The organism is Pseudomonas sp. KSR10 (assembly GCF_022355455.1).
GTDB lineage: Bacteria > Pseudomonadota > Gammaproteobacteria > Pseudomonadales > Pseudomonadaceae > Stutzerimonas > Stutzerimonas stutzeri_E.
On sequence record NZ_JAKOEN010000017.1, the window covers coordinates 1 to 110328 of the forward strand.

Genomic DNA, 110328 nt, shown 5'->3' on the forward strand with positions numbered 1-110328 from the left:
TCGCTCCTGTTGCGGAAACTTTCGCCCGTCCTCGTGACGGGCTTTTTTATAGGACCGTTACCGAGTCGCTTATGCAAATCACTTGACTGCAACACACGGCGGCAGCGACCTGAAGGATGAAGCCCCCTTTGGTTGAGTGCAGTCATATCAGCTCGACATCGGCCGTAGTCGGCTCAAGGGCCGTAACGAGCCTGTCCGATTACCGAACGCAGTTTATAAAAGTCCAAGTTAAAGCCGGGTATGGCCATTAACTTGGGCCCGTCGGTGCAGCAAGAATGTCCGTCATCTCGAATCAATAGGCGCAACACGCGCGAACAATAACGAGAGGCCATTCATGAGAACCAATGTTGCCATCATCGGCGCAGGCCCGTCCGGCCTATTACTCGGCCAGCTCTTACATAAGGCAGGCATTTCTAATGTGATCATCGAGCGCCAGAGCGCGGCCTATGTGCTGGGTCGCATCCGAGCAGGAGTGCTTGAGCAGGGCTTGGTCGATCTGATGCAAGAGGCCGGTGTTGCCGAACGCATGGACCGCGAAGGAATTGTCCACGAAGGTGTCGAGTTGGCCTTCGCTGGACGACGCGAACGGATCGATCTGAAAACTCTTACGGGTGGAGATACGGTCATGGTCTACGGCCAGACCGAAGTGACCCGAGACCTGATGGTCGCCCGTCGCGACAGCGGTGCCCCGGCGTTCTACGAAGCGAGCGACGTGCAGCTACACGATCTGAAATCCGATGCGCCCTATGTCACCTTCACGCACAACGGCGAACAGCTGCGTCTGGACTGCGACTACGTCGCCGGATGCGACGGGTTTCACGGCGTCTCGCGCAAGACCATCCCCAGCTATGCCTTGGAAATCTTCGAGCGGGTCTATCCGTTCGGCTGGCTAGGGCTGCTCAGCGATACGCCTCCGGTGCATGAAGAGCTGATCTACGCCAACCATGAGCGCGGCTTCGCCTTGTGCAGCATGCGCTCCACCACCCGTTCACGCTATTACCTGCAAATAGGTCTGGATGAACATGTGAAGGACTGGTCGGATGAGCGTTTCTGGAAAGAGCTCAAGTGCCGTCTACCTGAAGATATCGCCGCCCAGTTGGTGACCGGCCCCTCGCTGGAAAAGAGTATCGCCCCGCTGCGCAGTTTCGTGACCGAACCCATGCAATACGGCCGGCTGTTCCTCGTCGGCGATGCCGCGCATATTGTTCCACCCACCGGCGCGAAAGGATTGAACCTCGCGGCAAGCGATGTCAGCACGCTGTACCGGATCCTCTGCAAAGTATTCCAAGAAGGTCGACACGACCTCGTCAGCCGCTATTCACCTATCTGCCTGCGGCGCGTATGGAAAGCCGAACGCTTCTCCTGGTGGATGACCTCGTTGCTGCATCGCTTCCCGGATACCGACGGTTTTAGTCAGCGCATCCAGCAGAGCGAGCTGGAGTACTACACCAGTACCGTCGCCGGGCTGACCAGCATCGCGGAAAACTACGTAGGCCTGCCCTATGAGCCGATCGAGTGACCCGGCAGGCTGGGCAGTGCCTGCTGGCGGTGCTAGCGTCAACGCTTTGCGCAGAGGCCACGTCATGGAAGCCCGTCCGGCGAGCGTTCCGGTGTTCAAGCTCTACGGTGACCGTCTTGAGTGGACCGCACCGGATCTACTGCATTGCGAATCGATCCCAGAGCGCAGTCGCCTGCACGATTGGGAAATCAAGCCCCATCGGCATGGCGATCTGGTGCAATTGCTGTACGTTCGCAGCGGCTGGGCCGTGATCGAGATTGAAGGAGCGCAAACCCGGCTGGAACATCCGGCAATTCAAGTAGTGCCGCCGCTGTGCATCCACGGTTTCCAATTTTCCGACCAAATAGAGGGCTATGTCATCACATTGGCAGCTCCGTTGGCCAGGGTGCTCGAGGAACAGCTCGCCGCACCCCAACCCATTCTCGCTACGGCCGCCCTCCACCCCATCGGCGATGATCTGCAATATCTCGATGGGCTCTTCGAAGCCATCAATCGCGAATACCTTTGCCCAGCCCCAGCACGGGAACTGCAGCTTCACTCGCTGATCGGCCTTGTCGTAACCTGGTTGCGGCGACAGGCACATGATCGGCAGCGGGAGCGCCCATTGCCCGGACTGGACCATCTGCAGGCATTTTCTGCGTTGGTCGAGGCACACTTTCGCGAGCAGCTCTCTATTGAGCAGTATGCGCACCGCATCGGCATCACGCCTGCACACCTGAACAACCTGACACGTCGGTTCGCTGGTTGTACCGCACAGCAGGTAATCCATCAACGTTTGCTGCTCGAAGCAAAACGACAGCTGCTCTACACCGCACTCAGTGCCAAACAGATCGCCGAAGGACTCGGATTCTCGGAGGCGGCCTACTTTTCCCGGTTCTTCAAGCGCCTCATGGGGCTATCCCCCCAGGCGTTCCGTAAGCAGGATCGGTCTGAGCCGTCCCTATCATCGGATACAGGGCTCTGACCGGCCATCGAGCGCAGGCCACGCTAGGGCTTCACGCCTCAACAGCAAGATCGACGCTGGCGATAACGAGGAAAGAGGCCGGATTAAAGTCCCGTAAAAACCGTCTAAAACGAAAAAGGCCAGCTCATCTCTGAACTGGCCTAAATCGTGAAGTTTTTTGGTCGGGACGGAGTGATTCGAACACTCGACCCCTTGCACCCCATGCAAGTGCGCTACCAGGCTGCGCTACGCCCCGACGATGCTTTCAGCTCGGCTGGAAGCGGATCGAACTATACATTAAGCGACTGAATATGTGAAAGTTTTTTATGCCAAGTAGTTAGTTCTTGAGCACCTGAAGCACATCTTCAAGCTCGGTGATCATTTGTCGGATCAGTTGCTTGTACTGCGTTGTGTCCTCACGAGCCTCGTCACCGGACATCCGCTGCCGAGCGCCGCCGATCGTGAAGCCTTGCTCATATAGCAATGACCGAATCTGCCGGATCATTAGCACGTCCTGCCGCTGGTAATAGCGCCGATTACCGCGACGCTTCACAGGATTGAGTTGCGGAAACTCCTGCTCCCAATAACGCAGCACATGCGGTTTGACCGCACACAGCTCACTGACCTCACCGATGGTGAAGTAGCGTTTGCCAGGTATCGTTGGCAATTCGTCGTTATGACTTGGTTCCAGCATAGGCTTCGACTCTGGCTTTTAGTTTTTGCCCTGGCCGGAATGTCACGACACGACGCGCCGTGATCGGGATTTCCTCACCGGTTTTCGGGTTGCGCCCAGGGCGCTGTCGCTTATCGCGCAGATCGAAGTTGCCGAAACCGGACAACTTCACCTGCTCGTTATGCTCGAGCGCCTGTCGAATTTCCTCGAAAAACAGTTCGACCAGTTCCTTGGCCTCGCGCTTATTCAAGCCTAGCTCTTCATATAGACGTTCCGCCATTTCAGCTTTCGTCAGAGCCCCCATACGCTATTTCCTTAACGTGGCGTTGAACCTTTCTTCCAGGGAGGAGAGGATTTGCTGCATCGCACCACTCACCTCATCGTCGTTTAGAGTGCGCGAAGGGTGTTGCCAGGTCAAGCCGACTGCCACACTTTTGCTAAGAGGATCAATACCTTTACCCTGATAGACATCAAATAGCTTGAGGTCTGTCAGGTTCTCGCCTGCGGCCCTACGAATGCATAGCAACACATCGTCAGCCGGAACTTCACGTGCCACCAGAATCGCCAGGTCGCGACGCACTTCAGGGAAGCGGGATAGCTCACTGAAACGCGGTAGCCGGCCCTCGCTGATTTCTGCGACCAGCAGCTCGAACAGATAGACGGGCTGATCGATACCCAGCGTGGCGGCCAGTTCAGGATGAAGACTTCCGATATAGCCGACCAGACGCCCTTCCCGCTCGATTCGAGCAGTCTGTCCAGGATGTAAAGCAGGATGCTCGGCGGCGGAAAAGCGATAGGAGACAGAGTCACCGGCATACCCGAGTAAGGCTTCTACGTCGGCTTTCATGTCATAGAAGTCAGCTGCGGCTCTATCGTTGCCCCAACCCTCCGGCAAACGGCTGCCGGTGATGACACCTGCCAACATCGGCTCCTGCTTCAACTCGCCAAGCTGACCGACAAAACGTAGGCCGCTCTCGAACAGACGCACCCGCGTCTGTTGCCGGTTCAGGTTGTATTGCAATGCCTTGATCAACCCTGGCCATAGCGTCGCGCGCATCGCCGCCATGTCCGAGGAAATCGGGTTGGCCAATTGCAGCGGCTCGACACCAGGGCTAAACAGCTCGAACATTTTCGGATCGATGAAGCTGTAGGTGATCGCTTCCTGGTAGCCACGGGCAACCAGCAAGCGACGCAGAGCGGGCAACTCGGCTCGGGATTCAGGGTTGGCTTCGGGGGCCAGACGTGCCTGGGGATAACGCACCGGTAAGCGGTCGTAACCATACAGACGGCCCAATTCCTCGATCAGATCTACTTCGAGGCTGATATCGAATCGGTGGCTGGGCACGCTGACTTCCCAAGACTCATCTCCCAGCTCAGCAACACCCAGACCCAGCGCTGACAATAGCGAGACGACCTGATCGCCCGCCATGCTTAACCCCAGCATCTGTTCTATCCGATCCTTGCGCAACAGAACCGGTGCAACGCGGGGGAGATCGGCTTCGCTAGCGACTTCGATTACGGGCCCGGCGCTGCCGCCGACTATCTCCAGCAGCAGCACAGTAGCCCGCTCCATGGCCCTACGGGCCAGCTGGGAATCAACCCCTCGCTCGTAGCGATGCGAGGCGTCGGTATGTAGACCATAGGAGCGCGCCTTGCCGGCAAGGGCAATGGTGTCGAAGAAGGCACTCTCCAGGAACAGATCCTGTGTCGCGGCACTCACACCGCTGTGCTCACCCCCCATGACCCCAGCAATCGCGAGGGCACGCTGGTGGTCGGCGATGACCAAGGTATCGCTGCGCAGAGTCACTTCCTGCCCATCAAGCAGGACGAGTTTCTCCTGATCCTCAGCCATCCGAACCCTGATCCCTCCTTGAATCTCGGCTAGGTCGAATGCGTGCAGCGGCTGCCCAAGTTCAAGCATCACGTAGTTGGTGACATCTACCACCGCATCAATACTGCGGATATCGGAACGACGCAACCGCTCGACCATCCACAGCGGAGTGGGTCGCGACAGGTCCACATTACGAATCACGCGTCCGAGGTAGCGCGGACAAGCTGTGGGCGCCAACACCTCTACGGGACGTACCTCATCGTGGCTCGCAGCCACCGGAACGATATCGACTGGAGCGACCTTCGCGCCGTAGATGGCGCCTACCTCACGCGCAAGCCCCGCGATAGAGAGGCAGTCGCCACGGTTTGGCGTCAAGCCTATCTCGATGCTCGCATCATCCAGGCCGAGATACACTCGAAGATCGCTACCAACGGGGGCATCACCAGCCAGCTCCATCAGTCCACTGTCGTCTGTACCAACCTGCAACTCGGTTTCCGAGCAGAGCATGCCGTTGGATTCGACGCCGCGAAGCTTCGCTTTCTTGATCTTGAAGTCGCCCGGCAGCTGCGCGCCGATCAGCGCAAAAGGAATCTTCAGCCCCTGGCGCACATTGGGCGCACCACAGACTACCTGAAAGGTTTCGCTGCCGTTGCTGACCTGGCAGACGCGCAGCTTGTCCGCATCCGGATGTTGCTCGGTGCTCAGCACCTCGCCCACGATAACGCCACTGAACTCACCAGCCACGGGGGTGACCGCATCCACTTCGAGGCCTACCATCGACAGCCGCGCTACCAGTTCCTCACGGGAAACTTGCGGATTGACCCACGTACGCAACCACTGCTCGCTGAATTTCATCCTGCTCTCCTAGTATTTCTTTGACTGGACTCTGGCCTAGCGGAATTGCGCCAGGAACCTCAGGTCGTTATCGAAGAACAGGCGTAAGTCGTTGACGCCATAACGCAGCATGGCAAGCCGCTCGGCTCCCATACCGAAAGCGAAACCCTGATATTTCTCCGGATCGATACCGGACATGCGCAGCACATTCGGATGCACCATGCCGCAGCCCATCACCTCGAGCCAACCGGTCTGTTTGCAGACGCGACATCCCTTTCCGCTGCACATGACGCACTGCATGTCCACTTCGGCCGACGGCTCGGTGAACGGAAAGAACGAGGGCCGGAAACGGACGCCCAGCGGCTTTTCGAAGAACACCCGTAAGAACTGCTCGATTGTGCCCTTCAGATCCGCAAAGCTAATGCCCTCATCGACGAGCAAGCCTTCGACCTGATGAAACATAGGCGAATGGGTGATATCCGAGTCGCATCGGTAAACACGCCCCGGACAAACAATGCGGATAGGCGGCTGCTGCGACTCCATCGTGCGCACCTGAACCGGCGAGGTATGGGTACGCAACAGCATGTTGGCGTTGAAATAGAAGGTGTCGTGCATCGCCCGGGCTGGATGATGGCCGGGGATATTGAGCGCTTCGAAGTTGTGGTAGTCGTCTTCGACCTCAGGGCCCTCGGCAACGCTATAGCCGATGTGGCTGAAGAACTGTTCGATCCGCTCGAGTGTTCGCGTCACCGGATGCAGTCCACCGGAGGCCTCTCCCCGTCCTGGCAATGTCACATCGATCCGCTCGGCGGCGAGCTTGGCGCTCAGCGCAGCTTGCTCAAGATCCGCCTTCTTGGCATTCAACTCATCCTGAACGCGGCTCTTCGCCGCATTGATGAGCGCACCGGCCTTGGGGCGCTCATCCGCAGACAGTTTGCCCAGCGTCTGCATGACTTGGGTCAGCTCGCCTTTCTTGCCGAGATACTGAACCCGGATTTGCTCCAGGGCGTTGATGTCTTGACTATGTTGCACCGCCTCAAGCGCTTGCGAGACCAGTGCATCCAGGTTTTCCATGTACAACCTCCAGAGGTTCTTGCAGAACCGCACCAGACGATCAGCACTCAGGCTGTACGCGAGGTGCATTTTTGCAAATGCCCCTTCAGATACGAAATAGGGGAAGAGCACAAGGCTCTTCCCCTATCGGTGACGCTACGAATCCGAAGATTCGATTGTCGATGGGCTTAGGCCAGAGAAGCTTTGGCTTTTTCGACAATGGCAGCAAAAGCTGCTTTTTCGTTCACTGCTAACTCGGCCAGAACCTTACGGTCGATCTCGATAGCCGCTTTTTTCAGGCCAGCGATGAAACGGCTGTAGGACAGACCATTTACACGAGCGCCGGCGTTGATACGAGCGATCCAAAGAGCGCGGAACTGACGCTTCCGCTGACGGCGGTCACGGTAGGCATATTGGCCAGCCTTGATCACCGCCTGCTTGGCAACACGGAACACACGCGAACGAGCGCCGTAGTAGCCTTTGGCGAGTTTCAGAATTTTCTTGTGACGGCGACGAGCGACGACGCCACGCTTAACACGAGCCATGAGTTATTCCTCTGAGTCTTGACCGAATTAACGAACGCGCAGCATGCGCTCTACTTTTGCGTTGTCAGACGGGTGCATCAGAGATGTACCACGCAGCTGACGCTTACGCTTGGTAGACATTTTGGTCAGGATGTGGCTCTTGAAAGCGTGCTTGTGCTTGTAGCCGTTAGCAGTCTTCTTGAAGCGCTTCGCAGCACCACTTTTAGTCTTCATCTTTGGCATGTTCGGTACTCCACATTGTGGGTGATTTCAAATAACCGCAAGGCCTGCCAGTGCCCTGGTGGTTACTTTTTCTTCTTGGGAGCGATGACCATGATCAGCTGGCGTCCTTCCATCTTCGGATGCTGTTCGACCGAACCGTATTCAGCAAGGTCACCTTCGACCCGCTTCAACAGTTCCATCCCCAGCTCCTGATGCGCCATCTCACGGCCGCGGAATCTCAACGAAACCTTGGCCCTGTCCCCGTCACTCAGGAAACGCACCAGGTTGCGTAGCTTGACCTGGTAGTCCCCCTCTTCCGTCCCTGGACGAAACTTTACTTCTTTAACCTGAATCTGCTTCTGGTTCTTCTTCGCTGCTGCGACCTGCTTTTTCTTCTCGAACAGGTGCTTGCCGTAATCCATGATCCGGCATACAGGAGGAATTGCATCGGCGGAAATTTCCACCAGATCCAGCTTGGCTTCTTCAGCTACTCGCAGCGCTTCATCAATCGAGACGATGCCAATCTGCTCGCCCTCTGCCCCAATTAAGCGAACCTCGCGTGCCGAGATATTCTCGTTGATCGGGGCCTTGGGTGCAGCTCGTTTATCCTGTCTCATTTCACGCTTAATAGTGATTACTCCAATTCTTGGCGACCACGCCGGGAAACCGCTTGTGCAAGCAACGCGGCGAACTGATCAAGGGGCATGGACCCCAGATCAACGCCCTCGCGGGTGCGCACAGCAACGGATCGTGTCTCGACTTCCCTGTCTCCGATAACCAGAAGATAGGGAACCTTGAGCAAGGTATGCTCGCGGATTTTAAAGCCGATCTTCTCGTTTCTCAAGTCGGACTTGGCACGGAAGCCGCTTTGGTTAAGCGTTTTCTCCACTTCCAGTGCGAAATCAGCCTGCTTGTCGGTGATATTCATCACCACGGCCTGAGTTGGAGCCAGCCAGGCAGGGAAAGCGCCTTCGTAATGCTCGATGAGAATTCCGATGAATCGCTCGAACGAGCCAAGAATGGCACGATGCAGCATGACCGGATGCTGGCGGTCATTATTCTCGCTGACGTACTCGGCACCCAGGCGAATCGGCAGATTGAAATCAAGCTGCAGCGTTCCGCACTGCCATACGCGCCCCAGACAATCCTTCAGCGAAAACTCGATCTTCGGCCCGTAGAACGCGCCTTCACCTGGCTGCAAGTCATAAGGCAGTCCAGCGCTATCCAGCGCAGCAGCGAGCGCCGCCTCGGCGCGATCCCACAGCTCATCGGAGCCAACTCGCTTTTCTGGCCGGGTCGACAGCTTCAATTCAATGTTGTCGAAACCGAAATCCGCGTACACCGCCTGGGTCAGCTTGATAAACGCAGCGGACTCGGACTGCATCTGCTCTTCTGTACAGAAGATATGCGCATCATCCTGAGTAAAGCCACGCACTCGCATGATGCCGTGCAAAGCACCGGAAGGCTCGTTGCGGTGGCACGCCCCGAATTCGGCAAGGCGAAGTGGCAGTTCGCGATAACTTTTCAGCCCTTGGTTATAAACTTGCACGTGACAAGGGCAGTTCATCGGCTTGATCGCGTAGTCGCGACTTTCCGACTCGGTCGTGAACATGTTTTCGGCGTAGTTCGCCCAGTGTCCAGACTTTTCCCACAGGCTGCGATCAACGACCTGCGGAGTCCGAATCTCCTGATAGCCATTTTCGCGCTGCACGCCGCGCATGTACTGCTCGAGCACCTGATACAGAGTCCAGCCATTCGGGTGCCAGAAGACCATCCCCGGTGCTTCTTCTTGGGTATGGAACAGATCCAGGCGCTTGCCAATCTTGCGGTGGTCGCGCTTCTCGGCCTCTTCAATTCGCTGGATGTAGGCGGCAAGCTGCTTCTTGTCCGCCCACGCGGTACCGTAGATGCGTTGCAGCTGCTCGTTCTTCGCATCGCCACGCCAATAGGCACCAGACAACTTGGTCAACTTGAAGGACTTGAGGAATCGGGTATTCGGCACGTGCGGGCCACGGCACATGTCGACATATTCTTCGTGGTAGTACAGCCCCATTGCCTGCTCGTCCGGCATATCCTCGACTAGGCGCAGCTTGTAATCCTCACCGCGCGACCGGAATACCTCGATCACGTCAGCACGCGGCGTGACCTTTTTGATCACGTCGTATTCAGTATCGATCAGTTCTTTCATTCGCTGCTCGATCGCAGCCATATCATCCGGCGTAAACGGCCGCTCGAAGGCGATATCGTAATAAAAGCCCTCTGCGATCACCGGCCCAATCACCATCTTGGCAGACGGATATAGCTGCTTGACCGCATGCCCAACCAGGTGCGCACAGGAGTGACGAATGATCTCCAGCCCCTCTTCATCCTTAGGCGTGATGATCTGCAGGCTCGCGTCGCGCTCGATCAGATCACAAGCATCAACCAATCGACCGTCTACTTTGCCCGCCAGAGTAGCCTTGGCGAGACCTGCGCCAATTGATTGAGCCACCTCTGCGACGGAAACGGGATTATCGAAAGAACGCTGACTGCCGTCAGGAAGAGTAATGGTGGGCATGGCGCCTCCTCTCCTAGTGGTGACCCCTACCAAAGGCCACGTGGGTTGGGATGAGCCAGGAAAGCGATCCATCGAATAACCTGCCGCACGGTGGCAGGAGCACTAAAGCTGATCGATCCGGATCGAAGTCACTGGAAATATATGGAGCACGGATGCTTTCAGAAAGCCGCCGCACTGACAAGCAAGGCATAAAAAAAAGGGTCGCTAGCGCGACCCTTTTCGGAATTGGTAGGCACAATTGGATTCGAACCAACGACCCCCACCATGTCAAGGTGGTGCTCTAACCAACTGAGCTATGTGCCTCCGATGGACGCGCATTTTAGAGATACGCCTGAGAGAGTCAAGCGCTTTTTTCGCTAAGCCACTGATATACGTAATTTTTGGATTCCAAAAAGTCTCTCGCACCGCTATGGCATAGGAAGTCCTGTAGCGATAGCATCAGCGTCAAATATTCAAAACAGGGCAAACAGAATGTCGCACACTCCCTACCCGTCATCCTATTACGCGGCTTCGGCGAACCCGGCGCCTGTTCGCACCGCCCTGGGATGCGATGTCGAGACTGACGTCTGCGTGATTGGCGCCGGCTACACCGGGCTATCGACCGCCCTGTTCCTGCTTGAGCAAGGTTTCCGTGTCATCGTCCTTGAAGCCGCGAAGGTCGGTTTCGGCGCGTCCGGGCGCAACGGTGGACAGATCGTTAACAGCTACAGCCGCGATATCGATACCGTCGAGCGCAGTGCTGGTCGTGACGAAGCACGATTGATCGGGGCGATGGCATTCGAGGGCGGGCAGATTATCCGGGAGCGAGTAGCGCGCTATGGCATTGACTGCGATTTGAAGAACGGAGGCGTATTCGCCGCTTTCAACATCAAACAGATGCACCACCTCGAGGCTCAGAAGACCCTTTGGGAGCGCTACGGCTACGATCGACTCGAACTGCTCGACCACGACGGCATTCGAAACGTCGTCGCATGCGAGCGATACATCGGCGGAATGCTGGATCACGGCGGCGGCCATATCCACCCACTCAACCTTGCGCTCGGCGAAGCAGCAGCGGTCGAATCCCTCGGCGGCGTCATCTATGAACAAAGCCCAGCAATCCGTATCGATCGAGGAAACACGCCGCGAGTACACACCCAGCACGGCCAAGTAACCGCTAAATTCGTGGTCGTTGCCGGGAATGCCTATCTGGGTGGACTGGTTCCTGAACTAGCAGCCAAATCCATGCCCTGCGGCACTCAAGTCATCGCCACCGAGCCGCTCGATCCTGAACTCGCGGCAACGCTGCTGCCCCAGGATTACTGCGTCGAGGACTGCAACTATTTGTTGGACTACTTCCGTCTTTCCGCCGATAAACGTCTGATTTATGGGGGTGGAGTGGTATATGGCGCACGCGATCCGGCCGATATCGACTCGATCATCCGACCGAAGATGCTCAAGACGTTTCCGCAGTTGCAAGGCATCAAGACGGAGTTCGCCTGGACTGGCAATTTTCTAATGACGCTATCGCGCTTACCCCAGGTCGGTCGGCTCGATGGCAATCTTTACTACTCCCAAGGATGCAGCGGTCATGGCGTCACCTACACCCATGTCGCCGGGAAAGTCATTGCCGAGGCCTTGCGAGGGCAGGCTGAGCGCTTCGATGCTTTTGCCAGTTTGCCGCACTATCCGTTTCCCGGAGGACAAACATTCAGCGCGCCGCTGAGTGCTCTCGGCGCGCTCTATTACAGTCTGCGTGACAGAATCGGCTTCTGACGTATCACCTAACGGGACATGGCGGAGCCGCATCGCAAGCGCCGGACTCTTCTTGCCCCCTAGGTAACCCCGCCTTGAATCGCTCGTCCTTCGGCGCCAGCTGCACCGCACATGAGCGTGCTGCTGATGCCTGAGTACGACACCCCCGCTCGGCCAACACTTGCGACAGGTTAAACCAACCAGGCGCGAAAGCGTTGTCACGCTGGACGCTGGCCCTCAGGGCGCGCTCCGCCGCAGGCTTGTCGCCTTGTGCGTACCGAGCGTTGGCCAGTACGAACCATGACAAGCCGCTCGACCAACGTTGTGCAGCCGTTTCGTAGGCTTTTAGCGCCGCATCATTGTGGCCGGTTTGCTCAAGGTCATTCGCAGCCTTCAGCCAGACCGTTTCCTGAGCGGTACGCGGCAATTGATCGGGCGCAACCGTTACCACTGCCCACCGCTTACCCTTGGCCCAACTGCGCTCGAACTGACGAAAACTTCCGGTCCAGCGCCGAGTGGTCCCGGAGCGCAGCACGAGAGTCTGCGCAGCCAGGTCATACCCCACCACAACTGCAAAATGCCATTGAGGCCAGCGATCGAAAGCAAGGTTCTGCAGCACCAGGACGGGATTTCCTGCCGCCACCTCACTCAGCACCGCTTCTAGGCGTGGCTCCAACGGGTAGACCAGCAGATCGTGGGCCCTCGCAGCCGCGACCATTTCAACCTGTAGGCTACCTTTGCGCTGGGGAAGATAAACGCGTTTGACGAGCTGTTCCGGTTGTGTATCGACGCCACGCTGGGTAAGCATCGTGGCGAGCGCGGCGGGCCCGCCCTGATAATCTTCCTGGGGAAAGAATGGGACCTCGTCCAGCTCAACCCGCTCGGGAAGCCCCGCGGACCCAACCGGTACGATTGGAGTCCGCGCGCACGCCCCGAGAAGGATTACGGCAAACAGCAGGACCAGTCGCTGCATCAACGGTTGATACAGTGGACGAAGTTGAAGATGTTAGTCGCGCAAAGCAGATCGGTGATGATAAAGATCACCAGGAACAGAACGATGATTCCGACGACTCCGGCACCGGCTGGCGCCTGATCCAGTTGCTGGTTGAACTGCGCGAGTTCCGCCGGCGTCAAGCTGTTGATTCGCTGCTCAACCTGATCGCGGTCGACACCCATGGAGATCAGCTTTTTCTGGACGTCTTTGTCCTCGAGCATCGTCAGCAGCTGCTGGCGGTCCACTTGCTGTTGCTGCTCGGCAATGATTTCCGGGGTGCCGATCATTGTCGCCTGGGCCAGCGGGATTTGCGCGAACAGCATGAAGTGCATCGCGGCCAGCAGGCTGGCTACACGCTTCATAACGGACGAATTGAACATGGCGGAACTCCTTAATCTTTTTATTCGTCAGCCCCGCGCGATTGTCAGGGGCCACCAAAGTTAAGACGGTGCCGCTGTTCCGCCAGTTCCCTCGTACGCTAAGGTTTCAGCAAAAGGAGGATTTCAACCACCCACCGCCCATCCCCCCAAACGATCACGATACAAGGGAGAACGAACATGCAGGCCATTCGATCAATCACTCTGATGTTGTACGGCGCCATCCTCCTTGGCTGCCAGTCATCAACATCCGATTCGATGCAAACGCCACAGGACACAACCGGGCGATGCAACGCCGGGGCTGTTCAGGCGCTGGTCGGGAAACATGCAAGCCCAGCATTGCTTGAACAGGCACGCCAACAAAGTGGGGCAGCCATAGCCCGCATCCTCCGACCAGGAGACGTCGTCACGCTGGAATACAACGCGCAACGGCTAACACTCACGACTGACGAATCGTTGGAAATTCAGCGGATTGGCTGCGGCTAAGCCGCAGCATCGTCCTTCTAACCCTCCGCATGACCGGGCGCCGCATCGATAGCCTGCAGCGCCTGCTGCAACCAAGGCGCAACGCGCTGGGGTCAGTGCGCGACCACCCTGCGCGTCCGTAGGCTGGTCGCAGAGAATGATTTCGGCGGTACCAACAGCCAGTACAGGTCATAACGCGTAATGATGGCTTGAGCCAGCAACGGTGCAATTAGGCCGATCAGCGTCCCAAGCACGAGATGCACAGGGATGGAATCAACACCCAAGAAGCTGCTGAGGATTACCCTAATACCGCTTCCGGCGAGAATGTGCATCAGGTAAATGGTCATTGAGGAAGCGCCAATGAACAGTAGCCACTCCATCCGAACCTGCCCTAACCACATCGATAGCGCAATCACGAAAAAGATCGAAACAGTCGCCAGCACAAGTACCGGCAAGCCACCGACTTCCCAGTTCAAGCCAAACGTGATGTGGAACAGATACTGACCGATTACGAATAGCGTTCCGAACAGCAAGGTGAGCGGAACGAAGCGGGTCAAAAAATACGCCTTGATCTCGTTAAACCAGACGCCAAGCGCAAAAAATACGGCATTGCCCAAGATGAAGCTGCCAACATTGCCCATCGCGAGGTCTTGCTTGAAGACATAGAAGGCGCTGAATGCCAGCAGTATCGGCAGGAAGTAGCGACGATCAGCCTTGGCATAGACAAAGGAGCAGACCACGAAAACCAGAAACAGCGCATAGAGAAACCAGAACTGCGCCCGCGGCGACCAGAGCAACGAGAACACCTGCCCTAAGGTGACCTCTCCATTCGTGTAGTTCGACAACACCACCTCAATCGAGCCTTGCAGTAACGACCAGACGATAAAGGGATAGACGACGGTATCGACCTTGTTGGTGATCAGCCCCGTCTTTCCGCGTTTCATCAGCGAATCGTAAAAGAACAAACCCGACAAAAAGAAAAACAACGGCATGTGAAAGCTGTAAATGATGCTATCGACGAGAAGATAGCGGTCTTCCTCTATTGGCAAGCCAGCATTGAACACCCCGCGTGCAACATGTCCGTAGACCACCAAGATGATTCCAATGGCTTTGGCATAATCGACCCAGGCATTTCTCTCCTGCATCACATTCTCCTTGTTTTGGGGTACCAGGCACATCGCAGCCACAGCTGGCGCGGACGGGAAAGGTAGACAGTGAGAAATGCGATCAGTTTGTTGCCGGTACCCAGCTACCCTATTTATCCGACGTAATGCGCCAGAGCCATTCATACGTGGCTTCCATCCGGACAGCCTCAGGCAATTGGGTCTTAGCCCAGCAACTCAGCAAAAGAAATAAAGCGTACGGGATCCCCCTCCTTCAGTTGACTATGTTCACGCACCTCGACCAACCCATCCGCCCAGGCTGCGCTGCGCAGAATCGACGAGCTCTGGTTGGCATATAGCACCGCCCTGCCCGATTCGAGGCGCGCCCTAAGGTATTCGCGGCGCTTGCCAGGTTTGTTCCAGCTGAAGCCCGCAGGCACTGGAAAACTTAACGGTTCGACCTCCGTCACCCCCATCCTGCGCAACAGATAAGACCGCGCCAGCAAACCAAAGGTGACCAGCGTGGAGGCCGGATTGCCGGGCAAACCAATGACCGCTACGCCGCGATAACTACCGCAGGTCAACGGCTTGCCTGGCTTGATCGCCAACTTCCAGAGCGTTAGCTCGCCCTCTTCCTGCAGAACTCTTCCTAGAAAGTCGGCTTCGCCGACCGACACGCCACCCGTGGAAAGAATCAGATCTACCTCGTGCAGACCCGCAAGGCATTGATGAACCCGCGCGAGGTCGTCCGGCACGATGCCGGCATCGATGACATCGCACCCCAAACGCTGCAACCAGTGGCGCAATAGCACGCGATTGCTGTTGTAGATCTGTCCTGGCTGCAGCGTTTCGCCCGGCTCGACCAACTCATCTCCGGTAGAAAGCAGCGCGACCTTGAGTTTTCGACTCACGTTCAGCTGCGAGACACCCAGTGAAGCGGCAAGCCCCAACTCAATCGCCCCCAGCCGCACACCCGCTGCCAGGACCTCGTCACCCGACCGCGCCTCGCCACCCTGAGGACGGACGTGTTGCCCCTGCCGCACCGGCACGGCAAAACGCACTCGGCCATCATCGAGCACCTCGACGTTTTCCTGCATCTCCACGCTATCGGCACCTTCCGGCATCGGCGCGCCGGTGAAAATCCGAGCGCAGCTACCTGGTTCCAGAGGTGCGGGTTGAGTGCCGGCAAAAATCTTCTGGCTGACCCGTAGTGGCTGCCCACACAAATCGGCTTCTCGCAGGGCATAGCCATCCATGGCGCTGTTCGGCCATGGCGGCAAGTCCAGCTTCGCGATCAAGGGTTCAGCGAGTATCCGACCAACCGCATCATCGATCGGCACGCTTTCGACGCCATCAATCTGAGTGGCCTCCGCCAGATTGAGCAGTGCTTCAAGCGCCTGCTCTACCGGCATCAGCGCTGGCGGCTCACCCGCTTTCATGCGCGGCTCTCGCAGGGTTCGGCCTGCTTGAGATGCGGCACGAAATTGCACGGACGATGACGCGCATCGAGCTGCTCGGCAAGAATGCCATCCCAGGCGGTCCGGCAGGCATTGGTCGAGCCGGGTAGGCAGCAGACCAGCGTCGAGTTCGACAGTCCGGCCACCGCTCGCGACTGGATGGTGGAACTGCCGATATCGGAAACGGATATTTGGCGAAACAGCTCACCGAAGCCGTCGACCTGCTTGTCCAGCAAGCAGCTCACCGCTTCCGGGGTGCTGTCGCGCCCGGTAAAACCTGTACCTCCGGTAATCAGTACAACTTGTACTTCGTCCTCGGCGATCCAGTTCGCTACTTGCGCACGAATGCGGTACAGATCGTCCTTGAGCAGTACTCGAGAAGCCAGTCGATGCCCGGCAGCCAGGAGCCGGTCGACGAGAAGCTGCCCTGAGGTATCGGTTTCACGCGAACGGGTGTCGCTAACTGTCAGGACAGCAATATTCAACGGAACAAAGGATTGATCAGCAAGATGGCTCATACAGGCTTCCCGGTTGTTGGACTCAATTTTGGGTGTTATATCACAGGCTTTTGGCGGAGCATTTGATGCAACAGCGCAGGCTTGCTGATTGCTCGATTTTGCTGCTGGCTGGTGGCCGCGGACAACGAATGGGCGGGCAGGACAAGGGATTGGTTGAGTGGCATGGCAAACCGCTCGTGGCGTGGCCGTATCGCATCGCGCGGCCACTGACGGATGACTTGCTCGTCTCCTGCAACCGCAACCAACAGCGTTACGCGGCCTTTGCCGATCGATTGGTTTGTGACGACGAGCCTGATTTTCCTGGGCCGCTTGCCGGTATACGAGCAGGCCTCGCGGCGGCTCGCCACCACTGGCTCATGGTATTGCCGTGCGATGCTCCGCTGATAGACGAGGCGCTGCTTATACAGCTGTACAAGAGCGCTCGAGCGGAGCCGGGGAAGGCCGTAATGGCTAGGGGTGACACGCAATGGGAACCGCTGTTCTGCGTCATTCCGAGCGATCTGGCACCTGCCATCGAAATTGCCTGGCATGCGGGAGAACGCAGCAACCGCAAGATACTGTTGGAGCTGGGTGCACAAGCCCTTGACCTCGACGCAGACGATCCTCGGCTAGCCAATCTGAACTCGCCTGAGCTGCTTTCGGAGCGAGCACCTCCACAGGGAACTTAGCGTCGGCGATTGCCGTCACAGACGCAACTACTCAGAGGAGACTTATCATGCGTGCAGCAACCGGACCCGCCTTGGCATTGCTGGTTGGACTGGCCCTTCTTACGGGCTGTTCGAGCCCCAGCGTCATCACACTCAACGATGGTCGAGAAATCCAGACGCTGGACCGTCCGGAATATGACGAGGACGCCGGCTTCTACGAATTCGAAGGCATCGACGGTAAGCCAGGCAGGGTTAACAAGGATCAAGTTCGTACTGTCAAGGAGCTGTAACCACCCCGCTCTTCGGTGTCGAGCACACTGCCCGGCACCGTCAAAAAAGCATTCGCTAAACGCTTGTGAAGCAAAACTTTTTCTGTAAAATGCGCGCCATCTTCGGAGCGTAGCGCAGCTTGGTAGCGCGTCTCGTTCGGGACGAGAAGGTCGCTGGTTCGAATCCAGTCGCTCCGACCAAATCCCGGCATCAGACTGAATAGGTCTGATGCAAAAAAACCGGCCTCTGGCCGGTTTTTTTGTATTTGGGCCGAAACCTCCGCGTCTGGATTCGTTTAATCGGTCAGGCCCGCTGCCCCTTAGCGCACCTCACGAACACACCCTTGCACCCGCTCCGCGATACTCCTTCGACTAGCCTGCCTTGCTTCTATCGCTGCAAAAACCATACAACCTGCTCTGCTTCAAATGGCCAATCCAGCTCGGCGCCCGTATCCACTCGCCGCAACACAGGTATACGTAGGCCGTAATCATCGACCCACTCAGGGCGGTCGGCTATATCCAACAACTCTACCAGCAGCCCGTTTTCCACTAGCGACAGAAGCTCCGCCTCGGCCTGCTCACAGAGGTGGCAACCCAGCGTTCCAAACAACTGGCATTCAGGCAGATACATAAGTACGACTCACTAGAACAGGCCATGCAATTCTAGCAGGCCAGACATGATGCAGCTGGGAACTGCCAGCCTCGTCCTTTCGGATTACTCAGTTAGAAAAAGTGTGACCTTCACCCCACTCAAACGATGGTTTGATTTAGGGAATCGACGAGACGCTGGCAAACCGCTAGGATGCGGCAACCCAAGCGGCCGCAGAGCCACTGGGCCGGATGTGTCGACGCGTATCGGCAGCAGCAGTTGATGCCAGGCTTCAACTGAAGTAGACATAACCGCCGAACGGTTTAACCGACACTTTCATGCTTAAGCCTTAAAGACTAAGGTCTAAGGGCTCAATTACTTATGTAGTGCTTTATTGCATGGCGCCGTAAGAGCGACTTCAGAGCATCATCCAACGAGGAGAAATAAGAAATGCTCAAGACCCCAATCGCCCGGGGCGTGGCCCTAGCCACTCTGGGAGCAACACTGGCCATTCCTACTATGGCTCAAGCTGAGTTCTTGAAGGACAGCAAAGCCAGCCTGGAACTGCGCAACTTCTACTTCAACGGTGATAACCGTCATGACGGCGCCGGCCAGTCCAAAATCGAAGAATGGGCACAAGGCTTTATCTTCAAATACGAATCAGGCTTTACCGAAGGCACTGTTGGATTTGGTGTAGATGCGATTGGCCTGCTGGGCCTGAAGCTCGATTCCAGTCCCGACCGCACCGGTTCCGGCCTTCTGCCTACCAATGACGATGGCTACGCTCCGGACGATTACGGCCGCATCGGCGGCGCCGCGAAAGCTCGAATCTCCCAGACCACGCTAAAAATCGGCGAGATGATTCCGAAGCTGCCAACTATCCTGCCGAGCGACTCGCGCCTGCTGCCACAGACTTTTCGCGGTGGCATGCTGACCTCTCAGGAAATCGATGGCCTAACCGTCAACCTCGGCCGCATGACCGAAACCAGCTTGCGCAGCGAAGCCGGTTTTGCTGACATGACAATGTCCAATGGAGGGGCTGGTGGTGTAGCTTCTGATAAGTTCGATTTCGCCAGCTTGAAGTATCAGTGGAATAAGGAACTGACGACTTCGTACGACTACGGCAACCTGGACAAGAACTACAAGCAACATATCTTCAACCTGGTTCACGTAATGCCGCTGGGCGAGAAGCAATCGTTCAAGAGCGACATTCGCTACGCCCGCTCCACCGACGATGGCAACACCAACGTCGACAACAAGGCATTCGGCGCGATGTTCACCTATAGCCTGGGCGGCCACGCATTCGGTGCGGCCTATCAGGACATGAGCGGTAATACCGGTTATCCCTACCTAAATGGTGGCGACGCGTTCCTGGTGAACTACGTCATGATCGACCCCACCTTCGCCGATCCGGACGAAAAGTCGTGGCAGGTCCGCTATGACTACAACTTTGCCGCCATGGGCGTGCCGGGCCTGACCTTCATGACCCGTTACGTGAAAGGCACCGATGCCGGCGCCAACGGCAACGGCGAAGAGTGGGAGCGTGATACCGATATCGGCTATGTCATGCAAAGTGGCGCGCTGAAGAATCTTGGTGTCAAGCTGCGTAACGGCACCTACCGCGGCGACGGTCGTGAGATCGATCAGACCCGCTTTATCGTCAGCTACACCATCCCGCTGATGTAATAGCGGCTACCGCATGCAAGTGCAGTAGATAGAAAACCCGCTTCGGCGGGTTTTTTTTTTTGCGCATATATCAAACACGAACCATCACTGCGAGCGGGTTCAACGCCTGAACGCAAACTGACGGTAAAACGAGTCAAACGGAGCGGGAACCTTGCGCTATCAGCGTGCTCGAAACTTGAGGCACTGGGACCTTTTGTTCCAGCGAGACTGAAGAGGAGCTGCAGATGTCTACCGAATCCACTTTCGGCACCAGTGACGAAACGCCAATCCCCGATGCATCCATGGGAACCTCCGCACCGTTGTTCGACAAGTCCGCACACCGCCGCAACCTCCAAGCCGCTCAGAACGCACTCATTGAAGAATTCCACACCTTGATCGGAGACACCGAGCGCCTGTTGAAGCACACGCAAGAGACCGCAGGTGCACAGACCGAAGAGTTGCGCGGCAAGATCAACGCCAACCTCAGCCGCGCCCGTCAAATGCTCAAGGAACAGGAAGGTACGTTGCGTGAGCAGAGTCAGGCAGCTATCCAGTGCACCGAGGAGTATGTCCATACCCATCCATGGCAATCGATCGGTATCGCGGCAGGGGTCGGTTTTCTCTTTGGCTTGATTACCCGCCGCTGATGTGGGGTATGGATTCAATGGAAACCAAGCACGCCGATGAAGCACCAGCGCCCTCCCTCAAGAAAATGGGCGGCGCGCTTGTTGATCTGTTGCAAGGGCATTTGGAGCTGGTCGGGATAGAAATCCAGGAAGAAAGAGTCCGAGTGTTCAAGCTTTTTCTTCTCGCCAGTATCGCCCTCATCCTCGGTTTGCTGATCTTGGTAGGGCTATCGGCCGCGATCGTCATCGCGTTCTGGGACAGCAACCCTATCGCAGCGATCCTGGTGCTCTGCGTGCTGTACGCAGTGTGCCTGGCAGCATGTATTAGCCGCGCAACTCGCCTCGCCAAAGAGAGCGCTTCGCCCTTCCAGGCAACGGTCGAGGAGCTGGCCCGCAATCGGGAGCGTCTATTGCCATGAGCTTTCCCCTTAGTAGTTCCAGCGACCTCGCCATGCGCAAGGATCTGGTTCGGTTGCGCATGGAGATGAACCGCCAACAACTCCTTTATCACTCGCAACCACTCGCCCATCCTTTTCAGCGAATCAAGCAGATGGTCGCGAACCGCGGTGCCGCGTCCGAACATACTGTACAGAGGGGCCCCGTGGTGGTAGCGACGACCATGGCGCTCGCTCTGTTTGGTCGTCGCCTTGGAAAGGTAGGCAAACTGGCTCGATTGGGCCTTCTGCTATATCCGATTATCCGTAAGATGCGGCATTAGCCGGCGCAAAATTCCGAGAAGGCCTGATGTTGGCAGGCAGTGCAGCTTGACTGCCCCGCCATGCGATGCGCGTATGGTTTAGCAGTCGGCAAGTGCTGTAGGCTGGCGCCATGTGATGAATGCACTCGACGGACACGCTGCGGCGCTAGCTGCCGGTCGTGTTATTGCGCCTGGCACATCGGCCCCACTGCGACATCAAGGAGGTTGCTCTTTGGATTGGCATACCCTGCTTAATCGTGAACGGCTCGGTAAATCCGTTCACAGCAACGAAGAGCTTGGTCGAAGCCCGTTTCACAAGGATCATGACAGGATTATCTTCTCTGGAGCGTTCCGTCGACTTGGGCGCAAGACCCAAGTGCACCCCGTCTCCAGCAACGACCACATACATACCCGCCTCACTCATTCGCTGGAAGTGAGCTGCGTCGGACGCTCTCTCGGCATGCGTGTGGGAGAAGTGTTGCGTGACGACATGCCGGAATGGTGCAGTCCGGCTGATCTAGGGATGATCATCCAGTCAGCCTGCCTCGCTCACGATATAGGCAATCCCCCGTTCGGCCACTCGGGGGAAGATGCGATTCGCCATTGGTTTCAACAGGCGGCCGGACGTGGCTGGCTGGATAGCATGAGCGATGCTGAACGAGCCGATTTCTTGAACTTCGAGGGCAACGCGCAAGGCTTCAGAGTGCTTACACAGCTCGAGTACCACCAGTTCGACGGTGGCACCCGGCTGACCTATGCAACGCTTGGCACCTACCTCAAGTATCCGTGGACATCGCGTCATGCCGAGGCGCTCGGCTACAAGAAGCACAAGTTTGGCTGCTACCAGAGCGAGCTGCCTCTGCTCGAGCAAATCGCCTCGAAGCTCGGCCTGCCGAAGCTGGATGAGCAGCGCTGGGCGCGTCATCCGCTGGTCTATCTGATGGAGGCGGCAGACGATATCTGTTACGGCCTCATCGATCTGGAAGATGGCCTCGAAATGGACCTGCTCGATTACGCCGAGGTCGAGGCCCTGCTGTTGAATCTGGTGGGCGACGACCTGCCAGAGACCTACCGGCAACTCGGTCCCAAGGATTCGCGCAGGCGCAAGCTGGCCATTCTCAGAGGAAAGGCCATCGAACATCTGACCAACGCCGCGGCACGTGCCTTCGTCGAGCAGCAGCAGGCGCTGCTGACTGGAAAACTCGCCGGAGATCTGGTCGAGCATATGCACGGCCCAGCCAAACAGTGCGTAGTGCAAGCCAAAGCCATGGCGCGGGAAAAGATCTTTCAAGACAAGCGCAAGACGCTTCACGAGATTGGCGCCTATACCACGCTCGAAATTCTCCTTAACGCCTTCTGTGGTGCCGCCTTGGAGCAGCATGGCGGACGTACACCGTCCTTCAAGAATCGTCGCATACTGGACCTGCTTGGTAGCAATGCGCCGAATCCTGACTGGCCGTTGTATCAGTCTTTCATACGGATGATCGACTTCATTGCCGGCATGACTGACAGCTATGCGACCGAGATGGCCGGCGAAATGACCGGACGCTCGAGCCCGACGTGAGTCAGATGAAAAAACCACTGTGGATAATCGTCGGCTGGCAGCCTGGCCGCCCCGCCTGGGGCGCAGCAACCGTAGCCGGCCTCGGCTGTGCACTGCCGCTTCTGCTCGGGTTGTTCAGCGGTCATCCCGGCTTCCTATGGGCCACTGTCGGGGCTTTCCAGGCGGCCAAAGCGAACCCGCTGCACCGCCTCGGCATGCTACGAATGCTGCTATTGATCGGCCTCGGTGCCGGTAGCGCCGCGCTCGGATTCTGGTCGGCGACGCACCCTCTGGTCAGTCTTGGTCTGTTTGCCTTCTACGGCCTGTTATTGGCATGGCTGCAGCGCTATGGCAGTGAGGCCGGCAAGCTCGGGATCGGCCTGGCGATCTGCCTGTGCCTTGGCCAGGGGCAGCACGGAATCGGCGATTTCAACAATCCCCAGGCAATCGCCGTACTGTTCGCTTTGGGAGGTCTTTGGGTCACCCTGCTGGCATTCGGGCTACGCGGCATGCATGGCTTGCGCATGTGGCCGTACATGCCTCGGCTATTCAGCTTGATGAAAGTGCTACGGCGCCGTGCGCGGCGTACTCCGATTCACCAATGGCGGCTCCATGCCCTGACTTACATACTCGCAGCGGCCACCGGTGGCCTGATCGTGACCCTTGCCGAGCTTCCACGAGGTTATTGGCTGACGCTGGCAGTCTTCACAAGCTTGCAAATGGATTTGCAGCACAGCCTCGTTCGCGCTCTGCAAGCTGGCATCGGAATTTTCTGCGCGGCAGCGGTACTGATCTATATGGGCCACAGCCTGGCCGATCCGCCGATGATGGTGATGATCATGCTGCCACTGGTGATGCTGAGTCGGGCTTTCCAGGCACATCACTACGGGCTATTCGTCCTGCAGACGACACTGAGCTTTTTGCTGTTGGCAGAAACCCTGGCGCACGATTGGGAATTGCCGCAGATACGCCTGACCAATGCGGCCATTGGGGTGGGTGTAGCGCTGGGCGTAACTACGCTGATGTACGGGCTACGCCGGTTGATTGCCCGGATTGCATTGCGCAAATCCAGGCAAACAACCGCGACCGATCAGGACAGGAACGACTCGATCACGCCTTAGCGTTGATCTCGTTTTCCGGATACCAGACATCCATCAACGGGCTTACGTTGAATTCGGCTAGTTCGTTGCGGCCCTTCAGCCACGCCTCGACTTGACCGCGCTGCTCTTCGTTAACCGAGCCACGACTGGCCAAGCATACAAAACCATAATCCTCACCACCGATATAGCCTAGACCGTTGGCTTCGATAGCTTCGTTCAGGAAAGCTTCGAGAAAGCCGTCGACTGCCGACGCGTCAAGACCGTCACGGTAGGTCAGATTGACTTCGAAACCCAGTTCCTGGAATTCATCGACACAGAGTTTTTTGCGCAGGCGGCGCGAGCGATTGGTAGCCATTGAATCGGTCCTTTTTCCAACGTGATGACGGCGCGCACTCTAACAGCAACGCCGCGCTTGTGCGATTACAGGCAGCAGTCTGTCACCCTATTCGTTCAAATCAATGGCAACTGCGGATTCTTTTTGCAGGGACCGCAGGTCGCCAGCTACGCTTGTCGGATGAGAAGCACGTCACTTCTTAGACGTGGGCATAATGAGCCCGCCTTTTTTCCCTGAACGCAGTAGGGAACTTCAATGTCGCTGATTTCCAGTCTCTCTGTTCCAGCTGCTCGGCACAGAGTCATCAACAAATTGCTCGGCCGTATCGCGGCCGCCACGCTGACGCTACCGTTGGCGTTTACAACCTTCGCCGAGACCGTCAATCAGACCCTGCCACCCCGAGTGGCACAGGCGCTTAAGGCGAACAAGATAGAAAGCAGCGCGCTGTCCGTCGTGATGTTGCCGCTCAACAGTAATGCGTCGCCGACCTTTGTGAATGCCGATGTGTCGGTCAACCCCGCCTCGACCATGAAGTTGGTCACGACCTACGCTGCGCTGGAACTGCTGGGCCCCAACCATCAGTGGAAGACGGAATTCTATGCTGACGGGCCTATTGAGAGCGGCACGCTCAACGGAAACCTTTACCTCAAGGGTGGCGGTGATCCCAAGCTCAACATGGAGAAGCTCTGGCTGTTGCTGCGCGATCTGCGCGCCAATGGCGTCCAGACCGTTACTGGCGATCTGATCCTCGACCGCAGCCACTTCGTGCAACCGACGTTGCCGATTTTCGATGACGACGGCAACGACAAGAACAAGCCCTTCCTGGTGGGGCCGGATTCTTTGCTGGTCAATCTCAAGGCGCTTCGCTTCATCGCCCGCAACGATGACGGCAGGGTAAACGTCATGGTCGAGCCGCCGATCGCCACGGTTCGCGTCGACAATCGCATACAGGCACTGCCCAAAGCCAAATGTCCCGGCTGGCCTGACATTCGCTACAACCCGATCGAGGAGGCTGACGGCGTGACGGTCGTGGTCACCGGCAAACTTCCAGCCGGATGCAGCGGCCAGACTTACCTGTCTCTGCTCGATCATCAGCGCTACGCCGCAGGTGCCGTCCGGGCAATCTGGAATGAATTGGGCGGCAGCATCCTGGGTAACGACCGAGTCGCCCAGGTACCCAAGAATGCTCGCATGATCGCTCGCGCCTATTCACCGGATCTGGCGGAAATCATTCGCGACATCAACAAATACAGCAACAACACCATGGCGCGGCAACTATTCCTGAGCCTGGGCGCCGAGTTCCGTAACGAAACGGATACCGATGACTCGAAAGCCGCGCAGCGCGTGATCCGCCAGTGGCTGGCGAAAAAGGGATTGATATCACCGCATCTGGTCATCGAGAACGGCTCCGGCCTGTCGCGTGCCGAGCGCGTCAGTGCACGGGAACTGGCCAGCCTGTTGCAGGCGGCCTGGCAGAGCCCGTACGCGGCGGAGTTTATTTCCTCGATGCCGCTCGCGGCCATAGACGGCACCATGCGCAAGCGTCTGCACAACACCGGCGTGGCTGGCAAGGCACATATCAAGACCGGAACGCTGAATACGGTGCGGGCGATCGCCGGCTATAGCCGCGACAACGATGGCAATACCTGGGCTGTTGTGGCCATCCTCAATCACCCGCGTCCATGGGGTGCCTCCTCGATACTGGATCAGGTGCTGGTCAGTCTCTACAACCGCCCGAGCAACGAAAGCACCGCGCAACGCTAATCCATGCGTGCCGGCGGTCGAAGGCCGCCGGCCGTCGGTTCATGCATCAGCGCCACTCCATCGCAGAGCGTCGGCCACCCAATACGTACTCGCATCGCTGTGCAGCCAAACGCTTACGAATCGCCGGTCAACGCGCCTGGAGTTTCCAGGCCCGATGTATCTTGCTGTTGCGCCGAAAATCCTCGTCTAACGTCGCGCCGGTGATTTCCTCCACGGCGTAACGCTCGGCGACGCCCGCATCGAGCGCGAACTTGCGGAAATTGTTGGAAAAATAAAGCGTACCGCCGGCAGCCAACCGCGCCATGGCGAGGTCGAGCAATGCAACATGATCACGTTGGACATCGAAGATGCCTTCCATGCGTTTGGAGTTGGAGAAGGTGGGCGGGTCGATAAAGATCAGATCGTACTCGCCACGATCCTCCTCGAGCCAAGTCATCACATCGGCCTGCTCCAGACGTTGCCGATCGGACAAGCCGTTCAAAGCCAGGTTGCGCCGCGCCCAGTCCAGGTAGGTCTTCGACAGATCGACGCTGGTAGTGCTGCGAGCGCCGCCCTTGGCCGCATGCACAGTTGCCGTTGCCGTGTAGCAATATAGGTTCAGAAAGCGCTTGCCAGCCGCTTCGCGAGCGAGGCGCAGGCGAAGCGGACGATGATCGAGGAATAGCCCTGTATCGAGATAGTCGGTCAGGTTCACCAGCAACTTGACGTCGCCCTCTCTCACTTCGAGGAACTCGCCCTGGCTGGCCTGCCGCTCGTACTGGCGCGTCCCGCTCTGCCGCTCTCGGCGTTTGACCACCACCCGATCGCGGGAAATACCCAACGCTTGAGGAATCGCTCCCAGCGCGTCGTACAGCCGCGCCTGGGCTTTCTCCGGGTCGATCGAGCGTGGGGGGGCGTACTCCTGCACATGCACCCAATCACCATACAGATCGATGGCCAACGCATATTCAGGCATGTCGGCGTCGTATAGCCGGTAGCACTGAATATCTTCTTTTCGTGCCCATTTGCCGAGCAGCTTCAGGTTTTTCTGCAGCCGGTTGGCGAACATCTGACCACCTTCACTGAGGCGCGCCAGCTCCGCGGCGGGTTGCTCCTCGATCTTGCTCTCAGCCGAAGCCTTACGCTGCCCGGTCACGAACTGATCCAGCTCGACCTTGATCAGCAACAGCTTGCACGGCAGCGCGCCATTCCAGAAGGCGTATTGCTTGTGACTGCGGATACCCATGCGCTTACCGAGGTCCGGCGCCGACGTCAGTACGGCAGCCTCCCAGCCGAGGCAGGCCTGTCGCAGGCGTTCACCGAGATTCTGATAGAGGTAGACCAGGCTCGCCTCATCGCCCAGCCGCTCGCCATAGGGCGGGTTGCAGATCACCAAGCCCTTCTGGTTCTGGTCGGGACGAGGTTCAAAGGTCGCCACGTCGCCCTGATACACGCGAATCCAACTGGTCAGACCGGCGCGCTCGATATTGTTCTTGGCCGGCTGTATCAACCGCGGATCCGCCTCGTAGCCCCGTATCCACAGCGGCTTTTGGGCCAGGCCCGCTTCAGCGCGGGCCTGCGCTTCGGCATGCAACCGGTTCCAGATAGCCGGAACATGCCCCAACCAAGCGCTGAATCCCCACCGTTCACGACGCAAGTTGGGCGCGACATCAGCGGCCATCAGGGCGCCTTCGATAAGAAAGGTGCCGACGCCGCACATCGGGTCCGTCAGCGCGCCGCCCGCTGCGGCGATACGGGGCCAGCCCGCACGGATCAGCACGGCCGCCGCCAGGTTCTCCTTCAGTGGCGCGGCACCCTGCTGCAGACGGTAACCGCGCTGGTGGAGACTGTGTCCGGAAAGATCCAATGAAAGAACCGCCTGCCCGCGGTCGAGACGCAGATGAACGCGAAGGTCCGGACTCAGCTTGTCGACGCTCGGGCGCTCGCCGGACGCCGTTCGCAGGCGATCTACGATCGCGTCCTTGACCTTCAGCGCACCGAAGTGAGTATTGTCGATTCCCGATCCGTGACCGCTGAATTCAACAGCCAGGCTGCCAGTCGCTTCCAGATGCTCCGCCCAGTCGATCCGGTGGACGCCTTCATAAAGCGTTTCGGCATTCACTGTTGCGAAACGGTCGATCACCAGCAGAACCCGGTTGGCCAGGCGCGACCAGAGGCACAACCGATACGCAACCTCCATGCCGGCGAAGCCGCGAATGGCAGCGGTCTGTTCGCGTGCCTCCTCAAGTCCGAGGCCAATGGCCTCTTCGAGCAACAAGCCTTCCAGCCCCTTGGGGCAGGTGAGGATAAGTTCGTGGCGATCAGTCATGACATGTCCAGAATTGTGCGACCCGGTCGGATAGCCATACCGGATCTCTCTTCGATAGTTGCGCGGTTCCGACTGCATTCGTCGCGAAGCAGCGGCAACAGTGCGGAGGCAGACATCGCGAGACGCGCGTCTCGCGTGCCTTATGGGCACCACTACGGTTTGGTTACTTGCTTATTACAAAACGATCATTCCCGCATCGGAACCATTTGGGTTAGAACTCGACTCAACCCGGCATCGCAACGATGTTCGGCAGAGGCTCGCCACGCCGGCAGCGGGCTTCGTTGGCAGTCTATCTGCCGACCTCTAGGAGGTCATACAGGAACACCAGTCAACCACTGAGGGCAATACCCAATGAGAAGACTCAAGCGTGATCCGATGGAACGAGCATTTCTACGCGGTTATCAGCATGGCATACACGGCAAATCTCGCGATCTCTGTCCTTTTTCTCATCCCGAAGTACGCCAAGCCTGGATTAACGGCTGGCGAGAGGGCCGCGGCGACAACTGGGACGGTCTGACCGGTGCGGCCGGTCTTCATCGATTGAACGAACTTCACGCAGTCGGCTGACACGATCACACCGACTTCAACTGGCACGCCCCACCCGGGCGGCGGGCTTGAAGCCCGGGGCTCCCTCAGGGAGCCCCACCGAGCAAATAGATCAGCGATTCACTTCCTTCCGAGATTGCAGCGCTGCGATGGCATCCACCGTCTCGCGTATCAGTGCTGGCCCCTTGTAGATAAAGCCCGTATACAGCTGCACCAAACTCGCGCCGGCCTCGATCTTCTCCGCCGCATGCCGCCCTTCGGTGATGCCACCGACAGCGATGATCGGCAAACGGCCCGCCAGCGTTTCAGCCAGAACTCTAACCGTGTGGGTACTTTTTTCGCGCACCGGCGCCCCTGACAGTCCGCCAGTTTCGTCAGCGTGGGCAAGCCCGGCGACACCGTCACGACCGAGTGTCGTATTGGTCGCGATGATGGCGTCCATCCCGGCTTGAAATACAGCTTCGGCGACCAATGCGGTTTCCTCATCGGTCATGTCCGGCGCGATCTTGATGGCCAGCGGTACACGCTTGCCGTGCAGCACCTCGAGATCCTCACGGCGCTGCCCAAGCGCGTCGAGCAGCTGCTTGAGGGAGTCACCGAACTGCAGGCTGCGCAGCCCTGGTGTATTCGGTGAGCTGACGTTCACAGTGACGTAGCTTGCCTGGTGGTAGACCTTGTCCAGGCACAACAAATAATCATTCTGGGCGCGATCGACGGGCGTATCGAAGTTCTTACCGATATTGATGCCCAGAATGCCTTTGAAACGAGCCGCATCGACTCTTTGCAACAGCGCGTCGACCCCATGATTGTTGAAGCCCATGCGGTTGATGATGGCTTCGGCTTCGGGCAGGCGAAAGATGCGCGGCTTCGGATTGCCCGGCTGCGGCCTCGGCGTCACGGTGCCCACTTCGACAAAGCCGAACCCCAACTGGGACATGCCATGGATCGCCTCGCCATTCTTGTCCAGTCCGGCCGCCAGCCCCACAGGGTTGGGAAAGTCCAATCCCATCACTCGCACCGGCAAGCCGGCCGGCGCCTTGTTGAGCATGGCATTAAGCCCCAGACGGCCGCCCGCGCCGATAAGATCGAGCGAGAGCTCATGGGAAGTCTCGGGAGTGAATTTGAATAGCAGCTGGCGGGCCAGGTTATACATACGTAGCCTAGATCCTGGAAAGTGTGGCGCGGGAGTATAGCAGGCGGGGGGCATTTTCAGCGGGTTGAACGTAAAGCCCAACCATGTGGAACCACTCTCTGAGAGGTCGCCTAATCAAGGCGGCGCAAGCGAATCAGCTTGCCTTCCGGAGCAAATTCCATCTCGAATGAACCAAATATCCCAACAGATGTCAGAAAGGGTCGCAGGTGATATGCCGGCAAGCTGACGCTCGTCCCTTCCCGGCTCTTGATTAGGATACGATTAGCGCGCCCCTGATAGACAGCCAGCAGTTTTTCTGCAGGCAGCGCAATATCCAGCACGAGGCTTGGCATGGAGGCTCCTCAATGATCAGCACAGCGATTCTGCCACATTGGCACTTAACCAGTGGCAAACCAAGGCTATCCGAACCTCTCAATCCAGAACAAAAGCTCGGCAAACACGGTGCACGACTTCGTCGGCTCTGCCACACTCCAGCCGTTGTCCTACGTGTTCATCTACAATGATGAACTTGCCCGAGCCGATGCCGCCCGTGACCTCCCGAATCGTCAAATTTGCTCAGCGCCTCGGACTGACCGGCAAATCGCCGCGCCAGATCCTTGAACGCGCCAGCCAAATCCAGTTGCCCTTCGCTCCGCTCTCCGAGCCGACGCCGAGCATCTTTTGGCACGACGGACCCTGCCTACAGCGATTCGTCGATCTTCCCAGAAGCGCGCTTTCCGGACCGATCCAGGAAGACAAGGCAAAAGCTCGCGCGGCCTTGACGCGGCTCGTGCGCCGAGAGCAGAGCGCCCATCCAGCACTCGACCTTCGGCAGATTGACGGCCTCGGCGGGCAGAGCATCGATGGCACTATCTATCCGACGTTCGAAGCCTTTGCCGCCACCCAGGCGTGCCGCCAGTTGCGCGTGATCAGTTACCGGGACTTCGTGCGGACCATTACCGCCGCCCTGCCCGACTTCAAGACCCAGGCTCCGATCGAGCTTCGTCAGGCGAGCTGGCTCGGCGAGCGAATTTACTGGTCGGGAGAACATCATGCCGAAGCCTTCGCCTGTGCCATTGCCTATGCGCGGCTACGAGGGCTTGAGGTGAACCTGCCCTGCGAGCTGACCGACTACCGGCTCGATGCAGCGGGACTGCAGGCGCTGGACAGCGAATACCACGCTGTGACCATGCCGGCGCAAGCCTGGGACGATCGCGAGTTTATGGGCCTGCTGCTTGATGCGAAGATCCCTTACGCGCGCTTGACGCTGCTACGCAACGCCAACAACTCCGAGCTGCTTCTGCTCGACAAGCAACAACCCGCCGCCAATGCCCTCGGCGAAGGGCTCAAGCTTGCCGGCGCGCCCGACTTGGTTCGCTATCTGCGCGGCTTGCCCCAAATCACCAGATTCCGCCTTGGCAACCGGACGGCGCAAGCGGACTGATCGTGACTGGCGACCCAACGCCAGGCCGCACACTGGCGCGTTGCGCGCCTCTGACACCCACAGCTGAACGCAAAACGCCGGTGCAACGCACCGGCGTTTTACTTGTCAACCGATCACCGCCCTAAACATCAGGCGGCTGATTGGTCATTAACGTCGTGCGCTGTCCAGCGCCAGATCCTGCAGCTCACGCCCAGCGACGGCGTACATGGCATAGTCGACGCTGCTTGCACCGCGCAGCTCGACCAACATCCGCCGCCAACGCTCGACCTGATATTCCCGCTGTTCCAGCCAGAGCTGAACCCGGGCATCCAGATCGTCAGGCGCGTCGCTCATCTGCAGCACCGACACGGTGATGGCGCGCTGCTGGCTGTCGAGATCATCGCGGAAACCTTCCCGTGCCAACGCCTGCCAGTTGTTTTCGACCGGCAACCCGGTGATCTGCTGCAGATACCAAGGCAGCTCCAGCGCGCCGCCAACGGCAAAATAGGCCGCCGCCACATCAGCCGGGGGCTGACCGGTTTCATCAGCGGCTTCCAGAATGGGCAGCAGCGTGTACAGATGGTTGGTACCGGCCACCATTCGCGCCAACAGTTCGGGGACGCCTGCTTCCGTATACCGCTCGTAACGGGCCTGCCAGAGCTCACGCGTTCCACCTTGCAACAATGAATCGAGCTTCAGCCCGAGCGCCGCCACACGTGGGCCGAAATGCCCGACGTCACGCGCCGCATCCAGCTCGTTGCGGCGGTTGCGCAGGAACCAGCGGGTCGCGCGGCGGCCCAGCCGCATGAGTTCCTCCATGAGGTTGAGCTGGAGTTCGGCCGGGACCTTGTAATCCAGCGCCTCGATCTGACGGAACCAGTGCGGCAGATGGAAAACGTCACGAACGATCACATAAGCGCCGGCAACGTTCGCAGCGCTCACGCCGGTCGCTTCTCGGAGCCGTTGAACGAAAGTGATGCCCATGTTGTTGATCAGGTCGTTGGCGATCTGAGTGCTGACGATTTCGCGCTTGAGGCGGTGCTGTAGCATCGCCGGGCGATACTGCTCAGCCAGCAGCTGCGGGAACGCACTTTCCATTTCTCGCGCCAGATAGGCGTCATCCGGCACGCGAGATTGCAGCAGCGCGTCCTTCAGATCGATCTTGCTATACGAGATGAGCACCGACAGCTCCGCGCGCGTCAGGCCCTTGCCTTGGTTTGCGCGCTCGGCGAGCGCGTCATCGTTGGGCAGGAACTCAAGCGCACGGTCCAGCAGCCCGTCGGCTTCGAGGGCGCTGATCAGCCGTTTGTATTCACCCCCGCCCTCGCGAGCGCGGTGTTCCGCCTGTGAGAGCGCCTGGGTTTGCTTGTAGTTGTCATGCAGCACCAGCTCGGCTACCGCGTCGGTCATCTCGAACAGCAGCTGATTGCGCTGCTTTCCAGTCATATCGCCGGCGCTGACGATCTCGTTGAGCAGGATCTTGATGTTGACTTCATGGTCCGAACAGTTGACCCCACCGGCGTTGTCGATGAAGTCGGTATTCGCCGCGCCGCCGTGCAGGCAGTATTCGACGCGACCCAGCTGGGTGATCCCCAGGTTTCCGCCCTCGCCGATCACTTTCGCACGCAGCTCGTTGCCGTTGACGCGCAACACGTCGTTGGCCTTGTCGCCGACATCCGCATGGCTCTCCAAGCTGCTCTTGACGTACGTGCCGATGCCGCCGTTCCAGAGCAGATCCACCGGCGCCTTGAGCAACGCGTGGATCAACTCGGCCGGGGTCAGCTGGTCAGCTTCGATCTCGAACCGTGCCTTCATCTGCGGCGTGATCGCAATGCGCTTGGCCGAACGCGGGAAAACGCCGCCGCCCGCCGAGATCAGCGAAGCATCGTAATCTGTCCAGGAGGAACGCGGCAGATCGAATAGACGCTTGCGCTCGATGAAACTGCGCGCTGCATCCGGATCAGGATCGATGAAGATGTGCAGGTGGTTGAACGCGGCGACCAGTTGAAGCGTCTCGGACATCAACAGACCGTTGCCGAATACGTCGCCGGCCATGTCGCCGATACCGATCACGCTGACCGGGTCACGTTGAACGTCGATCCCGCGCTCACGGAAATGTCGCTGGACCGAGACCCAGGCGCCCTTGGCGGTGATACCCATCTTCTTGTGGTCGTAACCTGCCGAGCCGCCAGAGGCAAAGGCATCGCCCAGCCAGAAGTCGTACTCTGCGGCAATGCCGTTGGCAATATCGGAAAAGGTCGCGGTGCCCTTGTCGGCTGCCACCACGAGATAAGGGTCGTCTTCGTCGTAACGCAGCACATTGGCCGGCGGCACGACATTGCCGTCCTTGAGGTTGTCGGTGATATCCAGCAACCCGCTGATAAAGATGCGGTAGCAGGCGATGCCTTCGGCCAGCACTTCATCTCGCGAGCCGCTTGTCGGCAGCCGGCGCGGTACGAAACCACCTTTGGCCCCGCCCGGCACAATGATGGCGTTCTTCACCTGCTGCGCCTTGACCAGCCCCAGCACTTCGGTGCGGTAATCTTCTTCGCGATCCGACCAGCGCAGCCCGCCGCGCGCCACCTTGCCGCCACGCAGATGCACGCCTTCAACACGCGGCGAGTACACGAAGATTTCGAATTTCGGCGCTGGCCGTGGCATCTCCGGGATTGAGCGCGGATCGAGCTTGAAGCTGAAGTAGCTTTTCGGTTTGCCGCTGGCATCAGTCTGGTAGAAGTTGGTCCGCAGGGTCGCTTTGATCAGCGCCAGATAGCGGCGCAGGATGCGGTCCTCGTTGAGCACAGCGACGTCATCCAGAGCGGTGATGATTGCCTGCTCGAGCCGTGCCTGCTTGTCCGCCAGATCCTCTTCGCCGAGCTTGCGGGCAAGGTAGAAGCGCGTCTTGAACAAGCGCACCAGTTCACGGGCGATATCGGTGTGATTGACGAGCGCGCTGGCGATATAGCCCAGATCGAAGCCCATGCGAATCTGCTTGAGATAGCGCCCATAGGCCCGCAACAAAGCCACTTCGCGCCAGGTAAGGCCCGCGGTGAGCACCAGCCGGTTGAACGCATCGTTTTCCGCCTGGCCGTTATGGATATGAATGAACGCATCCTGCAGCGGTTCATTGATTTCCATCAGGTCGATTTCCAGACCTTCGGCATAGGTGAAGGCGAAATCGTGAATCCAGTATTCGCGCCCGTCCTTGCGCCGCAGATGGAATGGAAACTCACCCAGCACCCGCAGGCCGAGGTTCTCCAGAATGGGCAGCATGTCCGACAAAGGCAGCGGCGTGTTCAGGTGATAGAGCTTGCAGTGCAGGCGGTTTTCCACCGCCGTGATCGGCTGGTAAAAGCTCATCACCAGCGGCCGCTCTTCGTTCAGGCTGAGCACGTGCTGCATGTCGACGGCAGCCGAATGCGGAGCGAAGCGCTCACGGTAGCCGGCCGGGAAACCCTTGGGGAAATCGGCGAGGATGCCGGTTCCCTGCGCTTCGCCGAAACGCTCGACTACCACGCTGGAGTAATCGTCCTGCCAGGTGCGGCAGGCTTGCACTACTTCCCGCTCCAACTGCACCGGATCGAACTGGACCTGCTTGTTCGGATCCAGGCGTAGCAGGAACTGCACGCGGATCAATACCGATTCGGAGAAATAGGTGGAGAATTCGCAATCGCTGGCTTCCAGCCGATCGACCAGAACCTGCTGGATGCGCAATCGCGTTTCGGTCGAATAGCTGTCACGCGGCACGTACGCCAGGCAATAGCAGAAACGGCCATAGGGATCGATGCGCAGGAACAAACGCAGTTTGTTGCGCTCCTGGATCTGCACGATGGCGATCGCCGTGTCGAAGAGCTGCTCGATGGTCATCTGGAACAGTTCGTCGCGCGGCAGCACTTCGAGGACCTGAATCAGTTCCTTGGCCAGGTGTGCTGAATCGTCGAAATGGGAATGCTCGACGACCTCTGCAACCTTGCTACGGATATAGGGGATTCGGCGCACACTCTGGGTGTAGACCGAAGAGGTAAAGAGACCAAGGAAGCGGCACTCCTTGACCACACGGCCTTGCTCGTCGAACTCCCGAATGGAGACGAAATCCGGGTAGGCTGGCCGGTGAACCCGGCTGGGTGTGGCCGCCTTGGCGAATGACAGCAGTAACGGCTGACGCAAATAGGCCAAAGCCGGCGGCATGATCAGCTGATCATGTTCCTCCAGGCCTGTACGCAAAGTGCGTGACAATCCCAGCAGCGAAGACTCGTCATAGACGATGCGACCGCCTTCGCCCTGGTCTACTACGACGAACTCCTCATAGCCGAGGAACGTGAAGTGATCGTCAGCGAGCCAGCGCATGAAATCCATGATCTCGACCAGTTGCTCGTCACCGCCCTGTTGCTGTGACGCGCTCAGCCGGGCGTAGTGTTCCTCGGCCTTGGCCTTCATCGACGGGAAATCATTCACGGTGATCCGGACGTCGGCGAGCACGCCATGCAGCGACTGCTCCAATTCGCGCAAGGCAGCGGCGTTGGCGCAGCGATCGATCTCGACGAATATCAGCGACTCGGCTTCGCTGCCTTCGCCGGAACTGCCTTTGGGCAACAATTCAACCAAGCTGCCATCGGCATCCCGGCGGACCTGCAGCACGCTGTTCTGCAGGGTGTGGATCGCGTAGCCGCGGCGGGTCAGCTCCATCCGCACCGAGTCAACCAGGAACGGCATATCCGGATGCAGCACCTCGACCACGCTATGGGTCGATTGCCATCCATGTTTCTCATAGTCAGGGTTGAACACGTGAACTTCCGGGCTGCCCGGATCGAAACGCTCCAGCAGACGCCAACTGGCCAGCGTCGAACCGACCAGATCGGTCATGCGCCGCTCGGTGAGCTCGGGCAGCGCAACGATCCCGAAGAATTGCTCGGCGAAAAGTCCCACTTGTGGCAGAAGTTTCTCGTCGACATGCTGCGCCAACGCCACTTGCAGTTGTTGCTGAAAGTCGGCTTTGCTGGCAGCTGTAAAGAACGCCATTTTTTCGCTCCATTCTGGCTTTGAATTCGACTAAGGCAGTCGCGGCACCTGACTGGCAACGCAACGTGTAAGTTCAACGTTAGTTCAGAAGACACGGATTGCATTCACGCGTGCCTCCCTTGTCTGGCGTCGCCAGCGGCTGTGCCGTCACATTTAATTTGTCAATGTGACGATAGAGGCATACCCCCTCCCTGAGTTGCGGTCGGCCAACCCTGGTGTGACGAAGTTGCCGAGCCGCGCATAGCCTGTCGCTCGGCAAATGAATTAAAGTCGTGACCGTCGAGCGCCCGCCCAGACACGCCCCAGCAGAAGAGCCCCGCGATGGACCACCGTGAAGCAATAGTCGCGCTGCGACAGTTTCTTTCAACTCAGATTCTTGGCCAGGAACGGCTCATCGAGCGGCTGCTGATCGCATTGCTGGCCGACGGCCATTTACTCGTCGAAGGCGCCCCGGGCCTGGCCAAAACCCGCGCGATCAAAGAACTGGCAGGCGGCCTCGAAGCCGAGTTCCATCGCATCCAGTTCACCCCCGATCTGCTTCCAGCCGATATCACCGGAACGGAGATCTACCGTCCGGAAACCGGCAGCTTCGTTTTTCAGCAGGGCCCCATCTTTCACAACCTGGTGCTGGCCGACGAAATCAACCGCGCCCCGGCGAAAGTGCAGTCGGCGCTGCTCGAAGCCATGGCCGAGCGCCAGGTCAGTGTCGGCCGCAGCACCTACGACCTGTCGCCGCTGTTTCTGGTGATGGCCACGCAGAACCCCATCGAACAGGAAGGCACCTACCCCCTGCCCGAAGCGCAGCTCGATCGCTTCCTGCTACATGTGAAGCTCGGCTTCCCCGATGCCTCAGTGGAGCGACGTATTTTGCAGCAGGCCCGTGGCGAGGCCATTCACGGCGAGACACCGCCCGACCACCGTGTCTCGCAGCAGGCGATCTTCGCCGCGCGCAAGGAAATCCTCGGCCTGTACATGGCCGATGCGGTGGAGGAATACCTGGTGCAGCTGGTGATGGCGACCCGCACCCCCGCCAAGTTCGACGCCGAGCTGGCCGGCTGGATCGCCTACGGTGCCAGCCCCCGTGGCTCGATTTCGCTGGATCGCTGTGCCCGCGCCCACGCTTGGCTCGCGGGCCGCGATTTCGTCAGCCCGGAAGACATTCAGGCCATGCTATTCGACGTGCTGCGCCATCGCCTGATTCTCTCGTTCGAAGCAGAAGCCGCCGGCATCGACCAGGATCGGGTGCTGCAGCGCATCCTCGACGTCGTGGCGGTGGCCTGATGCCCCCCTTGCCGTCGGTCGCCCGCCACGCTCCGCCCTCGCCCGGCGAGGGAGTTCACGTGAGCCTGGCCGAGCTGATCGATATTCGTCATCGGGTTCGCGAAGTCCCGTTGTTCTCCAGTCCGCACCGTCGCAGTCCACTGGTCGGGTTGCATCATTCGAAGCTCCGCGGACGCGGGGTGGACTTCGATCAGGTGCGTATCTATCAGGCGGGCGATGATGTCCGCACCATCGACTGGCGGGTAACGGCGCGCACTCAGGAACCGCACACCAAACTGTTCCACGAGGAGCGCGAGCGGCCCATTTATATCCTTGTGGAACAGAGCTCGCGATTGTTCTTCGGTAGCGGCCTGGCCTTCAAATCCGTGCTCGCCGCGCAGGCGGCGAGTCTGGTCGGCTGGGCCGCACTGAGCCATAACGACCGTGTCGGTGGGCTGGTGTTCGGCCACGGCGAACACCATGAGATCAAACCTCGACGCAGCAAGCAGAGTCTGCTTCAACTACTCGATCGTCTGGCCCGCGCCAATACCGGGTTGAGTGCCGACCAGAGCAGCGATGCGGATGCCTTCGGGCTGGCATTGAGACGCGCTCGCGAAGTGCTGCGTCCCGGCAGCCTGGCGGTGATCATCTGTGACGAGCGCGCCCTGAGCGATGCCGCTGAACAGCAGCTGAGCCTGCTCGCCCGCCACGTCGACCTGTTACTGGTCCCGGTATTCGATCCGCTCGACCATGCCTTACCTGCCGCCGGCCTGTTGCGCTTTGCCCAGTTCGGCGCGCGGTTGGAACTGGACAGCCACGATGCGGCCATCCGCCAGGCCTACCGACTCCAGGGCGAAGCCCGCACCGCCCGCTGGCGGCGCCTGGCCGATCGTCTGCGGCTGCCACTGATGCCGCTGGATACCCAGCGTGATCTGGTCGACCAGCTACGCGAGCACCTCAGCGTGCAACATCCCGGAGCGCATCGATGAGTTCCCTTGATCAGCTCGAGCCGCTGATCGCACCCGCCCCGATCAGTGGGTGGCCTCCGGCGCCCGGCTGGTGGTTCGTCGCCGCGCTGATGCTCAGCGTACTTCTGCTACTGCGTTTGCGCCCATGGCAACGGCGACAACGAGCGAAAGTCGAAGCCGAAGTGCCCGTCGACCCCCAGCGGCAGATCGCATTGGACGAGCTCGCTCAGTTGAACAAGCCCTACGGGGGCCAGCCGGCCAATCAGTGGCTGCAGCAGCTCAACGGGCTGCTTAAACGCCTCTGTCGCACCCGCTATCCGGACGATCACCCGCATACGCTCACCGGCCGTGCCTGGCTGGCGTTTCTCGACAGTCGTTGCCCGGCAGCCGGCCTGACGCGCTGGATGGTGCTGGTCGAAGGGGTTTACCGCGCCGAATGCCAACTGGACGACAAGGCCATCCAGGGTTTGGAGCAGGCCGTGCAGATCTGGATTCGCAAGCATGTTTGAGCTGGCGTGGCCGTGGATTTTTCTCCTGCTGCCGCTACCCTGGGTGTTGCGCTGGCTGCTGCCGGCCGCCGACAGCGGCGATGCCGCGCTGAAGGTCAGTTTCATCGGAGAACTGGAACCGCTGGCCGGCCGTCGCGCCGGCGTCGCGCTTCCCGCGTGGCGTCAACAACTTCCCTATCTGGTGGTCTGGTTGCTGCTGTTATTGGCCGCCGCCCGGCCGCAATGGCTCGGCGAACCCCTGCCGCTGCCCACCAGTGGTCGTGATCTGCTGCTGGCTGTAGACGTCTCCGGCTCGATGGACTACCCGGACATGCAATGGGAGGGCGACGAGGTCAGTCGGCTGGAACTGGTCAAGCATCTGCTCGGCAATTTCATCATCGAGCGGCGTGGCGACCGCGTCGGACTGATTCTCTTCGGCAGCAAAGCCTACCTGCAGGCACCGCTGACCTTCGACCGACAGACCGTGCGCACCTGGCTCGACGAGGCCGCGATCGGTATCGCCGGCGGCAACACCGCCATCGGCGATGCCATCGGCCTGGCGATCAAGCGGCTGCGCGAGCGTCCGGCGCAAAGCCGAGTGCTGGTGTTGATCACGGACGGTGCCAACAACGGCGGAGAGCTCGACCCGCTGCTGGCCGCTCGCCTCGCTGCAGAAGAAGGCGTCAGGATACATACCATCGGCATTGGCTCTGATGCGGAGGCTGGCGGCGTACTTCAGCGCTTCGGCTTCGTGGGTGCCGAGCTGGACGAACCAACCCTGCGGGCAATTGCCGAGCGAACTGGCGGCGATTACTTCCGAGCACGCTTGAGCAGCGAGCTGAAGGCCATTGGCGACACGCTCGATCAGCTCGAACCGGCCGCACAACAGCCGGCCCAGGCACGCGTCGCCGATGCGCTCTACGTCTGGCCACTGTCAGCGGCATTGTTGATCAGCCTGCTGCTGGTGGCGAACAGCCTCTGGAGGCCGGCATTGCAACGCCTCATCTGGCGCGGGGAGCAGCTGTGATCGACGCGCTGCCCCACGTGCTCAGGCCCTTCTGGCTGTTGATCCTGCCGCTACTCGCCTGGCTGCTGTGGCGACTCTGGCATCGTCAACGGCAGATTGGCCGCTGGCAGCGCCTGTTGCCCGAAGCCTTTCATGCTGCGTTGCTGACACGTGGCAAATTGCGCAACAGCAGGCGTCCCTGGCTGCTGCTCGGTACGGCCTGGCTGCTTGCCTGCGTGGCGCTGCTGGGGCCGAGTTGGCAGCATGCCGAACAGCCCAACCTGTCACGTGTCGATCCGCTGGTGATACTGCTGGAAACCACGCCGGCCATGCTCGCGGCCGATGTCCGCCCCAATCGCCTGGAGCAGGCCAAGCGCAAGATTCTCGATCTGCTGCACACGCGTGACGATGCCCAAACCGCGGTAGTGGCATTCGCCGGAAGCGCCCATACCCTGGTGCCGCTGTCCAACGATATCGCCACGACGCAGAACCTACTGGATGCCCTCCAGCCTGACCTGATGCCGGAGCCCGGCCACCGCGCGGAGCTGGCCGTGGCGCATGGCATCGAACTCCTTGCACGAGGGGCGAATGGGCGCGGTCGGTTGCTGTTGATCGGCAGCAGCCTGAACGAACAGGAGCGCACCGCGATTCGTAGCGTGCTCGAGGACAGCGATCAGCAACTGCTTATTCTGGGCGTCGGTACCGCGCAAGGCGCCCCCATCGCCAACGAAGATGGCAGCTTCCTCAAGGACGAAACGGGCGCCATTCTGATCCCACGGTTGGATGACGGCGCGATGCGCCGCTTCGCGAACAGCATCGAAGGCCGCTATCAGCAGGCACGTATCGATGACAGCGACTTAGCAGGCCTCGGTTTGCTGGAGCGCAGCGGCGCGCTAGTGACTCAGGATGACTCGACCCGTCTCGATACCTGGCTCGATCAAGGCTACTGGCTGCTGTTGCCGCTGCTGTTGCTGGCCGCGTGTGGAGGGCGCCGCGGTTGGCTTTTCTGCCTGCCGCTGTTGATCGTCATACCGCAACCCGCCAGCGCACTGAGCATGCAGGACCTATGGCTACGGCCGGATCAGCAAGGCATGCGACTGCTGGAAGCCCAACGTCCAGCCGAGGCAGCGGAGCGCTTCGAAGACCCTCAATGGCAAGGCTACGCCCGCTACCAGGCGGGTGACTTTGCCGGTGCCGCCAAGCAGTTCGCCAAAGGCGATACCGCAGCGGACCATTACAACCGTGGTAATGCACTGGCGCGCAATGAGGAACTGGAAGCGGCCATAGAAGCCTATGATCAGGCATTGGAGCTCGACCCGGAGCTGGAACCGGCCCGTCGCAACAAAGCCACCGTTGAAGCCGCCCTGCGTCAACGTCAGGAGCAAGAGCAGACCTCGAACGAGCCCGCGCAGGATGAACCGCCAGAGGCTCGCCAAACCGAGCAGAAGTCATCGAGCAACAGCGCCACTGCTGCTCAGCCTGACGCGCCCGACGCATCCGGCCAGGACGATTCCAGCAAGGGCAACGATGCAGCAGACGCTGCGCCAACCGAATCCCCTGTGCCAGACGAACAGGACGAAGCAGACGAAGCGCTTGCTCAGCCCCGGGAAGCGCCTTTCGATCCAGAGCAGGACCAAGCGATGAACCAGTGGCTGCGCAAGATTCCCGACAACCCCGGCGAGCTGCTGCGCCGCAAATTTCTTTACGAACAACGCAAGCGCCAGGAAATGAATCGATGAAGCGGCTGACGGCACTGGTGTTTTTGCTCCTGCTCGGTTTCCAGGCGAATGCCGCTGCGTTGATCGCCCGGGTCGACCGCACGCAATTGAGCCTGGACGAAATGGTCGAGCTGACACTCGAAACCGCGGACGCCACCGTATTCGGCAAACCCGACCTGCAGCCACTCGAGGGTCTCTTCAAGGTGCTCGGTACCCGTCAGGACAACCAGCTATCCGGGGCCAACGGCGAGGCGCGCGCAATCACCCGTTGGCTGATCACCCTGCAGCCCCGGCAAACCGGCTACGTGATCATTCCACCGCTGCAGCTGGGCGACTGGCGCAGCGAGCCGATCACCCTCAACGTCACCGAACCCAGCCCCGGGGGTGGCGATACGCTCGCCCCGATATTCATCGACTCCAGCCTCGATCACGACAGTGTCTATGTACAAGCGCAGGTGGTGCTGACCCTGCGCATTTACCATTCCGTATCGCTCTATGACGACAGCACGCTCTCGCCCTTGAAGATGAGCGACGCGTTGGTCGAGCGGCTCGGCGAGCCGCGGACCTACGAAAAAGACATCAACGGCATTCGTCATGGCGTGATCGAAATCCGCTATGCGCTGTTTCCGCAGAAAAGCGGCACGCTGAGTATTCCTGCTCAGCTGTTCAGCGCAACTACGGTCGCCGGCAATGGCGACTACTATGGCTCTCGCTTCGGCAAATCCACTCAAGTGAAATCGCCGGAGATCCCACTGCAGGTCAAACCCAAGCCGGCCGAATACCCCGCCGATGCCCCCTGGCTCCCGGCGACCAATCTGACCCTGGTCGAAGCCTGGAGCCCGCAGCCGCAGGATGCACAACTCGGCGAGGCGCTGACACGCAGCCTGCTGGTGAAAGCAGAGGGTCTGTCCAGTGCGCAGCTGCCCCCGGTCGAATCGCCAACGGTTCCAGGACTGCGCCGCTATCCCGACCAACCGAGCCTGAACGATGCGGTCAGCGAAGATGGCGTCAACGGCAGCCGCGAACAGCGTGAGGCGCTGGTGGCGACGCGAGCCGGTGATCTTGTTCTGCCGCCCGTGGAGCTGGTCTGGTGGAACACCGTCGAAGACCGACTGGAGCGCAGCGCACTCCCCGAACGAGCGCTGCAGATTGCAGACAACCCCGAGCTTCAGCAGCCCTCGCAAGAAAACGCCGATACACCGCAACCGCAAGCCCAGGCGCACCGGCTGTGGCCATGGCAGCTGAGCAGCGCCGTGCTGGCCCTGACCACCCTGCTCGGTTTCGGCCTATGGCTGCGAGCCCGCAGTCAGCCGGCGGTGATTCGCACCGTTCAGAGCGGCCCCACGCCCCGCAGCCTGCTCGACGACCTCAAACGCGCATGCCTGGCCAACGATACCCAGGCGACTCGTCACGCGCTCGACGCCTGGGCGCGTCAGCAACCTGAAACCTTGGCCGACATGGCCGCACGCTTCGTCCCTTTATCAGACGCACTCGATGGCCTGAATGGTGCGCTCTACAGCGAGACCGGCCAGCGCTGGCAGGGTGAAGCGCTGTGGCAGGCCATCCAGAGCCTGCCGACTGCGCAGCCCGAAACCAGCGAGCAGGAAACCGGCGCCTTGCCACCGCTATATCCACGCTAACCCTCATCGCTGCGCCAGGCAGCCTGAGCACATCGGGCCGGTCGCTGAAGCACAAGCAGGCACCCGGAAGCACCGGTGGGCTTGCATCGATGCTCACTCCTTTGGCATGTGGCTTGCTTTGCCTCGCATATGATTTCCCTGCGCGCCGATCGCTGCTCCACGGCGATACGCGATACGCGCGCCCAGCATTGCCAAAGGTCCCGCCAGCATGCCCCATCCCAACACACCCTCGCGACCTGATCCGCTGGCCTGGGTCGCAGGCAGCGATGCACCGGAAAAGCGCGTCGTCAACCTAGGCTTCATGGCTCTGACCGATGCCGCCTCACTGATCGTCGCTGCCACCCAGGGCTTCGCGCAGCCTTACGGCCTGACGCTCAACCTGCAGCGCCAGGCGTCGTGGTCCAACGTGCGAGACAAGCTGATCGAAGGTGAACTGGATGCCGCTCATGGTCTGTACGGGCTGATCTACGCCGTGCATCTGGGCATTGGCGGTAGCGCACCGGTGAACATGGCGGTGCTCATGGGCCTGGCCCAGAACGGCCAGAGCATCAGCCTGTCGAGCACGCTCAAGGCGGCGGGCGTGACCGATCCGGAGGCACTCAGTACGTGCGTGCGCCAGAGCGGTGCAAAACTCACCTTGGCCCAGACCTTCCCCACCGGTACGCATGCCCTCTGGCTCTACTACTGGCTGGCGGCCTACGGCATCCACCCGCTGAAAGATGTGCGCACCCTGGTGGTGCCGCCCTCACAGATGGTTGCACACCTGCGGGCACGACGCATCGACGGCTTCTGCGCCGGAGAGCCCTGGGGCGCCCAGGCGATCCAGGAGGACATGGGGTTTACGCTGGCGACAAGCCAATCGATCTGGCCCGACCACCCGGAAAAGGTTCTGGGCTGCACCCGTGCCTTTGTCGAGGAGAATCCCAACACCGCCCGCGCGCTGGTCATGGCCGTCCTCGAGGCGAGCCGCTTCATCGACGAGAGCCAGGAGAATCGGCGCAGCACCGCGCACCTGATCGCCGGCAGCGAGTACGTCGATGCACCGGTAGCGGCCATCGAGCCGCGTTTTCTCGGCCAATATGAGGACGGCCTTGGCCACGCCTGGTTGGACAAGCATCCACTTCGCTTCTTCGGTAACGGTGAAGTGAACATGCCCTACCATTCCGACGGTCTGTGGTTCATGACCCAGCTACGGCGCTGGGGCCTGCTGCGCGAAGACCCCGATTACCTTGCCGTTGCTCAAAACGTGCAGCAGACCAGTCTCTATCGCGATGCGGCGACAGCGCTGAATATCCCCCTGCCCGACACCCTCATGCGCAGCGCTCTGCTGATGGACGGCAGCCGCTGGAATGGCAGCGACCCGGCCGCCTACGCCCGCAGTTTCGCCCTGCATGCTTTGGCGGATTCCGCCGTGCCTCCAGTACTCTGCTAAGGGAGACAGCCATGCTTCGCGTCCTCCTGATCGACGACACCCCACGCAAGGTCGGCCGCCTGCGAACCGCCCTTATAGAAGCCGGCTTCGAGGTTATCGAGGAATCCGGCCTGACCATCGACCTTCCCGAGCGGGTCGAGGCCATACGCCCCGATGTGGTACTGATCGACACCGATTCCCCCGGCCGCGACGTGATGGAGCAGGTGGTGATGGTCACCCGCGACCAGCCCCGCCCCATCGTCATGTTCACCGACGACAGCAACCCAGACGCCATGCGCCAGGCGATCCGCGCCGGCGTCAGCGCCTACATCGTCGAAGGCATCCAGGCCCAGCGCCTGAAACCCATCCTCGATGTCGCCATGGCCCGCTTCGAGAGCGACCAGGCGATCCGCGCACAGTTGCATGCACGCGATCAGCAACTGGTCGAACGCAAGCGCATTGAACTGGCCAAGGGCATGCTGATGAAGATGCGCAGCTGCAACGAGGAAGAGGCCTACACCCTCATGCGGCGCCAGGCCATGAGCCGCCAGCAGAAGCTTATCCAGGTGGCCGAACAGATCATCGCGATGAACGATCTGCTGGGCAGCAATTCAGGCTAGCAGCACCGGCTCCTGACACGACAACGAGCCCCGCCAACTTGGCGGGTTTTGTTTTTTTTCAGAGTCGCAGACAAATCCTCAGGGCGATTTGGCGCGCGTTCCGCCCTGAACCAAAACGGCGCTTCATCGGCTCGTCACTGCACGGCAATCGGGCCAGCCACGACCTCGCAGCTGGCTGAACGCTCGGATGACACCGTATCGAGCGTACCGCATCTTATACAAGCTACTGATTTTTATATAAATAAAAATAATAAAAGGAAAATCTTGCGCTCTGGCAAGCCGCTTGCTACTTCCCCATTACCACGTCTTCGGGTCGCCAACGGCGGTGGTCGGGACGAATTGACAAAGGCGTCAACGGTGCTCGCTCTGCTCATGCAGAGGCGGCGTCCGTTACGCCTTTTTTCGTTTCGCGATTGAGGGATAAATCATGCGCAAGACCCGCCGTACACTGCTGAAGACCCTTGTGGCCAGCGTGGGCTGCTCCGCCCTGCTGCAGTTGGTGCCGATGACCGCCTGGGCGGCCGAACCGGAAAAGGAAGAACTCAAGCTCGGCTTTATCAAGCTCACCGACATGGCACCCCTGGCGATCGCCTACGAGAAGGGCTTTTTCGAGAACGAAGGCCTCTACGTCACGCTTGAGGCCCAGGCGAACTGGAAGGTCTTGCTGGACCGCGTCATCGACGGCGAACTGGACGGCGCGCACATGCTCTCCGGCCAGCCAATCGGCGCCACCATCGGCTTCGGCACCAAGGCGGAGATCATCACGGCCTTCACCATGGACCTCAATGGCAACGCCATCACCTTGTCCAACGCGATCTGGGAGCAGATGAAGCCCAACGTGACCATGGTCGACGGCAAACCGCAGCATCCGATCAAGGCCGACGCGCTCAAGCCGGTGATCGAGCAGCTCAATGCCAGCGGGAAATCGTTCAACCTGGGCATGGTGTTCCCGGTTTCGACGCACAACTACGAGCTGCGCTACTGGCTCGCCGCCGGCGGTATCCATCCTGGCTACTACGCACCGAACAAGGGCGACATCAGCGGGCAGATCGACGCCCAGGCGTTGCTCTCGGTAACCCCGCCACCGCAGATGCCCTCGACCATGGAAGCCGGCACTATCCATGGATACAGCGTCGGCGAGCCTTGGAATCAGCAAGCGGTGTTCAAGGGCATCGGCGTGCCGGTGGTGGCCGACTACGCGATCCGCAAGAACATGTCGGAAAAGGTCTTCGGCGTCTCCAAGGCCTGGGCCGAAGCAAACCCCGAAACCCACAAGCGTCTGGTCAAGGCGCTGATCCGCGCCGGCAAATGGCTCGATGAAGACAACAACGCCAATCGTCAGGAAGCGGTGGAAATTCTCTCTCGCCCCGAATATGTCGGCGCCGATGCCAAAGTCATCGCCAACTCCATGACCGGCACCTTCGAGTTCGAAAAAGGCGACAAGCGCGACGTGCCGGACTTCAACGTGTTCTTCCGCTACCACGCGACCTACCCCTACTACTCCGACGCCATCTGGTACCTGACGCAGATGCGCCGCTGGGGACAGATCGCCGAGGCCAAGCCGGACAGCTGGTATCTGGACATGGCCAAGCGCGTCTACCACCCGCAAATCTATCGCGAGGCCGCGGCGGAGCTGATCGCCGACGGCCTGCTCAACGCGAGCGACATACCGCCGCCCGACGAGGACGGTATCCGCGAGCCGCTGGCCGACACCATCGACGGCATCACCTACGACGGGCAAACGCCCAACGCTTACCTCGAACAGTTCGCGATCGGCCTGAAAGGCGATACCACGCTCTGATTCCGCCCATGGGAGCCGTTGCGGCTCCCGATACCCGGAGAGGACATGTCAATGAGCAATCCCGCCGTCGCAAAAAGCATTAAGGAAACGCTTGAGGCAGGTCGTCAGGCCCGGCTCAAACGCTGGCTGCCGCAGGTGATCATGCCGCTGGTAGGCATCTTCGCCTTCCTGCTGTTCTGGCAGTTGGTGGCATCGAACATCCAGACCAGTCTCGGTCAATTTCCCGGCCCGAGCCAGGTGGCCGAGCAGTTCAACGGGCTGGTCGATGCCCATATCGAGTCGCAGGAAAAAGCCGAAGCCTTCTACCAGCGCCAGGAAGAACGCAACGCCGCGAAACTGGCGAAGAACCCCGACGCCGACGTGAAGATCCGCCCATACACCGGCAAGCCGACCTTTTTTGGACAGATCATCACCAGCCTCTACACGGTGATGACCGGCTTTGCCATCGCCTCGCTGATCGCGGTCCCGCTGGGCATCGTCTGCGGTTTGAGCAAGACGGTGTACAGCGCGGTTAATCCGCTGATCCAGATCTTCAAACCGGTGTCGCCGCTGGCCTGGCTGCCGCTGGTGACCATGGTGGTCAGCGCCGTGTACATCAGCGAAGACCCGCTGATGGCGAAATCCTTCGTTACCTCAGCGCTTACAGTCGCGCTGTGTTGCCTGTGGCCGACGGTGATCAACACCACGGTCGGCGTGGCCAACCTCGACAAGGACCTGCAGAACGTCAGCCGGGTGCTGCGCTTGTCACCGCTGAGTCATGTACGCCGCATCGTCCTGCCCGCCGCCATTCCGATGATCTTCACCGGCCTGCGCCTGTCGCTGGCGACCGGCTGGATGGTGCTGATTGCCGCGGAAATGCTGGCGCAGAACCCCGGTCTCGGGAAATTCATCTGGGACGAGTTCCAGAACGGCAGTTCCAATTCGCTCGGCCGAATCATGGTCGCGGTGATCGTCATCGGCCTGATCGGCTTCGCCCTGGATCGCATCATGCTGATGCTCCAGCGCCGCGTGAGCTGGGACAAGAACGCAGACCTGCGCTGAGGAATCACCATGAACAATACCCATCTCGAACTCACCGCCGTCGGCATCAGCTTCCCCACCGACAAGGGCCTCTATCGCGCCCTGCAGAACGTCAACCTGCGCATCGCCAAGGGCGAATTCGTCTCGCTGATCGGCCACTCCGGCTGCGGCAAGTCGACGGTGCTGAACATCGTCGCCGGGTTGTATCAGTCCACCACCGGCGGCGTCATTCTCGACGGCCGTGAGGTCAACGAGCCCGGCCCGGAGCGTGCCGTGGTGTTCCAGAACCACAGCCTGCTGCCCTGGCTCTCCTGCTACGAGAACGTCGAGCTGGCGGTGCGGGAAGTCTTCAAGGGTCGCAAAAGCCGGCGCGAGATGCGCGACTGGATCGAGCACAACCTCGAGCTGGTGCACATGACCCACGCCCGCGATAAACGCCCGAGCGAGATCTCCGGCGGTATGAAACAGCGCATCGGCATCGCCCGCGCGCTGGCCATGCAGCCCAAGGTGCTGCTGATGGACGAACCCTTCGGCGCCCTCGATGCGCTGACCCGCGCGCATCTGCAGGACTCGCTGATGGAGATCCACGCCGACCTCGGCAACACGGTGATCATGATCACCCACGACGTCGACGAAGCGGTGCTGCTTTCCGACCGCATCGTGATGATGACCAACGGGCCCTCCGCAACCATCGGCGAGACCCTGCGCGTCGAGCTCAAGCATCCGCGCGACCGCATGAGCCTGGCCCACGACGCTCAGTACCACGCCTACCGGGCGCAGGTTCTGGAGTTCCTTTACCAGCGCCAGCAGCGGCCGGCGGCCTGACAACTCACCAGGAAGGTAATCGAGAAAGGATCACGAGCATGGACAGAGCTTTGAACAGCACGCGCCCGGCGCACGCCGTGCCACACGCGACAAAGGCCGCCCTGCAGTCATACATGGATTGGCTACTGCTCGCCGCCTGGGCCATGGCCTGCATTGCGGGACTGTGGCAGCAGCAGCTGCTGTCGCTGGCCCTCGCCTGCATCGCTGCAGGTCTGCAACTGACCCAACAGCGCAAACGCCGCGCACATCAGCGCCACAGTGAGCATTTGCTGGCAATGCTCGGCCAGCAGCAGGGGCTCAACGAGCCCCGTGAGGATCTGGTCGCCACCGTTGGCGCTCAATCGCTGCGCAGCGAACGTTTACGAAGTGAAGTGCAGTTCGCCAGCGATGCCCTGGAGCGCATGGCCGGAATCGCCGAGCACAGCAGTATCGGCCAAGGCGAGCGAGTGCTGGCGATGACCGAGGCCAGCAAGGCGCTGAGCCGCAACCTTGAGCAGGTCCGCACACTGGGCCAGCAAGCCATGCAAGCCTTTGCCGACACCCACCGGCAAAGCCAGGCCGGCCGCGACAACGCGATGTCGGTCAGCGTCCGCATGACCGAGGTGCGCCAGAGCATGCAGCGCACCTCGGATGCGGTCGGCCAGCTGTTGCAGGACACGGCCGCCGTCGGCAAAGCCGCACTGAGCATCCAGAACGTCGCGAAGCAGACCCAGCTGCTCGCCCTGAATGCGTCCATCGAAGCGGCGCGAGCCGGCGAGCACGGTCGCGGTTTCGCCGTGGTGGCCGACGAAGTTCGCCAACTGGCGCTGACCAGCGACTGCGCGGCCCAAGACATCACCCGCGTGGTGGCCACGACCGGCAACGCGGTTCGTCGCGTCGAGGCCGAGGTCGTCCAGCACCAGCAATTACTCGAGCAAAGCAGCGAGCAAAGCAGTGCATTAGCCACCGAACTCGATCAGTTGGCGCGGCGCAGCCAGCTGAGCCTGGCCGAACTCGATCATCTGCAAACGGCCCTCGAAGAGCAGCGACACGGCAACCGCCTGTTGCGCGACCAGCTCGATCACGTCGAAGCCGGCGTCGAGCGCCAGCGTACCCAGGCCCAAGAGCTGCACAGCCTGACCCTCTACCTCACTCGTCTCAGCCGTACGGAAGCCTGACCATGGAAGTATCTATCGCCCTGACACTGGCCGCCTGCCTGGTGCTGCTCGGCAACCATCTCAGCCGCGTTGCAGCCGAGCGTCATCGCAAGCGCCTCAGCGCAACCGATGTCCAGGCGCTGCAGCATTCGCTGGAGATTCTTCAGTTCGTGCAGAAACACCGTGGCCTGGGCGGCCAATCTGATGCCGCAGCAGCCGCGCAGCGGTTGGAGGTTGCGAGCCATATCGACCGGCTCTGGCAGGAGTGGAAAGGCGAGGAAAACCGGCCCGCGATGCGCGGCCTGTGGCAACAGATCCGCCAGAACCCGGCGGAGTTCGAACCGCACTGCATCCTGATCGAGCAATTGCTCGAAAGCATTCATGTGCTTGAACTGCGCCTTGCCTTTCAAGGCAATCCTCAGGTGTCCGGTCTGTGCGAGGCCTGTCGCGCACTGGAAGACCTCGGACGCTTACGCGGCCTGGCAGTGCGTGCAGCCAACTTCGAAAAGTGCCCGTTGGATATGCAGATCCAGATGCGCTATCTCTGCCTGCGCCTCACCGACCCGATCAGCGGCGACAGCCTGCGCAACCTCATCGAGCACCTGGAGTGCAACCTGATTGACGCACCGCGGGTCAGCCTGGCGCCAGCCGAATGTTACGCGTTGATCACCCCGATCATCGATGAACGCCTGCAAGGCATTCGTCATAGCATCGCCTGACGCGCCCCACTTCGAAGCACGGCGCACCAACGGCGCGCGCTTGCACCCGGGCAACATTCCACTGAAGGTCCCGCAGACGGCTGAAACCGACAGCTTCGGCTGTTGGCACAGCTTCTGCTTACTTCGAGACAGGTAGCCAAAGGCGGTTACTCACAGACATGACAAAGGCGTCGCGTTGCCCCGTCGAGACTGACGGCGGTTTCGCGGCGCTTTTTTTTTGCCCCAAGGACCGGGGCGCGAGCGGCAACGACTCAGCGGCTCGCAACAGTTTCACGCGGTCCCACACCGAATCCGGGTGGGGCCCATCGCATTCTCCGTCGCCCGTTTCAGCGCGTCGGTTGCCCTTGTCTAGTGAGGTGTTCGATGAATACGAGTTTCTGGAAATCCGGCCATACGCCGACGCTGCTCTGCGCCTTTCTCTACTTCGATTTGAGTTTCATGGTCTGGTACGTGCTCGGTCCGCTGGGCGTGCAGATCGCGGCAGATCTCGGCCTGACCACCCAACAGCGTGCCTTCATGGTAGCTACGCCGATCCTCTCCGGTGCCGTTCTACGTCTCGTGCTAGGCATGCTGGCCGACCGCACCTCGCCGAAGGCGGCCGGGCTGTTCGGGCAGATCGTGGTGATCGTCGCGTTGTTCGTTGCCTGGCTCAATGGCATCCACAGCTATGAGCAGGCTTTGCTGCTGGGGCTCTTCCTCGGCATGGCCGGCGCCTCCTTCGCCGTCGCGCTGCCGCTGGCCTCGCAGTGGTATCCGCCGCAGCACCAGGGCAAGGCCATGGGCATCGCCGGTGCAGGCAACTCAGGTACCGTTTTCGCGGCACTGTTCGCACCGGTGCTGGCGACGATGGTTGGCTGGAGCAACGTATTCGGCCTGGCGCTGATTCCGCTGGTGCTGGTGCTGATCATCTTCGCCACTCAGGCCAAGAACGCACCGAACCGTCCTGCGCCGAAATCCTTCGCCGACTATATGAAAGCGCTCGGGGACCGCGACAGCTGGTGGTTCATGTTTTTCTACAGCGTGACATTCGGCGGCTTCCTTGGCCTGGCCAGCACCCTGCCCGGCTACTTCCACGACCAATACGCCTTCGATCCGGTCAAGGCCGGCTATTACACCGCCGCCTGCGTGTTCGCCGGCAGCATGCTGCGCCCGCTGGGTGGTGCACTGGCCGATCGCATCGGCGGCATCCGCTCGCTGCTGCTGATGTATACGGTTGCGGCTGTCTGCCTGTTCGTCGTGGGCTTCAACTTGCCGAGCTCGACAGCTGCACTGGCGCTATTCGTGGTCGCGATGCTCAGCCTCGGCGCGGGTAATGGTGCGGTGTTTCAGCTGGTGCCGCAGCGCTTCAACAAGGAAATCGGCGTGATGACCGGGCTGGTCGGCATGGCGGGCGGCATCGGAGGCTTCCTGCTCACTGCAGGACTGGGCGCCGTCAAGCAGGCCACGGGTGACTATCAGATGGGCCTCTGGTTGTTCGCCAGCCTGGGTGCGCTGGCCTGGTTTGGCCTCTATGGCGTCAAGCGTCGCTGGAGAACCACCTGGGGCTCTGCCGCGATGACGGTCGCACGGGTCTGATTTCAGACTGGCGATCAGTAGGCGGGCCTCACAGGGCCTGCCGATGTCGTTCATCCACCTACCCGCGCGCCATCCGGAGTGATGCCTTCATGCCCTTGCAGTTTTCGTTCGGCGAAGCCACTGCCACCGGACCACGCCAAGAGAACCAGGACGCACTGCGCATCGTCACACCCACACCGGGTCTGGCCGCAAGCAAAGGCGCACTGTTCGCCATTGCCGATGGCGTCAGCCAGTGTGCCGATGGCGGCCTGGCGGCACGGGCCACCTTGCAGGCGCTGGCGACGGACTACTACGCCACGCCGGAAACCTGGACCGTCGCTCAATCGCTCGATCGGTTGTTGGTCGCCCACAATCGCTGGCTGCAGGCCAACGGTGGCGGGCAGCCGCTGCTAACGACATTGACCGCACTGGTGCTGCGCGGCCGTCGTTTCACCCTCGCTCATGTGGGCGACTGCCGCGCCTACCGCTGGCTCGACGGTGAGCTGCAACGGTTGAGCGAAGACCATGTCTGGGAACAGCCGAACATGCAGCACGTGCTCAAGCGTTCCATGGGGCTGGATCAGCATCTGGTAGTGGACTACCTCGACGGCGAACTGCGTCTCGGCGAAACCTTCATGCTGCTCACCGACGGCATCTGGGCCAGCATCGCCGAGAGCGATCTACGGAACATCCTCGGTGCCGAGCCTGATCTATCCAACGCAGCCAAGGCACTGGTCAACCTCTCTCACCAGAGCGGCAGCCAGGACAATGCCAGCGCATTGCTGCTACGGGTCGACGAGCTGCCTGAAGCAGCGCTGGCCGACTCACTCGCGCAACTGGCGGACTGGCCCCTGCCGCCAAAGCTGAGACCGGGGCAGCTGTTCGAAGGCTGGACCGTCGAGGCGCTGTTGGCCGAGTCGCGGCAATCGCTGGTCTATCGGGTCAGCGATCAACAGGGTCACCCCTGGATTCTCAAGACGCTGCCACCCAGCCGCGATGACGAACCGGACGCCGGCCCTGCGCTGCTGCAGGAAGAGTGGTTTCTGCGCCGCGTCGCCGGACGACACTTTCCCGAAACACACGGCCTGCCGCAACGCCAGCACCTGTACTACGTGCAGCGCGAATACAGCGGCCAGACCCTCGCTCAGCAGTTCGGCCAACAGGGCCCAATGGCGCTACCCGACTGGTTGCAACTGGCGCCACGCCTGATCCGTGCGCTGGGGATGCTGCATCGGCGCAATATCCTGCATCGCGACATCAAGCCGGAAAACCTTCATTTGAGTGAAGACGGCGAGCTGCGTCTGCTGGATTTCGGCCTGGCCTATTGTCCGGGTCTGTCGCAGGACCTGCCGCATAGCCTGCCGGGTACGCCGAGCTATATCGCTCCGGAGGCCTTCGCCGGCGTCGCGCCGAGCCGAGAACAAGATCTTTACGCCGCCGGGGTAACCCTCTACCACCTGCTCACCGGCCACTATCCCTACGGCGAGGTGGAAGCCTTCCAACGCCCGCGCTTTGGCATCCCGGTCCCGGCCAGTCGCTATCGCCCCGACCTGCCCCAGTGGCTGGATGACATGCTCAAGCGCGCCGTTGCAATGGAGCCCGCGCAGCGATTCGAAACGGCCGAAGAATGGCTGCTGACCTTGGAACAGGGCGAACGCCTGACCGGTAGCGCGCCTGCACTGCCGTTGCTCGAACGAGAGCCCTTGAAGGTCTGGCGCGGCCTCGCCCTGCTCTCGCTGCTGGTCAACCTGATCTTGCTGGTCTGGCTGGGCAAAGGCGGTTAGCAGGCAGACTGATTGGCAAGCCCGATCAGCGTCGAACGATCAAGCCTTGGCGCGCAACACGTGTCAGCTCGTGCACGCATTCATCGAGGCGCTCGCGGCTGGGTGCCTGAATCACGGCCAGATCGAAACTGTCCGCGGCGAAATGCGCCAGCGACTCATCGGCACCGGTGAACTGCACGAGAAACGCACGCGGCTTGCCCCAGCGCTTGGGCCAGCCGTCCAGGTAACGCAGCAGCGAGGGTTGGTGGCTACCGCCAAGGAGGATTTTCGGGTTGCTGCGAACCAGCCCACTGGTGATCGGGGCCAGGCGTAGAGGAGCGCGTTGCAGTGCATTCATCGGGGATTTCCCGCCTCGAGGATTCCGCTGGGCAGCGGTGGGAGGCGACACCGAACCAGCGCTTTAGCGGTATTTCGAAGCCTTCGGCTCCAGGCGCCCCGCAAGTAGCTGACTAAATCGGCGCATGGGCGAAACAATAAAAAAGCGACACGGCTGCTGTCAACGGCCAATTGCTCTTCCCCGATGGGTTCAGCTGCACCAGGGCTGCGCGGTGCGCATCATATGGGTGCAGGAATCATCCGGATCGGGCCCTGACACCCCGTCCAAACGCCTGAAAACCAAGGACGTACGGGCTTGGCACAGGCCCTGCATTGTCAGGTTCAACACCAAGCCGGGCCTTCAACGTAGAGGGCCGGGCTCCGAATACGGAAGACAAGGACAAAGGCGTCCTCACTGGGTAACCAGTGGGACGCCTTTTTCGTTGTTGGATTTTCAACGGCATGGCCAGACGGCGATCAGCCCCCCGGCCCGGCGCGGAGAACAGCATGAAAAAACTCAAACTGGTGATGATCGGCAACGGCATGGCCGGGGTCCGCACCCTGGAAGAACTGCTCAAGCTCGCCCCCGACCTTTATGATATCACCGTCTTCGGCGCCGAGCCCCACCCCAACTACAACCGCATTCTGCTCTCGCCCGTGCTCGCGGGTGAGCAGACCTTCGAAGAGATCGTGCTCAACGACCTCGATTGGTACGCCGAACACAACATCCGCCTGATGCTCAACCGCAAGGTGGTACAGATCGATCGCGCCAAGCGCCGCGTCATCGCCGAGGACGGCAGCGAGGCCGACTACGACCGCCTGCTCATCGCGACTGGCTCCAACCCCTTCATCCTGCCGATCCCTGGCAATGACCTGGAAGGCGTGATCGGCTACCGCGACATCGCCGACACCCAGGCGATGATGGACGCCGCCAAGACCCACAAGCATGCCGTGGTCATCGGCGGCGGGCTGTTGGGCCTAGAAGCGGCCAACGGTCTGAAGCTGCGTGGCATGGACGTGACCGTTGTGCACATCGGCGAATGGCCGATGGAGCGTCAGCTCGACAAGACCGCCGGAACGCTGCTGCAGCAGGCGCTCGAAAGCCGAGGCCTGAGCTTCAAGATGCCGAAACAGACCGCCGAGCTGATCGGCGACGGGCAGGGCCGAGTCCGCGCCGTGCGCTTCGCCGATGGCGAGGTAATCGATGCCGGTCTGGTGGTGATGGCCGCCGGTATCCGTCCCAACAGCGAGCTGGCTGAGAAGGCCGGCATCCCGTGCAACCGCGGGATTCTGGTCAATGACACCCTGCAAACTTACGATCCGCGGGTGTATGCGGTCGGCGAATGCGCCAATCACCGCGGCACCGCCTACGGCCTGGTGGCGCCCTTGTTCGAACAGGCCAAGGTCTGCGCCAACCATCTGGCGATGCTCGGCTTTTCGCGCTATCTCGGCTCGGTGACCTCGACCAAGCTCAAGGTCACCGGAATCGACCTGTTTTCCGCTGGCGACTTCAACGGCGGCGAAGGTACCGAAACCATCACCCTCTCCGACCCCATCGGCGGCGTGTACAAAAAACTGGTGATCAAGGACGACATCCTCGTCGGCGCCTGCCTCTACGGCGACACCGCCGATGGCGGCTGGTACTTCCGACAGGTCCGTGAAAACCACAACGTGGCGCAGATCCGCGACCACTTGATGTTTGGCGAGGGCGCCATCGGTGACACCGGCCACCAGGGTCAGAACAAGGCCATGGCGATGCCCGACAGCATGGAGGTCTGCGGCTGCAACGGCGTGTGCAAAGGCACCATCGTCAAGGCGATCCAGGAACATGGTTTGTTTTCCGTCGATGACGTGAAGAAGCACACCAAGGCCGCTAGCTCCTGCGGCTCCTGTGCCGGGCTGGTCGAGCAGATCCTGATGAACACCGTCGGTGGTGCGGCGGACGTCAAACCGAAAAGCGAGAAGGCCATCTGTGGCTGTAGCGACCTCAACCATGGCCAGGTGCGCAAGGCCATCCGCGACCATCACCTGCTGACCGTTCCGGACGCCATGGCGTTCATGGACTGGCACACACCCAATGGCTGCGCGACCTGCCGCCCTGCGCTGAACTACTACCTGATCTCCACCTGGCCCGGCGAGGCCAAGGACGACCCGCAGTCGCGTTTCATCAACGAGCGCGCCCACGCCAACATCCAGAAGGACGGCACCTACTCCGTGGTTCCGAGGATGTTCGGCGGCGTGACCAATGCCGCCGAGCTGCGCCGCATCGCCGACGTCGCCGACAAATATCAGGTGCCGATGGTAAAGGTCACCGGCGGCCAGCGCATCGACCTGCTGGGGATCAAGAAGGATGATCTGCCGAACGTCTGGAAGGACCTGGACATGCCCGACGGCCATGCCTATGGGAAATCCATCCGTACCGTGAAGACCTGCGTCGGGCAGGAGTTCTGCCGCTTCGGCACACAGAACTCGACGCAACTGGGCATTGAACTGGAAAAAGCCTTGTTCGGCATGTACTCGCCGCACAAGGTCAAGCTCGCCGTCTCCGCCTGCCCGCGCAACTGCGCCGAATCCGGCATCAAGGACGTCGGCATCATCGGCGTGGATTCCGGCTGGGAGCTGTACATCGGTGGCAACGGTGGCATCAAGACCGAGGCCGGGGAGTTCTTCGTCAAGGTCAAGACGACCGAGGAAGTCGCCGAATACAGCTTCGCTTTCCTCCAGCTGTACCGTGAAGAAGCCTTCTACCTCGAGCGCACCGTGCACTACATGCAGCGCGTAGGGCTGGACTACATCAAGAAGATCGTTCTGGAAGACGAAGCCCGGCGCAAGGCCCTGAGTCAGCGCCTGATGTACTCGCTGAGCTTCGAGGGTGACGGCTGGAAGAAGGCCATCGCCGAGCAGTCGCTGAAAAAGGAATACGAAACGATCCAGCTCAAATCGATCGCGCCTGCCTGAAACCCATGCTCGACCGAAACCGCCTGCCATTCGAGGAAATCACCATGACCTGGTTCGACATCTGTTCCCTGGACGAGATCAACCCGCTCGGCGCACGCATCGTCGCCGGCCCCAAAGGTGACATCGCGGTGTTCCGCACCGCCGATGACCAGGTATTCGCTCTGGACGACCGCTGCCCGCACAAGGGAGGTCCGCTGTCGCAGGGCATCGTCTTCGGCAAGCAGGTCGCCTGCCCGCTACACAACTGGCAGATCAACCTGGACAGCGGCGAAGCCGTGGCGCCCGACGTGGGTTGCGCACACCGCCATGAAGTCCGCGTCGAGAACGGCCGCGTGCTGCTTTCGCTGAATAGCGCAACTGAGTGCGCCTGACTGCAGCGCTAGCGAGCCCATCCATGAACGAATTGCCAGGAGACGACGCCATGCGCCAGACAACCGCCTCGACCTGCTGCTACTGCGGCGTGGGCTGCGGGGTACTGATCGAGCACGACGGCGAGCGCATCCTCGATGTCGCCGGCGACCCGAGCCACCCGGCCAACTTCGGCAAGCTGTGCAGCAAAGGCTCGACCCTGCACCTGACCGGCGATCTTGACGCCCGCGCGTTGTATCCCGAGCTGCGCCTGGGCAAGGGGCTGGCACGTGCCCGCACCGGCTGGGACACCGCCCTGGACCACGCCGCCACCGTATTCGCCGAGACCATCGCCGAACACGGCCCCGACAGCGTCGCCTTCTACATCTCCGGCCAGCTGCTGACCGAGGACTACTACGCGTTCAACAAGCTCGCCCGCGCGCTGGTCGGCACCCATAACATCGACTCCAACTCCCGCCTGTGCATGTCTTCGGCGGTGGTCGGCTACAAACGCAGCCTCGGCGCCGACGCCCCGCCCTGCAGCTACGAGGACATCGAGCAGAGCGACTGCGTGCTGATCGTTGGTAGCAACATGGCCTACGCCCACCCGGTATTGTTCCGCCGCCTGGAAGAGGCCAAGGCGAAGCGGCCGGACATGAAGGTCATCGTCGTCGACCCTCGCCGCACCGACACCTGCGAGCTGGCCGATTTGCACCTCGGCATTCTGCCGGGGACGGATGTCGCCTTGTTCCACGGCATTCTGCATCTGCTGCTGTGGGAAGGTTGGATCGACCGGGACTTCATTGATGCGCACACCGACGGCTTCGATGATTTGAAGAACCTGGCACGCGACTACAACCCGTCGATGGTCGCCGATCTGTGCGGCATCAGCGTGAACGAACTGCAAAGCTGCGCGCGGTTGATCGGCAATGCGCCGAGCTTCCTGTCGCTCTGGTGCATGGGCGTGAACCAGTCGAGTTCAGGCAGTACCAAGAACAGCGCCCTGATCAATCTGCATCTGGCCACCGGACAGATCGGCCGCACCGGCGCCGGGCCCTTCTCGCTCACCGGCCAGCCCAACGCCATGGGCGGCCGCGAAACCGGCAGCTTGTCCAATCTGCTGCCCGGCCACCGCGAAGCCGGCAACCCGGCGCATCGTGCCGAAGTGGCGGCTTACTGGGGTGTCGACAGGCTGCCCGAAACCACCGGACTGTCCGCCATCGAATTGTTCGACGCCGTCCACACCGGGCGGATCAAGGCGCTGTGGATCGCCTGCACCAACCCAGCTCAGTCCATGCCGGACCAGCAGAAGATCCACGAAGCACTGGCCGCTTGCCCCTTCGTCGTGGTTCAGGAAGCCTTCTTCACCACCGAGACCTGTCGCTACGCGGACTTGCTTCTGCCCGCCGCCAGCTGGGGCGAGAAGGAAGGCACGGTGACCAACTCCGAGCGCCGCGTCAGCCACGTGCGCGCCGCCATCCCGGCACCTGGCGAGGCGCGCGCCGACTGGTCGATCACCTGCGATTTCGCCCGTCGGCTGGAAGGCCTCCTGCGTCCCGGTCAGGACAGCCTGTTCGCGTTCGATACAGCCGCTGCGCTGTTCGAGGAATACAAGCCGCTCACCCAGGGTCGAGATCTGGATCTGTCCGGGCTCAGCCATGCGCTGATCGACCAGCTCGGCCCGCAACAGTGGCCCTTCCCTGCCGGCAGCACGCAAGGTACGCCGCGGCTCTACGGCGACGGTGTGTTTCCGACCGCAAATGGCCGGGCACGCTTTCTCGCCGAGCATTACCAGGCCCCGCAGGAAAAGCGCGAAGCGCGCTTTCCGCTGATCCTCAACACGGGCCGTCTGCGCGACCACTGGCACGGCATGAGCCGCACCGGCACCGCCGCGCGGTTATTCGGTCATGTGGAAGAAGCGGTCCTTGGCATGAACGCCGACGACATGCGCCGCCGTCGTCTGCTCGACGGTCAGCTGGTCCGTGTCCGTGGCCGTCGCGGTCAACTGGTGCTGCCAGTGCGGAAAGACGACAACCTGCGGGTCGGGCAGGCGTTCCTGCCCATGCACTGGGGCGATCGCTTTCTCAAGGGATTGGGCGTGAATGTCCTTACCCTGCCCGCCTTCGACCCGCTGTCGAAACAACCCGAACTCAAGCACGCCGGAGTCGAAGTGGAGACGGTCGAGCTGCCCTGGCAATTCTTCGCCCTGGTGGAAGGCACGGTGCAGCGGCGCTTCGAAGCCCTGCGTCCGTTGTTCGACGGTTTTGCGTACGCCAGCTTCAGCCTGGCCGGCCGTGAGCGTCCGGCGTTGGTGGTCCGAGCAGCCTGCATCGAGGCGCCCAGCGCCGAGCTGCTGGCGCGATTCGATCAGCTGCTGGGGCTCGACAACGGGCCTGTGGTGGCCTACGACGATCCGCGGCGCGCGGTCGGCAAGCGGGTCAGGATCGAGGAGGGCCGCATCGTAGCCCTGAGTCTTTCCGGTGAGACGGCCGCGCGCCACTGGCTGAAAAACCTCTGGCAGGACGGCAAGGCCGATGCCGCCCTGCGCCGCTGGATGCTAGCGCCGTTGAGCACTCCCCCAGGTGGGAGCGAGTTCAAGGCTGGCAAAACGCTGTGCAACTGCATGAACGTCAGTCAGGAGGCGATCTGTGCCGGCATCGACCGGGGGCTCGATCTCAATGGTTTGAAGAAGGAACTGGGCTGCGGCACCAGCTGCGGCTCCTGCGTACCGGAAATCAAGCGACTGCTGGTGAAACAGCCAGCGGTGGCTTGAACGGTAAGAGAGCAGAACCGGTGATGCACAACGCATTACCGACACGACCACAGCAGCACGAGAGGTGGAAGCATGAGCGCAAAAGTCTGGCTGGTGGGCGCAGGTCCTGGTGACCCGGAACTCCTGACACTCAAGGCCGTGCGCGCCATGGGCGAGGCGCAGGTGGTGCTGATCGACGATCTGGTCAATCCTGCCGTGCTCGAACATTGCCCGAGCGCACGGGTGATTCCAGTGGGCAAGCGCGGCGGCTGCCGCTCGACGCCTCAGGCCTTCATTCACCGGCTGATGCTGCGCTACGCCCGTCAGGGGAAATGCGTGGTACGCCTGAAAGGCGGCGATCCGTGCATCTTCGGCCGCGGCGGCGAAGAGGCCGAATGGCTGGCCCAGCGCGGCATAGAAGTCGAAATGGTCAATGGCATCACCGCCGGGCTGGCGGGCGCCACCCAGTGCGGGATATCCCTGACGCAGCGCGGTATTGCCCGCGGCGTGACGCTGATCACCGCGCACACGCTCGACGGCAGCAGCCCCGAATGGCATGCACTGGCGAAGACCGGCACGACGCTGGTCGTCTACATGGGCGTGAGCAGCTTGCAGCAGGTACAGACCGGTCTGATCGAGGGCGGGCTGCCGGCGAGTACACCGGTGGCCATGATTGAAAACGCCTCCCTGCCACAGCAGCGCGAATGCCGCTCGGACCTGGGTGCGATGTGCACCGACGCGACCCGCTTCATGCTCAAGAGCCCGGCAATCCTGGTCATCGGCGACGTGGCGGCGCAGGCCGTAACCCAGATACTGAGCCAGACAGCCTAAGCCCTGCCACCTTCACGAAAAGCGAGAGGGCCGCTCGCCACGCGCCCGCATCAATGATCGCTCCCCCCGCTTTTGCGGGCGAGCATCCATCAGTGCCCCTTTCTCCCAGCCAAAAAAAACCGCGACCCTAGGGCCGCGGTTCTTATTTGCCGCTTGAGTATCACGCCTTGTGCCGCAGCTTCTCCGGCTTGATCAGGAAGCGTGCCAGTGCCGGCAGCAGCCAGATCGCGCCGACCATGTTCCAGAGGAACATGAAGGTCAGCATCAGGCCCATGTCGGCCTGGAACTTGATTGCCGAGAAGACCCAGGTGAACACGCCGATCGCCAGGCAGATGCCGGTGAAAATCACCGCCTTGCCGGTGGATTTCAGGGTTTGGTAGTAGGCTTCCTGCAGCGTCATGCCCTGACGCAGGTAGGACTCCAGACGGCTGTAGATGTAGATGCCATAGTCGACACCGATACCCACGCCCAAGGCGATCACCGGCAGCGTCGCTACCTTCACGCCGATTCCCATGAACGCCATCAAGGCGTTGCCGAGGATGGAGGTCAGCACCAACGGCAGGATCACGCAGAGTGTCGCCGCCACGGAGCGGAAGGTCAGCAGGCACATGAAACTTACCGCGGCATACACCGCAATCAGCATGGTGGTTTCAGATGCGGCAATGACCTCGTTGGTGGCCGCCTCGATACCAGCGTTACCGGCGGCAAGAACGAACTCCAGCCCTTCGCGGTTGTTTTCCTCGGCGAATTCCCGTGCTGCGGAGACCACGTGTTCCAGCGTTTCGGCCTTGTGATCGTTGAGGAACACCAGGACCGGAGCCAACGAGCAGTCGCTGTTGTACATGCCTTCGGCGCGGGCGATGGAGCTGTTGAGGACGAACTGGTTACGCGACAGCGTTTCCCACTTCAGGCTGCCCTCGTTCATGCCCTTGATGCTCTGCCGCGCCACGGTGACCATCGAAACCGCCGATTGCACGCCTTCGGTGTTTTCCATTTTCCACATCAGCTCGTCCATGGCGGCGAGCGTGTCGTAATGGGCACAGCCTTCAGGGGCGGTCTTGACCATCACCACCAGCACGTCGGAGCTGGTGGAGTAGTTGCGGATCACGAAATCGTTATCGAGGTTGTAGCGAGAGTCCGGATGCAGCTCCGGGGCGCCCTGATCGAGATCGCCGATCTTCAGGTTCTGGCCGTACCAAAGGCCGCCACCGACCGCCAGCAAGGCGATGACGATGGAAATCGGCGCAACCACCGGATTGGCGAAGTTCGACAGCAAGCGCCAGAACGGATGGTTTCGAGCCGCTTCGTCGCGGGCCTGCTTGACCGCGCGCCGGCTGATGCCCATGTAGGAGATCGCTACCGGCAGCAGGATCAGGTTGGTCAGGATGATCACCGCCACGCCCAGCGACGCGCCGATGGCCAGCTCTCGGATCACCCCGATATCGATCAGCAGCAGCGTAACGAAGCCGACCGCGTCGGATGCCAGCGCCACCATGCCGGGGATGAACAGTTGGCGGAACGCCATGCGCGCGGCGGACAGCGGATCATCGGTTTCGCCGGACGCCATGGCGATACCGTTGATCTTCTGCACCCCGTGGGAAATACCGATCGCAAAGACCAGGAACGGCACCAGCATCGAGTACGGATCGAGGCCGAAACCGAGCGTGTGAAGCAGGCCGAGCTGCCAGATCACCGCGATCAGGGTGGTGACCACCACCGCAATGGTGCTTTTGAAGCAGCGGGTAAACCACAGCAGCAGAGCCAGGGTGATGCCGATGGCGACGAAGAAGAACAGGGCAACACCGACCAGACCATCGATCAGATCGCCGACCTTTTTGGCGAAACCGATGATGTGGATCTCGACGTTCGGGTTTTGCGCCTCGTACTTGTCGCGAATCTTCTCTTCCAGCTCATGGGAGAACTTCTGGTAGTCGAGCTTGATCAGCTTGCTGCGGTCATCCGGGTCCGAATAGGACTCCATCAGCGGCACATCAATGATGCTGGATTTGAAGTCGTTCGCCACCAGGCGGCCGATCTGGCCGGATTTGAGGATGTTGCTGCGCAGATCGCCAAGACTCTGTGGCGACCCGTCATAGGTCTGTGGGATCACCTCACCGCCGGCGAAGCCCTGCTCTGTCACCTCGGTCCAGCGGACGCTCGGACTCCACAGCGACTTCATGTTGGAGCGGTCGACGCCTTGAATGTAGAACACCTCGTCATGGATCTGACGCAGCGTTTCCATGTATTCCTTGGAGAAGATGTCGCCATCCTTCGCCGCGACGGAAATCCGCACCGTGTTGCCCAGGTTGGCCAGGTCATCGCGATGCTGGAGCATGTTCTGAATGTAGGGATGCCCCAGCGGGATCATCTTTTCGAAACTGGTCGAAGGACGAACCTGGGCAGCCTGGTAGAACAGGAACACGCTGACCAACAGGCAGATAAGGATCACTGCCGGTCGATTGTTGAAGATCAGGCGCTCGAGGAAAGAGGCCGGTTTCTGTTGATGCTTGGTCATGGTGGCTCCGGCTTATTGTTGTTTTACGGGCAGGTTCGCGCCGCTCGGCGAAACGACCCTGACGCCGCTCTGCCCGACGAGGACCAGGTTGCCATCCGGGTTGGCGACGACGCCTGACAGCGAGCGCCGATCCGGTCGACTGAATAGCTTGAAACTCTGCCCTTTGTCCTCGCTGCTGAGCACGGTGCCGCCGTGGCCTACCACCACGATGCGCCCATCGGGTAGCAGATTGCCGTCCGCGAGCCCCGACTCGATCGGCTCGCCCCCGTCGAGCAACTCGATCGGCTGCCAGCTGTCACCGAAATCGGTGGAGCGGAACAGGTGCCCGCGCAGGCCGAATGCCACGACCACGCCAGGCTCGCCGCCAGCGACCACGCCGAAGAAGGAACCTTGATAAGGCGATTCGACACGCTCCCAGGTTTCGCCCGCATCAGTGGAACGGAACATGCCGCCCATTTCGCCGACGATGAATAGACCGGAGCCAGGAATTTCTGCGATGGCGTTGAGGTGCGTGCCGTCCTCGTTATCGAGGCGGTCGGCGACGTCTTCCCAGTTCTGGCCACCGTCGGTGGTTTCCAGCAGCACGCCGTATGCGCCGGTCGCGAAGCCGTGTTGCGGGCTTTCGAACCAGACGTCGAGCAGCGGCACCTCGCCTTCGCGGTTTTCGTACTGCCGCGTCCAGGTCTCGCCGCCGTCACTGGTCGCCAGAATCAACGCGTCATGGCCGACCGCCCAGCCATGTTTGTCATCGGCGAAATACACGGCAGTGAGCAGTTGACGGGTGGGCACCTTGGCCTGCGACCAAGTGGCGCCTCCGTCATCGGAATAAAGGATGTGCCCCCGGTCCCCTGCAGCCACCAAACGCGAGCCGGCATAGGCAATATCAAGAAGAAGTGAGGATGCGGCTTTTTGCGATTCGATCGCATAGCGAGTGCCGGGCTCCGTGGCGCTTTGTGCATGAGCCGGTGCAGCGATCAGTACCAGAGTGGAGAGCACAACACTGTAGAGCGAGAGTGTTCTCACCAGCGACGAGCTGAACATCGGCTTGCGAAGTGCTTCTGTCGCACGGCCGAACTGGGTGCGCCACATGACGGGCTCACTCATACATACCCCCTTTATTCTTATTAGGTAAGGCCTGATTTGATATCAGGCTGGGCCATGCTATAGGGCTTTCGAAAGCGCCGGCAATTGTCTGGACGTTATGTTTTGTTAAGCCGGGCTGATTGATGTTGTCCGATAGGCATGCCTTATGGCACGGGGCTTCGCCGCGCGACGCGTTCCGCTTCGAAGAAGGGTTTCAGGACTTCGAAAACGACAATCCCGCGACGATGCGCGGGATTGTCGTTTCGGGTCATCTCATTTCGTTGGCCCGGCTCACGCGGTCAGTGCGTCAAGCAAGGCTCTTGCTGACCACCTCGTAGACATCGCTGGACAATTCGCCCGAGGCTAGAATGCGCTCCAGTTCGGCCTTCATCAGGCCTTGGCGACTGGCATCGTACTTGCGCCAGCGGGTCAGCGGCGCAAGAAGGCGCGAGGCGATTTGCGGATTGAGGGTGTTCAGCACGATGACCTGATCGGCGAGGAAGTGATAGCCGGCACCGTCCTCCCGATGGAAGTTGACCAGGTTCTGGTTGGCGAAAGCCCCGATCAGCGCACGAACCTTGTTCGGGTTCTTCAGCGTGAACGCCGGATGTTGCATCAGCTGCTGGACGCGCTCCAGGCCGCCCGGCTGGGTGTTGCCGGCCTGCACGCTGAACCACTGATCCATCACCAGCGGGTTATCCTTGAAGTGCTCGGCGAAGGCTTCCAGCGCCTTGTCGCGCTCGGCAGCGAAGTCGGAATTGACTAACACCGCCAATGCGGTCAGACGCTCGGTCATGTTGTCCGCCTGGTCGAACTGTTCGACACAGGCGGCGACCACCTCGGGCTTGCGGCTGAGCATCAGGTAGGACAGCGCGATGTTCTGCAGCGCGCGACGGGCGAAGTGGCCAGCCTCGGCCACGTAAGGCGTCTGCCGAGAGACCTCACGATTGGCTTGATAACGCTTCCAGAGCAGATCGAACAACGCGGTGGCGATGCGCTCTCGGGCGAACTCACGCGCCGCATGGATGGCATCGACATCGGCCACTTCGCTGATCTCGGTGAGGTAGGCTTCACTGGGCAGCGAGAGCATTTCGGCAACCATGGCGGGATCGAGTGACTCGTCCTGCAGCAGGCTGCGCAGCGCCTCGACCAGACGCTGATCCAGGTGCAGCGCTTCGCCGCGCTGGTGCTGACCGATCATCTCCTGCAGTACCTGCACGGACAGCTGCTGCCCCGCCTCCCAGCGGTTGAACCCGTCGGAATCGTGCTGCATGAGGAACATCAGCTGATCACGGCTGTAGGGAAACTCCAGCTTCACCGGTGCCGAGAAACCGCGGAGCAACGAGGGCAGCGGCTGCTCGGGAACGTCGACGAATGTGAAACTCTGCTCGGGCTGGTCGACCGCGAGCACGCGGGTGGTCCCGACCGCCGCACTTTCGCCCTGCAGGCGTAGCGCAATTTCCGCGCCTTGGCTATCGAGCAGGCCCAGCGAAACCGGAATCACGAACGCCAGCTTCTCGCTCTGCCCCGGTGTTGGCGGACAGCTCTGACGGAAGGTCAGCGTATAGCTCTTGTTGGCGTCATCGTATTGCTCGCTGACCGCCAGACGCGGTGTGCCTGCCTGGCTGTACCAGCGCTTGAACTGCGTCAGATCGGCGCCGTTGGCATCTTCCATGGCTTGGACGAAATCATCGACGGTAACGGCCTGGCCGTCATGCCGCTCGAAGTAGAGGTCGCTGCCCTTGCGAAAGCCCTCCTCGCCCACCAGTGTCTGAATCATGCGCACCACTTCGGCGCCCTTCTCATAGACGGTCAGGGTATAGAAGTTGGAGATCTCGATGAAGGACTCCGGGCGCACCGAGTGGGCCATCGGGCCGGCATCCTCGGCGAACTGGTGCGTACGCAAGTAGGAGACGTCTTCGACGCGCTTGACGGTCGGCGAATTCATGTCGGCGCTGAATTGCGAATCACGGAAAACCGTGAAGCCTTCCTTCAGCGACAGCTGAAACCAGTCGCGACAGGTGACGCGGTTGCCCGACCAGTTGTGGAAATATTCATGGGCGACGATCGCTTCTACCCGCTGGTGAGCGGCGTCGGTAGCGGTTTCGGCACGCGCCAGCACGGCGCTGGAGTTGAAGATGTTGAGGCCCTTGTTCTCCATCGCACCCATGTTGAAGTCGTTGACCGCAACGATCATGAAGATGTCCAGGTCGTACTCGCGACCGTAGGCCTCTTCGTCCCACCTCATCGACTTCTTCAGGCTGTCCATGGCGTGCTGGCACTTGTCGATGTTCTCAGGCTCGACATAGATGCGCAGCGCCACGTCGCGCCCGCTCATGGTGGTGAAGCTGTCCTCGACGCACCAAAGATCGCCGGCCACCAGGGCGAACAGGTAGGCAGGCTTTTTGAACGGATCTTCCCAGGTCACCCAATGACGACCATCATCCTCTTCTCCACTGGCGAGCGGGTTACCGTTGGACAGCAGGATTGGATAGGCCTGTTTCTCGGCGCTGACCGTGGTGGTGAACTTGCTCATCACGTCCGGACGGTCGAGGTAATAGGTGATCTTGCGGAACCCCTCGGCCTCGCACTGGGTGCAGAACATGCTGCCGGATTTGTAGAGGCCTTCCAGCGCGGTATTGCTCTCGGGGTGGATTACCACGCTGCTGTCGAGGGTGAAGCTGGCCGCGTCAGGTTGCAGCGTCAGGCATTCCCCAGCCACCTCGTAATCGCCAAGGCCAAGTGGCCGGTCATTGATCGACAGTGAGAGCAGCTCCAGATCCTGGCCGTGCAGCTCGAGCCGCGGCAGCCCAGCGCCCGCATCCGGGTTGCGGCGCATTACCAGTTGCGCATGGACCAGGGTACGGTCCTCGTAGAGCTCGAAGGTCAAATGGGTTTCATCGATCAGGTACTCAGGCGCCTGGTAATCCTTGAGATGAATGACTTTCGGTTGTTCGGTGCGCATTGGGTTGGCCTCTTCGAGGCAGCTTCAAGCTGCGAGCTTGAAGCTGCGAGTGAATGGTTCGTTTGGTGAATCGATGAAGCTGAATCCACCTACAAGCTTGGGTTTACGGCGTGCAGCTTGCGGCCACCTGGTAAGCGGTGAACTTGCGAATGTTGATCACGCCTGTGTCGAGGATCAGGTATTGACCCTTGATACCGCGCAGGGTGCCTTCTACGACGGGGGTCTTTTCCAAGTCTAGACTGACAATCTTGGTGGGATAGGCCTCGACGGGGTAGCGGATTTCCAGCACCTCGGCATCCGCCATTGGCTGGATCGCTTGCAGTCCATAGCGCTGCTGCAGATCTCGCAGGCCATCGGCACAGGCATCGAAGATCTGCTCGCGAATCACCATCAGGTCGATGGGCTCGGCATCGCCCTTGAGCAGCGCGCGCCAGTTGGTGCGATCGGCCACCTGGCTGCGCAATAGGTCTTCGACCATGCCGGACTGCTGTCGGGTCGCGACGCGCATGATCGGCAGCGCCTGGCTCGCGCCCTGGTCAAGCCAGCGCGTCGGCAATTGCGTGGCGCGGGTGATGCCCACCTTGATGCCCGACGAGTTGGCGAGGTACACCACATGGTCGGTCATGCAGAAATCCATGCCCCACTGCGGATCGCGGCAGGTGCCGAAGTCGTGGTGGCATTTTTCCGGGCTCATGATGCAGATGTCGCACTGCGGCAGCTTCTTGAAGCAGGGATAGCAATACCCCTGGCTGAAGCTCTTGTTGGTCTTGCGTCCACAATGGCTGCAATGAATGGCGCCGAGATATTCCAGCCGCAGGGTCTTGCCGATCAGCGGGTTGACCGGCACCCGGTGTTCATCGAGACGGAACGAGTACTGCGCCGGCGCGCCGAGCTGAACCGACATCTTGCTCAGGGCGCCGCGTCCGAGTTCAAGCATCAGTGTCGCGTTCCAGAAGCCGGGGCGAACAGACTGGTGTCGATCGGCGCCTTGTTCTTGCTCTTGGAGGCGCACTCCTGGCCACCCATGTAGCCGGTGCGCTGCTCTTCGGGGAGGTTCTTCATTTCCCAGGCGATCATCGCGCCGAGACAGGTTTCCTTCTGCTCGGGCGTCAGCTTGCGGCCGTCGCTCCACTTGCCCAGCTCGACGGCGGTTTTGAGGTTTTCGTAGATTTCGGGGGTAATGTTTTCGATGGCTTCGATAAAGGACGACATGGCCGGCTCCCGGAGAACAAGCGGACATTCTACCGAGCGCCGCCGCTTTAGGGAAAACCCGATCAGCCTTTCAGTTGCGCCGGCCCGCCGCCCTGCGACGCGATAGCAGCCCACCGAGGAAACCGGTCAGGCAGCCGGCGGCCAGCCCACCGACATGGGCCGCGTTGGCGATCGCCAGCGCGCCAAAACTGAGCACATCGACCACGCCGCTCAGACACACCACCAGCCAGATCAACATCAGCACCACCACACCGGGTGGCAGTCGGTAGGCCTCGCCCGGCGACAGTTTCTGAAACAACCAGCAATGCCCCAGCAATCCATAGAGCACACCGGAGAGCCCGCCGAAAATGCCGGGACCGCCAAACGTATATTGCGACAGGTTGGAGACAACGCCGAACAGTAGGGTCAACCCCAACAGCATCAATGCACCCTGTCGATATTCGATACGCCGCCCGAGCTCCCAGTACCACATGGAATTCATCGCCAGATGTAGAAAGCCAAAGTGCACGAAGATCGGCGTGATCAGCCGCCACCATTGACCTTCGGCCAGGGTCTGTTCGAGGGTGGCGAAATAGGCGTATTCGCCGTCGATGCGAAAATCGCTGAAGCTGAACCAGCGGATGGTCTCGAAATTCTCGCCCAGCATGGTGGTGGCCGCCGCAAACAACGTCAGCAGTAACATCATCGCTGTCAGCGGGCTACGCCGTAGGCTGGCGAAGAACCCACCTCCCCGCCGCGGCGGCTGCTCGGCGACGACCGTTCCATCCCCTTGCGGATAGCGCTGATAGAGCTCACGGACCTGCTCAGCCGTTTCTGCCGGCACCCTCAGCACCTGTTCGCCCGCCTCTTCCGAGACCCGGCAGGGCACCTGCAGACGCCGCAGCAATGCGATGAAGCCACTCAGATCTTCCGACAACGGCAGACGCAACGCCTCTACGACGATCATTCAGCGCTCCACATTCACCCAGACGAACTTCGCTGGGTCGAGTCGGGTTTCATCGTCTAGTCGGTAGGCTACCAGCTTGCCGTATTTCACCGCGCTGTAATCCAGGCAAGCCAGGTTATGCCGTATGGGCGCGGGTTCGCCGCTACGCCAGTAATGCCCAACGAACAACAGCGGCTCGTCGGGACCGTACAGGAACAGGCGGCTCTTCTGGCTTTCGCTGAGCGGCAGGCGCGCCGCCTTCTCCGGCAGGCCGTCGGGCTGAAACACGATATCGCCGTAAGTCTTTGGGTTCTCTTCCCAGAATTTGGTGCGGAAGAAACTGCGGGTAAAACCCTCGGCGCTGGTCAGCGTCAGACCTTCCGGCAGTGGCATATCGGTGCCACGCAGCAGACGATCCAGCGCCTTGGCGGCAAACCCATCAGCAAAGGCAGCGTCACGCAGAAACTCGGGATCGACCCGTCCTTGCTGCAGGCGCTGGCGCAACTGGCCGATCACCGTGTTATCCCAGCAGGCGTGAACCACACGGAAGCGCTCACACTGAAGAAATAGCGGCAGCTCCATGAGCCATTCGCGAAACGCCCCCCATTCCTCCGGATAATGCTCGAACTGCTGAAAGGTCTGCTGCAGCAGCATCTCATAGCGGGGCGAATGTTCGCGGACGAAGGTCTTGCCGCTCTCCGGCGGGGCCGGCGTGTACCACCCCAGCGCATTGAACTCGTGATTGCCCATGATGCAGTGGGCCTGCCCCGCCTCGGCCATGTCGTGCACCAGGTGCAGCGCCTCACGGATGCGCGGGCCGCGGTCGATGATGTCGCCAAGGAAGATCACTTGCCGCCGCGGGTGCTGCCAGATGCCCCCGCGCCGGCTGTAACCGAGCTGCTCGAGCAGACGTTCCAGAGTATGGGCGCAACCGTGCACGTCCCCGATGAGGTCGTAGCTGCGCTCCGGATCGACAATCACTATTCCCCTCCACCAAGGCGACTGCCCCAGCCAAGCTTGGTACGGCACACCTCGTAATAGTTGTGGTCAAGCGGGTGAATCAGGTGCAGCTTCTGCGGCTTCTTGCGCACGGTGACGGTATCGCCTGGCGCACAGGTGAAATGGTTCTGGCCGTCACACGATACTTGCGGATAGATCTGCATGTTCGGTGAGACCACGATTTTCAGCTCGCTGTTGCCATCCACCACAATCGGGCGGCTGGACAAGGTGTGCGGATACATCGGCACGATGACGATGGCATCCAGACGCGGATGCATGATCGGCCCGCCGGCGGACAGCGAATAAGCCGTAGAGCCGGTCGGCGTGGCGACGATCAGCCCGTCGGCTTTTTGGCTACAGACGAACTGGCCGTCGATGTACAGTTCGAATTCGATCATCCGCGTCGACTTGCCGGGATGCAGCACCACATCATTGAGCGCGTCACCCTCGCCGATGGACTCTTCGAAGCGCCGCACTTGGGCCTCGAGCAGGAAGCGGTTCTCCAGGGTGTACTGCCCACTAAGCACTTCGGCGACCTTTTCTTCCAGATCGTCGGGACGAATATCGGTGAGGAAACCCAGGCTGCCACGGTTGATTCCCAGCACCGGAACACGGTGCCTGGCCATCGCCCGTGCAGCACCGAGCAGGCTGCCATCACCTCCGACCACGATGACCAGGTCACAGGACTCGCCCAGCCTCTGCCGCGACGAGGTCTGCATGCCATGGCCCGGCAGCACCTCTGCGATATTCTCCTCGAGAATGACATGCAGATGGCGCTCTACGAGGAACCGCTTCAGCCGGCGAATGGTATCCAGCACCTGGGAACTGCCCAGGCGGCCAATGATGCCGATATTGCGGAACTGATCCATTGAAGCTCCCTGATAGGCGTGGCTGGTAACGGGCGGGCGTGCATCGGGGCGCAGGCCGGCCGAAGCGTAACAGGCACTAGATTGGTGTCGCGCGGGCGCGATTGAGTTCAACGCCGCGCGCTGCCCGGAATCCCGTTGCGACGCGGCGCAGGGATTATGGGCGAAAGCTCGAAGTGGCAGCAAACCATCCCGGCTATGCTTGTTGCATGAGCCCGTCTTATCTTGCTGAATTGATGCCCCGATTGCTGCACCCTCAGGTGCGGGATCTCGCGTGGGTGCTGATGTCGCCTCCCCTGCTGAGCGATACGCCGGCCCCGCAGCGACACCCGTTCGCAGCCAGTCGCTGGGCCTCTCACCCCGGCGAGCTTGCCGACTGGCTGCTGTCGCACGACGGCCAGCCGACTGTGCTCGAGGCGTGGCTGGCACAACACAGCATCCGCCGGTTGGGCCTGTATTACGAGCGCCTCTGGCAGTTCGCGCTGGGTCAGGCGCCGGACGTCGAGCTGCTGGTGGCCAATCTGCCGATCCGCCAGGGAGGTCATACGCTGGGCGAACTGGATCTGATCCTGCACGACGCCGAAGGCGTCCATCATGTCGAGTTGGCGGTGAAGTTCTACCTGGGCCTGGAAGCAGGTGACCGCCGTCGGCACGATCACTGGCTAGGGCCCGGCAGCCATGACCGACTGGACATCAAACTTCAAAGACTCTGCGAGCATCAGCTGCAACTCTCGTCGAGCGCAGCTGCGAAGGCGCTTCTCGCCGAGTTGACCTGCAGCGAAATCGACAGTGCCCTCTGGCTTGGCGGTTATCTGTTTCAGCCGTGGTCGTCCGGGTGCGAGCCACCGGCCGGGGCCCATCCGCTGCATCTCGATGGACATTGGCTACGGCAGCGCGATTGGGTGAACGCGACAGTGGCCGATGGCGCGACACGCTGGCAGCCGCTGCGCCGTCAGGCCTGGTTGGCACCGGCACAGCTGGACGGCAGCCAGTCTTGGTCAGCCGAGGAAATCGAGCGCTGGATAGCCGAAGTCAACGGCAAGCAGGCGAGGCTCATGGCACGCCTTGAGCAGGATACGGACGGCCGCTGGGTCGAGCGCGAGCGCCTGTTCGTGGTACCCGATAGCTGGCCGGGATGATTGACGCGGCGTTGCCGCCAAACTGTCATCCGTCTATCGCATACTGCCAGGCCAGCCGACGTGTCCACGCCAACAGCAGAAGCTTCCATGTCCCTTACCTCAGACCACCGACAGCGTTCGACCGCCTGGACGATATTTTTGGTGTTCCTGCGCCTGGGGCTGACCTCGTTTGGCGGTCCGGTCGCCCATCTCGGCTACTTCCGCGAAGAATTCGTCAACCGCCGCCACTGGCTGGATGAGGCGCGGTATGCCGATCTGGTCGCGCTCTGCCAGTTTCTCCCCGGCCCCGCCAGCAGCCAGGTCGGTATCGCCATCGGCCTGTTGCGTGGCGGTTACCGCGGCTCGCTCGCCGCCTGGGCCGGCTTTACCCTGCCCTCGGCGATTGCGCTGACACTGTTCGCCCTCGGCATCGCCAACTGGGGCGATGCCGTTCCGGAAGGGTTCCTGCATGGCCTGAAAATCGTCGCGGTAGCGGTCGTGGCTCAGGCAGTCTGGGGCATGGCGCGGACCCTGTGTACCGATGGCGCGCGCAGGATCGTCGCGCTGCTGGCGGCCTGCGCGGTATTGGTCCTACCCAACGCCTGGGCACAACTCGGCGTCATCGCGCTGGCAGGCGTGTTTGGATTGTTGGTGTTTCGCCCGGCGATGCAAGCCCCTTCGACTCCATTGCATTTCTATGCGGGTCGCTCAGCAGCCAGCCTGTTTCTACTGGCATTCTTCGCCCTGCTAATCGTGCTGCCCGTTCTGGCACTCGCCTCGACCAACCAATGGCTGGCATTGCTCGATACCTTCTATCGCACCGGCGCGCTGGTGTTCGGCGGTGGTCATGTGGTGCTTCCACTGCTACAGGCCGAGGTCGTTCCCAACGGCTGGGTCAGCAACGACACCTTTCTCGCGGGCTACGGAGCCGCCCAAGCAGTACCGGGGCCGCTGTTCACCTTTTCCGCCTTTCTCGGTGGATCGATGAACGAGGGAGGCACCCGTCTGGTGAGCGCAGGTTTATGCCTCGTCGCGGTATTCATTCCTTCGTTTCTGCTGGTATTCGGTGTGATCCCTTTTTGGGATCGGCTGCGCGCCAATCGCCAAGTACAGGCGGCGTTGGTTGGGGTGAACGCGGCGGTGGTCGGCCTGCTGCTGGCGGCACTGTACAACCCGGTCTGGACCAACGCGATATTTGGCCCTGGCGACTTTACCCTGGCGCTGATCGCCCTGGTCGCCCTGATGGTCTGGAAGCTGCCCCCCTGGCTGGTGGTGCTGGCCGGTGGCATTGCCGGCTGGGTGGTTGCCGCGCTGTTCTAATGGGCGGCAAGCGCAACCTGACTCCGATCATCAGCCGCTACGCTCGGTACGCCCGCCGGAACGCGCTAGATAGCCACTGCCCTGCTCGCACAGCAAGGCCGCATACTCCTCCGCCGACAGGGCATCGAGCCCGTCGCGCAACGGATAGGCGGTGAAGCCCAGCTGGGTCAGCAGAAAGACCGCGCTGGCGCTACGCTTGCCGCTGTCGCAGTAACACAGATAGACCCGATCTTGCTTCAGCAGGCGCGCTTTCAGGCGTAACAGATGCAGCGGCATGTTCAGCGCCTGCAGCGCATGGCCACGCTGGTATTCGTCCAGCAGTCGGACATCCAGCCATTGCGCGCCTTGAGCGACCAGTTCGTTGGCCTGCGCCAGCCCTAGCTCGGCTACCACTGGCGCCTTCAGCAGGGCAATGAAATCCTGCCGCGCCAGACGCAGCACACAGGACTCTTCGAGCAAGGTCACAGTGGCGTTGCGCGGGCTCTCGGTCAGCAAGGCTTCTTCGCCGACACAGGCACCGACGCCCAACTCAGCCACTACCTGCTCGTCGCTATCAAAGCCGATCATCACTTCCGCACGGCCGCTTTTTAGGAAGTAACAGCAATCTCCGGCATCGCCTTCATGCAGTAACACATGGCCGGCAGGCAACTCGATTGCCTCGAGCTTGCCCAACATGCTCCGCACGTTTTCCGCCGGCACCTTGGCGAACAACGGATTTTCCAGCAGTTCCTCGAGCCATTCGGTCAGCTCACCAGTGGTCGCCAGCTGGAGAAGCAGATCGGAATGGCTCTGATGCCAGGCTAACGAACGATCCAACAGTGCGCTATCGACTACCAGCACACTGGAGTCTTCCAGCGCCTGTACCTGAATCAGCCGGCTACCGGCACTGAACACATGGCAGCTTTCTGGAGAGCCAGCGAACATTCGCCAAGCCACGCCGTCCGCGCCTTGCATGGACAGCGAACCGGTTAGCAGGAAATAACTCGACCCGAGCTCGGTCTCGCCATCGAACAGCCACTGGTTGGCGAGCAGCGGGCGAGGGATCAACTGGTCACGCAGCGATTGCAACTGACGAGGCGAGAGCGCATTGAGCGGAGTCAGACTGCGTATCTGATCGGGGAGTAACGGCTTGTTCATCCATGGATTCCAAGTACAGAAGTTCAGCGCAGCAGCTCGTCCAGCTGTGCCTGGGCAGCCCGCCGACCCTGCAGGCCACCGGTGTGCACGAAGATGAGCCGCGTGCCGGTCGCAAAATAACCGCGCTCCACATAAAGGCGCAATGCCATCATCGCTTTAGCTGTATAAACCGGCTCCAGAGGTAGCTCGGCCGCCCGCTCGGTTTCGACCATGAAGCGAGCCAGAGTCTCGTCGAATTGGCCGAAACCACCGCGACTCGCATCGATCAGCTGATAATTTGCGGAGACGACACCGGCCTCACCCAGCAGTCGGTCGACCTCTTGCGTGACGCCGTGAGACGGTGGCCCCGCCAGCGCCCCATATACCCATCGGTTACCCTGCTCCGCCTCACCCATCACCAACCCGGCCAGCGTCGTTCCGGTGCCAGCAGCCAACCACCAGCCGTCGTAGTCGTCCCAGCTAAGCGCGGCAAGCTGCTCCCGTACGCGGAGCACCAAGGGCGCGCAACCCAGGGCACCCGCCAATCCACCGCCACCTTCAGGTATGCAGTGATAGTCCGGGTAACGCTGGCGCCAGACGTCAAAGAAGTCCGGCTGATGCCGCGCCCTGTAGCCCGCGTAACCCAGCCAGTGCAGCTGCATGCCGAAGCCCTGCAGATCCTCTACTGTCGCGGTTCGCTGGGGATGCCCGCGCAACAGGCCAACGCTGGCAAGCCCGAAGCGCTTGGCCGCGGCGGCCAGCGCGTGAAGATGGTTGGAATGCGGACCGCCGAGGCTGATCAGTCCTGGCGCATCGGCCGCCTGGGCTGCGTGCAGGTGATGGACGAGTTTGAACCACTTGTTTCCAGACAACTCGGGATCGATCACATCCAGGCGCAACACGGCGAGCTGTATGTTCGCTCGCTGCAGCCAGGGTAAGTCGACGGTGTGCAACGGCGCAGGCACAGCCTCTGGGGAAAACGCTGAAAGTGCAGGCACGTGCATCAGCTACCCGTGCGTAGCCGGTCCTGCGATCGATGCCTGGCACAGCAGTTGGAATGTCCAATGACGAAACGCCCCGGCGACTCCACTTTGTCCAACGGCATATTGCAGCGTTCTCCGCTGGACAGCGTGGCAATGCAGGTGGGCTGCTGATAATGCTGAACCCACTGACCGTACTGCTCTTCGGAGACCGCGCATTTAGCCGCAGCATAGGCGAGCGGGTTTTGCTGATAACCGGCCATATCAGAAAGTGGAATAGTCAGGTGACCGGCACCGGGATGGTAGGCCATGAACGCCACGCCAAGCGCTGAAAGACGTTCCAGGGAGCGCTCACCACTCTGCTCGATGAGCGCATCACGTTGCTTCTGGAGCTGCTCGATTTCTTCCTGTAACTGGCTATCCAGTTCGTTGCGGTAGGCCAGTTCGACGTCGCGTATGGATACTTGCTCCTTGTACTCAGCCACGGCTGCTGCGACTTGCCGCTGTAGTTCGTCATCGAACTGCGCACGTGCAGCCTGCGCTTCGGCGCGGCTATTGTGTTCCAACGCACGGAGCTGTCGGCTCATCTCTTCGCGGGTTTTCTGAAAGCCTTCAGCCTGTTCGTTGAGCTGTGCCCGCAGGTCTGCGGCAAGCTGCTCTTTGTGCACCAGCTCCTGACGCAACTGGGCAAGCTCGTCCTGCAGCTTGGCATGCTGCTGTGCGGCCAGTTCGCGCAACCTGGTGATGTCGGCCTCGCGCTGCTGCTCAAGATTGGCGATGCGCAGACGCTGCTGCTTGATCAGTTGCGCGGCCTTCAGCCGTTGTTCCTGTTCCAGTTTCTCTGCCCGTCGGGTGGCGGTTTGCTTGGCCGAATCAGCCGCGTACCAGGTGTCTTCGGCGACCATCTGCAGTCGCTCGGCCGGTACCGTCTGAGGCTGTTCTTCCTCGACCAGAAGACCAAGCTGGTTGCGCCTGACCCGATCGCGCAGCATGACGAGGTGATTCTTGCTCTGGGTCAGTTCCGGATCCCAGAGATGCATCTGGTACCAGGAGACCGGGCACTGACTGCGGCAGGCCAGGCGAATGGGGCCCGCGCCCAGATCGGGCCCGCGCCCGGTACGTTCGGCCAAATTGCGCAGCGGAATGTTCCAGCCACTGTCAGCCGAACCGTCTTCGTTGAAATCGAGATAGAAGAACACCGCCGCGCGAACCTGCAAGCGGGTGTTGATCAGTACATAGGCGACGCGCATCTGCTGATCGGCGAATTCGGGCATGCTCACGACCCCATCGAGCATCGCCTCGAATTCCGGATAGAGCATTTCCTTGCAGACGCCGTCATCGTTGAAGAACAGCACGGCTTCGACCGTCTGCGGTTTGATCTGCATGCTCGCACCCTCAACGGCTTGATCGGCCAGCGAAAATTCCGAGACAGCAACCGCACCGACGCCGCCATCCCATGGTTGGCGCAAGTTTAGGGGAAAAACCGCAGCGGGCGATGTGACTGGGTTGGCAGCGAGTCGGCATGCTTATTCGCAGCGAGGTGCAACCAGCAAACTATGGCGGCATCGGAGGTGGACGATCACCGCGTCAGCGCGGCAAGCTGAGGCGCCAGGCGCCTGCCCATCTCCTCGCCGAGCGCCTGCAGGCCGCTCATTGGACGCACCATGACTTCAAAATCGGTGATCAGTCCAGATTCATCGAAACGGATCATGTCGATGCCCTTGAGCTGTCGATCACCGACGCGTGCGCTGAATTCCAGCACGACGTTCAAGCCATCGGGACTGACCAACTGGCGATGGTATTCAAAGTCTTCGAATACCGTTACCACGGTATTGAGGATCAGATTGACCGCCACTGCGCTCTCGTAGGGTTTGAAAGCCATCGGCGAACGGAACACCGCCCGCGGATGCAGCAGCTCCGGTAGTTGCTGGAGATCCTGGGCGTCGATCATCCGATGCCAGCGCTGCACAGTCGCAGCAACGGCCGGCTGCATCGCGAGGGAAGTATTCATGCGGAGCTCCTTTGTTGCGCAAGAAAAAAGCCCCGCTAGTAGCGGGGCCTGGATACTCAGAGTTCAGCCGCGAGACGCGAGCCCTGGTTGATGGCCCGCTTGGCATCGAGTTCGGCGGCCACGTCCGCGCCACCGATCAGGTGCACCTTGGCACCCCCTGCCTCGAGCTCAGCCTGCAACTCACGCAGTGGGTCCTGTCCTGCACAAACGATCACGGTATCCACTGGCAACGCCTGAGGCTCGCCGTCGGCGACACGAATATGCAGGCCCTGATCGTCCACTTTGAGATACTCCACAGCGCTGATCATCTGCACCTGCTTGTTCTTCAGGCCAGTGCGATGAATCCAGCCGGTGGTCTTGCCCAGACCATTGCCGACCTTGGACTTCTTGCGCTGCAGAAGATAGACCTGACGCGCCGGTGCGTGCGGTGCCGGCTGGATTCCGGCGACGCCGCCACGCGCCTCGAGCCCGAGGTCTATGCCCCACTCCTTCCAGAACGCTTCACGGTCCAAGCTGGTCGACTGACCTTGATGGGTGATGAATTCAGAAACGTCGAAGCCGATGCCGCCGGCGCCGATCACCGCGACGCGCTGCCCAACGGGTTTGCGTTGCAGAATCGCGTCGAGGTAACTCATCACCATCGGATGCTCGATGCCTGGGATCTGCGGTGTGCGCGGTGCGATACCGGTGGCGAGGATGATCTCGTCATAGCCGCCGTTCAGCAGGTCCGCCGCACTGACGCGGGTATCCAGGCGGACATCGACACCGGTGCTCTCGAGCTTGCTGTTGAAGTAACGCAAGGTTTCGTAGAACTCTTCCTTGCCTGGTACACGTTTGGCGACGTTGAACTGGCCGCCGATCTCGCTGGCCGAGTCGAACAAGGTCACCTGATGGCCACGCTCGGCGGCGACGGTCGCGGCCGACAACCCCGCCGGGCCGGCGCCAACGACCGCGATTTTCTTCACTGACGCGGTAGGAATGTAGTTCAGCTCGGTTTCGTAGCAGGCGCGCGGATTGACCAGGCAGGTGGTCAATTTGCCACTGAACGTATGGTCGAGGCAGGCCTGGTTGCAACCGATGCAGGTATTGATGGTATCGCTGCGATCGGCCGCCGCTTTGTTGACGAAATCCGGATCGGCCAGAAAGGGTCGTGCCATCGACACCATGTCTGCATCGCCTTCAGCCAGCACCTGTTCGGCGACTTCCGGTGTGTTGATGCGGTTGGTAGTCACCAGAGGGATACCGACTTCGCCACGTAGCTTGGCGGTCACCTTGGTGAACGCCGCACGCGGCACCTTTGTAGCGATGGTCGGGATACGCGCCTCGTGCCAGCCGATGCCTGTGTTGATCAGTGTCGCGCCGGCCTGCTCGATGGCCTTGGCCAACTGCACCGCCTCCTCCCAGATACTGCCGCCTTCCATCAGGTCGAGCATCGACAGGCGATAGATGATGATGAACTCCGGCCCCACGGCCTCTCTCACACGCCGCACGATCTCCACAGGTAGACGCATGCGATTTTCATAGCAGCCGCCCCAACGGTCGGTGCGGTGGTTGGTATGCGCGACGAGGAACTGGTTGATGAAGTAGCCTTCCGACCCCATAATTTCGACGCCGTCATAGCCGGCCTGCTTCGCCAGGCTGGCGCAATTGACGAAGTCGCGAATCTGCTTTTCGATGCCCTCTTCATCCAACTCACGCGGCGTGAAGGGGTTGATCGGGGCCTGAATGGCGCTCGGTGCGACCAGCTGTGGACTGTAGGCATAACGCCCGGCATGAAGAATCTGCATGCAGATCTTGCCACCTGCCTCATGCACGGCCTGGGTAACGATCTTGTGCTCTTCGGCCTCCTCGCCCGTCGACAGTTTGGCGGCACCGGCCCGCACCGAACCCTCTTCGTTGGGCCCCACCCCGCCGGTAACGATCAGGCCGACGCCGCCACGGGCGCGTTCGGCAAAGAATGCAGCCATACGCTCGAATCCGTTGGGCATCTCCTCAAGACCGGTGTGCATAGAGCCCATAAGCGTGCGATTACGCAAGGTGGTGAAGCCCAGATCCAGCGGAGCCAGCAGGTGCGGAAAAGCGGTCATGTTCGTTCCTCGATCAGGCGGCACGGTCACAGCGGCCCAGGGTCAACGGTAGGAATGCCACGCCTCGTGGGGTCGCGGTCACTGTGTCGTGAAGATAAACAGGCGCTGCGCCTCGCTCAATGATCGAAACTGACAACTGCCTGACCCTATCGCGCAAAAACACTTGGCAATCATCGGGCATGTCTCTAGTCTCCTCCCACACGTTTAACCAACCTCAGTCATGCGCACCTACAGCAAACTATTCGGCCTGACGGTACTCGTCCTCGTCGCGCTCAGCCTCTACCTGGACTGGACGCGCGACCGGCGCAGTGGCCCGCTGCTGTCCGATCTGCGCATCCTGCCGATCAACAGCCACGGGCAGCCAGGCCCTGCTGGCAATCTGCTCGGCGTGGAAACCCGCCTGACGCCGGCTGACTACCAGAGCAGAGAACGGCTGCAACTGAAATTCACCACTTATCTCAACCAGGCACGCGATGCCGGCCTACTGGACTCGCGCACTATCGTCGTGCTGCCGGAACACGTCGGCACCGGGCTGTTTGCCCTGGGAGAAAAACCTGAAGTGCAGCAGGCGCGCACGTTGCGCGACGCCATGCACTGGATGGCGCTGAGCAATCCATGGACGTACCTTCGAGCGCTGCTCGATAACGAGGGTGAAGACCACCGCACCGAGGCCGTTCTGAAAATCAAGGGCCGGCAGATGGCCGATGACTATCAGCGCATATTCGGCGGCCTTGCCCGTGATTACGGAGTGACGCTGGTCGCAGGTTCCATCGTGCTCCCCGAGCCGCGCCTTGAGGAAGGACGCCTGCAGATCGGCGATGGCCCGCTTCGCCAGGTCAGTCTGAGTTTTGCCGCCGACGGCGAACCCATCGGACCGCTGCAGTACAAGATGGGGCTCAGCCGCTACGAACGCCGCTATAGTCAGGCCCCGGATGCACCGTCGTCCGCGCTGCTGACACCCGCCGGACGTCTAGCGGTGCTGATCGGCTGCGATGGATACACTCGGTCACCGCCAGCCGATGCCGATCTACTCGCTCTGCCTGGCGCGCGCGATGATCCGCCGGTTACCTGCGCAGCCAGCAACCCGCCACAGACCACCCTGCCGCGCATGGAGGTACGTACCCTCGGTTTGCCGTGGAACTTGGTCGGCTCTCCGCGGCGCCCTGTCCGCCAACGCTACAACGAGCCGGTGCAACTGACCAACCTGTGGCTACCGGACCGACCATGAATCGGCAGCGAGTGCGCCTGGGTGATCTCTCGGTTGGCTTCGTGCATAGCCTGAGCAGCGCCCTGCTAGCAAAGCAGATCGATCCGCAACCGCTGCTCGATGCTTACGGGCTGGATCCCGCGCGCCTCTCGGAACCGCGTGCCCGGCTTTCGATCCCGCGTTACATGCGCCTCGGCCATGCCGCCATACAATTGACTGGCGACCCGAGCCTGGGCCTGGAGATGGGACGATTGCGCAAGGCCGGGCATCTTGGTCTGGTCGGGGTGACATCAACCCAGGCGCCGACCGTTCGAGAAGCCGCCCGCGCGCTGATCCGCTATGAACCGCTGTATGCATCCAACTACCGCGGCGCCTCCGGGTTCCACGAGGATGCCAAAGGAGCCTGGCTGCGGTTCTATTCGATCAGCCCCTACAACAGCTACAACCGGTTCGTCGTGGATACGGTATTGGCGAGCTGGATCACTCAGCTGAGCACGGTGGCCGCTTCCCCGCTGGTACCCGTGGCGGTACACATCGAGTTCGAGCGCCCCATCTACGCAACTTCCTACGAGACGTTCTTCACGAAACCGGTGGAGTTCGCGGCCGAACACAATCAGCTGCGATTGGACAGAGCCACGCTGGCTTTGCGCAACCCGGAACATTGCCCTGGCACCTGGCGCCAGCTGTTGGAGCTCTGCGAGGCGGAGCTGGAGCAGCGCACCCGTACCCGCAGCCTGCGCGAGCGGGTCACCCAACTCCTAGGGCCGATGCTCAAGGGCCAAGAACCCGATCTGCAGCAGATCGCCAGCCGCTTGCAGCTGCCACCCTGGACCCTGCGTCGCAAGCTCGAGGAAGAAGGCACCAGCTATCGGGCCATTCTCAACGACACACGACGCGACCTGGCAATGGCCTACATACGGGATACCGAATCCGCTTTCGGCGAGATAGCCTGGCTACTGGGATTTTCCTCGGCGGAAGCCTTTCAACGCGCGTTCAAACGCTGGAGCGGACAAACACCGGGGGAATATCGGCGCGCGCAGCGGCGCGCTGATTGATCCGCTGACGTTTCGTCGTGCTGCAGCGAAACGCCAGTGGCCGTCTTAAAGCTCGAAGGCGTCGTCGGCCGGCTCAGGACCGTCCTGCTCTGCGGCGTGCCATTCGAGTATCTCGTCCTGATAGTCATCCATAGGAGCGCTCCTCTTGCTGGGGTCTGCCAAACCGTCGAAATCCCATTGCGTTGGCAAGACGCCTCGCCTGCGTTTTTCAACAGCTGCTACCGGTGCTAACAAAGTCCATGCCAGCAAGCTACCGCGGAGACATGACGAAAACATGAACCGCCCCACGCTGGCACTTACGACTGAATAGCCCAACCTCTCAACAGCCACAACGCGCCCAATCGCCGCACATGGCTACAACCGCCGTTGCAGAGCCGCTTGGTGCACTCATGGGGTCGCCAGGCCAGCGGCTGTCATGAACTGACGCAGCAGCCAGGCGACCACCCCGAGCGCCAGCACACTGGCAGACCAAATCAGCACGAGCCAGGTCATGCGCTGCCATAACGGCTTCGGTCCTGGCGCACTGCTTTCGGGCTTCTTCTGCATCGTGGGCTCCATAACGAGACGACTAGTGATAGCCATCCTCTGCGCTGACCTTGCCGCGGAACACGTAATAGCTCCATGCGGTGTACATCAGGATCAAAGGGATGATCAGCAGCGCCCCCACCAGAGTGAAACCCTGGCTCTGCGGTGGCGAGGCAGCCTCCCAGATACTGACCGATGGCGGGATGATGTTCGGCCAGAGGCTGATGCCAAGGCCGCTGTAGCCAAGGAATATGAGCGCCAGGGTGAACAGGAACGGCGCGTAGTGGGCGTAACGCGCGATAGATCGCAGCAGTCCGAACGTGCACAGCAACACGAGGATGGGCACCGGCATGAAGAGGACCAGGTTCGGCATGCTGAACCAGCGCTCGGCGATGTCCGGATGTGTTAAAGGCGTCCATATACTCACGATGCCGGTCACCGCCAATACCGCCCAGACCAGTGGCGTGCCGATGTCGTGCATCCGTCGCTGCAGTTCACCCTCGGTTTTCATGATCAGCCACGTGCAGCCCAACAAGGCATAGGCAGCAATCAGCGCCACGCCGCAGAACACCGAGAACGGCGTCAACCAATCCAGAGGTCCCCCTGCATAGGCGCGATCGGCGACCGGAAACCCATGAATGAATGCGCCCAGCGCGACGCCCTGGAAGAAGGTCGCCGCCAATGAACCACCGACGAACGCCTTGTCCCAGATATGTTGGCGCGCGACGCTCGCCTTGAAGCGGAATTCGAAGGCCACGCCGCGGAAGATCAGGCCCATCAGCATGAAGATGATCGGCAGGTACAACGCGGAAAGCACCACCGAATAGGCCAGCGGAAACGCGGCGAACAGCCCGGCGCCACCCAGCACCAACCAGGTTTCGTTGCCATCCCAGATCGGCGCCACGGTATTCATCGCCACGTCGCGCTCGGAACTGTCGGCGAGGAACGGGAAAAGGATCCCGATACCCAGGTCGAAGCCGTCCATCACCACGTACATCATGATGCCGAAGATGATGATGACGGCCCAGATCAGCGAAAGATCGACACCCATATTCAATTCCTCTCGCCCAGTTGATCGCCGTGTTCGTGTGGAATCGCCTCGTCGGCAGCCGAGAGCGGTCGCATCGGCGTCCGCTTCTCGCCGGGCCCACCAGCGCCCTTCTCGTTGCCCTCGTTGGTAACGGGGCCCTTTGCAATCAGCCGCAACACATAGACGAAACCGATTCCGAACACCGCGAAGTAGATCAGAACGAACATCGCCAGCGTCAGGCCGAGCTGCTCGGTGCCGTGATTGGAAACGGCGTCTGCAGTCCGCATCAGCCCATAAATCACCCAAGGCTGGCGGCCGATTTCCGTGGTGAACCAGCCGGCCAGAATCGCGAGGATTCCGGAGGGACCCATGCACAACGCAAGTCGTAGAAAGGCACGTGACTGGTACAGCCGACCGCTTCGTCGCAGCAGGAGGCTCCACAAGCCGGTGAAGATCATCAGAAAGCCCAGCGCGACCATCACGCGAAACGTCCAGAACACGATGGTCGAGTTGGGTCTGTCCTCTGGCGGAAAATCCTTCAGCGCCGGAATCGGCTCGGTCAAGCTGTGCTTGAGGATCAGGCTGCCCAGATAGGGAATCTCCACCTTGTAACGCGTCTCTTCACGCTCCATGTCAGGCCAGCCGAACAGCAACAGAGGCGTTGGCTCGCCTGAGGAGTTATCCCAATGTCCTTCCATGGCGGCGATTTTTGCCGGTTGGTATTCCAGCGTGTTGAGGCCGTGGAAGTCACCGACCAATGCCTGGATCGGCGCCACCAGCAACGCCATCCACATCGCCATGGACAGCATCTTGCGGACCGCAGGGTTGTCTCGCCCACGCAACAGATGCCAGGCCGCGGAGGCGCCCACCATGAACGCCGTGGCGAGGAACGCGGCAATCGCCATGTGCGTCAGCCGGTAGGGAAAGGAGGGGTTGAACACGATGGCGAACCAGTCCACCGGCACCACGATGCCATCGATGATCTCGTGGCCCTGAGGGGTGTGCATCCAGCTGTTCGAGGCAAGAATCCAGAATGTGGAAATCAGTGTGCCGACGGCCACCATCAGCGTGGAGAAGAAGTGCAGACCGGGGCCGACGCGATTCCAGCCGAACAACATGACGCCGAGAAACCCCGCCTCCAGGAAGAACGCGGTGAGCACCTCGTACGCCAGCAACGGCCCGGTGACGCTGCCGGCAAACTCCGAGAAGGCGCTCCAGTTGGTGCCGAACTGATAGGCCATGACGATACCGGAAACCACCCCCATGCCAAAATTAACGGCAAAAATCTTCAGCCAGAAATGATAGAGGTCGCGGTACACCTGGCGCCTGGTCTTCAACCACAGCCCTTCCAGCACGGCCAGAAAGCTCGCCAGTCCGATGGTGATCGCCGGAAAGATGATGTGGAAGGAAATGGTGAAAGCGAATTGAATCCGCGCAAGCTCGAGAGCTTCCAGACCGAACATTAAAAACCCCTCGTCAGTTAGCCGCTTGCCCCTGGCCTGTTGATGTCATCACGCATTAATGACAGCAGGAAAACACAAGGGTGCGCTCGGGTCGCTGTGACAGGTCGCCGCGTATAGCGGAGCAAACTGGATCAGCGCTACTTCAAGGGGCTCGGGAGGCCTTCGCAATAGCGAGATTGGAAGGTCCCCGATAGCCAGCGGATCGAAGATCGGCGCTGCGCCGTTATCAAGTAAGAAGGGACGAAAAATCTGCCCGCGCCAGACGAGTGCAGGAAGCGGCGATATAGAACGAAAAAAGCGGCCATAAGGCCGCTTTTAGCGAGAATTCCAGTCGCTCAATGGACTTGGAAGCAAATGTGGCGCAGCGGACGGGACTCGAACCCGCGACCCCCGGCGTGACAGGCCGGTATTCTAACCGACTGAACTACCGCTGCGCGTCGGCCGGACTGTTCGTCCGAATCGTAAGAGTCAACCGTGATACCAACCGGCTGATCGCCTTGCGAGGCGCGCAATTTACGCACCCACTTCAATCAAGTCAACAGCGTGCCAGGTAATTTTCTTAAAAAATACCGACTACGGGAGGTCATGAAGAGGAATCGCCGTCCATAGGGCACCTTTTGCCTGAAAAACAGTCAGTTGCACTGGCATACTCAGGTGCTTCTTGTCATGGTCCCGGTCTAGACTGCCAGGACGCCTGGCCGTTCGTAGATATCACAACTGCCTACGTGATCCAGCGACCATGCCGTCATCACTTAGCTTCACGGAGTGCCTAGTTTGGCTTCCCCCGCAGCACTGCAGAAATTTCGCCAACATGCGCCTCTAATCGTCAGCGCAGCTATCGTCGTGCTCTTCGGCTTCTACCTTGCCGGCCAGATAAGGACATGGCTTCAGCTTACCCAGGCGCCGGCAGCAGCCACCACGGACAGCAACCAGCCCGCTGGAGTCGTACCGGACCTGCAACGCATGGAAAGCCTGTTCGGCACACCAGCGACAACAGCAGGCCAACGCTATAGCCCCGATGCATCGAGTTCTGATCTAACCTTGCTGGGCAGTTTCGTTCATGCTGATCCGGCTCGCTCCACCGCAATCATCCAGTTAAGCGGCCAGCCGCCGCAGCTGTATCGGGTCGAACAAGAACTGGAATCGGGGGTGCGCCTGCACAGCGTTCATCCAGACAGAGTCGAAATACTGCGCGGCGGGCGCGTTGAAAGTCTGTATTTTCCCAGCGTTCGCTCCGCGACAGCCGTACCCGATAATCTGCCGGACTACAGTGAACCGGCAGAAATGAATCAACCAGACCCGCAAGCGGAGATGCTTCAGCAGCAGATGGAAGCGCTCCGCCAACAGATGGAAGGGGCAAACAGCCCGCCAGATACCATGCCCTCCGACGAACAGCCCACGGAAGACAACTGACCGATGCTGCCTTTTTCCTCCCGCCCGCTCATTGCCTTGCTCGCCGCCGGTCTGCTCGCCGCCCCTCTGCCTGTGCTAGCGGCCGACCCCGGAATCGAGCCGAGCGAAACCCAACAGGACGGCTGGACGATCAATCTCAAGGATGCCGATATCCGGGCCTTCGTTGATCAGATCAGCCAACTGACCGGACAGACCTTTATCGTCGATCCGCGCGTAAAGGGCCAAGTCAGCGTGGTGTCGTCGACAACGCTCTCGCTGTCGGAGGTCTATCAGCTATTCCTCTCGGTCATGGCGACACATGGCTACAGCGTGCTCACGCAGGGCGAAGTCGCACGAATCGTGCCGAATGCCGAAGCGAAATCCGAGGCCGGAGGGGGCCCGACCGGCGGTGATTTACTGGAGACCCGCGTGATTCAGGTCCAGCACACATCCGCTACCGAACTGATTCCGCTGATTCGCCCATTGGTGCCCCAATATGGTCATCTCGCCGCCGTCAGCTCTGCCAATGCGCTGATCATCAGCGATCGCAGCGCCAACATCGCACGTATAGAGGACCTGGTCCGCCAGCTCGACCGCGCTCAAACCGACGACCACAGCGTGGTGAACCTGCAGTACGGCTGGGCCGTGGATATCGCCGAAGTGCTGCGCAACACGCTGGCCCGGGGTGAAGCCCGCGATACCGCAGGTGCCCAGATCATCGCTGACTCGCGCACCAATCGGCTGATTTTTACCGGGCCGGAGCAGGCGCGACAGAAGCTCGCCAATCTGGCGAAGACGCTCGATACGCCAAGCACCCGCTCGGCCAACACACGAGTTATCCGCCTGCGCCACAACGATGCGAAAGCCCTGGCCGAGACCCTCGGAGACATCTCCGAGGGTCTCGCAGCCCCTGCCGACGGCGAAGCTCAAAGCAGCCGGCAACAGAACATCCTCATCCGTGCCGATGAAAGCCTCAATGCTCTCGTCATGCTCGCCGAGCCCGAGCTGATCGGCACCCTCGAATCGATCGTGCGCCAACTGGACATTCCACGCGCCCAAGTCATGGTCGAAGCCGCCATCGTCGAAGTCTCCGGCGATATCACCGACGCGCTTGGCGTGCAGTGGGCCGTGGATGCGCGCGGCGGCACCGGTGGCATCGGCGGAGTCAATTTCGGCAATACCGGCATTTCCGTCGGCAGCGTGCTAACTGCGATGAGAGAGGATGAGATCCCTGACAGACTTCCCGACGGCGCCATCATTGGACTAGGCACGCGTAGCTTCGGCGCCTTGATCACTGCACTTTCCGCTAACAGCAAGAGCAACCTGCTATCGACCCCAAGCCTGCTGACGCTGGATAACCAGGAAGCGGAAATCCTCGTCGGGCAGAACGTTCCTTTTCAGACTGGCAGCTACACGACCGATTCGTCCGGGGCCAACAACCCATTCACGACCATCGAGCGAGAGGATATCGGCGTAACGCTCAAGGTCGTGCCGCATATCAATGACGGCGCAACCCTGCGCCTGGAGATCGAGCAGGAAATCTCATCAATTGCTCCATCGGCAAGCCTGTCAGCGCAGGCCGTCGACCTGGTGACCAACAAGCGTTCGATCAAGAGCACTATTCTTGCCGAAGACGGCCAGGTGATTGTCCTCGGCGGGCTGATTCAGGACGATGTGACCCAGACCAACTCCAAAGTCCCGTTGCTTGGCGACATTCCACTGATCGGTGGACTGTTTCGCTCCACCCAGGAAACCCACGTCAAGCGCAACCTGATGGTTTTCCTGCGACCGACAGTCATTCGTGATCGCGCAGGACTGGCAGCACTTTCCGGTAAAAAGTACAGCGACATCCGGGTCATCGAAACTGACTCGGACAGCCCAAGCATTCTTCCGGCCACGCCGGAGCGACTGTTTGACGGTCAGGGCCAGCCGGCACCAGCCATCGACCTTCGATCCAACGAGCCGGAACAACGTCGCGAAGTGCCTAAAGCCCCCGCAACGCAACGAGCGCCACAAACCTTCACGCCACAGGCACAACCTCAGGAGCGGTCATCGTCGACACGTTCGGGCTGGGCCGTACAGGTCGCCAGTTTTCAGAACCGCGATAGCGCCGCGACACTGGAGCAAAAGCTGGCGACCGAAGGCTTCGATACCTATACAAGAACGACAGGCCGCACCCATCGCGTCTTCGTCGGTCCAGTCGATCAGCGTCAGGAAGCCAGTCAGCTTCGCGACCAGCTATCCGAGGAACAGCGTCTGGATGGTTTCGTGGTCAACTTCGAAACCACTGACAATTGATGGGACGGCTGATGCTGATCGCCGGCGCCTTTAACTAGCCTGTCCTTAAAAGCGAAACCCCGCAATTAGCGGGGTTCGTCAATCCGAGACGGTTTTTCAGAGCGCCTGTTCTCTACATCAGAGCGCGGCCAACCCTCGGGCGAGATCAGCCTTAAGATCTGCCACGTCTTCCAGGCCCACCGCTACGCGAACCAGGCTATCGCGGATACCAGCGGTGGCGCGATCTTCAGGGGAAAGACGGCCATGGGTGGTTGTCCCCGGGTGGGTGATGGTGGTCTTACTGTCGCCCAGATTGGCGGTGATAGAGACCAGGCGGGTCGCATCGATGAAACGCCATGCACTATCCTTACCCCCCGCCACCTCGAAACTCAACACCGCTCCGAAGCCTTTCTGCTGACGCTTGGCCAGCTCGTGTTGCGGGTGGCTGGGCAGACCGGCGTAATACACCTTTTCAATGCCCGGCTGTTGTTCGAGCCACTCGGCCAACACCTGTGCATTGGCGCAGTGGGCCTGCATGCGCAGCCGCAAGGTCTCCAATCCCTTAAGGAAGACCCACGCATTGAAAGGGCTCAGCGTCGGGCCAGCTGTGCGCAGAAAACCCACCACTTCTTTCATCTGCTCGGATCGCCCGGCAACCACGCCCCCCAGGCAGCGTCCCTGCCCGTCGATGTACTTGGTTGCGGAATGAATGACGATATCAGCACCGAGCGCCAATGGCTGCTGCAGCACCGGTGTGCAGAAGCAGTTGTCCACGGCCAGCATGGCGCCCTTGGCGTGGCAGAGCTCAGCCAACGCCTCGATATCGACCAGTTCAGCCAAGGGGTTCGACGGCGATTCAACAAAGACCAGCTTGGTATTGGGCTTGAATGCAGGTTCCCAAACACCCACGTCCGTGAGCGGAACGTAGTCGACCTGAAGACCGAAGCGCTTAAGATACTTTTCGAACAGCGAGACCGTTGCACCAAACACGCTCCGCGAAACCAGCACGTGGTCGCCAGCCGAGCATAGGCTCATAACCGTCGCCAGAATCGCGGCCATACCGGAGGCGGTCGCTACGGCCTGCTCGGCGCCTTCCATGGCGGCGATGCGCTCTTCGAATGCTCGCACAGTAGGGTTGGTGTAGCGCGAATAGACATTCCCCGGCACCTCACCGGCAAAACGTGCAGCGGCGTCTGCAGCACTGCGGAACACGTAGCTGGAGGTGAAGAACAACGGCTCGCCGTGCTCACCCTCGGGCGAACGATGCTGGCCCGCACGAACGGCCAATGTATCCATGCCTGCGTCGGACAAGTCACTGTCCAGACGGCCAGCGTCCCAGTCAGTTGTCATAGTCTTTTCACCCTGAGCCGAGGCGGCCGAGCCGCCGGGTTGTCGATCAGTTGTTATACAGGTCGATGATTGCACTGCCTGCAACGCCCTTGTTCTTGCTCAGGTCGTTGCGGGCCTGCTCGATCTTGTGCAAATAGACATCGTCGATATCACCGGTCACATATTTGCCGTCGAACACAGCGCAATCGAAATTCTCTATCTTCACCTTGCCGCCGCCGACCGCTTCGATCAGGTCAGGCAGATCCTGATAGATTAGCCAGTCGGCGCCGATCAGCTCTGCGACCTCTTCGGTGCTGCGATTATGCGCGATGAGTTCGTGCGCACTGGGCATGTCGATGCCATAGACGTTCGGATAGCGAACAGCAGGTGCGGCGGAACAGAAATAGACGTTCTTCGCCCCCGCTTCGCGGGCCATCTGAATGATTTGCTTGCAAGTGGTACCGCGAACGATGGAGTCGTCCACCAGCATGACGTTCTTGCCACGGAACTCGAGGTCGATGGCGTTGAGCTTCTGGCGTACCGACTTCTTGCGCGCGGCCTGGCCCGGCATGATGAAGGTTCGACCGATGTAGCGGTTCTTGACGAAGCCTTCGCGGAACTTTACACCCAGGCGATTGGCCAGCTCCAACGCTGCCGTGCGGCTGGTATCGGGAATCGGAATCACCACATCGATATCGTGATCCGGGCGCTCACGGAGAATCTTGTCGGCGAGCTTCTCACCCATCCGCAGACGCGCCTTGTACACCGAAACGCCGTCCATCAGGGAGTCCGAACGCGCCAGATAGACGTGCTCGAAAATGCACGGGGCATAATGAGGATTCGGTGCGCACTGGCGAGTGTGCAACTTGCCGTCTGCAGTGATGTAGACGGCCTCGCCCGGAGCCAGATCGCGGATCAGCGAGAAGCCCAGCACGTCCAGTGCGACGCTTTCGGAAGCGATCATGTATTCGACGCCTTGATCCGTATGACGCTGGCCGAACACGATCGGGCGAATGGCATGCGGATCACGAAAACCGACGATGCCATAGCCGGTCACCATCGCCACGACCGCATAGCCACCCACGCAGCGCTCGTGCACCTTGGCCACTGCGGCGAATACGTCTTCCTCGGTGGGTTGCAGCTTGCCACGCACGGCCAGCTCGTGCGCGAACACGTTGAGCAACACCTCCGAGTCGGAGTTAGTGTTCACGTGGCGCAGGTCGGACTCGTAGATCTCTTTGGTCAACTGGTCGACGTTGGTCAAATTGCCGTTGTGCGCCAGGGTGATGCCGTAGGGCGAGTTCACATAGAACGGCTGCGCCTCCGCCGAGCTGGAGCTGCCGGCAGTCGGATAACGTACATGGCCGATGCCCATGTTACCGACCAGGCGCTGCATGTGGCGCTGCTGAAAGACGTCGCGAACCAACCCGTTGTCCTTGCGCAGGAACAGCTTGCCGCCGTCGCTGGTCACGATTCCGGCTGCATCCTGCCCACGGTGTTGCAGTACGGTAAGCGCGTCATACAACGCCTGATTGACGTTTGACTTACCGACGATGCCGACAATGCCACACATGCAAGGAACCTCTCAGTTATTACAGGCTGATCCGGACATGGCGCAGGCTTGAAAGCCTCCAGCACGCCCGTTGTAAAGAATGCTCATCTCAACCGGAAGCGTCGAGCGAGCCGGCTACCCATTGGCTTCCAAACCCGAGAATCAGGTTTTTTGACCAATCGGCAACCAACAGAAAATGCGGCAGCAATGTCGATTCGCGCCACCAGGGGTCCTGCTGTACAGGCGCAAGGCTGAGAAGCCCCACCAGCACTACGATCAGCAGTCCACCTCGGGCCGCACCAAACACCATTCCGAGAAAGCGATCCGTGCCGGACAGTCCGGTCACCCGAACCAGCTCACCGATGAGGAAATTGATCAGCGCCCCTACCAGCAAGGTCACAACGAACAGAATCACGCAGGCCGCGATGACTTGAAAGGATGGGGTACTGATGAACTCTGCAAGATGGTGCGACAGCGCACCACCGAACATCCAGGCGACAACACCTGCAATGATCCAGGTGAGCAGGGAAAGCGCTTCCTTAACGAAACCGCGCTTCAAGCTGATCAGACTGGAGATGACCACAACGGCGATAAACGCCCAATCGACCCAGGTGAGCGTCACGGGGTTTCCTGCAAAGAAGAAAGGCGGCGTATTTTAGCAGAGCGCCCGCCACGGAGTAAGCACCGCGAATTCGCTCTTGCCGGCAGCGGGCTAGCCACCGGCAGGTAAGCCTGTCGACGGCCGATGCAGAGCGACTTCAGCCCTGTTCAGGCTTGAAACGCACAACGAACCCGTTCAGTTTCTGCTGCCGCTGCAGCTGGTCACGCAAACGATTGGCTTCCGCCCGTTCCACCAAAGGCCCGACGAAAACACGATTCATTCCATCCGCGGTGCGTATATAGGCGTTATAGCCCTGAGACCGCAGCGTTTTCTGCAGCTTGTCGGCGTTCTCGCGGCTGGAAAGACTGGCCAGTTGCACCGACCAGCTGACCGGAAGGTTCGCCGCATCCAGTCGTTTCTCTTCGGGCGCGGCCGGCACGGAGGCCGGCGCTTTGACGGTTGCTGGTTCAGTCGCTACCGGAGGCACCGGCGGCGGCTCGACAGGGGCTGGACTAATGGGGGCCGCCGGCGCATCAGCCTCGGTTGTCGGCTGTGCCTCGTCGATAATTTCATACTCTTCAGGGAAGGGCTCTATCTGCGGCTCCGGGACCTCGACAGGTCGCGTCTCGATCGCAGGCGCAGCGGGCGCCTCAGGCATTTGCGGCGCATCTACGGCAACCTGCCGGCCAGCATCATCACGATTGAATAGCATCGGGACGAATATCACGGCTAGCGCAACAAGCACCAGCGCACCGACGATACGCTGAAGTAAACCTCTATCCACCAAGAGCATGTCCTCCACCCGTTGCGTATCGCTCAAGCCATGTCAGCGCTTCAGCCACGCAATAAAAAGATCCGAACAGCAATATCTCATCCCCCTCCGCGGCCTGATCACACTGCTGCTCGAGTGCTTGGGATATTCCGGGGTAGATAGTGACGGTCGCGCCCCGTTCCTTCAATGACGAACTCAGCTCCGCTGCGGAGCGCGAGCGAGACGTCGCCAATGGCGCAACCGCCCAGCTGTCCACGACCGGGCGCAGTTCGTCGATCACACCTGACAAATCCTTGTCAGCTAGTAAGCCGAACACTGCAAGTCGGCGACCGGATTTCGGCTGCTGCCGGAGTTGCGTAGCCAGATAGGCAGCCGCGTGAGGGTTGTGCCCCACGTCGAGCAATATCACTAACTCTCGCCCCTTCCAGCGAATCGTCCGCTGGTCCAGACGCCCGGTAATACGCGTATCCCGTAATGCTTGGATGAGCGGCGCAGGACGCCAGGACGGCTCGAGCAATGCAAACGCCTGCAATGCAACTGCTGCGTTTTCCAGCGGCAACCTGAGCAATGGCAGATTTCGCAGCTCCAGGGCGTTACCTGCCCCATCCTTGCCATACCAGTGCCAACAGGTGGCTTCTCTCACCAGATCGAAATCGAGCCCACGTACCAGCAACGGCACGGCAGACTGATTCGCGTACTCCAGCATCGACTCTGGCGGCGAGGAATCACCGCATACGGCGGGTTTAGCAGAGCGAAATATGCCAGCCTTTTCGAAAGCCACGCTCTCACGCGTAGAGCCTAGCCACTCGGCATGATCCAGGCCGACGTTAGTAACCACCGCCACATCGGCATCGACCAGGTTCACCGCATCGAGGCGGCCACCAAGTCCGACCTCCAGTACTACGGCATCCAGTGCCTCACGCTCGAACAGCCAGAAGGCGGCGAGCGTACCCATCTCGAAATAGGTCAGGGAAACGGAGCCACGGGCCTGTTCAACCGCCTCGAAGGCATCACAAAGCGCTTCGTCGCTGGCGTCCACGCCGCCAAGGCGAACGCGCTCGTTGTAGCGCAACAGATGCGGTGAGCTGTAAACACCCACTGTCTTGCCCTGCCCCGCCAACATCTGGGCGATAAAGGCGCAGGTCGAGCCTTTACCATTTGTACCCGTGACCGTAACGACCTGAGGAGCCGGGCGTGTCAGCCCAAGCCTTGTCGCCACCGCACGGCAGCGATCGAGCCCCATATCAATGGCGGTAGGGTGCAGCTGCTCGAGATACTCGAGCCAGTCCTGCAGGCTCCGCCGGGTCATGCGCTAGCCGTCACCAGAGCCGGCTCCGCTGGCGTAGGCAGCTGTTGCAGCTGAGCAAGCAAACGCGACAGACGAGCACGCAACTCGGCGCGCGGGATGATCAGATCGATGGCGCCGTGATCCAGCAGGAACTCGCTGCGCTGGAAACCTTCTGGGAGCTTTTCGCGCACCGTCTGCTCGATCACGCGCGGCCCCGCGAAGCCGATCAATGCCTTGGGCTCGGCAACGATCACATCGCCCAGCATGGCCAGACTCGCCGATACGCCGCCATAAACCGGATCGGTAAGGACGGAAATGAACGGCAGCCCCTCTTCGCGCATCCGTGCCAGCACCGCAGAAGTCTTGGCCATCTGCATAAGCGAGATCAGTGCCTCCTGCATCCGGGCCCCGCCGGACGCGGCAAAACAGACCAGAGGGCAACGCTGTTCAAGCGCGGCATTGGCGGCGCGAACGAAGCGCTCTCCGACAATAGCGCCCATGGAGCCTCCCATGAAGGAGAACTCAAATGCACAGGCCACGACCGGCATACGCATCAAGGTCCCGCGCATGGCAATCAGTGCATCCTTTTCGCCCGTCTGCTTCTGGGCAGCGGAGAGACGGTCCTTGTACTTTTTGCTATCGCGAAACTTCAATCGATCAACAGGCTCGAGGTCGGCCGCGATCTCTTCGCGTCCTTCCTTGTCAAGAAAGATGTCCAGACGCGTACGCGCGTCGATACGCATGTGATGCTGACACTTCGGGCAGACATCCAGTGTTTTCTCCAACTCCGGACGATACAGAACCGCCTCGCATGACGGGCATTTGTGCCACAGGCCTTCGGGCACTGAGCTTTTCTGCGTTTCCGAGCGCATGATCGAAGGGATCAGCTTGTCTACCAGCCAGTTGCTCATGCTTTTATTCTCCACAGCTTGTCAGTCCCGTGCGTAACAACTGCACGCACCGGAAATTTATCGTTGCGACCGTCTCCATTGGAGCTCACCACGTCGCGTAGGCGATAGCCCAGAGGGGGCGCTGTCGCTGAAACTTGAGCCGCCACCCTTAACAGGCGGGTATCAATGGCGGGCCCGCCAATCCAGCGAATGGTAACTGGACGGCAATGCCCATCGGTTCGTCACATCGCCGTCCTTACCAGACGAATGAACTCACGCACCTTTTCGACATCCTTGATGCCCTTGCTTGACTCCACTCCACCACTGACATCGACGGCGAACGGGCGCACTCCGGCCACAGCCTGTTGAACGTTCTGAGGGGATAGTCCGCCAGCGAGTATCAGCGGCTTGGGCAGATCTGCTGGAATCAGCGACCAGTCGAACACTTCGCCCGTTCCACCTGGAACACCTGCCACGAAAGTATCGAGCAAAATGGCGCTAGCCCCGGCATAACGAACGGCCTGCGCGCGAATGTCTTCGCCCGGCTGGACTCTGAGCGCCTTGTACCATGGGCGGTGAAAGCCCTCGCAATCAGCCGGTGTTTCGTCACCATGAAATTGCAGCATATCCAGCGGCACGGCATCGAGTAATTCATTGAGCTCGCAACGCGATGCATTGACGAACAAGCCTACGGTTGTGACAAAAGGTGGCAAAGCGGCAATGATCGCACGCGCCTGCTCGATGCCTACCGCGCGCGGGCTCTTGGCATAGAACACCAGGCCGATAGCGTCCGCTCCCGCTTCGGCAGCGACAAGCGCGTCCTCGATACGGGTAATTCCACATATCTTGCTACGAACGATAGGCAACGGCAGGTACCTGCGAAGAAAGACGCTGGATGGTAACAAAAGCGCCACAGGCTGCAACCTGCATTGCTGTGCCAGTCGGCGTCAGGACGACAGCTCCTGCCCCTTCTGCGCCTGCCGGTTTCCTGACCTTAGGTTCGTTGATTTCGGACATCCGGCAAGCCAGACAGAAAATGCGGCCCGAGATAGCGTTCAGGCAATTGGAACTGCTCCGGATAATCCACCTGAACCAGATACAGGCCATAAGGATGAGCCGTCACTCCACCGGTCCGCCTAACCCGCGACTCCAGCACCTTCCTGGCCCACTCCACCGGCCGTTCCCCCGCGCCGATGGTCATCAGCACACCAGCGAAGTTGCGCACCATATGGTGCAGAAAAGCATTGGCGCGGACATCGATCACGATGAGCCGCCCATACTCAAGCAACTCCAGATGATGAATCGTTTTGATCGGCGATTTCGCCTGGCACTGGCGCGCCCGAAAAGCGCTGAAATCGTGGGTCCCGACAAACGCCTTGGCCGCTTCGCGCATCAGCGCGACATCCAGCGGGCGATGATTCCAGGTCACCTCTTCGGCAAGATGCGCGGGACGGATCTGATCGTTGTAAATCACATAGCGATAGCGACGGGCCATGGCACTGAAACGCGCATCGAAGGTTTTCGGCATCTCCTTGGCCCAGGTGACACTGATATCGCCCGGCAGGTTCATGTTCGCACCCATGACCCAAGCATGCATGGAGCGGTTCACTGGCGTGTCGAAATGCACCACCTGGCCGCAGGCATGTACGAGCGCGTCGGTACGCCCCGCACAACTCAGCACGACCGGATGACCACCAGCAACTTTACTCAGTGCACTTTCCAGCGAGAGCTGAACAGACGGCACACCATCGCGCTGTCGTTGGAATCCGCGGTAGCGTGAACCTTTGTATTCAACCCCGAGGGCGATTCTGAAAACGTCAGCGGCAGCCGATGGGGCTGCCGCTTCAGATACTGCATCAGTCATGGTCAGGCTAGTTTGGCGAGCATATCTCGCGCCTCTTGCTGCTGGGCATCGCTACCCTCGCTCATAACCTCATCGAGAATGTCGCGAGCACCTTCCGCATCACCCATATCGATGTAGGCGCGAGCAAGGTCAAGCTTCGTAGTGGTTTCATCAGTATCTGAGAAGAAATCGAAATCATCGTCCAAAGCGTCCGATGCTGCCTCGACGGGCGCGATCGTACCCGCTGGCTGCTCGGGAAGATCGACCGGCTCAACGTGTCGCGAGAGGTCGTCTAGCTCGGCCTCGACCTCATCCAATTCTGAGTTAAAGCGCGCAGAGGTTGTTTCTTCGGCAGCCTCGTCAGCCAGCGATAGGTCGAACTCCTCAGGCATATCAGCCGGCTGTGCGGAGTCAGAAAGTTCGAAATCAAAATCATCGGCCGGCTCGAGCGGCTCGGACTTGGACGCTTCCTCTTCGAGGCCGGTCATCAATTCGTCATTGCGATCGGTAGTGGCGGGCTGATCATCGAGATCGAGCGAGAAGCCGGCCAGCTCGTCCTCAAGAGAAACCTCATCCGACTTGGACGATTCGTTCAGATCGAAAGAGAAGTCGTCTGCGCCCTGCTCTTGGGTCGCGTCGAGGTTGAGTTCGTCGAAATTGAGCTCGTCCAGTTCCTCTGTGGCCTGATTAGCCGGCGCGGTCGTACCGGCCAGGTCGTCGTCCAACTCAAGATCGTCCAGGCTCAAATCAAAACTGTTGTCCGCGCTTTGATCTGTGGCTGGCGCAGGCTGTTCAAGCTCAAGATCGTCCAGGCTGAAACTGTCGAAGTCATTGGTACTCGCCGAGGCTGCCGCAATACCTGCCCCCGCGGCAGCAGCCATCGCCGGGTATCTGGCCTTGGTCTGCTCTATAGCGGCGGTAGAGCCGCCAATATCACGAAGTTCCGCCTCTTGCCGAGCGAAGCCCTCGCGATCGCCGAGTTCGGCATAGACTTCCATAAGTTTGAGGCGCAGGTCACTGCGCTGCGGCTCATCGTTCAATGCATTTTGCAGCAGGTCCGCGGCCTGATTGAAACGACCATAGGCGATATAAATATCGGCTTCGGCAAGCGGATCGTTGCTAGCCGCTGCAAGCGAGTCCGCCGAATGCGTGTCGGCACCCTCAGTGCTGCGATCGGCCGGTTCGACATCCGGCGAATCGAGGTCATGCTGCGCTACGTAAAACGCGTCCGGCGCGTCATCGGCCAGCAGACTTTCCTGCAGCTCGGCTTCTTTCATGGCGTTGCGGCGCGACAAAGCCATCAAACCGACCAGCAACAGCAGCAGCGCACTGCCCCCCAAGACACCGAGCAGTACGGGATTTCCCAACAGTTCATCGACGTAGCTGTCGCTTTCGGGCGCCTGAGCATCTGCAACCGGCGCGACAGGAGCCGCAGGCGGCTGAGCGGCCGGCTCCTGGGGTGCTATTGCTTCGTTCTGAGGTACCTGCGACGCCGAAGCGTCAGCAGTAGTCTCGGACTCGGTTTCTGTCTCTGGCGCGACTTCAGTCGCTTCCGGTGCAACAGGTGTGTTTGACTCAATCTCGTCGACCGGAGGATTTACAGACGCCTCGGTGCCCGCTGCCGGCTCCCCTCCAGTCGCCAACTGAGCCTGTAGTTTGGCAAGCTGGTCATCCTTGAGCTGCATCAAGCGCTGCAGTTTGTCCAGCTGACCCTGTAGGTCGTTGAGACGGTCCTTGAGATCCAGGTTCTCTCGACGACTGGAATCGAGGCTTTCCTCGGCAACGGAAAGTTTGTCGCGCAATGCTGCCGCGTCACCCCCCGTTCCGGCATCGCTGCCAGTGGTGGACTTCCCTGCTTCCGGCGCAACCAGTCGCAAGCTATCGCCCTGCTCGCTGCGAGAAGGTGCGGCCCCGGCCGACCCGCGCTTCGTGGCGTCGAGCTGACGCGCCCCCGCGACAGTCGAGCCAGCAGCCTGACGCCAGCTGGCATTCTGTTGCGCAACCTGCTGAATAGCCTCAGCTTGCGAACGGCTACCAATCTGCTCGGCGTTCGGCAAGCGCAGCACTTGGCCATTCTTCATCCGATTGATATTGCCGCCAATGAACGCGTTCGGGTTCAGGTCCTGAATGGCCAGCATGGTCTGATGTACGGTGCCGCCCTGCCGCGCGCGCTCTGCAATTTCCCAAAGCGTGTCGTTGGGCGTGACCTTGTATTCGTTACTTGGCTGCGCGGACGGGCTAGCGGATACCGGAGCAGCCGGGCTTGCCGGCCGCGGAGTCGAGACGGGACGGGACGAGGGGGTCGCAATCGGTAGCTGAGGTGCAACGGCGGCAGCGATCTCCGGAGAGTACAGCGGCGGATCCAGCAGCAAGGTGTATTCACGCAGGAGACGGCCACTGGGCCAGAGCACTTCGATAAGAAAGTTCAGGTAGGGTTCGCGAACCGGCTTGGTCGACGACACCCGAATGATGCTTTTACCGTCAGGGCGCAATACAGGGGTAAAGGTAAGGTCCGTCAGAAAATACTGCCGGTCTACACCCGCCCTATTGAAATCTTCAGCGGATGCCAGAACCGGAACCACCTCACCCGGCGCCAAAGTTTTCGCGTCCAGCAGTTCGATTTCAGCCACCAGCGGTTGATTCAGCGCGGACTTCAGCGTGACCTCTCCCAGCCCCAGCGCATAAGCCATTTCGGAAGTCAGCGCGGTAGCAGCCGCGATTGCCAGTACCAGATTGCGAACCCGAACCATTATGTAAATCCTTGTTTTTTAACTTTTCTCGGATGTTCGAGAGGGTCTTATAGTCACTGCCCGCGCCCGCCAGGTGGCGGTTCCCCCCGTCAGCGATAAGCCTAAACAGCGTCGTTAGCTAGAATAGTTCTTCGAATTTCCAGTAAGTATCTTTTACAGATAGTGTTTTATCAACAACTCACCAGACCGTGCGGCATTGCCTGCCGCGCCTTTTCGCACGTTATCAGACACAATCCACAAATTAGCCCGCGCACTTCAGCAAGACATGTCGCCGCCAAGTCATCCCGGCCGCTAGAGGCTCGCCATACGCCATTCAGCCCAACCGAGCACCCCGACGCTCTACCGTCCGAGGATAGCCATGACTGGATCGGCCACAGCGGAAACGCCCGCAATCGAAAGGGCATCACTGTAGCCGATACCGCCCCTCGCGCAGAACCATTAAGGCTTAACCCGACGAACCGTCGCGCGGAGTTCCTCCCCAAAAAACACCGCAGCACCTTTAGCTTCCGACACAAAAAAAGCGCCGCGGCAGTGCCGAGGCGCTTCTAGTGTTTCTTTTCTTTCGGCTTATCGCTCCAAAAGAATACGCAGCATGCGGCGCAACGGCTCGGCAGCACCCCAGAGCAGCTGATCGCCAACGGTGAACGCGCCCAGGTAATGCGAGCCCATATTCAGCTTGCGAAGGCGGCCAACGGGAACACTCAAGGTACCGGTCACTGAGGTCGGACTCAGCTCCTGCATACTGGCGTCACGGTGGTTCGGGACGAGCTTAACCCAGGGATTATGCTGACTGATCAGCCCCTCGATATCCGAGATGGGCACGTCTTTATTCAGCTTGATGGTCAACGCCTGGCTGTGGCAGCGCATCGCGCCCACGCGTACACAGATACCGTCCACTGGAATCGGGCTTTTGAAACGACCGAGAATCTTGTTGGTTTCCGCCTGAGCCTTCCATTCTTCCCGGCTCTGCCCGTTCGGCAGTTCTTTGTCGATGTAGGGAATCAAACTACCAGCAAGCGGAACGCCGAAGTTATCCACGGGGAAAGCTTCGGAGCGTTGACACTCGGCGACCTTGCGATCGATTTCCAGGATTGCGCTGGCCGGGTCTGCAAGCTCGTTGGCAACCGAGGCATTAATGCTGCCCATCTGCTTGATCAGCTCACGCATGTTCTGCGCGCCGGCACCGGAGGCAGCCTGGTAGGTCATGGCGCTCATCCAGTCGACCAGCCCATGTTCGAACAAGCCGCCAAGCCCCATCAGCATCAGGCTGACGGTGCAATTGCCGCCAATGTAGTTGAGGGTGCCGGCGTCAAGCTGATGGTCGATGACCTTGCGATTGACCGGATCGAGCACGATGACCGCGTCGTCTTGCATGCGCAACGTCGAAGCCGCATCGATCCAGTAGCCTTTCCAGCCCGCTTCGCGCAGCTTGGGGAAAATTTCGCTGGTGTAGTCGCCACCCTGGCAGGTGAGGATCACATCGAGGGATTTCAGCTCATCGATGCTGTAGGCGTCCTTCAGCGGCGCGGTGTCCTTGCCGATCGACGGGCCCTGACCGCCTACGTTGGAGGTGGTGAAGAACACTGGCTCGATAAGGTCGAAATCCCGCTCTTCCAGCATTCGCTGCATGAGCACGGAACCGACCATACCGCGCCAACCGATCAGACCTACACGTTTCATCGCAACTACCTATATATATGTGGCCCGCCTGGCAGGCCGTCGATAACAAAATACGCTTTCGGGTTCGAAAGCGAGGGCGCGCCGTGCCGTGGCACCGCAACGCCTCGCCATCACTCGGCGTCTTCCGCCTAGCCGTCGCCCGCAAGCTCTGTCAACGGCCGGTGCAATGGGACCCGAGAGATTACAACTTCGCGAGCGCCGCGACTACTGCGTCACCCATTGCCTGAGTATTGGCCTTCTTGCAGCCGTCGGACCAGATATCGCCTGTACGCAGCCCCTCGTCGAGAACATTGCTGACGGCCTGCTCGATGGCGTCCGCGGCCGCGACTTGGTTGAAGCTGTAACGCAGCATCATCGAAACCGAAAGAATGGTTGCCAACGGGTTGGCGATGCCCTGGCCTGCGATATCCGGGGCCGAGCCGTGGCAGGGCTCGTACATGCCCTTGTTGTTCGAATCCAGTGAAGCAGACGGCAGCATGCCGATCGAGCCGGTCAGCATGGAAGCTTCGTCCGACAGGATGTCGCCGAACATGTTGTCGGTCACGATCACGTCGAACTGCTTCGGTGCGCGCACCAGCTGCATCGCTGCGTTGTCGACGTACATATGGCTGAGTTCGACATCCGGGTAGTCCTTCGCAACCTCTTCCACCACGGCGCGCCACAGCTGGCTGGACGCCAGGACGTTGGCCTTGTCCACCGAGCAGAGCTTCTTGCCACGCACGCGGGCCATGTCGAAACCGACCCTGGCGATCCGGCGGATCTCGCTCTCGCTGTAAGGCAGGGTATCGAAGGCCATGCGCTCGCCGTTTTCCAGCACCTTGCTCTCGCGCGGCTGACCGAAATAGATACCGCCGGTCAGTTCACGGACGATAAGGATATCCAGCCCGGCCACGATCTCCGGCTTCAGGCTGGAAGCCTCGGCCAGCTGCGGGTACAGCAGCGCAGGACGCAGGTTGCCGAACAAACCCAGTTGCGAACGGATTTTCAGCAGCCCGCGCTCAGGACGGATGGCGGGATCGATGGTGTCCCACTTTGGCCCGCCCACCGCGCCGAGCAGGATGGCGTCGGCAGCACGGGCACGCTCCAAGGTCTCGTCGGCCAGGGGCACGCCGTATTTATCGACCGCGGCCCCGCCCAGCTCGTCGTAGCTGAGCTGGAAGTCGAGCTGGAACTTGTCGTTGGCCAGCTCCAGCACCTTGACCGCCTCGGCCATGATTTCCGGTCCGATACCGTCGCCGGGAAGAATCAGAATCTGTTTGCTCATCATGTTTTCTCGAGTTATTCAGTGGGGCGGTCGCCATCGCGACCACCTGGAATCTGTGAGGAGACCGGCTGACCGTACATCGCTTTGATGCGTCTATCCTGCTCGTCGGCAGAAAAAGACTCCCAAATCAGGTCGTTGACGTCCGTCTCGCTGGAGAAGCCTTGCACTCCATCGTCCTCGAAGCCGACATGGCGCAGCTGGCCGCCATGCCCAGTCTGCTGGTTGATGGAGAAGTTCAGCTGATCGGTCCGCCACATTGCGTACCGGCCGGGAACCACCACATCAGCCGACTGACCTAGCCGGCGGCTATAGTCAGCAATTGAATCATCAAGGTCATCCACCGCCAGGGCGATATGAAAACGCTTCATCGTCACCTTCTCACTTGATCGCGCCGAACAGCCAGGGCTGGCTTTGCTGATGCCGGATCTCGAAGGCCTTGATGGCATCTGCGTCCTGCAACGTGAGGCCGATATCATCCAGACCGTTGAGCAGGCAGTGCTTGCGAAACGCGTCGACCTCGAAGCTGTACTGCACGCCATCCGGGCGCGTTACCGTCTGCGCCGCCAGATCCACGGTGAGCTGATAGCCCTCGGTGGCCTCGGCCTGCTCGAACAGCGCATCGACCTCTTCTTCCTTCAGCACGATCGGCAGCAGGCCGTTCTTGAAACTGTTGTTGTAGAAAATGTCGGCAAAGCTCGGCGCGATAATCGCGCGGAAGCCGTACTCTTCGAGCGCCCAGGGTGCATGCTCACGGGACGAACCACAGCCGAAGTTTTCACGCGCGAGCAGAACGCTGGCGTTTTGGTAACGAGGAAAATTCAATACGAATTCCTGGTTTACCGGACGACTCGAGCAATCCTGATTGGGCTGACCCACGTCCAGATAGCGCCACTCGTCGAACAGGTTCTGACCGAAACCGGTACGCTTGATCGACTTGAGAAACTGCTTCGGAATGATCTGATCGGTATCGACGTTGGCGCGATCGAGTGGCGCGACGAGACCGGTGTGCTGGGTGAATGCTTTCATGTCGGTCTCCTCAGGCCTGGATCAAATCACGAACATCGACGAAACGACCGGTCACCGCGGCGGCGGCAGCCATCGCCGGGCTCACCAGATGAGTCCGTCCGCCAGCGCCCTGCCGCCCTTCGAAATTGCGGTTGGAAGTGGACGCGCAATGCTCGCCGCTGCCCAGCTTGTCGGGGTTCATCGCCAAACACATGGAACAACCGGGCTCACGCCACTCGAAGCCAGCTTCGAGAAAGATCTTGTCGAGCCCTTCCGCCTCGGCCTGTTGCTTGACCAGCCCGGAACCTGGCACGACCATCGCTTGCTTCACCGTAGCCGCCACCTTGCGGCCCTTGGCCACTTCGGCAGCGGCGCGCAGGTCTTCGATACGCGAGTTGGTGCAGGAGCCGATGAAGACGCGGTCGAGTTGAATATCGGTGATCGGCTGGTTGGCACGCAGGCCCATGTACTTCAGCGCTCGGGTGATGGAATCGCGCTTGACCGGATCAGCTTCGGCCGCCGGATCAGGCACATGCTGGTCGACTGCCAGAACCATCTCGGGCGACGTTCCCCAACTGACCTGCGGTTTGATTTCTTCGGCATTCAGCTCGACGACCGTGTCGAATACCGCGTCGTCGTCGGACACCAAACTCTTCCAGAGCTCGACGGCATTGTCCCAATCAGCGCCCTTAGGCGCGAATGGGCGACCTTCGACGTAAGCGATCGTCTTCTCGTCCGCCGCCACCATACCTACGCGTGCGCCGGCCTCGATGGACATGTTGCAGATGGTCATGCGCCCTTCCATCGACAGTTCGCGAATGGCGCTACCGGCGAACTCCAATGCATGGCCGTTGCCTCCGGCGGTGCCGATCTTGCCGATCACCGCCAGGACGATGTCCTTGGCGGTCACGCCGAAAGGCAACTTACCTTCGACGCGCACCTGCATGTTCTTCATCTTTTTGGCGACCAGGCACTGGGTCGCGAGTACATGCTCGACCTCGGAAGTACCGATCCCATGCGCCAGCGCGGCGAATGCACCGTGGGTGGAGGTATGCGAGTCGCCACAGACGACCGTCATGCCCGGCAACGTCGCGCCCTGCTCCGGCCCGATGACATGGACGATGCCTTGGCGAACATCGTTCATCTTGAATTCGAGAATGCCGAAGTCGTCGCAGTTTTCGTCCAGCGTTTGTACCTGGATACGCGAGACTTCGTCGGCGATGGCTTCCAGGCCGCCCTGACGTTCGCCCTTGGTGGTCGGCACGTTGTGATCGGGAGTCGCGATATTGGCGTCGATGCGCCATGGCTTGCGCCCTGCCAGGCGAAGCCCTTCGAATGCCTGCGGTGAGGTCACTTCGTGCAGGATATGACGGTCGATGTAGATCAGGGACGAGCCATCGTCACGGCGCTTGACCTCGTGCATTTCCCAGAGCTTGTCGTAGAGCGTTTTGCCGGCCATCGGACTTTCCTCATCAGTGCGTTGGGCTAAAGCCCTTTTGCTTATGGGGTTGATGCTAGGGGGTTGCGTCGAATTACTCAAATTCATATTTTTCATCTAACGCATTCCATATAGGAATAGCGGTACGCTGTTCCTAGTCCAGTAATAACGCGCCTTACCCGACCTTCCGGGAGACAACCAATGGACCTTGCCAACCTCAACGCCTTTCTCGCCATCGCCGAAACGGGGAGTTTTTCTCTGGCCGCCGAGCGCCTGCATCTGACCCAACCGGCCGTGAGCAAACGACTGGCTGCGCTGGAATCACAGTTGAACGTACGGCTGTTCGATCGTCTCGGACGCGAGATCGGTCTCACTGAAGCAGGCAGAGCCCTGCTTCCACGGGCCTATCAGATTCTCAACGTGCTGGACGATACCCGCCGCGCGCTGACCAACCTCAACGGCGACGTCAGCGGGCGACTGAGTCTGGCGACCAGCCACCACATCGGTCTGCACCGTTTGCCGCCCTTGCTGAGGGCCTTCACTCGCGCCCACCCACGCGTGAATCTGGATATCCGTTTTCTCGATTCGGAAATCGCCTATGAGGAAGTCCTGCACGGGCGCGCCGAACTCGCGGTGATCACCCTGGCACCCAAAACGGCGGCTCCGGTTCGCGCCCACAAGGTCTGGGATGATCCACTCGACTTCGTGGTGGCCCCCGAGCATCCCCTGGCACAAAAACGCGAGATCACGCTGGCGGACATTGCCGGTTATCCGGCGGTATTTCCGGGCGGCAATACCTTTACCCACCATATTGCGCAACGGTTGTTCGAGCGCGAAGGCCTCATCCCGAATATCGCGATGAGCACCAATTACATGGAGACGATCAAAATGATGGTGTCCATCGGCATCGCCTGGAGTGTGCTGCCGCGCACAATGCTCGATGATCAGGTGGTGCGTTTGCCACTGGCGGGCGTTCAGCTGTCACGGCAACTCGGCTACATCACCCACACCGAGCGCACCCTGTCGAACGCGGCGAAAGCCTTCATGGCGCTGTTGGATGCCGACTAACCGCACTTGCACTCTGCCATCAGCTACGGATAAGTTCGCGGCACAAGAACAAGATCGTCAGAGCGCCCATGAGAATCGCCTGTCATCGCCCGATCCGCGATTCCCTGATCCTTCCGATCGAGGCCTTTTATGCTTCCTCCTGAGCCGCTTCAGAACGCTACCGCACATGAAGCGGAAAACCCCTGGCAGGATGCCTCTCGCCTGCTATCGGTGCTCGACGGTGCGGGAGTCGGCGTATGGTCCTGGGACTTGTCATGCGGCATCGTGCATTGGTCAATCGGTACGGGCCTGCTTTTCGGGCTCACCGAACCGCTCGTCGAAATTAGCCTCGATTATTACCTAACGCTCATCGCTGCGGAGGACCGCCCTCATGTCGACGCCATTGTCCGCTCGGTACTGAAGGGCGGCGAGTCACGCTTCAGCTTTCGTCATCGGGTGCGTTGGCCGGACGCCAGCGTGCGCTGGCTGGAAATCGATGGGCAGCGGCAAGACAGCGGCACGCCACCTTCGATGATAGTCGGCATCATCCGCGACATCACCGATCAGCATCTTCAGGCCCAGGCCCTCGAAGACAGCCAGGAGCGGCTCGAGTTGACACTCGAATCGGCAGAGCTGGGCAACTGGGAATGGCACATTCCCAGCGATCGCCTCTATGCGTCCACCCGGGCCTCCGAGCTGCACGGCATCGTCGACGGTCCCTTCAATGGGGCATTCCGCGAGTTTTTCCGCTCCGTCGCGGCCAAAAACCGTCAGACCATGCGCGAGGCATACAGCGATCTGCTCGCAGGCCGACGCCAAATCTACCAGACGACCTATCAGGCGGAGCACACCGATGGCACCGCCCGCCATCTGGAGAGCACGGCAAAGCTGTATCGTGACGAGCACGGCGCGCCGCTGCGGATGGTCGGCATCATCATCGACGCCACCGAACGCGTCCTGCGTGAACAGCACCTTGCCGCATCCGAAGCGAAATTTTCTGCATTGTTCCAAGGCAGCCCCGACCCCATTGCGCTCTCGCGCATCCGCGACGGTGTCTTCGTCGACGTCAATCCGAGCTTCACCGCCGTATTCGGCTGGGAGGGCGGCGACATCATCGGCCGCTCGGCCCCGGAAGTAGGCATCTGGCGCGACGAGGCACAGCGACAGGCGCTCTACCAACAGCTGACTCGCGACCAGCATCTGGAAAATGCCGAGGCGCAATTTCGCACCAAGGACGGCCATGTCGTCACCTGCGTGGTCTCCAGCCGCTTCATCCGAATCGATCGACGGCTGTGCATCGTCACGACCTTCCGCGACATCACCAAGCGCCAGCAGGCCGAGGCGGCGCTGAAGGTCAGCGAGGCCAAATTCGCCATGGCGTTTCATTCGAGCCCAGACGCCATCATTATCAGCGAGCGCAGCACGGGACGTTTCATCGAAGTCAACGAAGGCTTCCATCGCCTTTCCGGCTACCGTCCAGAGGAAGCGATCGGCCGCACGTCCACCGAACTGGGCGTCTGGCCCGGTACGCAGCGCCAAGCGCTGCTCGAACGTCTCAATCGCGACGGCCGCGTGGCCAATTGGGAAATGATCGGACAAGATCGTTACGGCAACCCCAAACACATCGAGGTCTCGATTGAACCGATCGAACTCAACGACACCGCCTGTCTATTGCTATCGGCACGGGACATCAGCCAGCTGAAGGCTGCCCACGCGCAGATTCATCACTTGGCGTATCACGACCCGCTGACCAATCTGCCCAACCGCGCCATGCTGATGGATCGCCTGACGCAGCAGACTTCCCTGCACAAACGACACAATCTGCGCGGCGCCTTGCTGTTTCTTGATCTTGACCACTTCAAACACATCAATGATTCACTCGGGCATCCGGTGGGCGATGCCGTATTGAAGATGATCACGGCTCGCCTCGAAGCCAGCACCCGTCAGGAAGACACGGTCGCCCGCCTCGGTGGCGACGAATTCGTCGTGTTATTGACCGGGCTGAGCGGTCGCCGCTCGGAGGTGACTCGTCATGTTCGCCAGGTGGCCGAAAAACTGCGCACGCTGCTCGCCGAGCCCATGATTTTCGAGGGTAATCGGCTGCAGGTCACGCCGAGCATTGGCATCGCCCTGATGCCTGATCACGGCGAGACGCCGGCCGATCTGCTGAAGCGCGCCGACATCGCGCTCTACCGAGCCAAGGACGCCGGACGCAATGCCATTCAGCTGTTCCGCACGACGATGCAGGAAGCCGCCGTTGCCCGCATGAAACTGGAGAGCGAGTTACGGCTGGCGCTGCAGCGTCACGAATTCGAGCTACAGCTGCAACCCCAGGTGAACGCGCGTTCCGGTGCGGTGATCGGCGCGGAAGTCCTGCTACGTTGGCATCAGCCAGCGCACACCCCACGCTCCCCCGCCCAGTTCATCGACGTGTTGGAAGAAAGCGGCTTGATTGTCGAGGTCGGCAACTGGGTCATAAAGGAAGCCTGTCGAATCGGTGCATCGCTACTGGCCAGCGGTCTCGTACATGCCGATCATTTCAGCCTTTGCGTCAATATCAGCCCCCGCCAGTTCCGGCAGAGCGAATTCGTCGAGCGCATCCTCGAGGCGCTGAAGACCAGCGGGCTTCCGCACAAGATGATCAAGCTGGAAATCACCGAAGGCATCGTGATCCACAATCTGGACGACACCATCGCCAAGATGCGTCGCCTTTGCCGGCATGGCGTAAGTTTCGCCATGGACGACTTCGGTACCGGCTACTCCTCGCTTACCTATCTGAAGCGCCTGCCCGTGAATCTGCTGAAGATCGACCAGTCCTTCGTTCGAGACGCGCTGGATGATCCCAACGACGCTGAGATCATCCGTGCCATCGTCGCGATGGCCAGGAGCCTGGAATTGGAAGTGATTGCCGAAGGCGTCGAACAGCAGGCACAGCTCGACCTGCTGCAATTGCAAGGCTGTTATCTTTATCAGGGTTATCTGTTCAGTCGCCCATTGCCGTTGGCCGAGTTCAGTGAGCTTCTGATATCGCACCCGACGACCTGACCGGTTAGCGGGCCAGAGAAACGAAGCCCCGCCATATCGGCGGGGGTCGTCATTTATT

At 60.5% G+C, this 110328-nt stretch carries 92 protein-coding genes, 4 tRNA genes and 1 pseudogene; 43 read left to right on the forward strand and 54 right to left on the reverse strand.

All coding sequences use genetic code 11. The annotated features are described in order from the left end of the window. Positions 1-334 precede the first annotated feature (334 nt). Positions 335-1519: a 4-hydroxybenzoate 3-monooxygenase gene (gene pobA, locus MCB86_RS08190; protein ID WP_239610563.1), complete on the forward strand. Its 1185-nt coding sequence runs from the start codon at positions 335-337 to the stop codon at positions 1517-1519. A 64-nt stretch (positions 1520-1583) separates the two neighbouring features. Next, positions 1584-2483 carry a helix-turn-helix domain-containing protein gene (locus MCB86_RS08195; protein WP_239610564.1) on the forward strand — a complete coding sequence of 300 codons (900 nt, stop codon included), beginning with the start codon at positions 1584-1586 and terminating at the stop codon, positions 2481-2483. Between the two features lie 158 nt (positions 2484-2641). Here the strand turns inward: MCB86_RS08195 and MCB86_RS08200 are convergent. From MCB86_RS08200 to MCB86_RS08245, 10 genes are all read right to left on the reverse strand, one after another. Next, positions 2642-2718 (reverse strand) — tRNA-Pro (locus MCB86_RS08200). An 81-nt stretch (positions 2719-2799) separates the two neighbouring features. Continuing rightward, complete coding sequence (locus tag MCB86_RS08205) at positions 2800-3156, reverse strand: MerR family transcriptional regulator (protein ID WP_025242142.1); 357 nt, start codon at positions 3154-3156, stop codon at positions 2800-2802. Continuing rightward, the gene (gene ihfA / locus MCB86_RS08210) at positions 3137-3439 is read right to left on the reverse strand and encodes an integration host factor subunit alpha (protein ID WP_003282572.1); all 303 of its coding nucleotides are present in this window, start codon (positions 3437-3439) and stop codon (positions 3137-3139) included. Before ihfA ends, MCB86_RS08205 begins: the two co-directional genes overlap by 20 nt. Before the next feature lie 3 nt (positions 3440-3442). Then, positions 3443-5821 (reverse strand): phenylalanine--tRNA ligase subunit beta, encoded by a 2379-nt coding sequence (gene pheT / locus MCB86_RS08215; RefSeq protein WP_239610565.1) that lies wholly within the window; start codon positions 5819-5821, stop codon positions 3443-3445. A 36-nt stretch (positions 5822-5857) separates the two neighbouring features. Beyond that, positions 5858-6874: a phenylalanine--tRNA ligase subunit alpha gene (gene pheS, locus MCB86_RS08220; RefSeq protein WP_073303920.1), complete on the reverse strand. Its 1017-nt coding sequence runs from the start codon at positions 6872-6874 to the stop codon at positions 5858-5860. Positions 6875-7041: 167 nt separating this feature from the next. Then, positions 7042-7398 carry a 50S ribosomal protein L20 gene (rplT, locus tag MCB86_RS08225; RefSeq protein WP_019339387.1) on the reverse strand — a complete coding sequence of 119 codons (357 nt, stop codon included), beginning with the start codon at positions 7396-7398 and terminating at the stop codon, positions 7042-7044. 27 nt (positions 7399-7425) lie between these two features. After that, complete coding sequence (rpmI, locus tag MCB86_RS08230) at positions 7426-7620, reverse strand: 50S ribosomal protein L35 (RefSeq protein WP_019339386.1); 195 nt, start codon at positions 7618-7620, stop codon at positions 7426-7428. A gap of 62 nt (positions 7621-7682) precedes the next feature. Further along, a complete protein-coding gene (gene infC, locus MCB86_RS08235) occupies positions 7683-8234 on the reverse strand; it encodes a translation initiation factor IF-3 (protein WP_239610604.1) in 552 nt (183 codons plus the stop codon). Further along, positions 8234-10156: a threonine--tRNA ligase gene (gene thrS, locus MCB86_RS08240; RefSeq protein WP_239610605.1), complete on the reverse strand. Its 1923-nt coding sequence runs from the start codon at positions 10154-10156 to the stop codon at positions 8234-8236. The genes infC and thrS overlap by 1 nt, the downstream gene beginning before the upstream one ends. A 226-nt stretch (positions 10157-10382) precedes the next feature. Next, positions 10383-10459, reverse strand: a tRNA-Val gene (locus tag MCB86_RS08245). Between the two features lie 168 nt (positions 10460-10627). Between MCB86_RS08245 and MCB86_RS08250 the strand changes: the two genes are divergently transcribed. Then, positions 10628-11911, forward strand: coding sequence for an FAD-binding oxidoreductase (locus tag MCB86_RS08250; protein WP_239610566.1), 1284 nt, complete (start codon positions 10628-10630; stop codon positions 11909-11911). A gap of 4 nt (positions 11912-11915) precedes the next feature. On the opposite strand, the gene MCB86_RS08255 is transcribed toward MCB86_RS08250, so the two are convergent. Beyond that, a complete protein-coding gene (locus MCB86_RS08255; protein ID WP_239610567.1) occupies positions 11916-12866 on the reverse strand; it encodes a PA2778 family cysteine peptidase in 951 nt (316 codons plus the stop codon). Continuing rightward, positions 12863-13264, reverse strand: a complete 402-nt coding sequence (locus tag MCB86_RS08260) for a PA2779 family protein (protein ID WP_045162437.1) — start codon at positions 13262-13264, stop codon at positions 12863-12865. The genes MCB86_RS08255 and MCB86_RS08260 overlap by 4 nt, the downstream gene beginning before the upstream one ends. Positions 13265-13441: 177 nt before the next feature. Between MCB86_RS08260 and MCB86_RS08265 the strand changes: the two genes are divergently transcribed. After that, the gene (locus tag MCB86_RS08265) at positions 13442-13747 is read left to right on the forward strand and encodes an I78 family peptidase inhibitor (RefSeq protein WP_239610568.1); all 306 of its coding nucleotides are present in this window, start codon (positions 13442-13444) and stop codon (positions 13745-13747) included. A gap of 92 nt (positions 13748-13839) precedes the next feature. Here MCB86_RS08265 and MCB86_RS08270 read toward each other — a convergent pair whose 3' ends face one another. The 3 genes from MCB86_RS08270 to moaB all read right to left on the reverse strand — a co-directional run bounded on the left by MCB86_RS08270 (position 13840) and on the right by moaB (position 16804). Then, positions 13840-14871 (reverse strand): acyltransferase, encoded by a 1032-nt coding sequence (locus tag MCB86_RS08270; RefSeq protein ID WP_239610569.1) that lies wholly within the window; start codon positions 14869-14871, stop codon positions 13840-13842. A 182-nt stretch (positions 14872-15053) separates the two neighbouring features. Continuing rightward, positions 15054-16268 carry a gephyrin-like molybdotransferase Glp gene (gene glp, locus MCB86_RS08275; protein ID WP_239610570.1) on the reverse strand — a complete coding sequence of 405 codons (1215 nt, stop codon included), beginning with the start codon at positions 16266-16268 and terminating at the stop codon, positions 15054-15056. After that, positions 16265-16804 carry a molybdenum cofactor biosynthesis protein B gene (gene moaB, locus MCB86_RS08280; protein WP_045162441.1) on the reverse strand — a complete coding sequence of 180 codons (540 nt, stop codon included), beginning with the start codon at positions 16802-16804 and terminating at the stop codon, positions 16265-16267. Before moaB ends, glp begins: the two co-directional genes overlap by 4 nt. A gap of 65 nt (positions 16805-16869) precedes the next feature. Here moaB and mobA point away from each other — a divergent pair, with 65 nt between their 5' ends. The 3 genes from mobA to MCB86_RS08295 all read left to right on the forward strand — a co-directional run bounded on the left by mobA (position 16870) and on the right by MCB86_RS08295 (position 17921). Beyond that, positions 16870-17472 (forward strand): molybdenum cofactor guanylyltransferase MobA, encoded by a 603-nt coding sequence (mobA, locus tag MCB86_RS08285; protein WP_239610606.1) that lies wholly within the window; start codon positions 16870-16872, stop codon positions 17470-17472. 47 nt (positions 17473-17519) lie between these two features. Then, complete coding sequence (locus MCB86_RS08290; protein ID WP_045162443.1) at positions 17520-17741, forward strand: YgdI/YgdR family lipoprotein; 222 nt, start codon at positions 17520-17522, stop codon at positions 17739-17741. Between the two features lie 103 nt (positions 17742-17844). Then, positions 17845-17921 (forward strand) — tRNA-Pro (locus tag MCB86_RS08295). Positions 17922-18108: 187 nt separating this feature from the next. Here the strand turns inward: MCB86_RS08295 and MCB86_RS08300 are convergent. Continuing rightward, a complete protein-coding gene (locus tag MCB86_RS08300; RefSeq protein ID WP_045162444.1) occupies positions 18109-18351 on the reverse strand; it encodes a glutaredoxin family protein in 243 nt (80 codons plus the stop codon). 408 nt (positions 18352-18759) lie between these two features. Here MCB86_RS08300 and MCB86_RS08305 point away from each other — a divergent pair, with 408 nt between their 5' ends. From MCB86_RS08305 to MCB86_RS08330, 6 genes are all read left to right on the forward strand, one after another. Next, positions 18760-19995, forward strand: a complete 1236-nt coding sequence (locus MCB86_RS08305; RefSeq protein ID WP_045162445.1) for an OprD family porin — start codon at positions 18760-18762, stop codon at positions 19993-19995. 224 nt (positions 19996-20219) lie between these two features. Next, positions 20220-20621 (forward strand): DUF883 family protein, encoded by a 402-nt coding sequence (locus tag MCB86_RS08310; RefSeq protein WP_045162446.1) that lies wholly within the window; start codon positions 20220-20222, stop codon positions 20619-20621. Positions 20622-20638: 17 nt separating this feature from the next. Then, complete coding sequence (locus tag MCB86_RS08315) at positions 20639-21019, forward strand: phage holin family protein (RefSeq protein WP_045162565.1); 381 nt, start codon at positions 20639-20641, stop codon at positions 21017-21019. Continuing rightward, complete coding sequence (locus tag MCB86_RS08320) at positions 21016-21318, forward strand: hypothetical protein (protein ID WP_045162447.1); 303 nt, start codon at positions 21016-21018, stop codon at positions 21316-21318. The genes MCB86_RS08315 and MCB86_RS08320 overlap by 4 nt, the downstream gene beginning before the upstream one ends. 211 nt (positions 21319-21529) lie before the next feature. Beyond that, positions 21530-22861: a deoxyguanosinetriphosphate triphosphohydrolase gene (locus MCB86_RS08325; protein ID WP_045162448.1), complete on the forward strand. Its 1332-nt coding sequence runs from the start codon at positions 21530-21532 to the stop codon at positions 22859-22861. A gap of 5 nt (positions 22862-22866) precedes the next feature. After that, positions 22867-23961 (forward strand): FUSC family protein, encoded by a 1095-nt coding sequence (locus MCB86_RS08330; RefSeq protein WP_239610571.1) that lies wholly within the window; start codon positions 22867-22869, stop codon positions 23959-23961. Here MCB86_RS08330 and MCB86_RS08335 read toward each other — a convergent pair. Continuing rightward, entirely contained in the window at positions 23951-24295 is a 345-nt protein-coding gene (locus MCB86_RS08335) for a YggL family protein (protein WP_045162449.1), read from the reverse strand. The genes MCB86_RS08330 and MCB86_RS08335 overlap by 11 nt on opposite strands. Before the next feature lie 282 nt (positions 24296-24577). On the opposite strand from MCB86_RS08335, the gene dacB reads away from it, so the two are divergent. Beyond that, positions 24578-26038 (forward strand): D-alanyl-D-alanine carboxypeptidase/D-alanyl-D-alanine-endopeptidase, encoded by a 1461-nt coding sequence (dacB, locus tag MCB86_RS08340; RefSeq protein WP_045162567.1) that lies wholly within the window; start codon positions 24578-24580, stop codon positions 26036-26038. A gap of 127 nt (positions 26039-26165) precedes the next feature. Here the strand turns inward: dacB and rlmKL are convergent, their stop codons facing one another. Beyond that, positions 26166-28346 carry a bifunctional 23S rRNA (guanine(2069)-N(7))-methyltransferase RlmK/23S rRNA (guanine(2445)-N(2))-methyltransferase RlmL gene (gene rlmKL / locus MCB86_RS08345; protein ID WP_239610572.1) on the reverse strand — a complete coding sequence of 727 codons (2181 nt, stop codon included), beginning with the start codon at positions 28344-28346 and terminating at the stop codon, positions 26166-26168. Between the two features lie 351 nt (positions 28347-28697). Between rlmKL and MCB86_RS08350 the strand changes: the two genes are divergently transcribed. Next, entirely contained in the window at positions 28698-28913 is a 216-nt protein-coding gene (locus tag MCB86_RS08350; protein WP_021207445.1) for a ribosome modulation factor, read from the forward strand. Positions 28914-29004: 91 nt separating this feature from the next. On the opposite strand, the gene MCB86_RS08355 is transcribed toward MCB86_RS08350, so the two are convergent. After that, positions 29005-30045 (reverse strand): quinone-dependent dihydroorotate dehydrogenase, encoded by a 1041-nt coding sequence (locus MCB86_RS08355; protein WP_239610573.1) that lies wholly within the window; start codon positions 30043-30045, stop codon positions 29005-29007. A gap of 110 nt (positions 30046-30155) precedes the next feature. Beyond that, positions 30156-30377 (reverse strand): DUF2835 domain-containing protein, encoded by a 222-nt coding sequence (locus MCB86_RS08360; RefSeq protein WP_045162453.1) that lies wholly within the window; start codon positions 30375-30377, stop codon positions 30156-30158. Positions 30378-30544: 167 nt separating this feature from the next. On the opposite strand from MCB86_RS08360, the gene MCB86_RS08365 reads away from it, so the two are divergent. After that, on the forward strand, positions 30545-31468 hold the full coding sequence (locus MCB86_RS08365; protein ID WP_239610607.1) for a DUF6685 family protein: 924 nt from the start codon (positions 30545-30547) through the stop codon (positions 31466-31468). Positions 31469-31615: 147 nt separating this feature from the next. Here the strand turns inward: MCB86_RS08365 and MCB86_RS08370 are convergent, their stop codons facing one another. Next, complete coding sequence (locus tag MCB86_RS08370) at positions 31616-36466, reverse strand: NAD-glutamate dehydrogenase (RefSeq protein ID WP_239610574.1); 4851 nt, start codon at positions 36464-36466, stop codon at positions 31616-31618. 321 nt (positions 36467-36787) lie between these two features. Between MCB86_RS08370 and MCB86_RS08375 the strand changes: the two genes are divergently transcribed. The 15 genes from MCB86_RS08375 to MCB86_RS08445 all read left to right on the forward strand — a co-directional run bounded on the left by MCB86_RS08375 (position 36788) and on the right by MCB86_RS08445 (position 54416). Beyond that, a complete protein-coding gene (locus MCB86_RS08375) occupies positions 36788-37747 on the forward strand; it encodes a MoxR family ATPase (RefSeq protein ID WP_025242170.1) in 960 nt (319 codons plus the stop codon). Beyond that, positions 37747-38715, forward strand: coding sequence for a DUF58 domain-containing protein (locus MCB86_RS08380; RefSeq protein ID WP_239610575.1), 969 nt, complete (start codon positions 37747-37749; stop codon positions 38713-38715). Before MCB86_RS08375 ends, MCB86_RS08380 begins: the two co-directional genes overlap by 1 nt. Continuing rightward, positions 38712-39203 (forward strand): DUF4381 domain-containing protein, encoded by a 492-nt coding sequence (locus MCB86_RS08385; RefSeq protein WP_239610576.1) that lies wholly within the window; start codon positions 38712-38714, stop codon positions 39201-39203. The genes MCB86_RS08380 and MCB86_RS08385 overlap by 4 nt, the downstream gene beginning before the upstream one ends. Further along, positions 39196-40209 (forward strand): VWA domain-containing protein, encoded by a 1014-nt coding sequence (locus tag MCB86_RS08390; RefSeq protein ID WP_239610577.1) that lies wholly within the window; start codon positions 39196-39198, stop codon positions 40207-40209. Before MCB86_RS08385 ends, MCB86_RS08390 begins: the two co-directional genes overlap by 8 nt. Beyond that, positions 40206-41927, forward strand: coding sequence for a VWA domain-containing protein (locus MCB86_RS08395; RefSeq protein WP_239610578.1), 1722 nt, complete (start codon positions 40206-40208; stop codon positions 41925-41927). The genes MCB86_RS08390 and MCB86_RS08395 overlap by 4 nt, the downstream gene beginning before the upstream one ends. Beyond that, entirely contained in the window at positions 41924-43546 is a 1623-nt protein-coding gene (locus MCB86_RS08400) for a BatD family protein (protein WP_045162460.1), read from the forward strand. Before MCB86_RS08395 ends, MCB86_RS08400 begins: the two co-directional genes overlap by 4 nt. A gap of 208 nt (positions 43547-43754) precedes the next feature. Continuing rightward, the gene (locus tag MCB86_RS08405) at positions 43755-44978 is read left to right on the forward strand and encodes a CmpA/NrtA family ABC transporter substrate-binding protein (RefSeq protein ID WP_239610579.1); all 1224 of its coding nucleotides are present in this window, start codon (positions 43755-43757) and stop codon (positions 44976-44978) included. An 11-nt stretch (positions 44979-44989) separates the two neighbouring features. Continuing rightward, positions 44990-45577, forward strand: coding sequence for an ANTAR domain-containing protein (locus MCB86_RS08410; RefSeq protein WP_045162461.1), 588 nt, complete (start codon positions 44990-44992; stop codon positions 45575-45577). Between the two features lie 427 nt (positions 45578-46004). Continuing rightward, positions 46005-47378, forward strand: a complete 1374-nt coding sequence (locus MCB86_RS08415; RefSeq protein ID WP_239610580.1) for a CmpA/NrtA family ABC transporter substrate-binding protein — start codon at positions 46005-46007, stop codon at positions 47376-47378. A 51-nt stretch (positions 47379-47429) separates the two neighbouring features. After that, positions 47430-48419, forward strand: coding sequence for an ABC transporter permease (locus tag MCB86_RS08420; protein WP_239610581.1), 990 nt, complete (start codon positions 47430-47432; stop codon positions 48417-48419). 9 nt (positions 48420-48428) lie between these two features. Next, on the forward strand, positions 48429-49223 hold the full coding sequence (locus MCB86_RS08425; protein WP_239610582.1) for an ABC transporter ATP-binding protein: 795 nt from the start codon (positions 48429-48431) through the stop codon (positions 49221-49223). Positions 49224-49261: 38 nt separating this feature from the next. Beyond that, the gene (locus MCB86_RS08430) at positions 49262-50380 is read left to right on the forward strand and encodes a methyl-accepting chemotaxis protein (RefSeq protein WP_052679323.1); all 1119 of its coding nucleotides are present in this window, start codon (positions 49262-49264) and stop codon (positions 50378-50380) included. A gap of 2 nt (positions 50381-50382) precedes the next feature. Beyond that, positions 50383-51078 carry a hypothetical protein gene (locus tag MCB86_RS08435; RefSeq protein WP_045162465.1) on the forward strand — a complete coding sequence of 232 codons (696 nt, stop codon included), beginning with the start codon at positions 50383-50385 and terminating at the stop codon, positions 51076-51078. A gap of 363 nt (positions 51079-51441) precedes the next feature. Continuing rightward, on the forward strand, positions 51442-52653 hold the full coding sequence (locus tag MCB86_RS08440; protein WP_045162466.1) for a nitrate/nitrite transporter: 1212 nt from the start codon (positions 51442-51444) through the stop codon (positions 52651-52653). Positions 52654-52742: 89 nt separating this feature from the next. Then, positions 52743-54416 carry a bifunctional protein-serine/threonine kinase/phosphatase gene (locus MCB86_RS08445; RefSeq protein WP_239610583.1) on the forward strand — a complete coding sequence of 558 codons (1674 nt, stop codon included), beginning with the start codon at positions 52743-52745 and terminating at the stop codon, positions 54414-54416. A 25-nt stretch (positions 54417-54441) separates the two neighbouring features. Here MCB86_RS08445 and MCB86_RS08450 read toward each other — a convergent pair whose 3' ends face one another. After that, positions 54442-54753, reverse strand: coding sequence for a hypothetical protein (locus MCB86_RS08450; RefSeq protein WP_045162468.1), 312 nt, complete (start codon positions 54751-54753; stop codon positions 54442-54444). A gap of 485 nt (positions 54754-55238) precedes the next feature. Between MCB86_RS08450 and nirB the strand changes: the two genes are divergently transcribed. The 4 genes from nirB to cobA all read left to right on the forward strand — a co-directional run bounded on the left by nirB (position 55239) and on the right by cobA (position 61620). Further along, positions 55239-57689 carry a nitrite reductase large subunit NirB gene (gene nirB / locus MCB86_RS08455; RefSeq protein ID WP_239610584.1) on the forward strand — a complete coding sequence of 817 codons (2451 nt, stop codon included), beginning with the start codon at positions 55239-55241 and terminating at the stop codon, positions 57687-57689. A 44-nt stretch (positions 57690-57733) separates the two neighbouring features. Then, entirely contained in the window at positions 57734-58060 is a 327-nt protein-coding gene (gene nirD, locus MCB86_RS08460; protein ID WP_045162570.1) for a nitrite reductase small subunit NirD, read from the forward strand. A 50-nt stretch (positions 58061-58110) separates the two neighbouring features. Beyond that, the gene (locus MCB86_RS08465; protein WP_239610585.1) at positions 58111-60810 is read left to right on the forward strand and encodes a nitrate reductase; all 2700 of its coding nucleotides are present in this window, start codon (positions 58111-58113) and stop codon (positions 60808-60810) included. Between the two features lie 72 nt (positions 60811-60882). Then, complete coding sequence (gene cobA / locus MCB86_RS08470) at positions 60883-61620, forward strand: uroporphyrinogen-III C-methyltransferase (RefSeq protein ID WP_045162471.1); 738 nt, start codon at positions 60883-60885, stop codon at positions 61618-61620. A gap of 160 nt (positions 61621-61780) precedes the next feature. Here cobA and MCB86_RS08475 read toward each other — a convergent pair whose 3' ends face one another. The 8 genes from MCB86_RS08475 to MCB86_RS08510 all read right to left on the reverse strand — a co-directional run bounded on the left by MCB86_RS08475 (position 61781) and on the right by MCB86_RS08510 (position 72188). Next, the gene (locus MCB86_RS08475) at positions 61781-64135 is read right to left on the reverse strand and encodes an RND family transporter (protein ID WP_239610586.1); all 2355 of its coding nucleotides are present in this window, start codon (positions 64133-64135) and stop codon (positions 61781-61783) included. A gap of 12 nt (positions 64136-64147) precedes the next feature. Continuing rightward, positions 64148-65239 carry a YCF48-related protein gene (locus MCB86_RS08480; RefSeq protein WP_239610587.1) on the reverse strand — a complete coding sequence of 364 codons (1092 nt, stop codon included), beginning with the start codon at positions 65237-65239 and terminating at the stop codon, positions 64148-64150. Positions 65240-65525: 286 nt separating this feature from the next. Then, the gene (pepN, locus tag MCB86_RS08485) at positions 65526-68183 is read right to left on the reverse strand and encodes an aminopeptidase N (protein WP_239610588.1); all 2658 of its coding nucleotides are present in this window, start codon (positions 68181-68183) and stop codon (positions 65526-65528) included. 103 nt (positions 68184-68286) lie between these two features. Beyond that, a complete protein-coding gene (locus MCB86_RS08490) occupies positions 68287-69120 on the reverse strand; it encodes a DUF2797 domain-containing protein (protein WP_239610589.1) in 834 nt (277 codons plus the stop codon). Then, positions 69120-69395 (reverse strand): DUF1315 family protein, encoded by a 276-nt coding sequence (locus MCB86_RS08495; protein ID WP_045162476.1) that lies wholly within the window; start codon positions 69393-69395, stop codon positions 69120-69122. The genes MCB86_RS08490 and MCB86_RS08495 overlap by 1 nt, the downstream gene beginning before the upstream one ends. A 70-nt stretch (positions 69396-69465) precedes the next feature. Beyond that, on the reverse strand, positions 69466-70341 hold the full coding sequence (locus tag MCB86_RS08500) for a rhomboid family intramembrane serine protease (RefSeq protein ID WP_045162477.1): 876 nt from the start codon (positions 70339-70341) through the stop codon (positions 69466-69468). Beyond that, the gene (locus MCB86_RS08505) at positions 70342-71301 is read right to left on the reverse strand and encodes a metallophosphoesterase (RefSeq protein WP_239610590.1); all 960 of its coding nucleotides are present in this window, start codon (positions 71299-71301) and stop codon (positions 70342-70344) included. Beyond that, entirely contained in the window at positions 71301-72188 is an 888-nt protein-coding gene (locus MCB86_RS08510; RefSeq protein WP_025242211.1) for an NAD(+) kinase, read from the reverse strand. The genes MCB86_RS08505 and MCB86_RS08510 overlap by 1 nt, the downstream gene beginning before the upstream one ends. 206 nt (positions 72189-72394) lie before the next feature. Here MCB86_RS08510 and MCB86_RS08515 point away from each other — a divergent pair, with 206 nt between their 5' ends. Next, entirely contained in the window at positions 72395-73324 is a 930-nt protein-coding gene (locus MCB86_RS08515; protein ID WP_239610591.1) for a DUF1853 family protein, read from the forward strand. Positions 73325-73411: 87 nt separating this feature from the next. Beyond that, complete coding sequence (gene chrA / locus MCB86_RS08520; RefSeq protein ID WP_239610592.1) at positions 73412-74623, forward strand: chromate efflux transporter; 1212 nt, start codon at positions 73412-73414, stop codon at positions 74621-74623. 30 nt (positions 74624-74653) lie between these two features. On the opposite strand, the gene MCB86_RS08525 is transcribed toward chrA, so the two are convergent. The 5 genes from MCB86_RS08525 to MCB86_RS08545 all read right to left on the reverse strand — a co-directional run bounded on the left by MCB86_RS08525 (position 74654) and on the right by MCB86_RS08545 (position 80817). Then, positions 74654-75760 (reverse strand): cyclic nucleotide-binding domain-containing protein, encoded by a 1107-nt coding sequence (locus MCB86_RS08525; protein ID WP_045162481.1) that lies wholly within the window; start codon positions 75758-75760, stop codon positions 74654-74656. 23 nt (positions 75761-75783) lie between these two features. Continuing rightward, positions 75784-76737 (reverse strand): pyridoxal-phosphate dependent enzyme, encoded by a 954-nt coding sequence (locus tag MCB86_RS08530; RefSeq protein ID WP_239610593.1) that lies wholly within the window; start codon positions 76735-76737, stop codon positions 75784-75786. A gap of 5 nt (positions 76738-76742) precedes the next feature. Then, on the reverse strand, positions 76743-78104 hold the full coding sequence (locus MCB86_RS08535; RefSeq protein WP_045162483.1) for a chromosome partitioning protein ParA: 1362 nt from the start codon (positions 78102-78104) through the stop codon (positions 76743-76745). A 194-nt stretch (positions 78105-78298) separates the two neighbouring features. Continuing rightward, complete coding sequence (locus MCB86_RS08540; protein ID WP_239610594.1) at positions 78299-78730, reverse strand: nuclear transport factor 2 family protein; 432 nt, start codon at positions 78728-78730, stop codon at positions 78299-78301. Positions 78731-78786: 56 nt separating this feature from the next. Continuing rightward, positions 78787-80817, reverse strand: coding sequence for an NADPH-dependent 2,4-dienoyl-CoA reductase (locus tag MCB86_RS08545; RefSeq protein WP_239610595.1), 2031 nt, complete (start codon positions 80815-80817; stop codon positions 78787-78789). 220 nt (positions 80818-81037) lie between these two features. Between MCB86_RS08545 and MCB86_RS08550 the strand changes: the two genes are divergently transcribed. Both MCB86_RS08550 and MCB86_RS08555 read left to right on the forward strand, forming a co-directional pair. Then, positions 81038-82045 (forward strand): carbon-nitrogen hydrolase, encoded by a 1008-nt coding sequence (locus MCB86_RS08550; RefSeq protein ID WP_239610596.1) that lies wholly within the window; start codon positions 81038-81040, stop codon positions 82043-82045. Further along, positions 82042-83079: an AraC family transcriptional regulator gene (locus tag MCB86_RS08555; RefSeq protein WP_239610597.1), complete on the forward strand. Its 1038-nt coding sequence runs from the start codon at positions 82042-82044 to the stop codon at positions 83077-83079. The genes MCB86_RS08550 and MCB86_RS08555 overlap by 4 nt, the downstream gene beginning before the upstream one ends. A gap of 387 nt (positions 83080-83466) precedes the next feature. Here the strand turns inward: MCB86_RS08555 and MCB86_RS08560 are convergent, their stop codons facing one another. The 4 genes from MCB86_RS08560 to MCB86_RS08575 all read right to left on the reverse strand — a co-directional run bounded on the left by MCB86_RS08560 (position 83467) and on the right by MCB86_RS08575 (position 86531). After that, a complete protein-coding gene (locus MCB86_RS08560) occupies positions 83467-83625 on the reverse strand; it encodes a DUF2474 domain-containing protein (RefSeq protein WP_155397639.1) in 159 nt (52 codons plus the stop codon). 22 nt (positions 83626-83647) lie between these two features. Further along, positions 83648-84655, reverse strand: a complete 1008-nt coding sequence (gene cydB / locus MCB86_RS08565) for a cytochrome d ubiquinol oxidase subunit II (protein WP_239610598.1) — start codon at positions 84653-84655, stop codon at positions 83648-83650. Positions 84656-84657: 2 nt separating this feature from the next. Then, on the reverse strand, positions 84658-86097 hold the full coding sequence (locus tag MCB86_RS08570) for a cytochrome ubiquinol oxidase subunit I (RefSeq protein WP_045162490.1): 1440 nt from the start codon (positions 86095-86097) through the stop codon (positions 84658-84660). Positions 86098-86454: 357 nt separating this feature from the next. Next, a tRNA-Asp gene (locus tag MCB86_RS08575) sits at positions 86455-86531 on the reverse strand. A gap of 409 nt (positions 86532-86940) precedes the next feature. Here MCB86_RS08575 and MCB86_RS08580 point away from each other — a divergent pair. Continuing rightward, the gene (locus MCB86_RS08580; RefSeq protein WP_230623637.1) at positions 86941-87510 is read left to right on the forward strand and encodes a type II secretion system protein N; all 570 of its coding nucleotides are present in this window, start codon (positions 86941-86943) and stop codon (positions 87508-87510) included. 3 nt (positions 87511-87513) lie between these two features. Further along, on the forward strand, positions 87514-89787 hold the full coding sequence (gene gspD, locus MCB86_RS08585; protein ID WP_045162492.1) for a type II secretion system secretin GspD: 2274 nt from the start codon (positions 87514-87516) through the stop codon (positions 89785-89787). A 117-nt stretch (positions 89788-89904) separates the two neighbouring features. Here gspD and MCB86_RS08590 read toward each other — a convergent pair whose 3' ends face one another. From MCB86_RS08590 to leuC, 15 genes and pseudogenes are all read right to left on the reverse strand, one after another. Continuing rightward, positions 89905-91116, reverse strand: coding sequence for an O-succinylhomoserine sulfhydrylase (locus MCB86_RS08590; RefSeq protein WP_045162493.1), 1212 nt, complete (start codon positions 91114-91116; stop codon positions 89905-89907). A 46-nt stretch (positions 91117-91162) separates the two neighbouring features. After that, entirely contained in the window at positions 91163-92668 is a 1506-nt protein-coding gene (purF, locus tag MCB86_RS08595) for an amidophosphoribosyltransferase (RefSeq protein ID WP_045162494.1), read from the reverse strand. 88 nt (positions 92669-92756) lie between these two features. Next, on the reverse strand, positions 92757-93269 hold the full coding sequence (locus tag MCB86_RS08600; protein ID WP_025242227.1) for a CvpA family protein: 513 nt from the start codon (positions 93267-93269) through the stop codon (positions 92757-92759). A 136-nt stretch (positions 93270-93405) separates the two neighbouring features. Then, positions 93406-94041 (reverse strand): SPOR domain-containing protein, encoded by a 636-nt coding sequence (locus MCB86_RS08605; protein ID WP_196298662.1) that lies wholly within the window; start codon positions 94039-94041, stop codon positions 93406-93408. Further along, positions 94025-95329 carry a bifunctional tetrahydrofolate synthase/dihydrofolate synthase gene (folC, locus tag MCB86_RS08610; RefSeq protein WP_045162496.1) on the reverse strand — a complete coding sequence of 435 codons (1305 nt, stop codon included), beginning with the start codon at positions 95327-95329 and terminating at the stop codon, positions 94025-94027. Before folC ends, MCB86_RS08605 begins: the two co-directional genes overlap by 17 nt. Then, positions 95326-96219 (reverse strand): acetyl-CoA carboxylase, carboxyltransferase subunit beta, encoded by an 894-nt coding sequence (gene accD, locus MCB86_RS08615; RefSeq protein WP_239610599.1) that lies wholly within the window; start codon positions 96217-96219, stop codon positions 95326-95328. The genes folC and accD overlap by 4 nt, the downstream gene beginning before the upstream one ends. 221 nt (positions 96220-96440) lie before the next feature. Then, positions 96441-97064: a phosphoribosylanthranilate isomerase gene (locus MCB86_RS08620; protein ID WP_239610600.1), complete on the reverse strand. Its 624-nt coding sequence runs from the start codon at positions 97062-97064 to the stop codon at positions 96441-96443. Positions 97065-97192: 128 nt separating this feature from the next. After that, on the reverse strand, positions 97193-98062 hold the full coding sequence (truA, locus tag MCB86_RS08625) for a tRNA pseudouridine(38-40) synthase TruA (protein ID WP_239610601.1): 870 nt from the start codon (positions 98060-98062) through the stop codon (positions 97193-97195). A 2-nt stretch (positions 98063-98064) separates the two neighbouring features. After that, the gene (locus MCB86_RS08630) at positions 98065-100791 is read right to left on the reverse strand and encodes a FimV/HubP family polar landmark protein (protein ID WP_239610602.1); all 2727 of its coding nucleotides are present in this window, start codon (positions 100789-100791) and stop codon (positions 98065-98067) included. Positions 100792-100944: 153 nt separating this feature from the next. Further along, a pseudogene (locus MCB86_RS08635) lies at positions 100945-101040 on the reverse strand (aspartate-semialdehyde dehydrogenase); the annotation flags it as partial. Positions 101041-101358: 318 nt separating this feature from the next. Beyond that, positions 101359-102471 (reverse strand): aspartate-semialdehyde dehydrogenase, encoded by a 1113-nt coding sequence (gene asd, locus MCB86_RS08640; RefSeq protein ID WP_045162501.1) that lies wholly within the window; start codon positions 102469-102471, stop codon positions 101359-101361. 181 nt (positions 102472-102652) lie between these two features. After that, complete coding sequence (leuB, locus tag MCB86_RS08645) at positions 102653-103735, reverse strand: 3-isopropylmalate dehydrogenase (RefSeq protein WP_045162571.1); 1083 nt, start codon at positions 103733-103735, stop codon at positions 102653-102655. A gap of 14 nt (positions 103736-103749) precedes the next feature. Then, positions 103750-104103, reverse strand: coding sequence for a hypothetical protein (locus MCB86_RS08650; protein WP_045162502.1), 354 nt, complete (start codon positions 104101-104103; stop codon positions 103750-103752). A gap of 10 nt (positions 104104-104113) precedes the next feature. After that, entirely contained in the window at positions 104114-104761 is a 648-nt protein-coding gene (gene leuD, locus MCB86_RS08655; protein WP_045162503.1) for a 3-isopropylmalate dehydratase small subunit, read from the reverse strand. Between the two features lie 10 nt (positions 104762-104771). Then, a complete protein-coding gene (gene leuC, locus MCB86_RS08660) occupies positions 104772-106199 on the reverse strand; it encodes a 3-isopropylmalate dehydratase large subunit (RefSeq protein ID WP_045162504.1) in 1428 nt (475 codons plus the stop codon). A 180-nt stretch (positions 106200-106379) separates the two neighbouring features. On the opposite strand from leuC, the gene MCB86_RS08665 reads away from it, so the two are divergent. Together MCB86_RS08665 and MCB86_RS08670 are read left to right on the forward strand one after the other, a co-directional pair. Continuing rightward, positions 106380-107246 (forward strand): LysR family transcriptional regulator, encoded by an 867-nt coding sequence (locus MCB86_RS08665; RefSeq protein WP_045162505.1) that lies wholly within the window; start codon positions 106380-106382, stop codon positions 107244-107246. A gap of 129 nt (positions 107247-107375) precedes the next feature. Further along, positions 107376-110270, forward strand: coding sequence for an EAL domain-containing protein (locus MCB86_RS08670; RefSeq protein WP_080890613.1), 2895 nt, complete (start codon positions 107376-107378; stop codon positions 110268-110270). Positions 110271-110328 lie beyond the last annotated feature (58 nt).

Bases quoted from the DNA above. Each gene is read 5' to 3' on its own strand.
- MCB86_RS08305 (WP_045162445.1), top strand. From the start codon at position 18,760: ATGCTCAAGACCCCAATCGCCCGGGGCGTGGCCCTAGCCACTCTGGGA.
- MCB86_RS08370 (WP_239610574.1), bottom strand. From the start codon at position 36,466: ATGGCGTTCTTTACAGCTGCCAGCAAAGCCGACTTTCAGCAACAACTG.
- MCB86_RS08420 (WP_239610581.1), top strand. From the start codon at position 47,430: ATGAGCAATCCCGCCGTCGCAAAAAGCATTAAGGAAACGCTTGAGGCA.
- MCB86_RS08435 (WP_045162465.1), top strand. From the start codon at position 50,383: ATGGAAGTATCTATCGCCCTGACACTGGCCGCCTGCCTGGTGCTGCTC.
- accD (WP_239610599.1), bottom strand. From the start codon at position 96,219: ATGAGCAACTGGCTGGTAGACAAGCTGATCCCTTCGATCATGCGCTCG.
- MCB86_RS08510 (WP_025242211.1), bottom strand. From the start codon at position 72,188: ATGGATCAGTTCCGCAATATCGGCATCATTGGCCGCCTGGGCAGTTCC.
- MCB86_RS08450 (WP_045162468.1), bottom strand. From the start codon at position 54,753: ATGAATGCACTGCAACGCGCTCCTCTACGCCTGGCCCCGATCACCAGT.
- pobA (WP_239610563.1), top strand. From the start codon at position 335: ATGAGAACCAATGTTGCCATCATCGGCGCAGGCCCGTCCGGCCTATTA.
- MCB86_RS08385 (WP_239610576.1), top strand. From the start codon at position 38,712: ATGAGTTCCCTTGATCAGCTCGAGCCGCTGATCGCACCCGCCCCGATC.
- MCB86_RS08590 (WP_045162493.1), bottom strand. From the start codon at position 91,116: ATGACAACTGACTGGGACGCTGGCCGTCTGGACAGTGACTTGTCCGAC.
- MCB86_RS08540 (WP_239610594.1), bottom strand. From the start codon at position 78,730: ATGAATACTTCCCTCGCGATGCAGCCGGCCGTTGCTGCGACTGTGCAG.
- MCB86_RS08490 (WP_239610589.1), bottom strand. From the start codon at position 69,120: ATGCTTGAACTCGGACGCGGCGCCCTGAGCAAGATGTCGGTTCAGCTC.
- MCB86_RS08465 (WP_239610585.1), top strand. From the start codon at position 58,111: ATGCGCCAGACAACCGCCTCGACCTGCTGCTACTGCGGCGTGGGCTGC.
- chrA (WP_239610592.1), top strand. From the start codon at position 73,412: ATGTCCCTTACCTCAGACCACCGACAGCGTTCGACCGCCTGGACGATA.
- mobA (WP_239610606.1), top strand. From the start codon at position 16,870: ATGCAACAGCGCAGGCTTGCTGATTGCTCGATTTTGCTGCTGGCTGGT.
- cobA (WP_045162471.1), top strand. From the start codon at position 60,883: ATGAGCGCAAAAGTCTGGCTGGTGGGCGCAGGTCCTGGTGACCCGGAA.
- MCB86_RS08410 (WP_045162461.1), top strand. From the start codon at position 44,990: ATGCTTCGCGTCCTCCTGATCGACGACACCCCACGCAAGGTCGGCCGC.
- MCB86_RS08205 (WP_025242142.1), bottom strand. From the start codon at position 3,156: ATGCTGGAACCAAGTCATAACGACGAATTGCCAACGATACCTGGCAAA.
- MCB86_RS08250 (WP_239610566.1), top strand. From the start codon at position 10,628: ATGTCGCACACTCCCTACCCGTCATCCTATTACGCGGCTTCGGCGAAC.
- MCB86_RS08350 (WP_021207445.1), top strand. From the start codon at position 28,698: ATGAGAAGACTCAAGCGTGATCCGATGGAACGAGCATTTCTACGCGGT.
- MCB86_RS08475 (WP_239610586.1), bottom strand. From the start codon at position 64,135: ATGACCAAGCATCAACAGAAACCGGCCTCTTTCCTCGAGCGCCTGATC.
- leuB (WP_045162571.1), bottom strand. From the start codon at position 103,735: ATGAGCAAACAGATTCTGATTCTTCCCGGCGACGGTATCGGACCGGAA.
- rplT (WP_019339387.1), bottom strand. From the start codon at position 7,398: ATGGCTCGTGTTAAGCGTGGCGTCGTCGCTCGTCGCCGTCACAAGAAA.
- asd (WP_045162501.1), bottom strand. From the start codon at position 102,471: ATGAAACGTGTAGGTCTGATCGGTTGGCGCGGTATGGTCGGTTCCGTG.
- MCB86_RS08375 (WP_025242170.1), top strand. From the start codon at position 36,788: ATGGACCACCGTGAAGCAATAGTCGCGCTGCGACAGTTTCTTTCAACT.
- MCB86_RS08440 (WP_045162466.1), top strand. From the start codon at position 51,442: ATGAATACGAGTTTCTGGAAATCCGGCCATACGCCGACGCTGCTCTGC.
- leuD (WP_045162503.1), bottom strand. From the start codon at position 104,761: ATGAAAGCATTCACCCAGCACACCGGTCTCGTCGCGCCACTCGATCGC.
- MCB86_RS08425 (WP_239610582.1), top strand. From the start codon at position 48,429: ATGAACAATACCCATCTCGAACTCACCGCCGTCGGCATCAGCTTCCCC.
- MCB86_RS08515 (WP_239610591.1), top strand. From the start codon at position 72,395: ATGAGCCCGTCTTATCTTGCTGAATTGATGCCCCGATTGCTGCACCCT.
- MCB86_RS08300 (WP_045162444.1), bottom strand. From the start codon at position 18,351: ATGTATCTGCCTGAATGCCAGTTGTTTGGAACGCTGGGTTGCCACCTC.
- MCB86_RS08430 (WP_052679323.1), top strand. From the start codon at position 49,262: ATGGACAGAGCTTTGAACAGCACGCGCCCGGCGCACGCCGTGCCACAC.
- pepN (WP_239610588.1), bottom strand. From the start codon at position 68,183: ATGCGCACCGAACAACCGAAAGTCATTCATCTCAAGGATTACCAGGCG.
- purF (WP_045162494.1), bottom strand. From the start codon at position 92,668: ATGTGTGGCATTGTCGGCATCGTCGGTAAGTCAAACGTCAATCAGGCG.
- MCB86_RS08555 (WP_239610597.1), top strand. From the start codon at position 82,042: ATGAATCGGCAGCGAGTGCGCCTGGGTGATCTCTCGGTTGGCTTCGTG.
- MCB86_RS08525 (WP_045162481.1), bottom strand. From the start codon at position 75,760: ATGAACAAGCCGTTACTCCCCGATCAGATACGCAGTCTGACTCCGCTC.
- MCB86_RS08355 (WP_239610573.1), bottom strand. From the start codon at position 30,045: ATGTATAACCTGGCCCGCCAGCTGCTATTCAAATTCACTCCCGAGACT.
- rlmKL (WP_239610572.1), bottom strand. From the start codon at position 28,346: ATGACTGATCGCCACGAACTTATCCTCACCTGCCCCAAGGGGCTGGAA.
- MCB86_RS08405 (WP_239610579.1), top strand. From the start codon at position 43,755: ATGCCCCATCCCAACACACCCTCGCGACCTGATCCGCTGGCCTGGGTC.
- MCB86_RS08380 (WP_239610575.1), top strand. From the start codon at position 37,747: ATGCCCCCCTTGCCGTCGGTCGCCCGCCACGCTCCGCCCTCGCCCGGC.
- glp (WP_239610570.1), bottom strand. From the start codon at position 16,268: ATGAAAGCGGGTGAGCCGCCAGCGCTGATGCCGGTAGAGCAGGCGCTT.
- thrS (WP_239610605.1), bottom strand. From the start codon at position 10,156: ATGCCCACCATTACTCTTCCTGACGGCAGTCAGCGTTCTTTCGATAAT.
- MCB86_RS08415 (WP_239610580.1), top strand. From the start codon at position 46,005: ATGCGCAAGACCCGCCGTACACTGCTGAAGACCCTTGTGGCCAGCGTG.
- MCB86_RS08390 (WP_239610577.1), top strand. From the start codon at position 39,196: ATGTTTGAGCTGGCGTGGCCGTGGATTTTTCTCCTGCTGCCGCTACCC.
- MCB86_RS08500 (WP_045162477.1), bottom strand. From the start codon at position 70,341: ATGATCGTCGTAGAGGCGTTGCGTCTGCCGTTGTCGGAAGATCTGAGT.
- MCB86_RS08495 (WP_045162476.1), bottom strand. From the start codon at position 69,395: ATGTCGTCCTTTATCGAAGCCATCGAAAACATTACCCCCGAAATCTAC.
- rpmI (WP_019339386.1), bottom strand. From the start codon at position 7,620: ATGCCAAAGATGAAGACTAAAAGTGGTGCTGCGAAGCGCTTCAAGAAG.
- ihfA (WP_003282572.1), bottom strand. From the start codon at position 3,439: ATGGGGGCTCTGACGAAAGCTGAAATGGCGGAACGTCTATATGAAGAG.
- MCB86_RS08650 (WP_045162502.1), bottom strand. From the start codon at position 104,103: ATGAAGCGTTTTCATATCGCCCTGGCGGTGGATGACCTTGATGATTCA.
- MCB86_RS08545 (WP_239610595.1), bottom strand. From the start codon at position 80,817: ATGACCGCTTTTCCGCACCTGCTGGCTCCGCTGGATCTGGGCTTCACC.
- pheS (WP_073303920.1), bottom strand. From the start codon at position 6,874: ATGGAAAACCTGGATGCACTGGTCTCGCAAGCGCTTGAGGCGGTGCAA.
- MCB86_RS08330 (WP_239610571.1), top strand. From the start codon at position 22,867: ATGAAAAAACCACTGTGGATAATCGTCGGCTGGCAGCCTGGCCGCCCC.
- MCB86_RS08365 (WP_239610607.1), top strand. From the start codon at position 30,545: ATGATGAACTTGCCCGAGCCGATGCCGCCCGTGACCTCCCGAATCGTC.
- MCB86_RS08560 (WP_155397639.1), bottom strand. From the start codon at position 83,625: ATGCAGAAGAAGCCCGAAAGCAGTGCGCCAGGACCGAAGCCGTTATGG.
- MCB86_RS08290 (WP_045162443.1), top strand. From the start codon at position 17,520: ATGCGTGCAGCAACCGGACCCGCCTTGGCATTGCTGGTTGGACTGGCC.
- truA (WP_239610601.1), bottom strand. From the start codon at position 98,062: ATGACTGATGCAGTATCTGAAGCGGCAGCCCCATCGGCTGCCGCTGAC.
- nirB (WP_239610584.1), top strand. From the start codon at position 55,239: ATGAAAAAACTCAAACTGGTGATGATCGGCAACGGCATGGCCGGGGTC.
- MCB86_RS08320 (WP_045162447.1), top strand. From the start codon at position 21,016: ATGAGCTTTCCCCTTAGTAGTTCCAGCGACCTCGCCATGCGCAAGGAT.
- MCB86_RS08670 (WP_080890613.1), top strand. From the start codon at position 107,376: ATGCTTCCTCCTGAGCCGCTTCAGAACGCTACCGCACATGAAGCGGAA.
- nirD (WP_045162570.1), top strand. From the start codon at position 57,734: ATGACCTGGTTCGACATCTGTTCCCTGGACGAGATCAACCCGCTCGGC.
- leuC (WP_045162504.1), bottom strand. From the start codon at position 106,199: ATGGCCGGCAAAACGCTCTACGACAAGCTCTGGGAAATGCACGAGGTC.
- MCB86_RS08445 (WP_239610583.1), top strand. From the start codon at position 52,743: ATGCCCTTGCAGTTTTCGTTCGGCGAAGCCACTGCCACCGGACCACGC.
- MCB86_RS08260 (WP_045162437.1), bottom strand. From the start codon at position 13,264: ATGTTCAATTCGTCCGTTATGAAGCGTGTAGCCAGCCTGCTGGCCGCG.
- MCB86_RS08335 (WP_045162449.1), bottom strand. From the start codon at position 24,295: ATGGCTACCAATCGCTCGCGCCGCCTGCGCAAAAAACTCTGTGTCGAT.
- MCB86_RS08265 (WP_239610568.1), top strand. From the start codon at position 13,442: ATGCAGGCCATTCGATCAATCACTCTGATGTTGTACGGCGCCATCCTC.
- pheT (WP_239610565.1), bottom strand. From the start codon at position 5,821: ATGAAATTCAGCGAGCAGTGGTTGCGTACGTGGGTCAATCCGCAAGTT.
- MCB86_RS08630 (WP_239610602.1), bottom strand. From the start codon at position 100,791: ATGGTTCGGGTTCGCAATCTGGTACTGGCAATCGCGGCTGCTACCGCG.
- MCB86_RS08535 (WP_045162483.1), bottom strand. From the start codon at position 78,104: ATGCAGATCAAACCGCAGACGGTCGAAGCCGTGCTGTTCTTCAACGAT.
- MCB86_RS08315 (WP_045162565.1), top strand. From the start codon at position 20,639: ATGGAAACCAAGCACGCCGATGAAGCACCAGCGCCCTCCCTCAAGAAA.
- folC (WP_045162496.1), bottom strand. From the start codon at position 95,329: ATGACCCGGCGGAGCCTGCAGGACTGGCTCGAGTATCTCGAGCAGCTG.
- MCB86_RS08550 (WP_239610596.1), top strand. From the start codon at position 81,038: ATGCGCACCTACAGCAAACTATTCGGCCTGACGGTACTCGTCCTCGTC.
- MCB86_RS08570 (WP_045162490.1), bottom strand. From the start codon at position 86,097: ATGTTCGGTCTGGAAGCTCTCGAGCTTGCGCGGATTCAATTCGCTTTC.
- MCB86_RS08195 (WP_239610564.1), top strand. From the start codon at position 1,584: ATGGAAGCCCGTCCGGCGAGCGTTCCGGTGTTCAAGCTCTACGGTGAC.
- MCB86_RS08480 (WP_239610587.1), bottom strand. From the start codon at position 65,239: ATGAGTGAGCCCGTCATGTGGCGCACCCAGTTCGGCCGTGCGACAGAA.
- MCB86_RS08665 (WP_045162505.1), top strand. From the start codon at position 106,380: ATGGACCTTGCCAACCTCAACGCCTTTCTCGCCATCGCCGAAACGGGG.
- MCB86_RS08310 (WP_045162446.1), top strand. From the start codon at position 20,220: ATGTCTACCGAATCCACTTTCGGCACCAGTGACGAAACGCCAATCCCC.
- MCB86_RS08270 (WP_239610569.1), bottom strand. From the start codon at position 14,871: ATGCAGGAGAGAAATGCCTGGGTCGATTATGCCAAAGCCATTGGAATC.
- MCB86_RS08605 (WP_196298662.1), bottom strand. From the start codon at position 94,041: ATGCTCTTGGTGGATAGAGGTTTACTTCAGCGTATCGTCGGTGCGCTG.
- cydB (WP_239610598.1), bottom strand. From the start codon at position 84,655: ATGGGTGTCGATCTTTCGCTGATCTGGGCCGTCATCATCATCTTCGGC.
- gspD (WP_045162492.1), top strand. From the start codon at position 87,514: ATGCTGCCTTTTTCCTCCCGCCCGCTCATTGCCTTGCTCGCCGCCGGT.
- moaB (WP_045162441.1), bottom strand. From the start codon at position 16,804: ATGAGCCATCTTGCTGATCAATCCTTTGTTCCGTTGAATATTGCTGTC.
- MCB86_RS08400 (WP_045162460.1), top strand. From the start codon at position 41,924: ATGAAGCGGCTGACGGCACTGGTGTTTTTGCTCCTGCTCGGTTTCCAG.
- MCB86_RS08360 (WP_045162453.1), bottom strand. From the start codon at position 30,377: ATGCCAAGCCTCGTGCTGGATATTGCGCTGCCTGCAGAAAAACTGCTG.